The sequence below is a fragment of the Pseudoxanthomonas mexicana genome (assembly GCF_010093385.1).
GTDB classification, from domain to species: Bacteria; Pseudomonadota; Gammaproteobacteria; order Xanthomonadales; family Xanthomonadaceae; genus Pseudoxanthomonas_A; species Pseudoxanthomonas_A mexicana.
Genome location: NZ_PDWV01000004.1, coordinates 1 through 112,274, shown reverse-complemented (window position 1 = coordinate 112,274; position 112,274 = coordinate 1). Strand labels below are relative to the sequence as shown.

108 protein-coding genes, 3 tRNA genes and 2 pseudogenes (1 of these 113 running past the window's edge) are annotated in these 112,274 nt (G+C 67.4%); 68 read left to right on the top strand and 45 right to left on the bottom strand.

The genetic code is table 11. From position 1 onward, the window contains the following. The 4 genes from CSC76_RS02940 to CSC76_RS02925 form a co-directional block, all read right to left on the bottom strand. Positions 1 to 174, bottom strand: partial view of a DUF2147 domain-containing protein gene (locus tag CSC76_RS02940; protein WP_162108567.1) — the start only. The gene continues 267 nt to the left of window position 1, outside the view; 174 of the gene's 441 nt are visible here — the first part of the coding sequence; its start codon is at positions 172 to 174; its stop codon lies off the left edge, out of view. A gap of 93 nt (positions 175 to 267) precedes the next feature. Continuing rightward, on the bottom strand, positions 268 to 1,008 hold the full coding sequence (locus CSC76_RS02935; RefSeq protein ID WP_162108566.1) for a tetratricopeptide repeat protein: 741 nt from the start codon (positions 1,006 to 1,008) through the stop codon (positions 268 to 270). A 184-nt stretch (positions 1,009 to 1,192) separates the two neighbouring features. Further along, positions 1,193 to 3,187, bottom strand: coding sequence for an alpha/beta hydrolase family protein (locus tag CSC76_RS02930; protein ID WP_238394852.1), 1,995 nt, complete (start codon positions 3,185 to 3,187; stop codon positions 1,193 to 1,195). A 130-nt stretch (positions 3,188 to 3,317) separates the two neighbouring features. Next, positions 3,318 to 6,197 (bottom strand): TonB-dependent receptor plug domain-containing protein, encoded by a 2,880-nt coding sequence (locus CSC76_RS02925; protein WP_162108565.1) that lies wholly within the window; start codon positions 6,195 to 6,197, stop codon positions 3,318 to 3,320. A gap of 243 nt (positions 6,198 to 6,440) precedes the next feature. Between CSC76_RS02925 and apbC the strand changes: the two genes are divergently transcribed. Continuing rightward, positions 6,441 to 7,304, top strand: coding sequence for an iron-sulfur cluster carrier protein ApbC (apbC, locus tag CSC76_RS02920; RefSeq protein WP_162108564.1), 864 nt, complete (start codon positions 6,441 to 6,443; stop codon positions 7,302 to 7,304). Between the two features lie 97 nt (positions 7,305 to 7,401). Next, a complete protein-coding gene (gene dcd / locus CSC76_RS02915; RefSeq protein WP_162108563.1) occupies positions 7,402 to 7,974 on the top strand; it encodes a dCTP deaminase in 573 nt (190 codons plus the stop codon). Between the two features lie 12 nt (positions 7,975 to 7,986). On the opposite strand, the gene CSC76_RS02910 is transcribed toward dcd, so the two are convergent. Then, positions 7,987 to 8,394 carry an HIT family protein gene (locus CSC76_RS02910; protein ID WP_162108562.1) on the bottom strand — a complete coding sequence of 136 codons (408 nt, stop codon included), beginning with the start codon at positions 8,392 to 8,394 and terminating at the stop codon, positions 7,987 to 7,989. After that, a complete protein-coding gene (locus CSC76_RS02905) occupies positions 8,391 to 9,050 on the bottom strand; it encodes a dienelactone hydrolase family protein (protein ID WP_162108561.1) in 660 nt (219 codons plus the stop codon). The genes CSC76_RS02910 and CSC76_RS02905 overlap by 4 nt, the downstream gene beginning before the upstream one ends. Positions 9,051 to 9,198: 148 nt before the next feature. On the opposite strand from CSC76_RS02905, the gene rimO reads away from it, so the two are divergent. Beyond that, on the top strand, positions 9,199 to 10,560 hold the full coding sequence (gene rimO / locus CSC76_RS02900; RefSeq protein WP_162108560.1) for a 30S ribosomal protein S12 methylthiotransferase RimO: 1,362 nt from the start codon (positions 9,199 to 9,201) through the stop codon (positions 10,558 to 10,560). Next, the gene (locus CSC76_RS02895) at positions 10,557 to 11,384 is read left to right on the top strand and encodes a DUF3025 domain-containing protein (protein WP_162108559.1); all 828 of its coding nucleotides are present in this window, start codon (positions 10,557 to 10,559) and stop codon (positions 11,382 to 11,384) included. Before rimO ends, CSC76_RS02895 begins: the two co-directional genes overlap by 4 nt. A 3-nt stretch (positions 11,385 to 11,387) precedes the next feature. Here the strand turns inward: CSC76_RS02895 and greB are convergent, their stop codons facing one another. From greB to CSC76_RS02880, 3 genes are read right to left on the bottom strand one after another with little or no spacing between them, the layout of a single operon-like run. Then, the gene (greB, locus tag CSC76_RS02890) at positions 11,388 to 11,891 is read right to left on the bottom strand and encodes a transcription elongation factor GreB (protein WP_162108558.1); all 504 of its coding nucleotides are present in this window, start codon (positions 11,889 to 11,891) and stop codon (positions 11,388 to 11,390) included. A 1-nt stretch (position 11,892) separates the two neighbouring features. After that, positions 11,893 to 12,291, bottom strand: coding sequence for a copper resistance protein NlpE N-terminal domain-containing protein (locus CSC76_RS02885; protein ID WP_162108557.1), 399 nt, complete (start codon positions 12,289 to 12,291; stop codon positions 11,893 to 11,895). A gap of 6 nt (positions 12,292 to 12,297) precedes the next feature. Beyond that, positions 12,298 to 13,800 (bottom strand): helicase HerA-like domain-containing protein, encoded by a 1,503-nt coding sequence (locus tag CSC76_RS02880; RefSeq protein WP_162108556.1) that lies wholly within the window; start codon positions 13,798 to 13,800, stop codon positions 12,298 to 12,300. A gap of 136 nt (positions 13,801 to 13,936) precedes the next feature. On the opposite strand from CSC76_RS02880, the gene CSC76_RS02875 reads away from it, so the two are divergent. Next, positions 13,937 to 15,517 (top strand): transglycosylase SLT domain-containing protein, encoded by a 1,581-nt coding sequence (locus CSC76_RS02875; RefSeq protein WP_162108555.1) that lies wholly within the window; start codon positions 13,937 to 13,939, stop codon positions 15,515 to 15,517. A 550-nt stretch (positions 15,518 to 16,067) separates the two neighbouring features. Further along, positions 16,068 to 16,475 (top strand): glutaredoxin family protein, encoded by a 408-nt coding sequence (locus CSC76_RS02870; protein WP_162108554.1) that lies wholly within the window; start codon positions 16,068 to 16,070, stop codon positions 16,473 to 16,475. A gap of 32 nt (positions 16,476 to 16,507) precedes the next feature. Here the strand turns inward: CSC76_RS02870 and asd are convergent, their stop codons facing one another. Together asd and CSC76_RS02860 are read right to left on the bottom strand one after the other, a co-directional pair. Beyond that, positions 16,508 to 17,353 carry an archaetidylserine decarboxylase gene (asd, locus tag CSC76_RS02865; RefSeq protein ID WP_162108553.1) on the bottom strand — a complete coding sequence of 282 codons (846 nt, stop codon included), beginning with the start codon at positions 17,351 to 17,353 and terminating at the stop codon, positions 16,508 to 16,510. Beyond that, entirely contained in the window at positions 17,350 to 18,003 is a 654-nt protein-coding gene (locus CSC76_RS02860) for an SCO family protein (protein WP_162108552.1), read from the bottom strand. The genes asd and CSC76_RS02860 overlap by 4 nt, the downstream gene beginning before the upstream one ends. 136 nt (positions 18,004 to 18,139) lie before the next feature. Here CSC76_RS02860 and prmB point away from each other — a divergent pair, with 136 nt between their 5' ends. From prmB to CSC76_RS02825, 7 genes are all read left to right on the top strand, one after another. Beyond that, positions 18,140 to 19,069: a 50S ribosomal protein L3 N(5)-glutamine methyltransferase gene (gene prmB / locus CSC76_RS02855; protein WP_162108551.1), complete on the top strand. Its 930-nt coding sequence runs from the start codon at positions 18,140 to 18,142 to the stop codon at positions 19,067 to 19,069. 140 nt (positions 19,070 to 19,209) lie between these two features. After that, positions 19,210 to 20,313, top strand: a complete 1,104-nt coding sequence (gene aroC / locus CSC76_RS02850) for a chorismate synthase (protein WP_162108550.1) — start codon at positions 19,210 to 19,212, stop codon at positions 20,311 to 20,313. Beyond that, complete coding sequence (locus CSC76_RS02845) at positions 20,306 to 21,346, top strand: 2-hydroxyacid dehydrogenase (protein WP_162108549.1); 1,041 nt, start codon at positions 20,306 to 20,308, stop codon at positions 21,344 to 21,346. The genes aroC and CSC76_RS02845 overlap by 8 nt, the downstream gene beginning before the upstream one ends. Before the next feature lie 75 nt (positions 21,347 to 21,421). Beyond that, positions 21,422 to 22,447 carry an aspartate-semialdehyde dehydrogenase gene (locus tag CSC76_RS02840; RefSeq protein WP_162108548.1) on the top strand — a complete coding sequence of 342 codons (1,026 nt, stop codon included), beginning with the start codon at positions 21,422 to 21,424 and terminating at the stop codon, positions 22,445 to 22,447. 86 nt (positions 22,448 to 22,533) lie between these two features. Further along, on the top strand, positions 22,534 to 24,228 hold the full coding sequence (locus CSC76_RS02835; RefSeq protein WP_162108587.1) for a type IV pilus assembly protein FimV: 1,695 nt from the start codon (positions 22,534 to 22,536) through the stop codon (positions 24,226 to 24,228). An 18-nt stretch (positions 24,229 to 24,246) separates the two neighbouring features. Beyond that, positions 24,247 to 25,050 carry a tRNA pseudouridine(38-40) synthase TruA gene (gene truA, locus CSC76_RS02830; RefSeq protein WP_162108547.1) on the top strand — a complete coding sequence of 268 codons (804 nt, stop codon included), beginning with the start codon at positions 24,247 to 24,249 and terminating at the stop codon, positions 25,048 to 25,050. 22 nt (positions 25,051 to 25,072) lie between these two features. Continuing rightward, a complete protein-coding gene (locus tag CSC76_RS02825; protein WP_162108546.1) occupies positions 25,073 to 25,705 on the top strand; it encodes a phosphoribosylanthranilate isomerase in 633 nt (210 codons plus the stop codon). Here CSC76_RS02825 and CSC76_RS02820 read toward each other — a convergent pair. Continuing rightward, on the bottom strand, positions 25,702 to 26,592 hold the full coding sequence (locus CSC76_RS02820; RefSeq protein WP_162108545.1) for a LysR family transcriptional regulator: 891 nt from the start codon (positions 26,590 to 26,592) through the stop codon (positions 25,702 to 25,704). The two genes, CSC76_RS02825 and CSC76_RS02820, sit on opposite strands and share 4 nt — an antisense overlap. Positions 26,593 to 26,687: 95 nt before the next feature. Here CSC76_RS02820 and trpB point away from each other — a divergent pair, with 95 nt between their 5' ends. The 5 genes from trpB to CSC76_RS02795 all read left to right on the top strand — a co-directional run bounded on the left by trpB (position 26,688) and on the right by CSC76_RS02795 (position 32,097). Beyond that, complete coding sequence (gene trpB / locus CSC76_RS02815; RefSeq protein ID WP_162108544.1) at positions 26,688 to 27,899, top strand: tryptophan synthase subunit beta; 1,212 nt, start codon at positions 26,688 to 26,690, stop codon at positions 27,897 to 27,899. A gap of 60 nt (positions 27,900 to 27,959) precedes the next feature. Beyond that, a complete protein-coding gene (gene trpA, locus CSC76_RS02810; RefSeq protein ID WP_162108543.1) occupies positions 27,960 to 28,757 on the top strand; it encodes a tryptophan synthase subunit alpha in 798 nt (265 codons plus the stop codon). Between the two features lie 87 nt (positions 28,758 to 28,844). Further along, entirely contained in the window at positions 28,845 to 29,738 is an 894-nt protein-coding gene (gene accD, locus CSC76_RS02805; protein WP_162108542.1) for an acetyl-CoA carboxylase, carboxyltransferase subunit beta, read from the top strand. Continuing rightward, positions 29,735 to 31,084: a phosphoglucosamine mutase gene (gene glmM / locus CSC76_RS02800; protein ID WP_162108541.1), complete on the top strand. Its 1,350-nt coding sequence runs from the start codon at positions 29,735 to 29,737 to the stop codon at positions 31,082 to 31,084. The genes accD and glmM overlap by 4 nt, the downstream gene beginning before the upstream one ends. A gap of 74 nt (positions 31,085 to 31,158) precedes the next feature. After that, the gene (locus CSC76_RS02795; protein ID WP_162108540.1) at positions 31,159 to 32,097 is read left to right on the top strand and encodes an isopenicillin N synthase family dioxygenase; all 939 of its coding nucleotides are present in this window, start codon (positions 31,159 to 31,161) and stop codon (positions 32,095 to 32,097) included. Between the two features lie 68 nt (positions 32,098 to 32,165). On the opposite strand, the gene CSC76_RS02790 is transcribed toward CSC76_RS02795, so the two are convergent. Beyond that, complete coding sequence (locus CSC76_RS02790; protein WP_162108539.1) at positions 32,166 to 32,978, bottom strand: SDR family NAD(P)-dependent oxidoreductase; 813 nt, start codon at positions 32,976 to 32,978, stop codon at positions 32,166 to 32,168. A 107-nt stretch (positions 32,979 to 33,085) separates the two neighbouring features. Here CSC76_RS02790 and tpiA point away from each other — a divergent pair, with 107 nt between their 5' ends. The 27 genes and pseudogenes from tpiA (at position 33,086) to CSC76_RS02655 (ending at position 62,227) form a co-directional block, all read left to right on the top strand. Next, positions 33,086 to 33,844 (top strand): triose-phosphate isomerase, encoded by a 759-nt coding sequence (tpiA, locus tag CSC76_RS02785; RefSeq protein WP_162108538.1) that lies wholly within the window; start codon positions 33,086 to 33,088, stop codon positions 33,842 to 33,844. Positions 33,845 to 33,902: 58 nt separating this feature from the next. After that, positions 33,903 to 34,349, top strand: coding sequence for a preprotein translocase subunit SecG (gene secG, locus CSC76_RS02780; protein ID WP_162108537.1), 447 nt, complete (start codon positions 33,903 to 33,905; stop codon positions 34,347 to 34,349). A gap of 47 nt (positions 34,350 to 34,396) precedes the next feature. Further along, positions 34,397 to 34,481, top strand: a tRNA-Leu gene (locus tag CSC76_RS02775). Positions 34,482 to 34,790: 309 nt separating this feature from the next. Then, positions 34,791 to 35,147 (top strand): NADH-quinone oxidoreductase subunit A, encoded by a 357-nt coding sequence (locus CSC76_RS02770; protein ID WP_162108536.1) that lies wholly within the window; start codon positions 34,791 to 34,793, stop codon positions 35,145 to 35,147. Further along, complete coding sequence (locus tag CSC76_RS02765; RefSeq protein WP_162108535.1) at positions 35,138 to 35,692, top strand: NuoB/complex I 20 kDa subunit family protein; 555 nt, start codon at positions 35,138 to 35,140, stop codon at positions 35,690 to 35,692. Before CSC76_RS02770 ends, CSC76_RS02765 begins: the two co-directional genes overlap by 10 nt. Before the next feature lie 44 nt (positions 35,693 to 35,736). Beyond that, positions 35,737 to 36,462: an NADH-quinone oxidoreductase subunit C gene (locus CSC76_RS02760; protein WP_162108534.1), complete on the top strand. Its 726-nt coding sequence runs from the start codon at positions 35,737 to 35,739 to the stop codon at positions 36,460 to 36,462. Then, on the top strand, positions 36,459 to 37,763 hold the full coding sequence (locus tag CSC76_RS02755) for an NADH-quinone oxidoreductase subunit D (protein WP_162108533.1): 1,305 nt from the start codon (positions 36,459 to 36,461) through the stop codon (positions 37,761 to 37,763). The genes CSC76_RS02760 and CSC76_RS02755 overlap by 4 nt, the downstream gene beginning before the upstream one ends. Continuing rightward, a complete protein-coding gene (nuoE, locus tag CSC76_RS02750) occupies positions 37,760 to 38,287 on the top strand; it encodes an NADH-quinone oxidoreductase subunit NuoE (protein WP_162108532.1) in 528 nt (175 codons plus the stop codon). Before CSC76_RS02755 ends, nuoE begins: the two co-directional genes overlap by 4 nt. 4 nt (positions 38,288 to 38,291) lie before the next feature. Beyond that, the gene (gene nuoF / locus CSC76_RS02745; RefSeq protein ID WP_162108531.1) at positions 38,292 to 39,671 is read left to right on the top strand and encodes an NADH-quinone oxidoreductase subunit NuoF; all 1,380 of its coding nucleotides are present in this window, start codon (positions 38,292 to 38,294) and stop codon (positions 39,669 to 39,671) included. Further along, positions 39,668 to 41,902 carry an NADH-quinone oxidoreductase subunit NuoG gene (gene nuoG / locus CSC76_RS02740; RefSeq protein WP_162108530.1) on the top strand — a complete coding sequence of 745 codons (2,235 nt, stop codon included), beginning with the start codon at positions 39,668 to 39,670 and terminating at the stop codon, positions 41,900 to 41,902. The genes nuoF and nuoG overlap by 4 nt, the downstream gene beginning before the upstream one ends. Then, on the top strand, positions 41,899 to 42,990 hold the full coding sequence (gene nuoH / locus CSC76_RS02735) for an NADH-quinone oxidoreductase subunit NuoH (RefSeq protein WP_162108529.1): 1,092 nt from the start codon (positions 41,899 to 41,901) through the stop codon (positions 42,988 to 42,990). Before nuoG ends, nuoH begins: the two co-directional genes overlap by 4 nt. Positions 42,991 to 42,993: 3 nt before the next feature. Next, a complete protein-coding gene (gene nuoI, locus CSC76_RS02730; protein ID WP_162108528.1) occupies positions 42,994 to 43,482 on the top strand; it encodes an NADH-quinone oxidoreductase subunit NuoI in 489 nt (162 codons plus the stop codon). Positions 43,483 to 43,492: 10 nt separating this feature from the next. Further along, positions 43,493 to 44,146 carry an NADH-quinone oxidoreductase subunit J gene (locus CSC76_RS02725; RefSeq protein ID WP_162108527.1) on the top strand — a complete coding sequence of 218 codons (654 nt, stop codon included), beginning with the start codon at positions 43,493 to 43,495 and terminating at the stop codon, positions 44,144 to 44,146. Further along, positions 44,143 to 44,448 carry an NADH-quinone oxidoreductase subunit NuoK gene (nuoK, locus tag CSC76_RS02720; protein ID WP_056881218.1) on the top strand — a complete coding sequence of 102 codons (306 nt, stop codon included), beginning with the start codon at positions 44,143 to 44,145 and terminating at the stop codon, positions 44,446 to 44,448. Before CSC76_RS02725 ends, nuoK begins: the two co-directional genes overlap by 4 nt. A gap of 16 nt (positions 44,449 to 44,464) precedes the next feature. After that, the gene (gene nuoL, locus CSC76_RS02715; RefSeq protein WP_162108526.1) at positions 44,465 to 46,690 is read left to right on the top strand and encodes an NADH-quinone oxidoreductase subunit L; all 2,226 of its coding nucleotides are present in this window, start codon (positions 44,465 to 44,467) and stop codon (positions 46,688 to 46,690) included. Between the two features lie 61 nt (positions 46,691 to 46,751). Beyond that, positions 46,752 to 48,262: pseudogene (locus tag CSC76_RS02710) on the top strand (NADH-quinone oxidoreductase subunit M). 9 nt (positions 48,263 to 48,271) lie between these two features. Beyond that, a complete protein-coding gene (gene nuoN, locus CSC76_RS02705) occupies positions 48,272 to 49,735 on the top strand; it encodes an NADH-quinone oxidoreductase subunit NuoN (protein WP_162108525.1) in 1,464 nt (487 codons plus the stop codon). A gap of 124 nt (positions 49,736 to 49,859) precedes the next feature. After that, a tRNA-Met gene (locus CSC76_RS02700) sits at positions 49,860 to 49,936 on the top strand. A gap of 170 nt (positions 49,937 to 50,106) precedes the next feature. Then, a complete protein-coding gene (gene rimP / locus CSC76_RS02695) occupies positions 50,107 to 50,724 on the top strand; it encodes a ribosome maturation factor RimP (RefSeq protein WP_162108524.1) in 618 nt (205 codons plus the stop codon). A gap of 3 nt (positions 50,725 to 50,727) precedes the next feature. Further along, positions 50,728 to 52,239, top strand: a complete 1,512-nt coding sequence (nusA, locus tag CSC76_RS02690) for a transcription termination factor NusA (RefSeq protein ID WP_162108523.1) — start codon at positions 50,728 to 50,730, stop codon at positions 52,237 to 52,239. 142 nt (positions 52,240 to 52,381) lie between these two features. Next, entirely contained in the window at positions 52,382 to 55,027 is a 2,646-nt protein-coding gene (gene infB / locus CSC76_RS02685; RefSeq protein ID WP_162108522.1) for a translation initiation factor IF-2, read from the top strand. A 2-nt stretch (positions 55,028 to 55,029) separates the two neighbouring features. Continuing rightward, positions 55,030 to 55,398: a 30S ribosome-binding factor RbfA gene (gene rbfA / locus CSC76_RS02680; RefSeq protein ID WP_162108521.1), complete on the top strand. Its 369-nt coding sequence runs from the start codon at positions 55,030 to 55,032 to the stop codon at positions 55,396 to 55,398. A gap of 134 nt (positions 55,399 to 55,532) precedes the next feature. Then, positions 55,533 to 56,480 (top strand): tRNA pseudouridine(55) synthase TruB, encoded by a 948-nt coding sequence (gene truB / locus CSC76_RS02675; RefSeq protein ID WP_162108520.1) that lies wholly within the window; start codon positions 55,533 to 55,535, stop codon positions 56,478 to 56,480. Between the two features lie 153 nt (positions 56,481 to 56,633). Further along, positions 56,634 to 56,894 (top strand): 30S ribosomal protein S15, encoded by a 261-nt coding sequence (rpsO, locus tag CSC76_RS02670; RefSeq protein ID WP_162108519.1) that lies wholly within the window; start codon positions 56,634 to 56,636, stop codon positions 56,892 to 56,894. A 183-nt stretch (positions 56,895 to 57,077) separates the two neighbouring features. Next, positions 57,078 to 59,186, top strand: coding sequence for a polyribonucleotide nucleotidyltransferase (gene pnp / locus CSC76_RS02665; RefSeq protein ID WP_162108518.1), 2,109 nt, complete (start codon positions 57,078 to 57,080; stop codon positions 59,184 to 59,186). A gap of 402 nt (positions 59,187 to 59,588) precedes the next feature. Further along, a complete protein-coding gene (locus CSC76_RS02660; RefSeq protein ID WP_162108586.1) occupies positions 59,589 to 60,854 on the top strand; it encodes a CynX/NimT family MFS transporter in 1,266 nt (421 codons plus the stop codon). A gap of 230 nt (positions 60,855 to 61,084) precedes the next feature. Next, entirely contained in the window at positions 61,085 to 62,227 is a 1,143-nt protein-coding gene (locus CSC76_RS02655) for an NAD-dependent epimerase/dehydratase family protein (RefSeq protein ID WP_162108517.1), read from the top strand. Positions 62,228 to 62,376: 149 nt separating this feature from the next. Here CSC76_RS02655 and CSC76_RS02650 read toward each other — a convergent pair whose 3' ends face one another. From CSC76_RS02650 to CSC76_RS02640, 3 genes are all read right to left on the bottom strand, one after another. Beyond that, complete coding sequence (locus tag CSC76_RS02650) at positions 62,377 to 63,858, bottom strand: DUF1501 domain-containing protein (protein ID WP_162108516.1); 1,482 nt, start codon at positions 63,856 to 63,858, stop codon at positions 62,377 to 62,379. 9 nt (positions 63,859 to 63,867) lie between these two features. Next, entirely contained in the window at positions 63,868 to 65,739 is a 1,872-nt protein-coding gene (locus CSC76_RS02645) for a DUF1800 domain-containing protein (protein ID WP_162108515.1), read from the bottom strand. A 99-nt stretch (positions 65,740 to 65,838) separates the two neighbouring features. Next, on the bottom strand, positions 65,839 to 67,242 hold the full coding sequence (locus CSC76_RS02640) for a GntP family permease (protein ID WP_162108514.1): 1,404 nt from the start codon (positions 67,240 to 67,242) through the stop codon (positions 65,839 to 65,841). Positions 67,243 to 67,415: 173 nt separating this feature from the next. Between CSC76_RS02640 and CSC76_RS02635 the strand changes: the two genes are divergently transcribed. Beyond that, entirely contained in the window at positions 67,416 to 69,641 is a 2,226-nt protein-coding gene (locus tag CSC76_RS02635; protein ID WP_162108513.1) for a TonB-dependent receptor, read from the top strand. Between the two features lie 82 nt (positions 69,642 to 69,723). Here the strand turns inward: CSC76_RS02635 and CSC76_RS02630 are convergent, their stop codons facing one another. After that, entirely contained in the window at positions 69,724 to 70,068 is a 345-nt protein-coding gene (locus tag CSC76_RS02630; protein WP_162108512.1) for a hypothetical protein, read from the bottom strand. 217 nt (positions 70,069 to 70,285) lie between these two features. On the opposite strand from CSC76_RS02630, the gene CSC76_RS02625 reads away from it, so the two are divergent. Further along, positions 70,286 to 73,612: a hybrid sensor histidine kinase/response regulator gene (locus CSC76_RS02625; protein ID WP_162108511.1), complete on the top strand. Its 3,327-nt coding sequence runs from the start codon at positions 70,286 to 70,288 to the stop codon at positions 73,610 to 73,612. A gap of 168 nt (positions 73,613 to 73,780) precedes the next feature. After that, positions 73,781 to 74,269, top strand: a complete 489-nt coding sequence (locus tag CSC76_RS02620) for an NUDIX hydrolase (RefSeq protein WP_162108510.1) — start codon at positions 73,781 to 73,783, stop codon at positions 74,267 to 74,269. Positions 74,270 to 74,992: 723 nt separating this feature from the next. On the opposite strand, the gene CSC76_RS02615 is transcribed toward CSC76_RS02620, so the two are convergent. After that, complete coding sequence (locus CSC76_RS02615; RefSeq protein WP_162108509.1) at positions 74,993 to 75,658, bottom strand: response regulator; 666 nt, start codon at positions 75,656 to 75,658, stop codon at positions 74,993 to 74,995. 81 nt (positions 75,659 to 75,739) lie between these two features. After that, positions 75,740 to 76,507 (bottom strand): 3-hydroxybutyrate dehydrogenase, encoded by a 768-nt coding sequence (locus CSC76_RS02610; protein WP_162108508.1) that lies wholly within the window; start codon positions 76,505 to 76,507, stop codon positions 75,740 to 75,742. A gap of 143 nt (positions 76,508 to 76,650) precedes the next feature. On the opposite strand from CSC76_RS02610, the gene CSC76_RS02605 reads away from it, so the two are divergent. The 7 genes from CSC76_RS02605 to CSC76_RS02575 all read left to right on the top strand — a co-directional run bounded on the left by CSC76_RS02605 (position 76,651) and on the right by CSC76_RS02575 (position 83,089). Continuing rightward, positions 76,651 to 78,474 (top strand): 3-hydroxybutyrate oligomer hydrolase family protein, encoded by a 1,824-nt coding sequence (locus CSC76_RS02605; protein WP_238394851.1) that lies wholly within the window; start codon positions 76,651 to 76,653, stop codon positions 78,472 to 78,474. 195 nt (positions 78,475 to 78,669) lie between these two features. Then, positions 78,670 to 79,284, top strand: a complete 615-nt coding sequence (locus CSC76_RS02600) for a CDP-alcohol phosphatidyltransferase family protein (protein ID WP_162108507.1) — start codon at positions 78,670 to 78,672, stop codon at positions 79,282 to 79,284. 70 nt (positions 79,285 to 79,354) lie between these two features. Continuing rightward, positions 79,355 to 80,749 carry a class III poly(R)-hydroxyalkanoic acid synthase subunit PhaE gene (gene phaE, locus CSC76_RS02595; protein ID WP_162108506.1) on the top strand — a complete coding sequence of 465 codons (1,395 nt, stop codon included), beginning with the start codon at positions 79,355 to 79,357 and terminating at the stop codon, positions 80,747 to 80,749. Further along, positions 80,746 to 81,816, top strand: coding sequence for a class III poly(R)-hydroxyalkanoic acid synthase subunit PhaC (locus tag CSC76_RS02590; RefSeq protein ID WP_162108505.1), 1,071 nt, complete (start codon positions 80,746 to 80,748; stop codon positions 81,814 to 81,816). The genes phaE and CSC76_RS02590 overlap by 4 nt, the downstream gene beginning before the upstream one ends. Before the next feature lie 190 nt (positions 81,817 to 82,006). Then, on the top strand, positions 82,007 to 82,384 hold the full coding sequence (locus CSC76_RS02585) for a YfeK family protein (RefSeq protein ID WP_162108504.1): 378 nt from the start codon (positions 82,007 to 82,009) through the stop codon (positions 82,382 to 82,384). 42 nt (positions 82,385 to 82,426) lie between these two features. Further along, complete coding sequence (locus CSC76_RS02580) at positions 82,427 to 82,630, top strand: PspC domain-containing protein (RefSeq protein ID WP_162108503.1); 204 nt, start codon at positions 82,427 to 82,429, stop codon at positions 82,628 to 82,630. Positions 82,631 to 82,633: 3 nt separating this feature from the next. Then, positions 82,634 to 83,089, top strand: coding sequence for a hypothetical protein (locus CSC76_RS02575; RefSeq protein ID WP_162108502.1), 456 nt, complete (start codon positions 82,634 to 82,636; stop codon positions 83,087 to 83,089). Between the two features lie 8 nt (positions 83,090 to 83,097). On the opposite strand, the pseudogene CSC76_RS02570 reads toward CSC76_RS02575, so the two are convergent. From CSC76_RS02570 to CSC76_RS02560, 3 genes and pseudogenes are all read right to left on the bottom strand, one after another. Continuing rightward, positions 83,098 to 83,265: pseudogene (locus tag CSC76_RS02570) on the bottom strand (HupB); the annotation flags it as partial. Between the two features lie 91 nt (positions 83,266 to 83,356). Next, the gene (locus CSC76_RS02565; RefSeq protein WP_162108500.1) at positions 83,357 to 84,571 is read right to left on the bottom strand and encodes an NAD(P)/FAD-dependent oxidoreductase; all 1,215 of its coding nucleotides are present in this window, start codon (positions 84,569 to 84,571) and stop codon (positions 83,357 to 83,359) included. A gap of 75 nt (positions 84,572 to 84,646) precedes the next feature. Beyond that, entirely contained in the window at positions 84,647 to 85,333 is a 687-nt protein-coding gene (locus tag CSC76_RS02560) for a TetR/AcrR family transcriptional regulator (protein WP_162108499.1), read from the bottom strand. A gap of 171 nt (positions 85,334 to 85,504) precedes the next feature. Here CSC76_RS02560 and CSC76_RS02555 point away from each other — a divergent pair, with 171 nt between their 5' ends. Continuing rightward, positions 85,505 to 86,782: an amidohydrolase family protein gene (locus CSC76_RS02555; protein WP_162108498.1), complete on the top strand. Its 1,278-nt coding sequence runs from the start codon at positions 85,505 to 85,507 to the stop codon at positions 86,780 to 86,782. On the opposite strand, the gene CSC76_RS02550 is transcribed toward CSC76_RS02555, so the two are convergent. Continuing rightward, a complete protein-coding gene (locus CSC76_RS02550) occupies positions 86,773 to 87,045 on the bottom strand; it encodes a GFA family protein (RefSeq protein ID WP_238394850.1) in 273 nt (90 codons plus the stop codon). The genes CSC76_RS02555 and CSC76_RS02550 overlap by 10 nt on opposite strands. A 223-nt stretch (positions 87,046 to 87,268) precedes the next feature. Here CSC76_RS02550 and CSC76_RS02545 point away from each other — a divergent pair, with 223 nt between their 5' ends. From CSC76_RS02545 to CSC76_RS02530, 4 genes are all read left to right on the top strand, one after another. Further along, on the top strand, positions 87,269 to 88,495 hold the full coding sequence (locus CSC76_RS02545; protein ID WP_162108497.1) for a cyclic di-GMP phosphodiesterase: 1,227 nt from the start codon (positions 87,269 to 87,271) through the stop codon (positions 88,493 to 88,495). 70 nt (positions 88,496 to 88,565) lie between these two features. After that, complete coding sequence (locus CSC76_RS02540) at positions 88,566 to 88,937, top strand: YciI family protein (protein ID WP_162108496.1); 372 nt, start codon at positions 88,566 to 88,568, stop codon at positions 88,935 to 88,937. Between the two features lie 14 nt (positions 88,938 to 88,951). Further along, the gene (locus tag CSC76_RS02535) at positions 88,952 to 89,383 is read left to right on the top strand and encodes a GFA family protein (RefSeq protein WP_162108495.1); all 432 of its coding nucleotides are present in this window, start codon (positions 88,952 to 88,954) and stop codon (positions 89,381 to 89,383) included. Between the two features lie 76 nt (positions 89,384 to 89,459). Next, positions 89,460 to 89,891, top strand: a complete 432-nt coding sequence (locus tag CSC76_RS02530; RefSeq protein WP_162108494.1) for a nuclear transport factor 2 family protein — start codon at positions 89,460 to 89,462, stop codon at positions 89,889 to 89,891. On the opposite strand, the gene CSC76_RS02525 is transcribed toward CSC76_RS02530, so the two are convergent. The 4 genes from CSC76_RS02525 to CSC76_RS02510 all read right to left on the bottom strand — a co-directional run bounded on the left by CSC76_RS02525 (position 89,892) and on the right by CSC76_RS02510 (position 92,473). Further along, a complete protein-coding gene (locus CSC76_RS02525; protein ID WP_162108493.1) occupies positions 89,892 to 90,458 on the bottom strand; it encodes a hypothetical protein in 567 nt (188 codons plus the stop codon). A 2-nt stretch (positions 90,459 to 90,460) separates the two neighbouring features. After that, the gene (locus tag CSC76_RS02520; RefSeq protein WP_238394849.1) at positions 90,461 to 91,069 is read right to left on the bottom strand and encodes a nuclear transport factor 2 family protein; all 609 of its coding nucleotides are present in this window, start codon (positions 91,067 to 91,069) and stop codon (positions 90,461 to 90,463) included. Next, positions 91,066 to 91,290: a hypothetical protein gene (locus CSC76_RS02515; protein WP_162108492.1), complete on the bottom strand. Its 225-nt coding sequence runs from the start codon at positions 91,288 to 91,290 to the stop codon at positions 91,066 to 91,068. The genes CSC76_RS02520 and CSC76_RS02515 overlap by 4 nt, the downstream gene beginning before the upstream one ends. 148 nt (positions 91,291 to 91,438) lie before the next feature. Then, positions 91,439 to 92,473, bottom strand: coding sequence for an NAD(P)H-dependent flavin oxidoreductase (locus CSC76_RS02510; protein WP_162108491.1), 1,035 nt, complete (start codon positions 92,471 to 92,473; stop codon positions 91,439 to 91,441). A gap of 200 nt (positions 92,474 to 92,673) precedes the next feature. On the opposite strand from CSC76_RS02510, the gene CSC76_RS02505 reads away from it, so the two are divergent. Both CSC76_RS02505 and CSC76_RS02500 read left to right on the top strand, forming a co-directional pair. Then, positions 92,674 to 94,152 carry a SulP family inorganic anion transporter gene (locus CSC76_RS02505; protein ID WP_162108490.1) on the top strand — a complete coding sequence of 493 codons (1,479 nt, stop codon included), beginning with the start codon at positions 92,674 to 92,676 and terminating at the stop codon, positions 94,150 to 94,152. Positions 94,153 to 94,333: 181 nt separating this feature from the next. Continuing rightward, the gene (locus tag CSC76_RS02500) at positions 94,334 to 94,804 is read left to right on the top strand and encodes a hypothetical protein (RefSeq protein ID WP_202923470.1); all 471 of its coding nucleotides are present in this window, start codon (positions 94,334 to 94,336) and stop codon (positions 94,802 to 94,804) included. A gap of 99 nt (positions 94,805 to 94,903) precedes the next feature. Here CSC76_RS02500 and CSC76_RS02495 read toward each other — a convergent pair whose 3' ends face one another. Beyond that, positions 94,904 to 95,827, bottom strand: a complete 924-nt coding sequence (locus tag CSC76_RS02495) for a LysR family transcriptional regulator (protein WP_162108488.1) — start codon at positions 95,825 to 95,827, stop codon at positions 94,904 to 94,906. A gap of 135 nt (positions 95,828 to 95,962) precedes the next feature. Here CSC76_RS02495 and CSC76_RS02490 point away from each other — a divergent pair, with 135 nt between their 5' ends. Further along, positions 95,963 to 96,361: a RidA family protein gene (locus CSC76_RS02490; RefSeq protein WP_162108487.1), complete on the top strand. Its 399-nt coding sequence runs from the start codon at positions 95,963 to 95,965 to the stop codon at positions 96,359 to 96,361. Between the two features lie 4 nt (positions 96,362 to 96,365). Here the strand turns inward: CSC76_RS02490 and CSC76_RS02485 are convergent, their stop codons facing one another. Continuing rightward, entirely contained in the window at positions 96,366 to 97,061 is a 696-nt protein-coding gene (locus tag CSC76_RS02485; protein ID WP_162108486.1) for an aspartate/glutamate racemase family protein, read from the bottom strand. 162 nt (positions 97,062 to 97,223) lie between these two features. Between CSC76_RS02485 and CSC76_RS02480 the strand changes: the two genes are divergently transcribed. Continuing rightward, entirely contained in the window at positions 97,224 to 97,562 is a 339-nt protein-coding gene (locus CSC76_RS02480; RefSeq protein WP_162108485.1) for a YciI family protein, read from the top strand. A gap of 128 nt (positions 97,563 to 97,690) precedes the next feature. Here the strand turns inward: CSC76_RS02480 and arr are convergent, their stop codons facing one another. Together arr and CSC76_RS02470 are read right to left on the bottom strand one after the other, a co-directional pair. Further along, positions 97,691 to 98,092, bottom strand: coding sequence for an NAD(+)--rifampin ADP-ribosyltransferase (arr, locus tag CSC76_RS02475; protein WP_162108484.1), 402 nt, complete (start codon positions 98,090 to 98,092; stop codon positions 97,691 to 97,693). A 25-nt stretch (positions 98,093 to 98,117) separates the two neighbouring features. Then, complete coding sequence (locus tag CSC76_RS02470; RefSeq protein ID WP_238394848.1) at positions 98,118 to 98,837, bottom strand: fasciclin domain-containing protein; 720 nt, start codon at positions 98,835 to 98,837, stop codon at positions 98,118 to 98,120. Between the two features lie 308 nt (positions 98,838 to 99,145). Between CSC76_RS02470 and CSC76_RS02465 the strand changes: the two genes are divergently transcribed. The 4 genes from CSC76_RS02465 (at position 99,146) to CSC76_RS02450 (ending at position 100,792) form a co-directional block, all read left to right on the top strand. Continuing rightward, entirely contained in the window at positions 99,146 to 99,457 is a 312-nt protein-coding gene (locus CSC76_RS02465; RefSeq protein WP_162108483.1) for a hypothetical protein, read from the top strand. Further along, positions 99,454 to 99,699, top strand: coding sequence for a hypothetical protein (locus CSC76_RS02460; protein ID WP_162108482.1), 246 nt, complete (start codon positions 99,454 to 99,456; stop codon positions 99,697 to 99,699). The genes CSC76_RS02465 and CSC76_RS02460 overlap by 4 nt, the downstream gene beginning before the upstream one ends. A gap of 262 nt (positions 99,700 to 99,961) precedes the next feature. Continuing rightward, the gene (locus CSC76_RS02455; protein WP_162108481.1) at positions 99,962 to 100,345 is read left to right on the top strand and encodes a hypothetical protein; all 384 of its coding nucleotides are present in this window, start codon (positions 99,962 to 99,964) and stop codon (positions 100,343 to 100,345) included. Positions 100,346 to 100,549: 204 nt separating this feature from the next. Then, positions 100,550 to 100,792 carry a hypothetical protein gene (locus CSC76_RS02450; RefSeq protein ID WP_162108480.1) on the top strand — a complete coding sequence of 81 codons (243 nt, stop codon included), beginning with the start codon at positions 100,550 to 100,552 and terminating at the stop codon, positions 100,790 to 100,792. A gap of 4 nt (positions 100,793 to 100,796) precedes the next feature. Here CSC76_RS02450 and CSC76_RS02445 read toward each other — a convergent pair whose 3' ends face one another. The 14 genes from CSC76_RS02445 to ccmA all read right to left on the bottom strand — a co-directional run bounded on the left by CSC76_RS02445 (position 100,797) and on the right by ccmA (position 112,261). After that, positions 100,797 to 101,495 (bottom strand): DUF4145 domain-containing protein, encoded by a 699-nt coding sequence (locus tag CSC76_RS02445; protein ID WP_162108479.1) that lies wholly within the window; start codon positions 101,493 to 101,495, stop codon positions 100,797 to 100,799. Positions 101,496 to 101,505: 10 nt separating this feature from the next. Next, positions 101,506 to 103,029 (bottom strand): TIR domain-containing protein, encoded by a 1,524-nt coding sequence (locus CSC76_RS02440; protein WP_162108478.1) that lies wholly within the window; start codon positions 103,027 to 103,029, stop codon positions 101,506 to 101,508. Positions 103,030 to 103,183: 154 nt separating this feature from the next. Continuing rightward, a tRNA-Leu gene (locus tag CSC76_RS02435) sits at positions 103,184 to 103,269 on the bottom strand. A gap of 60 nt (positions 103,270 to 103,329) precedes the next feature. Continuing rightward, positions 103,330 to 103,917 carry a cysteine dioxygenase family protein gene (locus tag CSC76_RS02430; protein WP_162108477.1) on the bottom strand — a complete coding sequence of 196 codons (588 nt, stop codon included), beginning with the start codon at positions 103,915 to 103,917 and terminating at the stop codon, positions 103,330 to 103,332. Positions 103,918 to 104,195: 278 nt separating this feature from the next. Then, positions 104,196 to 105,308, bottom strand: coding sequence for a homoserine O-acetyltransferase MetX (gene metX / locus CSC76_RS02425; protein WP_162108476.1), 1,113 nt, complete (start codon positions 105,306 to 105,308; stop codon positions 104,196 to 104,198). A gap of 121 nt (positions 105,309 to 105,429) precedes the next feature. Beyond that, entirely contained in the window at positions 105,430 to 106,440 is a 1,011-nt protein-coding gene (locus CSC76_RS02420; RefSeq protein WP_162108475.1) for a tetratricopeptide repeat protein, read from the bottom strand. Continuing rightward, on the bottom strand, positions 106,440 to 106,898 hold the full coding sequence (locus CSC76_RS02415; protein ID WP_162108474.1) for a cytochrome c-type biogenesis protein: 459 nt from the start codon (positions 106,896 to 106,898) through the stop codon (positions 106,440 to 106,442). The genes CSC76_RS02420 and CSC76_RS02415 overlap by 1 nt, the downstream gene beginning before the upstream one ends. Then, positions 106,895 to 107,491: a DsbE family thiol:disulfide interchange protein gene (locus tag CSC76_RS02410; RefSeq protein WP_162108473.1), complete on the bottom strand. Its 597-nt coding sequence runs from the start codon at positions 107,489 to 107,491 to the stop codon at positions 106,895 to 106,897. The genes CSC76_RS02415 and CSC76_RS02410 overlap by 4 nt, the downstream gene beginning before the upstream one ends. Continuing rightward, positions 107,488 to 109,428, bottom strand: a complete 1,941-nt coding sequence (locus CSC76_RS02405; RefSeq protein WP_162108472.1) for a heme lyase CcmF/NrfE family subunit — start codon at positions 109,426 to 109,428, stop codon at positions 107,488 to 107,490. The genes CSC76_RS02410 and CSC76_RS02405 overlap by 4 nt, the downstream gene beginning before the upstream one ends. A gap of 111 nt (positions 109,429 to 109,539) precedes the next feature. Next, positions 109,540 to 110,004 (bottom strand): cytochrome c maturation protein CcmE, encoded by a 465-nt coding sequence (ccmE, locus tag CSC76_RS02400; RefSeq protein ID WP_162108471.1) that lies wholly within the window; start codon positions 110,002 to 110,004, stop codon positions 109,540 to 109,542. 4 nt (positions 110,005 to 110,008) lie between these two features. Further along, positions 110,009 to 110,176 carry a heme exporter protein CcmD gene (gene ccmD / locus CSC76_RS02395; RefSeq protein WP_162108470.1) on the bottom strand — a complete coding sequence of 56 codons (168 nt, stop codon included), beginning with the start codon at positions 110,174 to 110,176 and terminating at the stop codon, positions 110,009 to 110,011. Then, positions 110,173 to 110,931, bottom strand: coding sequence for a heme ABC transporter permease CcmC (ccmC, locus tag CSC76_RS02390; protein WP_162108469.1), 759 nt, complete (start codon positions 110,929 to 110,931; stop codon positions 110,173 to 110,175). Before ccmC ends, ccmD begins: the two co-directional genes overlap by 4 nt. A 32-nt stretch (positions 110,932 to 110,963) precedes the next feature. After that, a complete protein-coding gene (gene ccmB / locus CSC76_RS02385; RefSeq protein WP_162108468.1) occupies positions 110,964 to 111,650 on the bottom strand; it encodes a heme exporter protein CcmB in 687 nt (228 codons plus the stop codon). After that, entirely contained in the window at positions 111,647 to 112,261 is a 615-nt protein-coding gene (gene ccmA / locus CSC76_RS02380; RefSeq protein ID WP_162108582.1) for a heme ABC exporter ATP-binding protein CcmA, read from the bottom strand. The genes ccmB and ccmA overlap by 4 nt, the downstream gene beginning before the upstream one ends. Between the last annotated feature and the right edge of the window lie 13 nt (positions 112,262 to 112,274).

Below are 112,274 nucleotides of genomic sequence, written 5' to 3'. Positions count from 1 at the left end.
GCGGCCGCTGATCGTGCCGTTGGCGGCCTGGGTGATCTCGACGAAGGACTTGGGCTTGCCGGTCTCGCTGTCGATGGTCTTCCAGCGGCCGACCACCGGGTCGGCGGCGGAGGCCACCAGCGACAGGGCCATCAACGGAGCGGCCAGGCAGGCGGCCATCAGGGTCTTGCGCATATTCCCCTCCCAGGGATTCAGGTCAGGCCCGACGGCGACGCCGCCGGGATGCGGCAGTTATACCGCATCCGGTGGGGTATGGAAGAAGTCTGTTCAGCCGTCCTTTCGAGTGCCGAGATCGGTATCGTCGGCTTCGGGCGTTTCGGGCTCCTGGGCGTCCTGCTGCGGCACCGTGGCCGGGATACGCGACGCGGGCGGCGGCGTGCCGGAGACCTGTTCCACGCTGCCTACGGAGACCCGGCCGATGCGCGGCTTCATCCAGATCTCGTCATGCCACGCCTGGTACTGCTTGGGGTCCCAGTAACGGTCGTCGTAAAACTTGCTGCCATCGATGGGGATGAACCCGCCCGGGCCCGGTATATGGATCTGCAGGTTGCCGGTGAAGCCGGTCCGGCTTCCGGTTGACCTGCGCTTCTCGCGCCTGAGCACCGTGGCCAACCGCGGCTGCGCGGCTTCGTCACCGAACCGTGCGTAGACCGCCTGGCCTTCCTCAACGGCACGTGCGCGCTCGTCCTCGGTGAGTTGTTCCCAGTAACGTTCCCGCAGGCCCATGAAACCGGCGTAACCGCGCTCGGATGCCAGATCCATCCACGCGTACGCGAGCGCCCGGTCCTGCGTCGTGCCCTGACCGTTCCAGAGCATCTCGCCCACCATGCCCTGGGACGGCTTGTCTCCGTAGTAGGCCGCGCGCTGATAGAAGCGGAACGCCTCCTCGAATTCACCCGCCTTGAAGCGCTTCAATCCAAGCAGGCGGTAGCGCAGGTCGGGATGCCCCGTCAGGAAGCCGGCGCTGAGCATCATCGCGTCGCGCGTCGGGTCCGGCGGTGGCTTCACCGCATGTGAGGCAGGCGCGCAGGCAAGGGCTGCCAATAGCAAGAACAAGAGAGTAGTCGTCCTGAGGCTGCCCATGTGTACTCCAACACGTGTCTTGGTCGCTGGACCTAGAGTGTGACCGGCGGCTCCACGCCGGTCACGTCTCGGAAGTCATGGCGCCGAAACACGAAGACCGCGCTTGCGCTCATTTAGTTCCGGTGGACGTCTTTGCGCCAGATGGATTACCGATGTGGCGCTCGAAGAACGACAGCATCTCCGTATAGAGTTTCACGCGGTTTTCTACATCATAGAACCCGTGCATTTCGCCAGACTGGATGATCATGCCCTCCGGTGCGTTGCCAGCGGCGATCAGCGCCCTGTTCATCAGCTCCGTTTGCTCGGGCGGCGTGCGTACATCGCGAGCACCTGCGGCCAGGTAGACCGGGATCTTCACCTCTGCTGCGCGCCTAGCGGGGGAGTTCTCCGCCCACAATTTCTTGTCGGAGCCGTGCGTACGGCGCAAATAGCGCTGGCCGGACTCGGTGCTGGGGATGTCACCCTTCTCGAACATCATCTCGACGTCGTACACGCCGACGTAGCCGAACGTGCACTTGAACAGGCCCGGTGCACGAATAGGCGCCATCAGCGACGAGTAACCGCCGAAACTCCCACCGTAGATGCAGATGCGGTCCTTGTCGGCATGTCCTTTTTGGATTGCCCATTGGGTGGCGTCGATGATGTCGTTCTGGATGCCTTGGCCCCATTGCTGATGCCCCGCATTCTGGAAGCCGCGGCCGTAGCCGCCCGAGCCGCGGTAGTTTACCTGCAGCACGGCATATCCCCGGCTCGCGAACAGCTGCGTTTCACCGCTGAACGCCCAATTGTCGCGGGGACCGATGGGGCCACCATGCGGGTTGACGATGAGCGGAAGATTCTTGCCGTTCGAACCATTGGGAATCGTCAGGTAGCCGTGGATGTGCTTGCCGTCACGCGCAATGAAATTGAAGGGCACGACCGACGCCATATTCAACGGATCGAGCTGCGGGAGTCGCTTCATCAGGAAGCGTGCTTTGCCAGTTTCGCGGTCGTAGAGGTAAAGCTCGCCCGGATTACGATCGCTGTAGACGCTGACGATGATCTTCCTTCCGTCCATGGTATAGCTGGAGAAATCGACCAACTGTCCTTCGAACGCAGCGGCGAGAGAGGCGTATAGTTCGGCATCGGGGTGCGCTTCGTCGATCAGCTTCACGGCAGGCGCCCCGGCCTCGGTGACGACGCCGATGAGCGTGGTGTCGTCGGTCGACCAGATGATGTTGCTGATCTGGGCCGCCGGGTCCTGGAACAAAGGCTTGAACTCTCCGGAGGCGGTGTCCAGTGTGCCCAGAGCGGCGGGCGCTATGCCGTCGTCCTGGCTGACATAGACCGTGCCGTTGCGGGTCGTATGTATCACTCCGAGGTGCTTGCCTGCGGACTTCGAGGCGTTTACGAGAGTCCAGACACGGCCGTCGCGGCGGTAGAGCTCGGTGCGCTCGTCGAACTCGCCTTCTTCGTTGCGGCTGGAGGAACACACCGCAAAGCGCGCTTGCTTGTTCTCGTCCAGGGTGATGCTGCAGTTTTCCTTGGGCGCACGGCCCAGCGAGGTCCGGCGGCCGTTGAATACGTCGAGCTTTACGAGCTCGGTGCCCGCGCCTTCGCTGGAGCGCGGCGAACGCACGTCCATGATGACGAACTGGTCGTCGTCCCGGAGCGTGTCGATGAGGCTGAAGCGTTCCGACGTTACCGTCTTCGCGCGCTGGGTGGTGTCCTGGGTGCCGTAGAAAATCAAGGGGCGGGGTTGCGAGCCGTCAACGTTGACGGCGAACCATTCGCCCGTATTGAAAGGCTGTGCGTAACCGCCCATCTTGCGTACCGCGTTAAACATCAGTCGGTTTGGGCTGACCCATTCGAATGAGCCCACGCTCTTCTTGTCTGGCAGCTGGCTGACGTTGAGAATCTTCAGGTCGCTGGTCCGCATCGTGGTAAGAACGTCCTGATCTCCTCGATCCACCGTGATGGCGAGATATTCGCCCGTGGGTGAAATCTTCGCCGTACTGAAAGTAGCATGGCTGACGAAGTCGCGGACTGGCTGGGGCGTCGCGCTGAGCGCGTTGCCCCCCAACAGAAGGCTGCCCAGAACGAGAAGTGCTCCCTTGTGCATCATCTTGAGGTTCCTGGAAAAGGCGGAGGTCGAGCCGCCGCTGTGAAGTGAAGGCCGCCGCGCATCGCGGTCGCATGAAGAAAAAGACCCGGCGTTGCCGCCGGGTCCAGATGTCGCAACGCCGCTCAACACATCAGTTGAACTTGTAAGTCGCTTCCAGGCCCACCTGACGACCAATGGCGTCGAAACCGCGCCAGTAATAGGGGTAGGTGTAGTTGGTCTTGTCAACCGGATGATGGTTGTCGAACAGGTTGACCACCGACAGGCGCAGGTTCAGCTTTTCGGTGACGTCCTTTGCCACACTCGCGTTCCAGGTGATGAACGGCCCGATCCGTGTATCGAATTCCGGATAGGCCTCCGGCACGGCCGGGTCCCAGATCGGCGTGCTGCCCAGACGATTCATGAACACTGTCGCCATCCAATCGTCCTTCGACCAGTTCATGGTCAGACGCACGCGACTGCGGTTATCCAGATTGCTGTTCCAATCTCGGTAGCTTTGCAGGGGTTGGTCCACCGATAGCTTCTGGGTCTGCTCCAGGACATGCGTCCACTGTAGCGTGGCACTGAAATCGCCGAAGCGGTCCGTATCGAAACGGTAACGCACAGTGGCGTCCACTCCCTTTGTGCCCAGGAAGGACTGGTTGATGGGCCCGCTACGGATCTCGGTCAGTGCGTTGGTTTCAGGGTTGCGGCTGACGCGTCCTTGAATGATCTGGCAGTAGCCGCTGCCCGAAGCGTGCGGATAAGCGGTGCCATTGGGATACAGGCCGGTGTTGCAGCCCAGTTCCGCCGCCAGGATATCGGTGCCGCTCTGCACGGCCACGACGTCGTTGAGCTCGATTTCGTAATAGTCGGCCGCCAGCGACAGTTGGTCGGTGACATCCCATACGAAGCCAGCGGTCCAGGAGTTGCCCGTTTCTTCCTTGAGTTCAGGCGCGCCTTGGGATGTGGTGAACACCGAATAACGATAGTTGCCGCCGGAGTTGCCGCAGACGTTATCACTGGTGCCCAGCCCATCGAGATAGCACCGATAGTAGTCGGTAACCGTGCCGAACGAGCCGCTGGGCTCGGAGAACACATAGTGCATGTCCGGCGCCTTGAAGCTGGTGGCGTAGTTGGCACGGATCAGCAGGCTGTCGAGCGGACGGAACTCCAGGCCGGCGCCCCAGGTGCGTGCGTCATCGACGTCCGTAATGTCATCGTACTTGTCGTACCGGCCCTGCAGGCTGGCTGTCAACATGCTGAAGATCGGTACCTTGAACTCGACGCCGGCCGCATAGCGATTGCGATCGCCTCCGCCGCCAGTACCGGTCAAGTTGTAGATTTCGCGGACGGTCGGCAGGATGCGCGCGTCGCTGTCCAGGTCGTAGCTCTGGCGCGAGGCCTCGACCACGCCAGCGAACGAAAGCGGCCCGGCAGGCAGTTCGAACAGGTCACCCGACAGAACGAAGCTGGTGGCTACGTTGCGCGACACTGCCTCATAGTGCACCAGCGTCGACATCGAACGATAGTCCTCTGCCGAGATCGGGCCGTAGAAGCGATCCAGGTTCAGGCGGTAAACCGGCAAGCCATTCGGAATGCCCGATAGCCCGGTGTAAGCGCCCTGGCCGGTGGTCCCCAGGCGCGAGCCCAGGAAGTAGTTGGTGGCGCCAGCGACGGTCATGCGCGGACGGTCGCGCACGATTTCATACTGGGCACCACCCAAAGTGAACTCCCAGTCAAAGCGATCGGCGAACGTGCCGCGCAAGCCGAAGGCGAGGTCGAGCGAATCTTCCTCGAACTTCTGGAAAGTACCTTCGGAGCCGCCGTACGATTCCGGTGTGATTGCACGGATTGGATAGGCACGGATGCCCAGGCCGGGATCGTAGAAGTTGCCTTGCGGCTGCGGGCCGCCGAACCACTGCTCTACACCGCCACCCAGCTTGCTGCGCGAATGGAATGCCATCGCGCTGGCCCAGCCTTCGAGATTGTCGGTGAAGTTGAAGGTGCCGTAGACGTAGCCCGAAAGATCATTGCTGCCGTTTGCGACGGTCTGCTCGGCGGGATAGCGGTCATAACCGCACCCAGGCCCCAGGTTGTTGCCAGTGGAGGAGCTGGTATAGAAGTGGTAGCTGTACAGCGGGCTTGCTGAGCAGTCGCGGCCAGCCGGCAGCACGTAGCCCTGGGTGGCGCCGGTGCTGCTCAGGCGACGGATCTGGATGCCGATCGGCGGCTGGTAGCCGCCGCGGCCATTGCCTGCGGCCAACGGATAAGTGCCGGGAGGCGCCGGGTTGTCGGCTGCCGAGTCCATGAAGTCACGCTGGTAGCCGAACAGTGCTTCGGCATTGTAGGACTCGAACGCGTACGTCACGCTCCAGTTGTCGCCAGCCTTGCCGCCCACCCACTGGATGTCAGCGATGTCGCGGCCACCATCGGTCGAGGTCTGGCCCTTGACCTTCAGGATGTTGCCTTCGTAGTTGGTCTTCAACACGATGTTGACGACACCGGCAACGGCGTCGGAACCGTAGACGGCCGATGCGCCTCCCGAAAGGATCTCGATGCGCTCCACCGCGGCGGCGGGGATGTTGTTGAGATTCTGGAAGTTGCTGCGGCCGTTGTACGGGAACGGATAGTCGTTTGCGCGGCGACCGTTGATCAGCAGCAGGGTGCGGCCAGGGCCTAGGCCACGCAGGTTCACCGGGCTCGCATTCGGCGTGAAGCCGCCGGCAGCGTTGAAGTCGTTTTGCACGGTGCCGGTGTTCTGACTCAACGTGTCGATTGCCTCGGCGACCGTGTTGAAGCCTTCCTGTTTGATCTGCTCGGCCGTGATGACCGTGACTGGCGATGGGCCCTCGATTTCCGAGCGCTTGATGCGCGAGCCGATAACCTGGACCTTGCCCAGGTTGGTCGTTTCGCCCTCTTGGCTGCCGCTGGCAGCATCTTGGGCAAATGCGGCCCCTGGGATCAGCAGGGCGGCAATCAGTGCCGCGCCAAGCGGATGGCGCCGGAGCACCTTCGCGTTTCCGTAGTTCATTGGTGAATCCCCTAGAAATCCGTACGTGTATGCGGCTCGCAAGAGGACCGTTCCCATCGGCCCAGGCCGCGCAAAAGCGTCCGTGCGGGCTGACATTAACACGGAATTAATGTGCTGCGCATATCACAGAATCATTTCTGACGTGTGATGCTGCCGTCACGGTCATGAGCGAACCGTTCAGGTTTCGGGACGGGTGGCGCAGTGCGACAATAGCGCCTTGACTGTGGCGCGAAATTCATTCAAGTGCATGAATTAAAAGAAAACTTTAACCGTCCGCGATCCCACGCCGTCCAAGCCAACCTCACCCCCCACCCCCGGGTCCGCAACGTCATCGCGGTCGGTTCCGGCAAGGGCGGGGTAGGGAAGTCGACCACGGCGGACAACCTGGCCCTGGCCCTGGGTGCCGAGGGCGCCCGGGTGGGGCTGCTGGATGCCGATGTCTACGGCCCCAGCATTCCGGCCATGCTGGGCCTGTCGGGGCGACCGGACAGCCCGGACAACAAGTCGATCGAGCCGATGCGGGCGTTCGGGGTGGAGGCCATGTCCATCGGCCTGCTGGTCGACCAGGACACGCCGATGATCTGGCGCGGGCCGATGGCCACCTCGGCGCTGATGCAGCTGTTCAACGACACGTTGTGGGGCGACCTGGACTACCTGCTGATCGACCTGCCGCCGGGTACGGGCGACATCCAGCTGACCCTGGCGCAGAAGATCCCGGTGGCGGGCGCCGTCATCGTCACCACGCCCCAGGACATCGCCACACTGGATGCGAAGAAGGCGCTGAAGATGTTCGAGAAGGTCGAGGTGCCGGTGCTGGGCATCGTCGAGAACATGGCCGTTCATACCTGTTCGAACTGCGGCCACGTGGAGCACCTGTTCGGCCAGGGCGGCGGGGAGCGGATGGCGGCGCAGTACGGCGTGCCGCTGCTGGGCTCGCTGCCGCTGGACATCGCCATCCGCGAGCAGGGCGACGCCGGCCTGCCGGTCGTGGTTGCGGCGCCCAACTCGGCGGTGGCGCAGGCCTACCGGCAGACGGCACGGGTCATGGCGGCCACGCTGGCACAGCGGCCGCGGGCGTCGGTGCCCATCGCCTCGTCGCTGGTCTGACCGGCCGGCCGAAGACGGCGGGCCGGGGCCCGCCCTACAATTCCCCGTCCGCCGCGCGCCGACCGCGCGGCCTTCGCCCCACCAGACCAGGATTTGCATGAGCATCAAGAGCGATCGTTGGATCCGCCGCATGGCCGAACAGCAGGGCATGATCGAGCCGTTCGAGCCCGGCCAGGTGAAGCAGGTCAATGGCCAGCGCATCGTCAGCTACGGTACGTCCAGCTACGGTTACGACGTGCGCTGCTCGCGCGAGTTCAAGGTCTTCACCAACATCAATTCCACTATCGTGGACCCGAAGCACTTCGACCCGAAGAGTTTCGTGGACATCGAGGCGGACGAATGCATCATCCCGCCCAACAGCTTCGCCTTGGCGCGCACGGTGGAGTTCTTCCGCATCCCGCGCGATACGCTGGTGGTGTGCCTGGGCAAGAGCACCTATGCGCGGTGCGGCATCATCGTCAACGTTACCCCGCTGGAGCCGGAGTGGGAAGGCCACGTGACGCTGGAGTTCAGCAACACCACGCCGCTGCCGGCGCGCATCTACGCCAATGAAGGCGTGGCTCAGATGCTGTGCTTCCAGTCCGATGCCGACGACGTGTGCGAAACCAGCTACAAGGACCGCGGCGGCAAGTACCAAGGCCAGACGGGCGTCACCCTGCCCCGCACCTGACCCGGCGCAGGCTCAGCGCAAGCGCCTGCGCCAGGCGTCGATCTGTGTGGCCAGCGCGGCCGGCGCATGTCTCACGGCGGCCCCCTGGCCCCACACGGGGCCCGGCCATGCCAGGTCGCCCTCATGCCGACCGATAAGGTGGACATGCAACTGGCGCACGATGTTGCCCAGGGCGCCGATGTTGAGCTTCTCCACACCCGGTTGCGCACGGATCAGCTGACCGGCCTGGTTGATCTCAGCCAGCAGCAGGCGCTGCTGGCCACCGTCCAGGTCCAGCCATTCGCTGACGCCGTTCACGCGGGGCACCAGCACCAGCCAGGGAAAGCGCGTGTCGTCCATCAGGCGCACCTGCGACAGCGGGCCGTCGGCGATGAAGGCGGTGTCGGCGGCCAGGCGCGGGTCAAGGACGAAGTCGGTCATGCGAGGTTCCGTGCGAAGAAGTCCAGCGTGCGTTCGCGGGCAAGGCGTGCGCTGGCCGGATCGTAGTCGGCCCGCAGGTCGCAGTTGAAGCCATGGCCTGCCGGGTAGGTGAAGATCTCCATCTGCGGCAGCGCATCCCGGTGGGCCTGCACCATCGCCGGCGGGATGGAGGCATCGCGATCGCCGAAATGGAACATCACCGGTGCCCGCGGCGTTTCATCGAGGAAAGGCAGGTTGCGCGCGCCGTAGTAGCTCACCGAAGGCAGGCCCAGCCGCAGCGCGGCCAGCAGGGCGACCGTGCCGCCCCAGCAATAGCCCCCGGTGCCGATCTTGCCGTGGCCCGCCAGCGCGTCGGCCGCGGCGCGGGTGATGTCCACGGCGCGCTCCAGGCCCAGGGCGGTGATCAGCGCCTTCCCGCGTGCGATGCCGTCGGCGTCGTAGTCCAGTTCCACGCCGGTTTCCACCGGGTCGAAGTAGGCCGGCGCCAGCACCACGTAGCCCTCGCGCGCGAAGCCTTCCGCCACCGTGCGGATGTGCGGATTGACACCGAAGATCTCCTGCACCACGACCAGCGCGCCACATGGCGTTCCGGCGGGATCGGCCCGCCAGGCATGGATGCGGCCGTGAGGGGACTCGAAAGGCAGCCAGTGGCCCATGGAGGCGCTCCTGTCGTGGGGGATGGCTAGTGTAGGCGGGCCGGCAGCCGCGCGGCGTACGGACCGCTCCGCCTGAACGAGCTGGCGGAGGCCACCGATGCACGGGGCTATAATCCGCGGCCCCGTACACGCCGCCGCCGTACTTCCCATGTCCCTGCAGAACCCCAAGGTGGGCTTCGTCAGCCTCGGCTGCCCGAAGGCCCTGGTTGATTCCGAACGCATCCTCACCCAGCTCCGCGTGGAGGGATACGACATCGTGCCGACCTACGACGCGGCGGACGTGGTGGTGGTGAACACCTGCGGCTTCATCGACTCCGCGGTGGCCGAGTCGCTGGACGCCATCGGCGAGGCGATGAACCAGAACGGCAAGGTCATCGTCACCGGCTGCCTGGGCAAGCGCCCGGAACAGATCCGCGAGCAGCACCCCGACGTGCTGGCGATCAGCGGTCCGCAGGACTATCAGAGCGTGATGGAGGCCCTGCACGAAGCGCTGCCGCCGAAGCACGACCCCTTCGTCGACCTGGTCCCGGACTACGGCGTCAAGCTCACGCCGCGCCATTACGCGTACCTGAAGATCTCCGAAGGCTGCAATCATCGCTGCAGCTTCTGCATCATTCCGTCGATGCGTGGCGACCTGGTGTCGCGGCCGGTCGACGACGTGCTGCGCGAGGCCGAGCGGCTGGTGCGCGGTGGCGTGAAGGAACTGCTGGTGGTCTCGCAGGACACCTCCGCCTACGGCGTGGACCTGAAGTACGCCGAACGCGAATGGCGCGGCAAGGCGTACCAGACGCGCATGAAAGCCTTGTGCGAAGGCCTGGGCGAACTCGATGCCTGGGTGCGCATGCACTACGTCTATCCTTATCCGCACGTCGACGACGTGGTCCCGCTGATGGCCGAAGGCAAGGTGCTGCCTTACCTGGATATTCCTTTCCAGCACGCCAGTCCGCGCATTCTCAAGTTGATGAAGCGCCCCGGCGCCGTCGACAAGACGCTGGAGCGGGTGAAGCGCTGGCGCTCGATCTGCCCGGACATCACCCTGCGTTCTACCTTCATCGTCGGCTTCCCCGGCGAGACGGACCAGGAGTTCGAGGAACTGCTGCAGTTCCTCGACGAAGCGCAGCTGGACCGCGTGGGCGCGTTCGCCTATTCGCCGGTGGAAGGCGCGGCCGCGAACCTGCTGCCGCACCCGGTGCCGGAAGAGGTCAAGCAGGAGCGCCTGGCGCGCTTCATGGAGAGGCAGGCGGAAATCTCCGCCGCACGCCTCGAAGCCAAGATCGGCACCGTGCAGCAGTGCCTCGTGGATCTGATCGAAGACGACATCGCCGTGGCGCGTTCCAAGGCGGATGCGCCGGAGATCGACGGCCTGGTGCACATCCAGAACGGCGGCGAAGCCGGCCTTCGCGTCGGCCAGTTCGTCGACGTGGAGATCACCGAGAGCGACGAGCACGACCTATTCGGTGACGCCATCGTCGCCGCGACAGGCAGGCCGCTCGACGTCAAGGTGCTGTGACCGCACCGGCGACGGACGCCCACGCCGGCGGTGGCCGGCGTCGCTTTGTCGCCCCCCTGCGTGAGGATGTGGATGCCGCGTCTTTCCGGCATCCCTTGTTCGGGGAGTACGGCGACCTCCTCGATCTGGCGGCAGCCGCGCGGTGGCCGGAGATCGAAGCCCTCAATGCGCGCATGCCGGCATCCGGGCCTCGCTTCGCAAGGCAGGATGCGGCCCTGCTCACCGACGGACTGCATTACGAAGAGCGTATCGCACGCGGGCGCATCGCCACGCGGCCGGAAAACTGGCACGACCTGTTCAACGCGATGGTCTGGATGCGTCATCCGGCCCTCAAGCACGCCCTCAACCAGCAGCAATGCCGACATATCGCACGGATGGGAACGAGCGAGCGCAGTCCGGCCCAGCAGGCCCTGACCCAGTTCGATGAATCCGGCGTCATCGTGCAGGTATCCGACCCGTCGCTGCTGGATCTCTGGGACCGGCACGACTGGACGGCGCTGTTCCATGCGAGCGCAGAACGCTGGCACGATGGCGGCGTCGCCGTCGTGGCGGTCGTCGGGCATGCACTGATGGAACAGTCGCTGGTGCCGGGGCGCCTGCTGGTCGGCAAGTGTCTGGTGGTGCCGGGCGATCCGGCCGGTGCTGTCGCGCGCGTGGCCGCATCGATTGCGGCCGGTGGGATCCTTGCCGCGCCGTCGGAACTGCGCCCGCTGCCGTTGGCTGGCATTCCCGGCTGGCACGCGGGGCAGGGCGAGGCGTTCTATGCGCAGGAGGGCTACTTCCGGCCGCTGCGGGAAGGGCGCGTTTACCCGCCGCCCCTGTAGCGGTCAGCTGGCGTAGCTGACGTCCACCAGGACGAAACGGGTGACACCGCCAGGCAGCGCCACGGAAAACTCGTCGTCGATGCGTTTCTTGAGCAGCGCGCGCGCCATCGGCGAGTCGATGCTGATCCAGCCGCGGGCCGCGTCGGTCTCGTCGGGGCCCACGATCCGGTAGCGCGACGCCTCGCCGCTGGTGAGGTTCTCCAGCTCGACGGTGGCGCCGAAGAACACGGCCTCCGGATCGCTGGGCGCGGTGTCGACCACGCGCAGCACTTCCAGGCGCCTGCTCAGATAGCGCACGCGGCGGTCGATCTCGCCCAGTTGTTTCTTGCGATAGGTGTATTCCGCGTTCTCGGAGCGGTCTCCCTCCGCGGCGGCGGCGGCCAGCGCTTTCACCACCTCCGGGCGCCTGACGCGCCACAGATCATCCAGTTCCGCCTTGAGGCGGTCGTGGCCCTCGCGGGTGATCAGGGCGGTGCTTTTCTCGCCCGGCGGTCGCCAGCGCGACACCTCAGCGCTCCCCGGCGCTTTCCGCGCGTCGGAGCGTGCGTCCGCGCGGATCCTCGACCGGCTCGATGCAGCTGCCTGAGGTCAGCACCAGCAGATCGTCGTCGTGGATGGCGAACGCCTGCGGAAGCCTGTCGTTGTCCGGCGTGAGCTGCACGCAGGTGCCGTTCCACGTCACCGACCAGTGGCCGGCGCGCTTGGGTAACGCCTGCAGGTCGTCCTGGCAGTGCGCTTCCAGCACGTAGCGGCCGTCGGCACCCAGGTCGAGCAGCACGTCCTGCGATGTGCAGGACGCCGCCGGCAGGCTGCCGAAAAAGGTGCCTGCGAAGGTCGAGGGCGTCGGATTGGCGGCGGATACCGCCAGCGGCAACAGGCAAGCCAGGGGTGCGGAGCGCCACGTCATGCGCGATCAGCGGCGCCCGCCGAAAATGCTGCCGAGGATGCCGCGCACGATCTGGTTGCCCAGCTTGGTGCCGATCGTGCGCGTGGTCTGCTTGGCCATCGTCTCGATCATGCCCTGGCGGCGCTTGGTGCCGAACACCGCGTCCTTGACCGTCTGGCCGAAGCCGCCGGCGTCGGGATCGTCCTTCTCCGCCTTGGCTGCGGGTGCGTTGGCAGCCTGGGCCGCGGTTTCGGCACGCCTGGCGAGCATCTCCGAGGCGGATTCCCGGTCCACGCGGGTGTCGTACTTGCCGCCGACGGGGCTGCCGTTGCGCACCTGTTGGCGTTCGCCTTCGCTGATCGCGCCCATGCGGCAGCGCGGCGGCGACACCAGCGTCTGCTGCACGGGTGAGGGAATGCCCTTTTCCTGCAGCGTGGAGACCAGCGCCTCGCCGGTGCCGAGCTTGGAGATGGTCTGGGCTACGTCGAGCTTAGGGTTCGGCACGAAGGTTTCCGCCGCGGTCTTGACCGCCTTCTGGTCGCGCGGGGTAAAGGCGCGCAGGGCGTGCTGCACGCGGTTGCCCAACTGGCCGAGGATGTTGTCCGGCACGTCGTCGGGGAACTGCGAGCAGAAGTACACGCCCACGCCCTTGGAGCGGATCAGGCGCACGACCTGTTCGATGCGCTGCTGCAGCGCTGGCGGTGCGTCGTCGAACAGCAGGTGTGCTTCGTCGAAGACGAAGACGAGCTTGGGCTTGTCCAGGTCGCCGACTTCCGGCAGCGTCTCGAACAGCTCGGACAGCAGCCACAACAGGAAGCTGGAGTACAGGCGCGGCTTCAGGATCAGCTGGTCCGCCGCGAGGATGCCGATCACGCCGCGGCCGTCGGTGTTCGTGCGCATCAGGTCGGCCAGTTCCAGCGCCGGCTCGCCGAAGAACATCTCACCGCCTTCCTGTTCCAACCGCAGCAGCGCGCGCTGGATGGCGCCCACCGACTGCGTGCTGACCAGGCCGTAGCTGGTGGAGATGTCCTTGCGCTCGGCGGCGACCAGGCCCAGCAGGGCGCGCAGGTCTTCCAGGTCGAGCAGCAGCAGGCCGCGGTCGTCGGCGAGCTTGAACACGATGTCGAGCACGCCGCTCTGGGTGTCGTTGAGTTCGAGGATGCGCGAGAGCAGGGTGGGGCCCATCTCGCTGACGGTCGTGCGGACCGGATGGCCCAGCTTGCCGTAGAGATCCCAGAAGATCACCGGATTCGCCCCCGGCGCGTAGTCGGCGATGCCGATGTCCTTCGCGCGTTGCATGACCCGTTCGCCGCCATCGCCGGCCGCCGCCAGGCCGGCCACGTCGCCCTTCACGTCGGCCATGAACACGGGCACGCCCATGCGCGAGAAGCCCTCGGCCAGCGTCATCAGCGTCACCGTCTTGCCGGTGCCGGTGGCGCCAGCCACCAGGCCGTGGCGGTTGCCGAACTTCGGCTGCAGCGTGACCGGAATGTCATCCGTGATGCCCTTGCCCAGCAGGATCGGATCCATGTGCAACCTCGCGTGGTGATGGCGGGAATTCTAGCCGCTGGCAACCGCCTGGGGGATAAAGGAATGCGACGTCCTGCCTTGCCCACGGTATGCGGCGGGGGCTACCCTCCCGACTCACACTCTGGATGCATGCCTGATGTCGTTTGCGGTTCCTGCCTGTCTGCGTCACTGGCCCGTCGCGGCCGTCCTCTCCCTGCTGTTGGTGTCGCCCGTTTCGCTGGCACAGCGCGTCTCGGCGCGCGATCGCGCCGCTGCGGAGGCGCTGGAACAGCGCATGGCCGCCGCGGAGAAACGCTATCGCGATGGCCTGGTGCTGGTGGCCAACAGCGATCCACGCGGGGCCACGGAGAGCGATGCCGCGCTGGAGGACATGGAAGACGTGCTGGCGGCGTGCGTACAGCAGCGCGGATGCCAGGTGCCGACGCTGCTGGCCACCTACAAGCGCCTGCTGAAGGGCAACGCCGATGCGCAGGGCGCGGAGGGCGAAGGCGAGGGCGATGCCATCGATGCACTGGATGACGGTACCGACCATGCGGTGGCGGCGGGCACGGGGGTGCCGGAGACCGCGCGCACCGCGGCGCTGCTCAACGACCAGCGGCACGCATTCGATCGCATGGTCGAGTACAACCCGGCCGTGCAGGCCGGCATCCGTCGCTGGCTGACCGACATGCGGCCGGCGTTGATCGACAGCTACGAGAACTACCAGAACATGCGCGCCGAACTGTACCCGGCGTGGGAGCGCAGCGGGCTGCCGGAGGCGCTGCTGTTCGGCATCATGGCCAAGGAGTCCAACGGCCGCGTGCATTCCACCTCGCGCGCCGGCGCGGCGGGGCCCATGCAGTTCATGTTCCATACCGGCGCACGCTTCGGGCTGGGGCGCGACGCCAGCGGCTTCGACACCCGGTACGACCCGTACGCATCGGGCCAGGCCAGCGCCGCCTACATGAACGAACGCATGCGCAGCCTCAACAACAACATCGAACTGGCGCTGGCCGCCTACAACGGTGGCGAGGGCCGCGCCGCGCGCGTGTATCGCGAGAACAGCGGCCTGGGCTTCTGGGACGACGTGGTCTACAGCCAGTTCCCCGGCGAAACGCGCGACTACGTACCGATGGTGATCGCGGCCGCGTGGCTGTTCCTGCACCCGCGCCAGTACGGGCTGGAGTTCCCGAAGGTCACTGCGCAGCCGGCACCGCTGAAACTGGCGCGCGATGCATCCATCTACGAACTGACCATCTGCCTGGGCAACGGCGGCACGCGCGAGGGCCACATGCGCACGCTGCGCAACCTCAATCCGCGTTACCAGCCGGAAGCGTGGATCCCGGCCGGCACCACGCTGAAGGCCAATGCCCGCATCGTCGGCCTCTACAGCCGGCATTGCGTGAACGGACCGCGCGCGGAGCTCGCCCGGACGCTGGTGAGCGCCGATCCGGCCGCCGCGATCCGGAGGGGCGCGCGGGCCGGCAACGTGGCCGTCGGCGACGTCACGCCGGTGGCCGGCGTTCCCACCACGGTGGCGACCGGCGAGCCGAAGCCGGCCGAGCCGAAGGCGAAGCAGGTGCGCGAGTACCGCGTGGCCAAGGGCGACACGCTGGGGCGCATCTCACAACGGTTCCAGTGCGAACTGAAGAAGCTGGCGCGCGCGAACAACCTGAGGGCGCCGGCGTACGCGGTGCGGCCGGGGCAGGAACTGAAGCTGGAAAGCTGCAAGAAGTAAGGGTGACTTCCAGACAATGTGGTGGCAGTGGTAATGCCTAGGTGTCGGCGATGCATCATGTCCCATGACCGCGCATGCTCCGCTTTCGGACATCTTCTATCATCTCGGTGTCCGCTCACCGTACGTAAACGCTTGTACATAAACGAATGAACTGATCGCGATGAAGGGCCCGCGTGACGTGGCGCCCAGGAAATGTGCGGCCCGGCGCATTCGTGGGCGCGCGATGGGAGTACACAGGCACTGCTGATTCGTCAGCGCTTCCATCACAAGGAGATAGTCATGTCTATCAAGACGTTCGTGCTCTCGTCTGCGTGTGCGGCTGCTTTGGTGCTTGGATTCTCATTCACTTCGAAGGCCGACGATCCGTGTACCGAATGCTGGCTGGCATGTGATCAGTCCTACAGGATCTGCATGCAGGGTGGGCAATACACGCCCGCGCAGTGCCGAACCAGCCTGAATACATGCCGCTTCATCACCTGCGGCAACTGCGAAGTCCCCTGATCCGGAGCGACACGCCGCGGGGCCGTCCCCGCGGCTTCGGGAGGTGCCTGTGAAACTGAAAGGAATGACTCCCGTCATCGTGGTGGTGGCGGCGCTTCTCGCAGGGTTGGGGGCCGGGCGCGTCTACAGCGCACACAAACTCGCAAAATCGAGCGATCTCGTCGTCACCCATGGCGACTATGCGCTCTACCTCCCGCATGCAGGACAGATTGCGTTCTATTCGCTCGAGGCGTGCGGCGGCTGCGAGAAGACGCGGAAGTTACTTCGCGAGCTGGGCCTGAATTACGTGGAGCGGCCGGCGGATACGTCGACGGCGCATCGCCAGGAGTTGCATCGGCTCGGCGCGAAGCGGGTTCCCGTCATCGTGACGGCCAACGCCAAGCTGGAAGGGTACGACCGGGACCAGATGGTCGGGTTGCTGGAAGAGCAGGGGTACCTCAGTCCTGCTGACCATTAACGCGCGCGCGCACTCCGGCGGCGATGAAGTGCTCACTCGATGCGCATCGCGAGTCGCTGACCCAGCCTCACCGGCGATTCCGCCTTCAACTCGGGCGACAGCATCGCCACGCCCGGCGGCAGCAGCACGATCACCGTCGAGCCGTAGTTGAAGCGCGCCATCTCCGCGAACCGCTCCAGCGTGATGCCCTTGCCACGGTAATCCTTGCGCGTGATCGCGGTGCCGTAGGCGGGGATTTCCTCGCCGCTCCACACGGTTTCCACGCCGGAGACCAGCAGTGCGCCGACCATCACCGACACCATCGGGCCGAAGTCGGTGTCGAAGTGGCAGACCAGCCGCTCGTTGCGGGCGAACAGGCGCGGCACGTTCGCCACCGCATCGGTGCCCACGCTGAACAGGCGGCCGGGCACATGCACGGTTTCGCGCAACGTGCCGGTCCACGGCATGTGCACGCGGTGGTAGTCGCGCGGCGACAGGTAGACGGTAGCGAACAGGCCGTTGCGGAACGGCTCCGCGGCTGTGGCGTCGCCCAGCAGTTCGGCGGCCGTGAACGATTGTCCCTTGGCCTGGAAGATGCGGCCGTCCTCGATGGCGCCGCACTGGCTGACGTGCCCGTCGGCGGGCATCAGCAGAGCGCGTGGATCGGGATCGGCCACGCGGGCCCCGGGCTTCAGTGCGCGGGTGAAGAAGGCATTGAAGCTGGGATAGGCGCGCGGATCGGGCTCGGCGGCCTCGGACAGGTCGACGTCGAACTTCCGTGTCACCGTGTCGATCAGCCATTGCTTGGTGCCCGGCGACGTGGAATACGCCAGCCGGCGCGCCAGCGAGGACAGGAAGCGGTGGGGCAGGACATACGTCAGCGACGTGAGCAGGCTCATTTGGACGAGGCCCCGGTCAGCGCGCGCATGTCGGCGGCGATCGCCTTGGGCTGGAAGGGCGGCCGGATCAGGCCGGCGAGCTGGCCTTGGGGGTCCAGAACGGCGATCGCCGAGGAGTGGTCCATGCTGTAGTCGTTCGGATTCTGGTCGTAGCCCTGGCCGGGCACCTTCATGAACACGAAGCCCAGCGACTTGGCGAAGTTCTCCAGCGTCGGGACGTCGGCTGTGGCCGCCAGCGTGTCGGGATGGAAGGCGTGGGCGTACTCGCCGATGCGGGTGGGCGTGTCGCGCTCCGGGTCCACCGACACGAACAGCACGCGCGGGCGCGTGGAATCGGGCAGGTCCTTCCACTGGGCCTGCGCCTGGGCCAGTTCGGCCAGGGTGGTGGGACAGATGTCCGGGCAGAAGGTGAAGCCGATGAACACCAGCGTCCAGTGGCCTTTCAGTTCGCCATCGGCCAGTTGGGTTCCGTCGGACTGGCGCAGCGAGAACGGCGGCAGCGGGCGCGCCTGCGGGAACAGGGTGACCGTCTGGGTGGCGGGCCACCGGGTCGCGGGCGTGACCGGGCCGAAGAATTTCTGTGCGGCCAGCAGGCCCAGGCCGGCGGCCAGCGCCAGGACGAGGATGAGGCCGATCTTCTTGTTGAACATGTGCGTGGAAGTCCCGCGATGAAGGGGCGTGGCCGTTGGACCGTGGCCGGCATGGACGGCAGGAGGAGGCCATGATACCGGGGCAGCCTCTATAATCGGCGGCCCTCGCCGTTCCGGCGTCTTCCCCAGCCTTGCCATGACCGCCGACGTCGCCGCCGAACTCCACACCATCATCGACCTGATCCGCTACGGCGCCAGCCGCTTCAATGCGGCCGGGCTGACCTTCGGCCACAGCTACGACAACGCCCTGGACGAGGCCTCGCACCTGGTGCTGCACACGCTGCACCTGCCGCCGGACCTGGGCCCCGCCTACGGCCAGGCGCGCGTCACCGCACCGGAAAAGGCGCAGGTGCTGGCGCTGTTCGAGCGTCGGGTGAACGAGCGCATTCCGGTGGCCTATCTGACCGGAGAGGCCTGGTTCGCCGGCCTGAGCTTCAAGAGCGACGCACGTGCGCTGGTGCCGCGCTCGCCGATCGCAGAGCTGATCGAAGCGGGCTTCGAGCCCTGGCTGGGCGGCCGCGAGGTGAACCGTGCGCTCGACCTGTGCACCGGCTCGGGTTGCATCGCCATCGCCATGGGCCATTACCACCCGGACTGGCAGGTCGACGGCGTCGACATCAGCGACGATGCACTGGCGCTGGCGGCCGAGAAAAAGACCCGCCTGCATGCGGACAACGTGCAACTGGTCAAATCCGACCTGTTCGCCGGCCTGACCGGGCGCCACTACGACCTGATCGTCACCAATCCGCCCTACGTCACCAACGACGAGACCGACGCACTGCCGAAGGAATACTCCTTCGAGCCGGAGCTGGGCCTGCGCGCCGGCGACGATGGCCTGGACCTGGTGCTGAAGATCCTGCGCGATGCGCCGCTGCACCTCAGCCAGGACGGCCTGCTGATCTGCGAAGTGGGCGAGTCCGAGCATGCGCTGGTGAAACTGCTGCCCGACGTCGACTTCGCCTGGATCGAGTTCAAGGTCGGCCAGATGGGCATCTTCGCCGTCGAATGCGCCGAGCTGATCCGCCACAACGCACGCATCGCCGCGTTGGCCGCCGCTCGCAAATAGAGCGCCGGAACCGCCCTGCCGCGCCCGCAGCAGTTGCGCCTGCAACCGTCGCGGCTTGCGTTGGCGCACTGCACAATAGGGTGGCCGGTATGCGATGCTTGATGGCCCGGCACCGGTAGTTCCCATCCGCGGAGCGGCGCTTGAGCAGCAACAGTTTCGGAAAACTCCTCACGGTCACCACGTTCGGCGAATCGCACGGGCCGGCGATCGGCTGCGTGGTCGACGGCTGCCCGCCCGGGCTGGAGATCGCGCCTGAGGAGTTCCGCCACGACCTGGAGCGCCGGGCCACCGGCAAGTCGCGGCACACGTCTGCGCGGCGCGAGGCCGACGAGGTGGAGATCCTGAGCGGCGTGTACGAGGGTCGCACCACCGGCACGCCGATCGCGCTGCTGATCCGCAATACCGACCAGCGCAGCAAGGACTACGCCGACATCGCGCGGCAGTTCCGCCCCGGCCACGCCGATTACACCTACTGGCAGAAGTACGGCATCCGCGACCCGCGCGGCGGCGGCCGCTCGTCCGCGCGCGAGACCACGATGCGCGTCGCGGCGGGCGTGATCGCTAAGAAGTGGCTGCGGCAGCGGTTCGGCGTGACGGTTCGCGGTTACCTGTCGCAGCTCGGGCCGATAACGCCCGACGGCTTCGACTGGAACGCGGTGGAGGACAACCCGTTCTTCTGGCCGCATGCGGCGCAGGTGCCGGCACTGGAAACCTACATGGATGCGCTGCGCAAGTCGGGCGATTCCATCGGCGCGCGCGTCAATGTCGTCGCCGACGGCGTGCCGGCGGGCTGGGGCGAGCCGATCTACGGCAAGCTGGACGGCGACCTCGCCGCCGCGCTGATGAGCATCAACGCGGTGAAGGGGGTGGAGATCGGCGACGGTTTCGCCGCGGTCACGCAGAAGGGCACCGAGCATCGGGACCTGATGACGCCGGCCGGGTTCCTGTCCAATCATGCCGGCGGCATCCTCGGCGGCATTTCCACCGGCCAGCAGGTCACCGCCTCCATCGTCCTTAAGCCGACCTCCAGCCGGCGCCTGCCGGGCGCGACGGTGGACGTGGACGGCCATACCGTGGACGTCGTCACCACCGGCCGGCACGACCCCTGCGTGGGTATCCGCGCCACGCCCATCGCCGAGGCGATGATGGCGCTGGTGCTGATGGACCAGGCGTTGCGCCATCGCGCGCAGTGCGGCGATGTCGGCGACGTGCCGCCCTACGTTCCCGGCAGCGTCGATGGCTGAGCTGCGGCCGCGCGTCTGGGTGTCGCAGCCGCTGGTCGACGACATCGTCGGACGGCTGGCGGCACATTTCGACGTGCAGGCGACGGCCGACGTTACCGAACACAGTCCCGAGGCCATCGCCGAAGCATTGCGCGACAGCGTCGGCGCGCTGGTGACCTTGAACGAACGCGTCGGCCCCCGGGAAATCGCCGGTGCGGAGCGGCTGCGCGCCATCGCCAACGTGGGCGTGGGCTACAACAACCTGGATATCGCGGCACTGACGCAGGCCGGTATCGTCGCGACCAACACGCCGGACGTGCTGACCGAGACCACCGCCGACTTCGGTTTCGCATTGCTGATGGCGACCGCGCGCCGCATCACCGAGGCCGAACGCTGGCTGCGCGAAGGCCAGTGGCAGCAGTGGTCGTTCGGTACGCTGCTGGGCGCGGACCTGCACGGCAGCACGCTGGGCATCGTCGGCATGGGCCGGATCGGGCAGGGGATCGCCCGTCGTGCACGCGGCTTTGGTATGCGCGTGCTGTACCACAACCGTAGCCGCCTGCCGGAGCTCGTCGAGCGTGAGTGCGGCGCGACCTATGCCGGCTTCGACGATCTGCTGGTCCAGGCCGACCACGTGATCCTGGTGCTGCCTTACTCGGCACAGGTCCACCACCTGGTCGATGCCGCGGCGCTGGCGAAGATGAAGCCCACTGCGACGCTGGTGAACATCGCGCGGGGCGGCATCGTCGATGAAGTCGCGCTCGCCGATGCACTGTCGAACGGCCGCCTGGCTGCCGCCGGCCTGGACGTGTACGAAGGCGAGCCCGCTGTGAGTCCCGAACTGCTGGCCCTGCGCAACGTGGTGCTGACCCCGCACATCGCCAGTGCCAGCCTGGCCACGCGTCGCGCCATGGTCTCGCTGGCGGTGGACAACCTGATCGCCGCGCTGGGCGAAGGGCCGGACGCGGGCCATCCGCCGTCGCCGGTCAATCCGGATGCGCTGGCTACGACCTCGACCAACAACACCATCATCGCCAAACGACAGGGAGCCTGAGGCACGCCCGCAGGTTCCCCGAACACAGCCTTCCTGTCCGCTGTCTTCACTCCCTTTTCGCGAAAACCATCTTCCATGAGCAACCAGAACCGTAGCTTCACCGTCGCCATCGTGGGCGCCACCGGCGCCGTCGGCGAAACCATGCTGTCCATCCTGGCCGAACGCGACTTTCCGGTCGGCAAGCTCGTCCTGCTGGCCTCGGCGCGTTCCGCCGGCACCCAGGTCGATTTCAAGGGTCAGAAGGTCGACGTGCTCGACCTGGAAACCTTCGACCCCACCGGCGTGGACATCGCCCTGTTCTCGGCCGGCGGCAGCGTATCGAAGGAATACGCACCGAAGTTCGCCGCCGCCGGTGCGGTGGTAATCGACAACTCCTCGACCTTCCGCTACGACGCCGACGTGCCGCTGGTGGTGTCGGAGGTCAACCCGCATGCGGCCAAGAACCGTCCGCGCGGCATCATCGCCAACCCCAACTGCTCGACCATGCAGCTGATGCCGGTGCTGGCGCCGATCCATCGCGAATACGGCATCGAACGCATCAACGTGGCCACCTACCAGTCGGTGTCCGGCGCCGGTCGCTCCGGCCTGGAGGAACTCGGCCGCCAGACCGCGCAGCTGCTGGCCTTCCAGGACATCGAGCCGAAGAAGTTCCAGGCGCAGATCGCCTTCAACCTCATCCCGCACATCGACGAGTTCCTAGCCAACGGCTATACCAAGGAAGAGATGAAGCTGGTCTGGGAGACGCGCAAGATCCTCGAGGACGACAGCATCCAGGTGAATCCCACCGCCGTGCGCGTGCCGGTGTTCTATGGCCACTCCGAAGCGGTCAACATCGAGACGAAGAAGAAGATTTCACCGGAACAGGCCCGCGAGCTGTTGCGCGCCGCCCCCGGCGTGGAAGTGGTGGACGAGCACAAGGCAGGTGGCTATCCGACACCGGTCACCCACGCGTCCGGCCGCGACCCGGTATTCGTCGGCCGCATCCGCGAGGACTTCTCGCATCCGCGTGGGCTGAACCTATGGGTGGTGGCCGACAACATCCGCAAGGGCGCGGCCCTGAACGCCGTGCAATTGGCCGAACTGGTGGCGAACGGCGGCTGAGCGGCTATAGTCGTGCCCGGGAAACATGGGGAAGGGCCGTGAAACCGAAGCACAGACCTCGGACGGCAAGACTCCGCCTGGCCGGCATGATCGGGCTGGGGCTGGCATTGCTGAGCAATGCCGCCCTCGCGCTCGGCCTGGGGGAGATCAAGGTCAAATCGCAACCCGGCCAGCCGCTGCTGGCCGAGATTCCGATCATTTCCAGCGAGCCGGGCGAGCTGGAGCAGCTGCGTGCGCGTCTGGCGTCGCCGACGACGTTCGAGCGCGTAGGTCTGCCGCGCCCGCAGGGGCTGGTCAACGAACTGGACTTCAGCGTCGCGCTGGATGAAGCCGGCCGTCCGGTCGTGCGCGTCACCAGCCGCACGCCGGTGGATGTGCCGGCGGTCAATTTCCTGATTGAAGTCGACTGGGGTCAGGGCCGTCTGGTACGCGAGTACTCCGCGCTGGTCAGCGCGCCGGGCACGCTGGCGGCGACCGGTCAGCCGGTAATCGATGCGCCGGTCGCCGCGCCCACGGATACCATTGCCCGGCCTGCCCAGCCTGTCGTGGCCACCCCGCCGGAATCCGTCCCGGCCGAACGGGCACCGCTGCCCGCGCCACCTCGCGCGCCCGCGCCCGCACCTGTTGCCGCTGCGCCGGCCCCGCAGGTCGCGCCGGGCGATGCGCTGGCGCCCGTGCGCCGTGGACAATCGCTGTCGCAGGTGGCCGCGCCGCTGGCGCGCGCGCAGGGCTACACCCTGGACCAGGCCATGGTCGCGCTGCTGCGCGCCAACCCCGAGGCCTTCATCAACGGCAACATCAACCTGCTCAAGCAGGGCGCGGTGCTGCGTGTGCCGGAGTCGGCCGAGGCGCAGACCATCCTCGAGGACGAGGCCGCCGCTCTGGTCCGCAGCCAGATCGCCGAGTGGCGACGCGCGCGCGCGCCGATCCCGCAGCCGGCCGCGGTGGTCGAGCCCGCGCCTGCGGCGACGACCGCGCCGCCGGCACCGCGCACCGCGCCTGTGGCCGACGCGCGCCTTGAAATCGCTCCCGCGGCCGCTGGCACGTCGGGTTCTGGAACGCAGTCCGGCGTGAGTGCCGGCGGTGAGGGCGAGATGTTGGCGAACGAACAGCTGCAGCAATCGAAGGAAGACCTGGCCGCGCGGGAAGCCGAGGTGCAGGAACTGCGCTCGCAGGTGGCGGAACTGGAAAAGCTCAAGGCCCAGCAGGAGAAGCTGCTGGCCATGAAGGACAGCGACCTCGCCGCGGCGCAGCAGCGCCTGGCGCAGGGCAATGGCAGCGAGGGCGGCGTCCCGGTCTGGGCGTGGGCGGGCTTCGGCCTGCTGTTCGTCGGGGCGCTGGCGTGGGGTTTCGCGCAGCGCCGCCAGCGCATTGCGCCAGCACCGGTGCCCCGCAACCCCGTGTTCGGCCATGCGCCGGCGGACAGCCGTGCCGCGGAACTGGCCGCCGCGATACCGCAGGCGGCCACGCCGGAAGCGGAGCCCGCGCCCAGTCCGGTGCTCGAGCCGGCGGTCAGCGTGCCGGTCGCCGCAGCGCCCACATCATCGCCGAAGCCTGCACCTGCGACGGGCCCCACCTGGCATGCCGGCGGCGGCACGGCGCCTGCTGCTCCGGTGACCTCGCCGCAGGCGCCTGCCGGTCGTGATCGACTGGAACTGGCGGTGGCCTATCTGGACCTGGGCGATGTGGCGACCGCGCGCGATCTGTTGAACGAGGTCGCCGCCCGCCACGACGCGGCGGCGCGCGACGAGGCGCTGCAGCTGCTGCGCGAGATCGGATGACGGGCGCGGAGTGATGTCGTGACGCGCTACGCGCTGGGCGTCGAGTACGACGGCGGCGGTTTTCTGGGATGGCAACGGCTGAGCAAGTCCGGCACGCCCGACGACACCAGCACGGTGCAGGCGGCGCTGGAAGGCGCACTGTCGTCGGTAGCCGACGCCCAGGTGGACACCATCTGCGCCGGCCGTACCGATGCCGGGGTGCATGCGCAGTGCCAGGTCGTCCACTTCGACAGCGATGCCGCGCGCACGCCGCGCGGCTGGTTGCTGGGCGCCACGGCGCGCCTGCCGCCGGCGGTCTGCGTACGCTGGTGCCAACCCGTGGCCGATGATTTCCATGCGCGGTTCTCCGCGCGCGCGCGGCGCTATCGCTACACGCTGGTGAACCGGCTGGCGCGCCCGGCGCTGGAGCGCCAATACCTGAGCTGGGAAAGGATGCCGCTGGACGCCGACGCCATGCACCGTGCCGCCCAGGTGCTGGTCGGCGAGAACGATTTCAGCGCCTTCCGCACCGTGCACTGCCAGTCGCCGCACGCGATGCGCAACCTGCACGCGATCTCCGTTGTGCGCCAGGGCGAGCGCGTGGTCGTCGAGGTGCAGGCCAATGCGTTCCTGCATCACATGGTGCGCAACATCGTCGGTTCGCTGCTGGTGGTGGGGCGCGGCGAACGGCCGGAGGGCTGGATCGGTGAACTGCTGACCGGTCGCGACCGCACCGTCGCCGGGCCGACCGCGCCGCCGGACGGCCTGGTGTTCGTCAGTCCGCTGTATCCGGCCGAATGGGGCCTGCCGTCGGAAGTGACCCTGCCTGCCGCCATCGGCTGAGCCGCCGGGTTACCCTTCCGCCATGCATACGCGCATCAAGTTCTGCGGGCTGACCCGCGCCGAGGATGTCCGCCTGGCGGTGGAGCTGGGTGCGGACTACATCGGCCTGGTGTTCGCGCCGCGCAGCCCGCGCCGGCTGCTGCTGGGCCAGGCGCGCATGCTGCGCGACCTGGTCCCGGAGGAAATCGGCGTGGTGGCGCTGGTGATGGACAATCCGCGGACCGAGATTGAGCAGATCGTCGAATCCCTGCAGCCGGACGTGCTGCAGTTCCACGGCGGCGAGGACGACGCGTTCGCCGGTTCGTTCCATCGGCCGTTCTGGAAGGCGATCGCGATGGGCGGGCAGGAAGGGGGCGCCTTCGCCAGCCTGGCGGCCTACCCGAACGCGAGCGGTTTCCTGTTCGACGGTCACGCGGCCGGCGAGCAGGGAGGCAGCGGACAGCGGTTCGACTGGCGGCAGATGCCGGAGGTCACCGACCGGCCGTGCCTGCTGGCCGGAGGCCTGTCGCCCGACAACGTCGGGCTTGCGCTGCGCACCGCACATCCGTGGGGAGTGGACGTGTCCAGCGGGATCGAGACCGCGCCCGGCGAGAAGGATCCGGAGAAGATGCGGCGCTTCGTCGACGCGGTCCGCATCGCCGACACCCGCGGCTAATCTGCGGACAGCAGATCGCGGCGCAGCCAGTCGGCCAGCAGGGGAATGCGCGCATCGGGATTGCCGCGCGCCGCGCACAGCGCCCAGGTTCCGCCGGTGTCGGCGAACCCCCACGGTGCGACGAGTCGGCCGCTGTCGAGGTCGACCTGCACCAGTTCGCGCGGCGCGATGGCGACGCCCAGCCCCGCGACCGCCGCTTCCAGCAGATACGTCAGGTGATCGAAACCGGTGCCGAGGCGTGGCGCGTCCGTCAGCTGGTGCGACGCCAGCCAGCGCGGCCACGCCTGCGGCCGCGAGGCGGTGTGCAGCAGCGGTTCGTCCAGCAGCGTGCGCGGTGGCCCATCGCGCAGGACGTCGAACCGTGCGTGGCGCGGACTGAGCACCGGGCCGATCCGCTCGGGCGCCAGCGGCCAGACCTGCCAACCCGCGGGCCACGGCGCTTCGCCCAGCAGCAGGGCGGCATCCAGCCCCGCGGCCGCGAGGTCGATGCCGCCTTCCTGCGCGGACAGATGGAGGGTCAGGTCGGGCAGGTCCGCCGCCAGGCGCTCCAGGCGGGGGATCACCCAGCGCGCCAGCAGGCTGCCCGGGCAGCCCAGCTCCAGCGCCGCCGCGCGCGGACCGCGCTGCAACGCGGTCCAGCCTGCCTGCAGTACACCGAACGCTTCGCCCGCGCTGTCGCGCAGGCGCTGGCCGTCGCTGGTCAGGGCCAGGCCCCGCCCATCACGGACGAACAGCGGACGGCCCAGTGCATCTTCGAGCGCACGGATATGGCGGCTGACCGCGCCGTGGGTGACGTGCAGTTCCCCGGCCGCCTGGCTGACGCTGCCCAGGCGGGCGGCGGCTTCGAAGGCACGGAGGGCATTCAGTGACGGCAGCGGTCGGGCCATCGCGTGAGTTTAACTCACGAATCAAGCCCGAATAGTCGATGTTCCCGAAGGTCGCTGTGCGATAACGTGAAGCATCGATTTCCCCGGACCCGATCATGCCGTCTGCCACCGACTTCCACGCCTATCCGGATGCCCATGGCCACTTCGGCCGCCATGGCGGACGTTTCGTCGCCGAAACGCTGATCGGGCCGCTGCCGGAGCTGGCCTCGGCGTATGACGCCGCCCGCGGCGATCCGGCCTTCATCGCCGCCTTCGAAAAGGATCTCAAGCATTACGTCGGCCGGCCCAGCCCGATCTACCACGCCGAGCGCCTGAGCCGCGAAGTCGGCGGCGCGCAGATCCTGTTGAAGCGGGAGGACCTGAACCACACCGGCGCGCACAAGATCAACAACACCATCGGGCAGGCGCTGCTGGCCAGCCGGATGGGCAAGAAGCGGATCATCGCCGAGACCGGTGCGGGCCAGCACGGGGTGGCCAGCGCCACCGTCGCCACCCGGCTGGGGCTGGAATGCGTGGTCTACATGGGCGCCACCGACATCGAGCGCCAGAAGATCAATGTCTACCGGATGAAGCTGCTCGGCGCGACCGTGGTGCCGGTGACCAGCGGCTCGGCGACGCTGAAGGACGCGCTGAACGAAGCCATGCGCGACTGGGTGACGAACGTGCACGACACGTTCTACATCATCGGCACCGTCGCCGGTCCGGACCCGTATCCGCGCATGGTCCGCGACTTCAACGCCGTGGTCGGCCGCGAGGCGAGGGCGCAGATGCTGTCCGACTACGGCCGCCTGCCCGATGCCATCACCGCCTGCGTCGGCGGCGGCAGCAACGCGATCGGCCTGTTCCACGCCTTCCTCAATGATCCGGGCGTGCGCATCGTCGGCGCCGAGGCAGCCGGCGACGGCATCGAGACCGGCCGCCATGCGTCCTCGCTGTCAGCGGGACGCATCGGCGTGCTGCACGGAAACCGCACCTACGTGATCTGCGACGACGATGGGCAGATCATCGAAACCCATTCCATCTCTGCCGGCCTGGACTACCCGGGCGTCGGGCCGGAGCACGCCTTCCTGAAGGACAGTGGACGCGCGGAGTATGTCGGCGTCACCGACGAGGAAGCGCTGGCCGCGTTCCACCGCCTGACCCGCACCGAGGGCATCCTGCCGGCGCTGGAATCCAGCCACGCCGTCGCCCAGGCAATCAAACTGGCGCGCGAGCTGCCCAAGGACCAGTTGGTGCTGTGCAACCTGTCCGGCCGTGGCGACAAGGACGTGCACACCATCGCCGCGCGTGAAGGCATCTCGCTCTGACGCTTTGCTCCCTCCCCTTGAAGGGGAGGGCTTACAAGCCCGACCTGCAGGATATTTCCGATGACCCGTTTCGAACAGAAATTCGCCACCCTCAAGGCCGCCGGCCGCAAGGCGCTGGTGCCGTTCATCACCGCCGGCGATCCCTCGCTGGAATCCACGGTCCCGGTGATGCATGCGCTGGTCGATGCCGGTGCGGATGTGATCGAACTGGGCGTGCCGTTCTCCGATCCGATGGCCGACGGACCCGTCATCCAGCGCAGCTCCGAGCGTGCGCTGGCCCGCGGCGCGGGACTGCGCTACGTACTGGAGGCGGTGGAGGTGTTCCGCCAGCAGGACGACACCACGCCCATCGTGCTGATGGGTTACCTGAACCCGGTGGAGATCCATGGGGCCGAGCGTTTCGCCCGTGAAGCGGTCGCGGCCGGCGTCGACGGCGTGCTGCTGGTCGACTTGCCGCCGGAAGAGGCCGAAGAGACGCGCGCGGTGTTCAACCGTGAAGGGCTGGTCCTGATCGCGCTGGCGTCGCCGACCACCTCGCCGGAACGCCTGCGGATGCTGTGCGACACCGCGCAGGGGTATCTGTACTACGTCAGTTTCGCGGGCGTGACGGGCGCGTCCGATCGCCTGGACACGGCCGCGGCGGGCGAACGGCTGAAGCAGCTGCAGGCGGGCTCCCGCGTCCCCGTGGTGGCGGGCTTCGGCATCCGGGATGCCGACAGCGCCTGCGCGATGGCGACCGATGCCGATGGCGTGGTGGTCGGCAGCGCGCTGGTGGCGGCCTTGGCCGAGGCCGGTACCGACGCCCCCTCGCGCGCCTCGGCCTTCCTGGCGCCGCTGCGCGCGGCGCTGGACGCCTGACCCACCGTACGGCTGTGCATGGACGACTGAGCTAAACTGCCGCGCTCATCCATTGGGCCCCTCCCGGGGCAGGCAGCAAGACCACGCATGAGCTGGCTCAGCAAACTGATGCCGTCGGGCATCCGCACCGAAGGCAACGCAGGCAAGAGCAAACGCAGCGTCCCCGAGGGGCTGTGGGAAAAATGCGACCGCTGCGGCGCGGTGCTGTACCGGCCGGAGCTGGAGGAAAACCTGGAGGTCTGCCCGAAGTGCAGCTTCCACATGCCGATCCGTGCCCGTGCGCGCATGGCGGCGCTGTTCGATCCTGGCAGCACCCGCGAGATCGGCGCCGCGCTGGGCCCGACCGACGTGCTGAAGTTCAAGGACCAGAAGAAGTACGCCGACCGCATCAAGGCCGCGCAGAAGAGCACCGGCGAGCGCGATGCGCTGATCACCCTGCAGGGCACGCTGAAGGGCCGCGACCTGGTCGCCAGCGCCTTCGACTTCGCCTACATGGGCGGTTCGATGGGGTCGGTGGTGGGCGAGCGCTTCTCGCTGGGCGCGGAGCGCGCGCTGGAGATCGGTTCGCCGTTCGTGTGCTTCTCCGCCAGCGGCGGTGCGCGCATGCAGGAAAGCCTGTTTTCGCTGATGCAGATGGCCAAGACCTCGGCCGCGCTGGGCAGGCTGCGCGAAGCCGGCCTGCCGTACATCTCGGTGATGACGCACCCCACCACCGGCGGCGTGTCGGCCAGCTTCGCGATGCTGGGCGACATCAACCTGGCCGAACCGGAGGCGCTGATCGGCTTCGCCGGCCCGCGCGTGATCGAGCAGACCGTCCGCGAGACCCTGCCGGAAGGCTTCCAGCGTTCCGAGTTCCTGCTGTCGCACGGCGCGATCGACCAGATCTGCGACCGCCGCGAGATGCGTGACCGCCTGGCCGACCTGCTGGCGTTGCTGATGAGACAGCCCAAGCCGCAGGACAGCGAACTGGTGACCGCATGAGCCGCAAATACTTCGGAACCGACGGCATCCGTGGCCGCGTCGGCACCAGCCCCATTTCCGCCGATTTCGTGCTGCGCCTGGGCAATGCCCTGGGCCGCGTGCTGTGCGAGAAGGCGGGCGGTGCGCGTCCGGTCGTGGTGATCGGCAAGGACACCCGCATCTCCGGCTACATGTTCGAAGCCGCGCTCGAGGCCGGCCTGGTGGCCGCAGGCGCCGACGTACAGCTGATGGGACCGATGCCCACGCCGGCGGTCGCGTTCCTGACACGCACGCTGGGCGCCGATGCCGGCATCGTCATCAGTGCCTCGCATAACCCGCACTACGACAACGGCATCAAGTTCTTCTCCGCCGAGGGCGAGAAGCTGGATGAGGCGACGGAGCTGGCCATCGAGGCCGCGATCGATGCGCCGTTCTTCACCGCCGAGTCCGAGAAGCTGGGCAAGGCGATCCGCACGCGCGACGCGGTCGGTCGCTACATGGAATTCTGCAAGGCCAGCGTGCCGCGCCGCTTCGACCTGAAGGGGCTGAAGGTGGTGCTGGACTGCGCGCACGGCGCCACGTACCACATCGCGCCGCTGCTGTTCCGCGAGCTGGGCGCCGACGTGATCACCATCGGTGCCGAGCCCAACGGCGTCAACATCAACGACGGCGTGGGTTCGATGCATGTGGAGAGTCTCGCCGCCAAGGTACGCGAGACCGGTGCCCACCTCGGCGTCGCTTTCGACGGTGACGGCGACCGCGTGCTGATGGCCGACGCCGATGGCGTACCGGTGGATGGCGACCAGCTGATCTACCTGCTGGCGCGCGACTGGCAGGCCAGCGGCCGCCTGCGTGGGCCCGTGGTCGGCACGCTGATGACCAACTACGGCCTGGAGCGCGCACTCGCCAAGCTGGAAATCCCGTTCGTCCGCACCAAGGTGGGCGACCGCTACGTGCATCAGGCGTTGGTCGAAGGGAATGCGGTGCTGGGCGGCGAAGCCTCCGGACACCTGCTGTGCCTGGACCGCACCACCACGGGCGATGCCATCATCGCCGCGCTGCAGGTGCTGGAAGCCCTGCGCCGCCGCCGGCAGACGCTGCGCGACGCCCTGGACGGGCTGACCATGCTGCCGCAGAAGACCATCAACGTGAAGCTGGCCAACGGCGCCAAGCCCACCGAAGCCCCCAGCGTGCAGGCCGCGCTGATGCAGGCGCAGGCGGCGGTGTCCGGGCGCGGTCGCGCGTTCCTGCGTCCCTCCGGCACCGAGCCGGTCGTGCGTGTCACGGTCGAAGCCGATGACGACGCGCTGGTGAAGAGCACGCTGGAAACGCTCGCCGACGCCGTGCGCGCCGCCGCCGCGGCTTGAGCCGGATCAATGAACTTTCGGCGCGGCGATGGTCCCATGGCCTCCCGCGCCTTTTCCCTGCTGGAGCAGATTGCATGAGCGCCCGAATCCCTACGCTGGACATCACCCGTTTCGATACCGACCGCGATGCGTTCGTCGCAGAACTCGGTGCGGCCTATCGCGAATGGGGCTTCGCCGGCATTCGCAACCACGGCATCCCGCAGGCGCAGATCGATGCCGCGTACGACGTGTTCAAGCGTTTCTTCGCGCTGCCGGATGAGGTGAAGAAGAAGTACCACGTGCCCGGCGGCGGCGGCGCGCGCGGCTACACGCCGTTCGGCGTGGAGACTGCGAAGGACTCCAAGCACTTCGACCTGAAGGAGTTCTGGCATATCGGCCGCGAGATTCCCGGGGATTCCGAATACCGCGACGTGATGCCGCCGAACCTGTGGCCGGCCGAAGTGCCCGGCTTCCGCGAGCACGGCTACGGCCTGTACCAGGCGCTGGACCAGCTGGGTTCGCGCGTGCTGTCGGCCCTGGCCCTGCACATCGGCCTGCCGGAAGATTATTTCGCCGACAAGACCGATTCCGGCAACTCGATCCTGCGCCCGATCCACTACCCGCCGATCACCGCCGACGACATCCCCAACGTGCGCGCCGGCGCGCACGAGGACATCAACCTCATCACGCTGCTGGTGGGCGCCAGCGCCGCGGGCCTGGAAGTGCTCTCAAAGAAGGGCGAGTGGGTGCCGTTCACGTCCGATGCCGACACCATCGTGGTCAACATCGGCGACATGCTGCAGCGCCTGACCAACCACGTGTACCCGTCCACCACCCACCGCGTGACCAATCCCCCGGGCGAACAGGCACGCCAGCCGCGTTACTCGGTGCCGTTCTTCCTGCACCCGAATCCGGATTTCCTGATCGACGTACTGCCGTCCACGATCACGCCCGACAACCCGAAGCGCTACCCCGAGCCGATCACCGCGCAGGGCTATCTGGAAGAGCGCCTGCGCGAGATCAAGCTGAAGTAAGCGCGCCACTTCCCGCGATACTTGCATCCCATGACGCCGGCTTGCCGGCGTCGTGCGTTTCCGGCCATTCAGTCGAGCGGGCGAACCTTGCGCGAGTTGCGCGCCATCATCCCCATCGCCACGCGGTGCGGCAGCATTTTCACGATGGCGTGCAGCACCCGGTAGCGCCATCCGGGCACCACCAGCACCTGGCCGCGCTCGTTGCCGTCGATGCCGGCGCACGCCACGTCCTCGGCCTGCAGCCACATCCCCGGCGACACCCGCATGCGGGCGCGCGTGCCGGTGACATCGTGGAATTCGGAATAGGTGAAACCCGGGCAGAGCGCGGTGACGTGGACGCCGCGGTCGGCGTTCTCCAGTGCCAGTGCTTCGCTGAACTTCAGCAGGAAACTTTTGGCCGGTGCGTACAGGGTCTGCCCGTCGGCGGCCGGCATCAGGGCGGCGAATGATGCGACGTTGAGGATCCGTCCCCGTCCGTCGGCGCGGATCGCGGGCAGCAGCCGCCAGGTGAGCTCGCATACGGCGGTGGTCATCACCTGCATGAACGCGGCGTGGTCGGCCCAGTCGCTGCTGCGGTAGCGTCCCGGCATGCCGTAGCCGGCGTTGTTGACCAGGATGCGGATCCGCACCCCGCGCCGATCCAGTTCCTCCACCAGGCCGGCCGGCGCGGCGGGTTCGGCCAGGTCGGCGGCCACCACTTCCACCGCCACCTGTGCCCGCAGCTCCTCCGCCCGGGCATGCAGCCGATCCGCGCGCCGGGCGGTGAGCACCAGTGGCACGCCCCGGCGCGCATACTCGCGTGCGATCCGTTCGCCGATGCCGCTGGAAGCGCCGGTCACCAGCGCATAGCCCGGAGGCGGGGCAGGGGAGGCAGAGGGCATGGACGACGCCTGTGCGGACATAGGACGGGAAAGATAGCGCGGCCGGTAGGTGCGTTGCCCAACATCGGCTAGACTGCGCGGCCCCGAACTGGACAGGAATTGGTCTTATGCGTCGCAAGCTCGTGGCCGGCAACTGGAAGCTCCATGGCACCCGTCAATTCGCCACGGCGCTGATGGACGAACTGGTCGCGGGCCTGCCGCTGGAGGGGGTGGACGTGCTGGTCCTGCCGCCGCTGCCCTATCTGGGCGAACTGATCGAGGATTACGGCGACCGTGGCGTGGCCTTCGGCGCGCAGGACGTCAGCAGCAACGAGAAGGGCGCCTATACCGGCGAAGTCTCGGCGTCGATGCTGGTCGACGTGGGTGCACGCTATGGCCTGGTGGGCCATTCCGAGCGCCGGCAATACCACAACGAGAGCAGCGAATTCGTGGCCCGCAAGTTCGTCGCGGCCAAGCACGCAGGCCTGATCCCGGTGCTCTGCGTGGGTGAGACCGAGCAGCAGCGCAGGGACGGGCAGACCGAGTTCCGCATCCTCAAGCAGCTGGAAGCCGTATTCGACCTGGCGGGCCCGCAGGCCTTCGAACGTGCCGTCATCGCTTACGAGCCGGTCTGGGCCATCGGCACCGGGCTGACCGCCACCCCGGCCCAGGCGCAGGCCGTGCATGCCTTCATCCGTGGCGAAGTGGCCGCGCGCGATGCTAGAATCGCCGATTCGTTGCCCCTCCTGTACGGGGGCAGCGTCAAGCCCGACAACGCCGCGGAACTGTTCTCGCAGCCTGATGTCGATGGAGGGCTGGTGGGCGGTGCTTCGCTGGTCGCCCGGGATTTCCTGGCCATCGCGCGAGCGGCGGCCGGCCGGGGCTGACCCGGCAAGACCGGCCCCGCAGGGGGCCGACGACTCAACCGGTTGAGACTGATTCCAAATGTGGATGTTGATCCTGAATGTGGTGTACGTGCTGGTGGCCATCGCCATCATCGCGCTGGTGCTGATGCAGCGTGGTTCCGGCGCACAGGCCGGCTCCGGCTTCGGTGCGGGTGCCTCCGGTACGGTGTTCGGTGCGCGCGGCGCGTCCAACTTCCTCTCCAAGAGCACCAAATGGCTGGCCATCGCGTTCTTCGGTATCAGCCTGTTCATGGCCTGGTATGCCACGCACAGCGCACGTCCGGCCGCGCAGCAGAACCTCGGCGTGATGTCGCAGCTGCCTGCAGCGGCCGAAGCGCCGGTGGGTGACCTGCCCAAGCCGTCGACCGTGCCGAGCACGCCGATCCAGCAGGCGCCTGCCGCGCCGGCCGGCAATGCGCCCGCTGCGCCGCAGCAGGCCGCGCCTGCGTCCGAGCAGCCTCCGGTAACCCCGTCGCAAGGCGGCTGAGCCCGGATACAATGGCGGGACGCGACAGGCGTCGCGCAGGTTTCAATGCCCAGGTGGCGGAATTGGTAGACGCACTACCTTGAGGTGGTAGCGACGAAAGTCGTAGGGGTTCGAGTCCCCTCTTGGGCACCAACACCGGCGGGTCGGCGGCAGCGTCGTTCCCGACACAAAAAACCCGCCTTACGGCGGGTTTTTTCTTTTGCCGGCAAGCTTAAAAAGCGCGGGTAATCGTTTACTAGCTAGTTCACAAACCGTTACAATCCCGCCGATTCATCGGATGCCCGGTACGTGCTGCGGAAGGGCGCCCGCGGAAGGTGGGTCCGGGCGGTTTCGCTGCGGGCCGGTCGCCACAAGCGACGCGGCCAGGCCTGCGATGCGAGCCCGATGCATGCCGGACCGCGCCCCCGCGCGTCGGCGGATAGGACAAGAAGAGACAAGCGAGTGCTGGCCAATTACCTGCCCACCCTGTTGTTCCTGATCGTCGCCACCGGCATCGGCATCGCGCTGATGGTGGCCGGACGCTTCCTCGGTCCGCGTCGTCCCGACGCGCAGAAGCTGTCCCCGTACGAATGCGGCTTCGAGGCCTTCGAGGACGCGCGCATGAAGTTCGACGTGCGCTACTACCTGATCGCCATCCAGTTCATCGTGTTCGATCTGGAAATCATCTTCATTGTTCCGTGGACGCTGGTGTTCCAGGAGCTGGGTCCGCGTGCGCTGGTCACGATGGGCCTGTTCGTGGGCATGCTGTTCCTCGGCTTCGTTTACGTTTGGAAGAAGGGAGCGCTCGAATGGGAGTGATCCAGACCGTCGACCGTCTGATGAACAACCCGATCCCGGAAGGGCGGGTGGACGACATCCTGCGCCCCGAAGGCGACAACCCGCTGCTGGAAAAGGGCTACGTGACCACCAGCGTCGACGCGCTGATGAACTGGGCGCGCACCGGTTCGATGTGGCCGATGACGTTCGGCCTGGCCTGCTGTGCGGTGGAGATGATGCACGCCGGCACCTCGCGCCTGGACCTGGACCGTTACGGCGTGGTGTTCCGCCCGTCGCCGCGCCAGTCCGACGTGATGATCGTGGCCGGCACGCTGGTCAACAAGATGGCCCCGGCGCTGCGCAAGGTCTACGACCAGATGCCCGACCCCAAATGGGTCATCTCGATGGGCAGCTGCGCCAACGGCGGTGGCTACTACCACTACTCGTACTCGGTGGTGCGCGGCTGCGACCGCGTGGTGCCGGTGGACGTGTACGTGCCCGGTTGCCCGCCCACGGCCGAAGCGCTGGTGTACGGCATCCTGCAGTTGCAGAAGAAGATCTGGCGCACGCAGACCATCGCACGCTGATCCGTCTCTCCCCCGATCCCTTTCTCTAGAGCACGCCACGCCCCATGGCTGAGCAAGCTGCAAACTTCACCGACCGGTTGCGCGCGCGTTTCAGCGACGCGACGGTCAGCGTCGCCGAGCCGCGCGGCGAAATCACCCTGGAAGTGCCGTCCGCGTCCTGGCACGCCGTGGCGCTGGCCCTGCGCGACGAATTCGGCTTCGAGCAGGCCGTCGACATCAGCGGCGTGGACTACCTGGGCTACGGCAGCGCCGAGTGGGATACCGCCGACGTGTCGTCCGAGGGCTTCAGTCGTGGCGTCGAGGGCTTCGGTCCGGGCCGCTTCAACTGGGAACAGCGTCCGCGCGACGCCGCCCGCCCCAATCGCTTCGCCGTGGTGCTGCACCTGCTGTCCTACCAGCACAACCGCCGCGTGCGCGTGCGCTGCTTCGCGCCGGACGACGGCCTGCCGGTCGTCGCCTCGCTCTGCGACGTGTGGCCGGGCCTGAACTGGTTCGAACGCGAGGCCTTCGACCTGTACGGCATCATCTTCGAGGGTCACCCGGACCTGCGCCGCATCCTGACCGACTACGGTTTCGTCGGCCATCCGTTCCGCAAGGACTTCCCGCTGATCGGCAACGTTGAAGTCCGCTACGACGAAGAGAAGAAGCGCGTGGTGTACGAGCCGGTCACCTCGGTCGAGCCGCGCGTCGGCGTGCCGCGCGTGATCCGCGACGACGCGCGCTACCAGACCGCCGCTGGCGAAGCCGCCGCGCGTGAGGGCAAGGCATGAGCAATCCGCAATCCGGCACTGCGTTCGCCAGCAACCCTGCCGAAGCCAAGCAGGAGATCCGCAACTACACGCTGAATTTCGGCCCGCAGCATCCGGCCGCGCATGGCGTGCTGCGCCTGATCCTGGAAATGGACGGTGAAACCATCGTCCGTGCCGACCCGCACGTGGGCCTGCTGCACCGGGGCACCGAGAAGCTGGCCGAGTCCAAGCCGTTCAACCAGTCGATCGGCTACATGGATCGCCTGGACTACGTGTCCATGATGTGCAACGAGCACGCCTACGTGCGTGCCATCGAGACCCTGCTGGGCATCGAGGCGCCGGAGCGGGCGCAGTACATCCGCACGATGTTCGACGAGATCACCCGCATCCTGAACCACCTGATGTGGGTCGGCTCCAACGCACTCGACCTGGGTGCGATGGCGGTCATGCTGTACGCCTTTCGCGAGCGCGAAGAACTGATGGACTGCTACGAAGCGGTCAGCGGCGCGCGCATGCATGCGGCGTATTACCGGCCGGGCGGCGTCTACCGCGATCTGCCGGACCGGATGCCGAAGTACAAGGAATCGCCCTGGCGCAAGGGCAAGGCGCTCAAGCAGTTCAATCAGGCGCGTGAAGGCTCGCTGCTGGACTTCCTGGAAGACTTCACCAACGAGTTCCCCAAGCGCGTCGACGAGTACGAGACGCTGCTCACCGACAACCGCATCTGGAAGCAGCGTACCGTCGGCATCGGCGTGGTCGCGCCGGAGCAGGCGCGCGCCTGGGGCATGACCGGCGCGATGCTGCGTGGTTCCGGCGTCGCCTGGGACCTGCGCAAGAAGCAGCCCTACGCGAAGTACGATGCGGTCGATTTCGACATCCCCGTGGGAGTGAACGGCGACTGCTACGACCGTTATCTGGTGCGCGTGGCCGAGATGCGCCAGTCCAACCGCATCATCAAGCAGTGCGTGCAGTGGCTGAAGGCCAATCCGGGCCCGGTCATGGTGCAGAACTTCAAGGTCGCCCCTCCCAAGCGCGAGGAGATGAAGGACGACATGGAAGCGCTGATCCATCACTTCAAGCTCTTCAGCGAAGGCTACTGCGTGCCGGCCGGCGAGACTTATGCCGCGGTCGAGGCGCCGAAGGGCGAGTTCGGCTGCTATCTGGTGTCCGACGGCGCCAACAAGCCGTTCCGCGTGAAGCTGCGCGCGCCGGGCTTCGCGCACCTGTCCTCGATGGACGAGATCGTGCGCGGCCACATGCTCCCCGACGTCGTCGCGATGATCGGTACCTATGATCTTGTCTTTGGTGAGGTGGACCGATGAGGGCCACGGGTAATTTCGAAGCGGCGCAGAACGTCGATCCGCTGGTGGCGTTGAGCGATAAGACGCGCGCGCACATCGACCATTGGCTGACCAAGTTTCCGCCGGACCGCAAGCGCTCTGCGGTGCTGCAGGGCCTGCATGCCGCGCAGGAGCAGAACAACGGCTGGCTGACCGACGAACTGATCGCCGCCGTCGCCAAGTACCTGGACCTGCCGCCGGTGTGGGCCTACGAGGTCGCCAGTTTCTACTCGATGTTCGAGACCGAGAAGGTCGGCCGCAACAACGTCGCCTTCTGCACCAACATCAGCTGCTGGCTCAACGGCGCCCAGGACCTGGTCGCGCACGCCGAGAAGAAGCTGGGCTGCAAGCTGGGCGAATCCACGGCCGACGGCCGCGTGTACCTGAAGCGCGAAGAAGAGTGCGTGGCCGCGTGCTGCGGCGCGCCGGTCGTGGTCATCAACGGCCATTACCACGAGAAGCTGACGCCGGCGAAGGTCGACGAGCTGCTGGACGGGCTGGAGTAAGCACATGGCAGGCCATTCCCCAGATTCAAACAAGCATGGTTCAGAAGGCTACGGCCCGGTCGGCCCGGCTCCCAAGGAGCACCAGGCCGTCTACACCACGCTGCATTTCGACAAGCCGTGGTCGTACGAGAACTACCTGAAGACCGGCGGTTACGCCGCGCTGCGCAAGATCATCGAAGAGAAGATCCCGCCGGCCGACGTCGTCGAGATGGTCAAACAGTCCGGCCTGCGCGGCCGCGGCGGCGCGGGTTTCCCGACCGGCCTGAAGTGGAGCTTCATGCCCAAGGGCGACATGCAGAAGTACATCCTCTGCAACTCGGATGAATCCGAGCCCGGCACCGCCAAGGACCGCGACATCCTGCGCTACAACCCGCATGCGGTGATCGAGGGCATGGCGATCGCCTGCTACGCCACCGGTTCGACCGTGGGCTACAACTACCTGCGCGGCGAGTTCCACCACGAGCCGTTCGAGCACCTGGAAGAAGCCACCGCCGAGGCCTACAAGCACGGCTGGCTGGGCAAGAACATCCTCGGTTCGGGCGTGGACATCGACCTGTACAACGCACTGGGCGCGGGTGCCTACATCTGCGGCGAAGAGACCGCGCTGATGGAGTCGCTGGAAGGAAAGAAGGGCCAGCCGCGCTTCAAGCCGCCGTTCCCGGCCAATTTCGGCCTGTACGGCAAGCCGACCACGATCAACAACACCGAGACCTACGCCTCGGTGCCCGCCATCGTGCGCAATGGCGCCGAGTGGTTCATGAACCTGGGCAAGCCGAACAACGGCGGCTGCAAGATCTTCTCGGTGTCCGGCCACGTCGCGCGTCCGGGCAACCATGATATCCGGCTGGGCACGCCGTTCGCCGACCTGCTGGAGCTGTGCGGCGGCATGCGCGAAGGCCGCAAGCTGAAGGCCGTCATTCCGGGCGGTTCCTCGATGCCGGTGCTGCCGGGCGAGGTGATGATGGGCCTGACGATGGACTACGACGCCATCCAGAAGGCCGGTTCCGGCCTGGGGTCGGGTGCCGTCATCGTGATGGACGACACCACCTGCATGGTGCGTGCGTGCCAGCGCATCGCGCGCTTCTACTACAAGGAAAGCTGCGGTCAGTGCACGCCGTGCCGCGAAGGCACCGGCTGGATGTACCGCATGCTGACCCGCATCGCCGAACAGAAGGCGACGCTGGACGACCTGCACATGCTGAAGGCGGCCGCCGGCCAGATCGAAGGCCACACCATCTGCGCCTTCGGCGAGGCCGCCGCATGGCCGGTGCAGGGCTTCCTGCGCCACTTCTGGAACGAATTCGAATACGCGATCGTCAACAAGCGCTTCCTGGTCGACGACCAGCGCGCCGGTACGGTCATTGAGAGCAAGGTGGCCGCATGAGTGCGCAGCCCGTCAACCCGAACCTGCCGCCGGACCACGTCACCGTCTTCATCGACGGCGTGGAGCTGGCCGCACCGAAGGGTTCGATGATCATCCAGGCGGCCGACAAGGCCGGCATCCCGATCCCGCGCTTCTGCTACCACGAGAAGCTGCCGATCGCAGCGAACTGCCGCATGTGCCTGGTGGAAGTGGAGAAGATGCCGAAGCCGGCACCGGCCTGCGCCACGCCGGTGATGGATGGCATGAAGATCGCCACGCGCAGCGACAAGGCGCTGAAGTCGCAGCGCAACGTGATGGAATTCCTGCTGATCAACCATCCGCTGGACTGCCCGATCTGCGACCAGGGCGGCGAGTGCGAACTGCAGGACCTGTCGCTGGGCTATGGCCGTTCGGTCAGCCGCTTCCAGGACCGCAAGCGCGTGGTGCCGGACGAGGACATCGGTCCGCTGGTCGCCACCGAGATGACCCGCTGCATCCAGTGCACGCGGTGCGTGCGCTTCACCGCGGACGTGGCCGGCACGTACGAGCTGGGCGGCATGTACCGCGGCGAGAACCTGCAGATCGGCACCTACGACGGCAAGCCGCTGACCACCGAACTTTCCGGCAACGTCATCGACGTCTGCCCGGTGGGTGCGCTGACCAACAAGGTGTTCCAGTTCCGCGCCCGTCCGTGGGAACTGATCGCGCGCGAATCCGTCGGCTTCCACGATGCGATGGGCTCCAACCTGTTCCATCACGCGCGCCGCGGCCAGGTGCTGCGTACCGTCCCGCGCGAGAACGAGGCGGTCAACGAGTGCTGGCTGTCCGACCGCGACCGCTACTCGCACCAGGGCCTGTATGCCGAGGACCGCGCAGTGAAGCCGCTGCAGAAGGTCAATGGCGAGTGGCGCGAAGTGTCGTGGGCGGAAGGCCTGTCCGCCGCGGCCGAGATCCTGCGCGCGAATCGTGGCGACAGCCTCGGCGTGCTGGTGCATCCGGCCGTGTCGAACGAGGAGGGCGGCCTGCTGGCCAGGCTGGCCGAAGGCCTGGGCACCGGCAACCTGGACCACCGCATCAACAACCGCGACTTCTCCGACGGTGCCGTCGCTGAGCCGTTCGCGCTGCCGCTGGCGGAGATCGAGCAGGCCGATGTCATCGTGCTGTTCGGCACCCACATCCGCCATGAGTTGCCGCTGCTGCACCAGCGCATCCGCAAGGCCGTCCGCAAGGGCGCCAAGGTGCACGTGGTCAATCCGGTCGATTTCGACTTCGCCTTCAGCATCGCCGGCAAGCGCATCGTCGCGCCATCGCAGCTGGCCGGCGCCCTCAATGACGCCGCGTTGCGCGATGTCGCCAAGGCCGCCAATCGTGCCGTGGTGATCGTCGGCGGCATTGCCGAGAACCATCCGCAGGCCGCCGCCATGCGTTCCGCCGCAGACGACTTCGCCGCCGCGACGGGCGCCTCGCTGTGCCGCATTCCGCAGGGTGCCAATGCCGTCGGCCTGGCGCGCCATGGCGTGCTGCCGAGCGGTCGCGATGTGGCCGGCATGTTCGCCGAGCCGCGCAGCGCCTACGTCATCTACGGCATCGAGCCGGGCCTGGATTTCGCCGACACGCCGGCCGCCACCAAGGCGTTGGCATCAGCGAAGGTCGTGGCCTTCAGCCATTTCGCCTGCACGTCCACGCGCGACGTCGCGGACGTGATCCTGCCGATCGGCGCGCTGCCCGAGGTCGAGGCTACGCTGACCAATCTCGATGGCAAGAACCAGCACACCCAGGCCTCCGGCAAGCTGCCGGGTGAGGCCCGCGAGGGCTGGAAGGTGTTGCGCGCCCTGGGGGGCGAACTGCAGCTGGCCGGTTTCGAGTTCACCGATGCGGCCGGGATGCGCGACGCAATCAGCAACACCAAGCCCGTCGCCATCGCGAAATCCGCAGCACCTGCGGCCAGTGCCCAAGGCTTGGAACTGGCCGTCAGCGCGGCGATCTACCGGACCGACGGTACGGTCCGCCGGGCGGAAGCGCTGCAGGCGCATCCGCTGAATGTCGGCGCCCGCATCGTGTTGAACCCGGCCGACGCGCAGGCCGCCGGCGTGGCCGATGGGCAGGTCGCCAAGGTCGGCAACGGCATCGGCACCGCTGCGTTGGCGGTGGTGGTGGACGCCCGCGTCGCCGCGGGTGCCGCCTGGATCGAAAGCGGCTACGGCGCCACGGCGCCGCTGGGTGCCGGACGCGTGACGGTGGTGAGCGCATGAACGAACTCCTGATCAACGCTGTCGGTCCCTTGCGCGAGTGGTTCTTCGGGCTGGGCGACATCGGCATGGTGCTGTGGATCGTGCTGAAGATCCTGGCGATCGCCATGCCGGTGATCATCTCGGTCGCGTTCTACGTGGTCTGGGAACGTAAGCTGATCGGCTGGATGCACGTGCGCCACGGTCCGATGTACGTGGGCATGGGCATCTTCCAGGCCTTCGCCGACGTCTTCAAACTGCTGTTCAAGGAAATCATCCAGCCCAGCAGTGCGCAGAAGGCGATGTACGTGATCGCGCCGCTGATCGTGCTGGCCCCGGCGTTCGCCGCGTGGGCGGTGGTGCCGTTCGACTACCAGCTGGTGCTGTCCAACGCCAACGCCGGCCTGTTGTACCTGCTGGCGATGACCTCGCTGGGCGTGTACGGCATCATCATCGCGGGCTGGGCGTCGAACTCGAAGTACGCCTTCCTCGGCGCCATGCGCTCGGCCGCGCAGGTCGTCAGCTACGAGATCGCGATGGGCTTCGCGCTGGTGGGCGTGCTGATCGCCGCCGGCAGCCTGAACCTGACCGACATCGTCATGGCGCAGTCCGGCAACGCCGGCTTCTTCGAGTGGTTCTGGCTGCCGCTGTTCCCGCTGTTCATCGTGTACTGGGTGTCCGGCGTCGCCGAGACCAACCGCTCGCCGTTCGACGTGGTGGAAGGCGAGTCTGAGATCGTCGCCGGCCACATGGTCGAGTATTCGGGTGCGGCGTTCGCGCTGTTCTTCCTGGCCGAATACGCCAACATGATCCTGGTCAGCTTCCTGGTGTCGCTGTTCTTCCTGGGTGGCTGGCTCAGCCCGCTGCAGGGCTGGATCACCGCCGACGTGTCGCCGTGGATCGACTGGATCTGGACCGGCGGCTGGCCGTGGCTGCTGCTGAAGGTGCTGTTCTTCGCCAGTGCGTACATCTGGTTCCGCGCCAGCTTCCCGCGTTACCGCTACGACCAGATCATGCGCCTGGGCTGGAAGGTGTTCATCCCGCTCACGATCTTCTGGATCGCGGTGACGGCGTTGCTGGTGTTCTTCGGCGTGTTCGAGAAGGGTGTGTAAGACATGAGCAAGGTTGTGCACTACTTCAAGAGCCTGATGCTGCTGGAGCTGCTCCAGGGCCTGTGGCTGACGCTGAAGTACACCTTCAAGCCGAAGTACACGCTGATGTACCCGATGGAGAAGTTCCCGCAGTCGCCTCGCTTCCGCGGCCTGCACGCGCTGCGCCGGTATCCGAACGGCGAGGAGCGCTGCATCGCGTGCAAGCTGTGTGAGGCCGTGTGCCCCGCGCTGGCGATCACCATCGACTCGGCTCCGCGCGAGGACGGCACCCGCCGTACCACGCGCTACGACATCGACCTGTTCAAGTGCATCTACTGCGGCTTCTGCGAGGAAAGCTGCCCGGTGGACTCGATCGTGGAAACGCACGTGCTGGAGTACCACTTCGACAAGCGCGGGCAGAACATCGTCACCAAGCCGCAGCTGCTGGCGATCGGCGACCGGCTGGAAGCCGAGATCGCCGAGCGCCGCGCCGCCGACGCCGCCTTCCGTTGAGGTCCGAAGCATGGATTGGGTCCTGATCAGTTTCTACGCCTTCGCCACCGTCGCGGTCGTCGCCGCCGGCGCGGTGATCAGCGTGCGCAACCCGGTGCATGCCGTGCTGTGCCTCATCCTGACGTTCTTCTCGGTGGCCTGCACCTGGCTGCTGGTGGGCGCGGAGTTCCTGGGCGTGGCCCTGATCCTCGTCTATGTGGGCGCGGTGATGGTGCTGTTCCTGTTCGTGGTGATGATGCTGGACATCGACATCGTGAAGATCCGCGAGGGCTGGGTGAAGTTCCTCCCGATCGGCCTGCTGGTCGCCGTGGTGATGCTGGGCCAGATGCTGGTGCTGATCGGCATCAAGGCGCGCACGGCCACGCCGTTCCCGGACAATGCCGCATCGGCCGCCGCGGAGGTATCCAATACCGCCTGGCTGGCGCGCACGCTGTTCACCGAGTTCCTGCTGCCGTTCGAGTTCGCCGCCGTCATCCTGACCGTGGCCGTCGTGGCCGCGGTGATGCTGACGCTGCGCAAGCGCACCGGCACCAAGGCGCAGGACCCGGCCGAGCAGTCGCGCGTGAAGGCGAGCGACCGCATCCGCATGGTGTCCATGCCGGCCGAGAAGCCGGTGCGTGACGTGCCGGCCAGTGCGCCGGCGGAAGGGGAGGGCAAGGCATGATTTCCGTAGGCCATCTGCTGGCGCTCGGCGCGGTGCTGTTCTGCATCAGCCTGGCCGGCATCTTCCTGAACCGGAAGAACGTCATCGTCCTGCTGATGTCGATCGAGCTGATGCTGCTGTCGGTCAACATCAACTTCGTCGCCTTCTCGCGCGAACTGGGCGACGCCGCCGGTCAGATCTTCGTGTTCTTCATCCTCACCGTGGCCGCGGCCGAGGCCGCCATCGGCCTGGCGATCCTGGTCACCCTGTTCCGCACGCGGCGCACGATCAACGTGGCCGAAGTCGATACGCTCAAAGGCTGATGCACCGATGACCGGTATGGAAGTCCCCCTCTCCAAGAACGTGCTGCTGGCCATCGTGCTGGCGCCGCTGCTGGGCTCGATCATCGCCGGCCTGTTCGGCCGCCTGGTCGGCCGTGCGGGCGCACACACGGCCACCATCCTGGGCGTGGCGGTCAGCTGCGCGCTGTCCTGCTGGGTGCTGTACCAGCTGGTGGTGCAGGGCGCGTCGCCGTTCAACGAGAACCTGTACACGTTCTTCGAGGTCGGCAACTACACCGGCCACGTCGGCTTCATGATCGACAAGCTGACGGCGATGATGATGGTCGTGGTGACCTTCGTGTCGATGCTCGTCCACCTGTACACGATCGGCTACATGGCGGAAGACCCGGGCTACCAGCGCTTCTTCAGCTACATCTCGCTGTTCACCTTCAGCATGCTGATGCTGGTGATGAGCAACAACTTCCTGCAGCTGTTCTTCGGCTGGGAAGCGGTCGGCCTGGTGTCGTACCTGCTGATCGGCTTCTGGTTCAAGCGGCCCACGGCGATCTTCGCCAACATGAAGGCCTTCCTGGTCAATCGCGTGGGCGACTTCGGCTTCCTGCTGGGCATCGGCTGCGTGCTGCTGATGTTCGGCACCCTGGACTACGCCACCGTGTTCGCCAATGCCACGCTGCTGGCGGGCAAGGCCGTGCCGGTGTGGAGCGGGGCCGTGACGATGTTCGGCCAGACCTGGCAGGTGCTGGACCAGCCGGTGATCTGGTCGATGGCCACGCTGACCTGCATCTGCCTTTTCATCGGCGCGATGGGCAAGTCGGCCCAGGTGCCGTTGCACGTGTGGCTGCCGGATTCGATGGAAGGCCCCACCCCGATCTCCGCGCTGATCCACGCCGCGACGATGGTGACGGCCGGCATCTTCATGGTGGCGCGCATGTCGCCGTTGTTCGAGCTGTCGCAGACGGCCCTGGACTTCGTGCTGTTCATCGGCGCCACCACCGCGCTGTTCACTGGCCTGATCGGCATCGTGCAGAACGACATCAAGCGCGTGGTGGCGTACTCCACGCTGTCGCAGCTGGGCTACATGACGGTGGCGCTGGGCGTGTCGGCCTACTCGGCGGCCGTGTTCCACCTGATGACGCACGCCTTCTTTAAGGCGCTGCTGTTCCTCGCAGCCGGCTCGGTCATCATCGGCATGCACCACGAGCAGGACATGCGGAAGATGGGTGGCCTGCGCAAGTACATGCCCATCACCTGGATCACCAGCCTGATCGGCACGCTGGCCTTGGTCGGCACGCCGTTCTTCTCCGGCTTCTACTCGAAGGACACCATCATCGAGGCGGCCAAGCATCACCAGCACGTGGCGCACGAGGTGGGCGAGAAGGTGGCCGAGATGGGCGTGATGGCCGCGCAGGGTTACCAGGGCCCGAGCGAATGGATCGCCAGTTACGGTTACTGGGCGGTGCTGCTGGGCGTGTTCGTCACCAGCTTCTACAGCTTCCGCCTTCTGTACCTGACGTTCCATGGCAAGGAGCGCTTCCGCGATGCGCATGACGACCATACCCACGGGCACGACGCGCACGACGACCATGCGCACGATGACCACGGTCATGGGCACCACGGTGCGCACGAGCCGCACGAGTCCCCGTGGGTGGTGACGGTGCCGCTGGTGCTGCTGGCGATTCCCTCCATCTTCATCGGCTTCTTCACCATCGGCCCGATGCTGTTCGGCACGGACTGGACCGGGCACCACGAGGCCACGCCATTCTTCCTCGGCGCGATCGACTTCCTGCGCCTGGATCCGACCACGGCCATCTCGGCGCGCGACACCGTGATGTCGTTGAAGGAAGAGTTCTGGCACGGTCCCGTCGGCTACGCGATCCACGGCATGCAGATGCCGCCGTTCTGGCTGGCGCTGGGCGGCTTCTTGTTGGCCACCTTCCTGTACCTGTTCAAGCCCGAACTGCCGGGCAAGATCCGCAACAGCTCGGTGGGCGCTTTCCTGACCAATATCCTGGACAAGAAGTACTGGGCTGACCACCTGTGGATCAACGGCTTCGCGGGCGGCGGCGTCAAGCTGGGCAAGGTGTCGCGCGCGATCGACAGCCACGTGATCGACGGCGCCGCGGTCAACGGCACGGCGAAGCTGGTCGACCTGGGCGCGCAGCTGCTGCGCAAGACCCAGTCCGGCTACCTGTACCACTACGCGTTCGCGATGATCGTCGGCCTGATCCTGCTGCTGGGCGCGGTCATCACGTTTTGGCAGTAACGACCTGACGTGACCGCACCCCGCGGGACGTCCTGGCGAAGAACTCAACGGATACCACAACGTGTCGAACTGGCCCCTGCTTAGTGTTCTGATCTGGCTGCCCATCCTGGGTGGCGCGCTGGTGCTCGCGCTGGGCAATGCCCGCGCCGGCGCGGCCCGCTGGCTGGGCTTCGCCGTGGCGGTGCTGACCTTCGTCTTCAGCCTGGGGCTGCTGAGCGGTTTCGACTATGCGAATCCGGGCCTGCAGTTCATCGAGAGCCACGCCTGGATCCCGAGCTTCGACATCCACTACAACCTGGGGGCCGACGGTATCGCCGTCGCCCTGCTGCTGCTCAACACGCTGATCACGGTGCTGACGCTGGCTGGCGCGTGGGGGTCGGTGAACAAGCGCGTGGCCCAGTACGTGGCCGCGTTCCTGATCCTGGAAGGCCTGACCAACGGCATCTTCGCGGCCAGCGACGCGGTGCTGTTCTACGTGTTCTTCGAGGCGATGCTGATCCCGATGTTCCTGATCATCGGCGTCTGGGGCGGTCCACGCCGCATCTATGCGTCGCTGAAGTTCTTCCTGTACACGTTCCTGGGCTCGTGCTGATGCTGGTCGGCCTGGTGTACCTGTACATCAAGGGCGGCAGCTTCCAGCTGGCCGACCTGTACGCGATGCCGCTGACCGCGAAGGAACAGACGTGGCTGTTCTTCGCCTTCCTGATCGCGTTCGCGGTGAAGATCCCGATGTTCCCGGTGCACACCTGGCTGCCGGATGCGCACGTGGAGGCCCCGACCGCGGGGTCGGGGATCCTGGCGGCGATCGCCCTGAAGATCGGCGGCTACGGCCTGCTGCGCTTCAGCCTGCCGATCGTGCCGGATGCCGGCCATGAGTGGGCCATGTTCGTCATCGTGCTGTCGCTGATCGCGGTGGAGTACGTGGGCCTGGTGGCGCTGGTGCAGGACGACATGAAGAAGCTGATCGCCTATTCGTCGGTCTCGCATATGGGCTTCGTGACGCTGGGCATCTTCATCGCTTTCAGCCTGGTGCGCGACTACGGCAACCTGGACGGCGCGCGTCTGGGCCTGCAGGGCGCGATGGTGCAGATGATCAGCCACGGTTTCATCTCCGGCGCCATGTTCACCTGCGTCGGCGTGCTCTACGACCGCATGCACACCCGCATGATCAAGGACTACGGTGGCGTCATCAACACGATGCCCTGGTTCGGCGCGTTCTTCATCCTGTTCGGCATGGCCAATTCCGGCCTGCCGGGCACCAGCGGGTTCGTCGGCGAGTTCATGGTGATCCTGGCCAGCTTCCAGCAGCATCCGCTGATCGCCTTCTTCGCCGCCACCACGCTGGTGATCGGTGCGGCCTACACGCTGTGGCTGGTGAAGCGGGTCATCCTGGGCGACGTCGCCAACGCGCACGTGGCCGAACTGAAGGACGTGTCCCTGCGCGAGGCGCTGGTGCTGGGCGGTTTCGCCGCCTGCGTGCTGGCGCTGGGCGTGTATCCCAAGCCGCTGACGGACCTGATGGAGCCGTCGATCGCGCAACTGGCGATGCAGCTCGCCAACAGCAAGCTGTAAGGAAGAACCATGACGACGCCGATGCCCATCTCCGCCGCCGACCTGCAGCCGCTGCTGCCCGAGCTGACCCTGATCGCGGGGGCGTTCGCCCTGCTGATGCTCGACCTGTTCCTGGACAACGCCCGCCGCTTCATCACCCATGCTCTGGCGCTGGTCGTCATGGTCGTCGTGGTCTGGATGCTGGCCACGGGCGTGGGCGGGCAGGGCAGCGTGTTCAGCGGCATGTTCGTGCGCGACACGCTGGCCGATGTCAGCAAGGTGGTGATCGTCGCGGTCAGTGCGCTGTCGCTGGTGTATGGCTGGCCGTACCTGCGCGAGCGCAACCTGTATCCGGGCGAGGCGCCGGTGCTGGTGATGTTCGCCACCGCCGGCATGATGATGATGGTGTCCGCCGGCAGCCTGGTCATGGTCTACCTGGGCCTTGAACTGTTGGCGCTGTGCTCGTATGCCCTGGTCGCGCTGAACCGCGACGACGGGCTGGCCACCGAGGCGGCGATGAAGTACATCGTGCTGGGCTCGCTGGCTTCGGGTCTGCTGCTGTATGGCATGTCGCTGGTGTACGGCGCAACCGGTTCGCTGCATCTGCCGGCGATCTTCGACGCCACGGGCACCGCGCTCGGCGGTGGCGGCGACCAGCGCCTGCTGCTGCTCACCGGCGTGGTGTTCATGGTGGCGGGCGTGGCGTTCAAGCTGGGCGCGGCGCCGTTCCACATGTGGCTGCCGGACGTCTACCAGGGCGCACCGACACCGGTGACGCTGTTCATCAGCGCGGCGCCGAAGCTGGCCGCCTTCGGCATGGCGTTCCGCCTGCTGCAGGACGGCGTGGGCCCGGCCGCGGCGCAGTGGCAGTGGCTGCTGGCCGGCCTGGCCGCCGCATCGCTGGTGATCGGCAACGTCATCGCGATCGCGCAGACCAACCTCAAGCGCATGCTGGCGTATGCCACGGTGTCGCATGTCGGCTTCCTGCTGGTCGGCTTCGCCGGCGGCGGCGAAGTCGGCTACTCCGCCGCGCTGTTCTACGCGATCAGCTACGCCATCCTGTCGGCGGCGGCGTTCGGCGCGATCATCGTGCTGTCGCGCCAGGGTTTCGAAGCCGACCGGATCGACGACTTCAAGGGCCTGAACGCGCGCAACCCGTGGCAGGCCGGTCTGGTACTGTGCGTGATGGCCTCGCTGGCCGGCGTGCCGCCGTTCCTCGGCTTCTGGGCCAAGCTGGTGGTGCTGGGCGCGGCCGTCAACGGCGGTTTCCTGTGGCTGGCCATCGTCGGCGTGCTGGGCGCGGTGATCGGTGCGTTCTACTACCTGCGCGTGATCAAGGTGATGTACTTCGACGAACCCGTGGGCGAAATACCGCCCGCGCGCAAGGATCGCGTGGTGCCGCTGGTGTTCGGCGTCAACGCACTGGCGCTGCTGGCGCTGGGCATCGCCTGGAACCCGATCATGGCGTGGTGCAAGCTGGCGTTCGCAGGCTGATCACGTTACCCGGGGAGCCGCCGGTCCACCCAGGGCCGGCAACGCGCGATGAATGCGATGCCCCACGCCGATAGTCCGCAAGGCTTGCAATAAATCGGCGCATTCATCATAATCTCGCCTCTGCTGCGGGGTGGAGCAGTCTGGCAGCTCGTCGGGCTCATAACCCGAAGGTCGCAGGTTCAAATCCTGCCCCCGCTACCATGTTTATCCGAGGCCGCCTTCACCAGGCGGCCGACGAAGAACCTGGGCACGCAACGACGCATGTTCCCGTCGTTGCACCGACATCCAGCGTATCGGACAAGGGGCCCATCGGGCCCCTTGTCTGTTTTCGCGACCCGTACCGCACCATCCCCGACAACGGCATCGAATCCGTGAGCGAGAAGGCCAACGACATCGCCAACCTGCTGGCACCGACCGTCCAGTCCCTGGGCGTGGAGCTGCTCGGCATCGAGTACCTGCCGGCACCCGGTGGCGCCACGCTGCGCCTGTACATCGATGTGCAGGAAGCCGAACGCGATACCCGCCACGTCAACATCGAGGACTGCGAGGCGGTGAGCCGCGAAGTGTCCGCGCAGCTCGACGTGGAAGATCCGATTTCCGGCAACTACACGCTGGAAGTCTCTTCGCCCGGCGTGGACAGGCCGCTGTTCCGGCTGGAGCATTACGCCCGCTTCGCAGGCGAGTCGGCGAAGGTGGTGATGAAGCTGCCCCAGGACGGCCGTCGCCGCCTGCAGGGCACCATCGCCCGCATCGAAGGCGACCGCATCGTGTTCGTCGTGGACGGCGCCGAAATGCCGGTGGCGTTCGATAATATCGACAAGGCGCGCCTGGTTCCCGACTGGGCGGCGCTGGGCCTGGCGCCCGAAAACCCCGGATCCGGTGCCGGCCGCAAGGCCGGTGCCAAGGCTGGCGGCGCCAAGCGGGCCCCGGCCGGCAAAGCCAAGAAGAAACCCAACCAACCGGCGGCCCGCAAGCCGCGCGCGGAGTGATCAATGAGTAAGGAACTGTTGCTGGTCGTGGATGCGGTGGCCAACGAGAAGGGCGTGCCGCGCGAAGTCATCTTCGAGGCCATTGAGGCCGCGTTGGCTTCCGCCGCCAAGAAGCGCTATCTGGACCAGGACGTGCAGGTGCGCGTCGCCATCGATCCCAAGGATGGCAGTTACGAGACCTTCCGCCGCTGGGAAGTGGTGGCCGACGACGTGGTGATGGAATCGCCGGATCGCCAGATCCGCCTGATGGACGCCGAGGACGAGGCCGAAGGCGCGGAAGTGGGCGACTGGATCGAAGAGAAGATCGAGAACCCCGATTTCGGCCGCATTGCCGCCCAGGCCGCCAAGCAGGTCATCGTGCAGCGCGTCCGCGAAGCAGAACGCGCGCAGGTGGTCGATGCCTGGAAGGATCGTGTGGGCGAGCTGGTCACCGGCGTGGTCAAGCGCGCCGAGCGCGGCAACATCTACGTGGACCTGGGCGGCAACGCCGAGGCCTTCATCCCGAAGGACAAGGGCATCCCGCGCGACGTGCTGCGCGCCGGCGACCGCGTGCGCGGTTACCTGTACGACGTGCGCTACGAGCCGCGCGGCCCGCAGCTGTTCATCAGCCGCGCCGCCCCGGAGTTCATGATCGAGCTGTTCAAGCTGGAAGTGCCGGAAGTGGGTCAGGGCCTGGTCGAGATCAAGGCCTGCGCGCGCGATCCGGGCGACCGCGCCAAGATCGCCGTGCTGGCCCACGACACCCGCCCCGATCCCATCGGCGCCTGCATCGGCATGCGCGGCTCGCGCGTGCAGGCCGTGAGCAACGAGCTCAACGGCGAGCGCGTGGACATCGTGCTGTGGAACGACAACCCGGCCACCTTCGTCATCAACGCGATGGCCCCTGCCGAAGTGCAGTCGATCATCGTCGATGAAGAGAAGCATTCGATGGACCTGGCCGTGGCGGAGGACCGCCTGGCGCAGGCCATCGGCAAGGGCGGCCAGAACGTGCGCCTGGCCAGCCGCCTGACCGGCTGGCAGCTCAACGTCATGACCGCCGACCAGGTGCAGGCCAAGAGCGAGGCCGAACAGGCCGTCGCCCGCCAGCTGTTCATGGACAAGCTGGAAGTGGATGAGGAAATCGCCGCCATCCTGGTCGCCGAGGGCTTCAGCACGGTCGAGGAAATCGCCTACGTCCCGGTCGGCGAACTGCTGGCCGTGGAAGGCTTCGACGAGGACATCGTCGAGGAGCTCCGCTCGCGCGCCCGCGACGCCCTGCTGAACGAGGCGCTGGCCGAGGAAGAAGGCCTGGAGGACGACCATCCGGCCGAGGACCTGCTGGCGCTGGAAGGCATGGACGAGGAGACCGCATTCGCGCTGGCCTCGCACGGCGTCCGCACCAGCGAGGACCTGTCCGACCTGGCCGCCGACGAAGTGGTCGAGTTTGGTATCGAGGGCCTGGACGAGGCGCGCGCCGCCGCGCTGATCCTGGCCGCCCGCGCCGAGGAAATCGCCCGTTTGGAGCGTGGCGCATGAGCGCCGCCCGGGCCCGCCCGGGACGCGGCGCATGAGCCACCCATGAACACCGCCCTGGCACCCGCAGGGCTTAGAATCCCCCCTCTCGAAAAGGGTTGCCCCTCCACCGCCAGGGGGGCGCAACAAGAAACCTAGGATCCGAATGTCGCAGCAAACCACCATCCGCAAGCTCGCTGAACTGGTCAACACGCCGGTCGAGAAACTCCTGGAGCAGCTGGCCGAGGCCGGCATGAGCTTCAGCGGTCCCGACCAGGTCGTGACCAGCATGGAAAAAGTGAAGCTGCTCGGCTTCCTCAAGCGCTCGCACGGCAAGAGCGATGCCGCGACGGATGAGGCTGCGCCCAAGAAGATCACACTGAACCGCCGCAAGGTGCAGGAAGTGACGGTCGCCGCCGGCCGCACCAAGACCACGGTGGCCGTGGAGGTGCGCCAGAAGCGCACCTACGTGAAGCCGACCGACGCCGAGTCCGTTGCTACGAACTGGCAGAGCGAAGCCGATCCGGAGCGCGCCGAGATCCTGCGCAAGCTAGAGGAATCCCGCCAGCGCAATCTCGACGAACAGCGGCGCCTCGCCCAGGAAGACGCCAAGCGCGCCGAAGAACTCGAGCGCCGTCGGCAGGAGGAAGCCGAGGCCCGGGCCGCAGCCGAAGCGGCGCGCGCGCAGGCCGAAGCGGAGGCTGCCGCGCTGGCCGCCGGCGCCACCGCCGTGGATGGGGACGAGTCGCCCCGACCGGCCCGTGCCGCCACGCCGGGCCACCACGTGCCCAAGCAGGTGGTGCGCAAGGATCCGCCGCGTGCCGACGACCGCAACGCGGCTGCCGCCAAGCACAAGACCCGCGGTTCGCACGTGATGGTGGCCGGCGTCGAGGACGACGACAGCACCAGCCGTTTCGCCGGCCAGCTGCACCTGTCGGCCGCCGATCGCGCGCGCCGTGGTGCGTCGCGCGGCAAGTCCAAGCCCCCCCGTCGCCATGAACAGAGCCGTGGCGGTGGCGGTGCGCACGGCTTCGAACGCCCGACCGCGCCGGTCGTGCGCGAAGTGTCCATCGGCGACACCATCACCGTGGCCGACCTGGCGCAGAAGCTGGCGCTGAAGGGCGGCGACGTGGTGAAGGCGCTGTTCAAGATGGGCGTGATGGCCACCATCACCCAGACCATCGACCACGACACCGCTGTGCTGGTGACCGAGGAACTGGGCCACAAGGCGATCCGCGCCGACGCCAACGACGTGGAAAGCGAACTGCTGGCGCACGCCGAGGAACAGCAGGGCGAGAAGGTCGCGCGTCCGCCGGTGGTCACCATCATGGGCCATGTCGACCACGGCAAGACCTCGCTGCTGGACTACATCCGCCGCACCAAGATCGCCAGCGGCGAAGCCGGCGGCATCACCCAGCACATCGGCGCCTACCACGTAGAAACCCCGAAGGGCGTCATCAGCTTCCTGGATACCCCGGGCCACGCCGCGTTCACCGCGATGCGTGCCCGTGGCGCCAAGCTGACCGACATCGTGGTGCTGGTGGTGGCTGCGGACGACGGTGTCATGCCGCAGACGCGCGAAGCCATCCAGCACGCCAAGGCGGCCAAGGTGCCGCTGATCGTGGCGGTCAACAAGATCGACAAGTCCGATGCCGACCCGCTGCGCGTGAAGAACGAGCTGCTGGCCGAGGAAGTGGTCGCCGAAGACTTCGGCGGCGACACCCAGATGGTCGAGATCTCCGCCAAGACCGGTCAGGGCGTGGACAACCTGCTGGATGCCATCTCCATCCAGGCCGAACTGCTGGAGCTGAGGGCCGTGGAAGAAGGCCGCGCCAGCGGCGTGGTCATCGAGTCCTCGCTGGACAAGGGCCGCGGCCCGGTCGCCACGGTGCTGGTGCAGCAGGGCACCCTGAAGAAGGGCGATTACCTGGTGTGCGGCATCCAGTACGGCCGCGTGCGCGCGCTGTTCGACGAGACCGGCGGCCAGCCGCCTTCGGCCGGCCCGTCCATCCCCGTGCAGGTGCTCGGCCTGTCGGGCGTGCCCGAAGCCGGCGACGACTTCGTGGTGGTCGAGGACGAGCGCCTGGCCAAGGACGTGGCGCAGCAGCGCGACGCCAAGCGCCGCGAGTCGCGCCTGGTCCAGTCCGCCGGCAGCCGCATGGAAGACATCATGGCGCAGCTGGGCAAGGGCGAAGGCCAGCTCAGCCTCAACCTGATCATCAAGGCCGACGTGCAGGGCTCGGTGGAGGCGCTGCGCCATTCGCTGACCGCGCTGTCCAACGAATCGATCCGCATCAACATCATCAGCTCCGGCGTGGGCGGCATCACCGAGTCCGACGCCAACTCGGCGGTCACCTCCAAGGCCACGGTCATCGGCTTCAACGTGCGTGCCGACGCCTCCGCGCGTCGCATCATCGAAGCCAACGGCGTGGACCTGCGCTACTTCTCGATCATCTATGACGTGATCGACCAGGTGAAGCAGGTGGCATCGGGTCTGCTGGGCGTGGAGATCCGCGAAGAGATCATCGGCATCGCCGAAGGGCGCGACGTGTTCCGCAGCTCCAAGTTCGGCGCGGTCGCGGGCTGCATGGTGGTCGAGGGCACGGTCAAGCGGAACAAGCCGATCCGCGTGCTGCGCGCCAGCACGGTGGTGTTCGAGGGCGAACTGGAATCGCTGCGCCGCTTCAAGGAGAACGTCGACGAAGTGCGCAATGGCACCGAGTGCGGCATCGGCGTGAAGGCCTACAACGACGTCCAGCCGGGCGACCAGATCGAGTGCTTCGAGCGCATCGAAGTGCAGCGCACGCTCTGATCATGCCGACCAAGTCGTTCCATCGCACCGACCGCGTCTCCGCCCAGCTCCGCCGCGAGCTGGGCACGCTGGTGCACGAGGCCGTACGCGAGCACGGCCTGCCGTCGGTCAGCGTGTCCGACGTGGAAGTCACCCGCGACATGGCGCATGCCAAGGTGTTCGTCACCGCGCTCATGCCCGAACGTTCGGTGGAAGCGGTCAAGGGCCTGAAGGAGCTGGCCTGGGGCCTGCGCATGGAGCTGGCGCGCCGCGTGAAGATGCGGCACGTGCCGGAGCTGCACTTCCACTACGACGACTCCGTCGATCGCGGCGAACGCATCGAGAACCTGCTGCGCGACCTGCCGCCGCCTCCGGCCGACGGCGAAGCCTGACAGGTCGGGCGGTAGGGCGGAGCTCGCTCCGCTGCCCTTCGGGCCGGTTTCCGGGCGTCGGCGATACCAGGGAGTCGGGCAGGCTCGGCCCTACGATTTCGCCCTCACGCCCACCGACGTACCCTAGAGACCGCATGGCAGGACGCATCCACTTCCGTCGCCTCGATGGCCTGCTGCTGCTGGACAAGCCGCAGGGCATGAGCTCGAACGCCGCCCTGCAGGCGGCCCGGCGGCTGTTCCGTGCGGAGAAGGGTGGCCATACCGGCAGCCTCGATCCGCTGGCCACCGGCCTGCTGCCCCTGTGCTTCGGTGAAGCGACCAAGATCGCCGGCCTGTTGCTGGGTTCGCGCAAGGCCTACGACACCGTCGCCGTGCTCGGGACCACCACCGATACGGACGATGCCGACGGCATGCCGCTGCGCGAGCGTCCCGTGCCGCCGCTGGACAGGGCGACCGTGCAGGCGGCGCTGGCGCCGCTGCTGGGCCGCATCCGCCAGCGTGCGCCCATCTATTCGGCCCTCAAGCAGGGGGGAGAGCCGCTGTACGTCAAGGCGCGCCGGGGCGAAGCCATCGAAGCGCCCGAGCGCGAGGTAGAGGTCCACGCGATCGACCTCCTCGACATCGCGCCCGGGCGCATCGCCCTGCGGGTGGAGTGCGGCTCCGGCACGTACGTGCGCAGCCTGGTCCGTGACCTGGGCGAGACGCTGGGCTGCGGTGCCCATGTCGGGGTGCTGCGCCGGCTCTGGGTGGAGCCGTTCAGGGAACCGCGCATGTTCACCCTGGAAGCTCTGCAGACTCTGGCTCGGGAAAGGGGCGAGGCGGCCCTGGACGCCTGCCTGCTGCCCATCGAGGCCGGCCTGGTGGGGTTCCCCCGGGTCGACGTGGATGCCGAAGCCGCCCGCCGGCTCGGGCAGGGCCAGCGCCTGCGCGGGCAGCCGCCCAGCGACGGACCCGTGGCCGTGCATGGCCCGGATGGACGCGTGCTGGGGCTGGCGACGGTCGATCCGGCCGGCGTGCTGGCGCCGCAGCGTCTGTTCACCTGGATCGCGCAGGCGGCCATCCCGGCGGCCGACAGCCAATAAAACCTTGTTTCAAAAGGGCCTGGCGGCTACACTACGCCGCCGGTTTCATACCGGCCTCTGCACCATTCCCCAGCTTCATCAACGGCGAACCAGGCGGTGCGCGCGGAGGACAGCCCGCGTTCCTGCAGGTCACGCATCCAACGAGAGAACACCATGTCCGTCGATACCCAGAAAGTGATTGCCGACAACGCCCGCGGCGCCAACGACACCGGCTCCCCGGAAGTCCAGGTCGCTCTGCTGACCGCCCGCATCGAGCACCTCAGCGGCCACTTCAAGACCCACAAGAAGGACCACCACAGTCGTCGTGGCCTGCTGCAGCTGGTCAACCGCCGCCGCAGCCTGCTGGACTACCTGAAGCGCAAAGACAACGAGCGCTACAAGGCCCTGATCGAAAAGCTCGGTCTGCGCCGCTGATGCAAGACCCCGCCGCGGCGCAGAGATGCGCCGCGGTTTGCATTTCAGGGAACGGAATGCGCTGTACCCGCGGGCCGCACCGGGCCCGCACACGCTGAAGCACCGGCCGGCACCCCCGGCCACCCGCGCGCGGCAAGGGTCGCGCCCGGTCCAACCCGAACAAGGCATCCCCAAGGAAACCACGTGGCAAAGATCACCAAAACCTTCCAGTACGGCAAGCACACCGTCACCCTGGAGACCGGCGAAATCGCACGCCAGGCCAGCGGCGCCGTCATCGTCAACGTCGACGACACCGTACTGCTGGTCACCGCCGTCGCCGCCAAGAGCGCGCGCGAAGGGCAGGACTTCTTCCCGCTGACCGTCGATTACGTCGAGAAGTTCTATGCCGGCGGCCGCATCCCCGGCGGCTTCTTCAAGCGCGAAGGCCGTCCGACCGAGAAGGAAACGCTGATCTCGCGCCTGATCGACCGTCCGATCCGCCCGCTGTTCCCCGAGGACTACAAGAACGAGGTGCAGATCATCGCCCAGGTGATCTCGCTCAACCCGGAAGTGGACGGCGACATCCCGGCCCTGATCGGCGCGTCGGCCGCGCTGTCGCTGGCCGGCACCCCGTTCCAGGGTCCGATCGGCGCCGCCAAGGTCGGTTACAAGGACGGCCAGTACATCCTCAACCCGACCGCCACCGAGCTGAAGGAATCGCAGCTTGAGCTCGTGGTCGCCGGCACCAGCGGCGCCGTGCTGATGGTCGAATCCGAAGCCGCGCTGCTGTCGGAAGACGTGATGCTGGGCGCCGTGACCTTCGGTCACCGCGAGATGCAGAAGGTCATCAACGCCATCAACGAGCTGACCGTCGAAGCCGGCACCAAGCCGTCCGACTGGGTCGCCCCGGCCAAGAACACCGCCCTGATCGCCGCGCTGAAGGAAGCCGTCGGTGGCCAGCTGGTGGAAGCCTTCAAGATCCACGACAAGCTGCAGCGCCGCGACGCCATCGCCGCCATCAAGAAGGACGTGACCGAGCAGCTGGCCGGCCGCATGGAATCCGAAGGCTGGGACAAGGCCGAACTGTCGAAGGAGTTCGGTGAACTGGAATACCGCACGATGCGCGATTCCGTGCTGGACACCAAGGTCCGCATCGACGGTCGCGCGCTGGACACCGTGCGCCCGATCGCCGTGAAGGCCGGCGTGCTGCCGCGTACCCACGGCTCGGCGCTGTTCACCCGTGGCGAGACGCAGGCCATCGTGGTCACCACGCTGGGCACCGCGCGCGACGGCCAGATCATCGACGCCGTCAGCGGCGAGTACAAGGAACACTTCCTGTTCCATTACAACTTCCCTCCGTTCTCGGTGGGCGAGTGCGGCCGTTTCGGCGCGCCCAAGCGCCGCGAGATCGGCCACGGCCGCCTGGCCAAGCGCGGCGTGCTGGCGGTGATGCCGACAATGGAAGAGTTCCCGTACACCATCCGCGTGGTCTCGGAAATCACCGAGTCCAACGGTTCCTCCTCGATGGCTTCGGTCTGCGGCAGCTCGCTGGCGCTGATGGATGCCGGCGTGCCGGTCAAGGCGCCGGTCGCGGGCATCGCGATGGGCCTGGTGAAGGAAGGCGACCGTTACGTCGTGCTGAGCGACATCCTGGGTGACGAAGACCACCTGGGCGACATGGACTTCAAGGTGGCCGGTTCCGCCGAGGGCATCTCCGCCCTGCAGATGGACATCAAGATCGACGGCATCACCGAGGAGATCATGCGGGCCGCGCTGGCGCAGGCCAAGCAGGGCCGCCTGCATATCCTGGGCGAGATGTCGAAGGCGCTCACCACGCCGCGCGCCGAGCTGTCCGAGTTCGCGCCGCGCCTGATCACCATGAAGATCCACCCCGACAAGATCCGCGAAGTGATCGGCAAGGGCGGTTCGGTGATCCAGGCCATCACCAAGGAAACCGGCACGCAGATCGACATCCAGGACGACGGCACCATCACCATCGCCTCGGTCAACGGCGCCGCCGGCCAGGCCGCCAAGGCCCGCATCGAGCAGATCACGTCCGACGTGGAGCCGGGCCGCATCTACGAAGGCAAGGTCGCCAAGATCATGGACTTCGGTGCGTTCGTCACCATCCTGCCGGGCAAGGACGGCCTGGTGCACGTGTCGCAGATCTCCAACGACCGCGTCGAGAAGGTCAGCGACGCGCTGAAGGAAGGCGACGTGGTCAAGGTCAAGGTGCTGGAAGTCGACAAGCAGGGCCGCATCCGCCTGTCGATCAAGGCCGTGGAAGAAGGCGAGGGCGTGTCGGCCGAGTAAGCCGCACGACATCGCAAGGCGTGACGGAAAAGCGGGCTTCGGCCCGCTTTTTCTTTGGATGGTGCCGAACACCTCCATTGAGCGATGTTGCGGACTCTTTTCCCTCTCCCCGCGCGCGGGGAGAGGGAAAAGAGCTTGCCCCGTACCTGATACGGGGGCGGCTGAGGGGCGATGCCGGAGCCGCGATGTTTCATCGTGCGTGATGCATCGCGTGCTGCTCTCCCTTCGGTCGGTCCGGCTGGCGTCCCGTTGAGTGCCTTGGCTTCGTTGCCCCTCATCCGGCCTTCGGCCACCTTCTCCCCGCAGGCGGGCAGAAGGATTCACGCCATGCATGATCGCGCAGGACACAGCGTCTTCGTGCATGCGAAGAATGCCGACGTGCCGTCGCCGATAATGGCGTCCATGAATTCGTCGAATACACACGCGGCCGCGCCAGCAGCTCTCTGGTCCGGCCGCGGGCTGGTGCTGCTCGGCATCGTGCTGTCCGCCTTCAACCTGCGCACCGCGGTGACCTCGCTCACGCCGCTGCTCGATACGCTGGGCGATACATTCGGTTTCGGCGCGACCATGACGGGCGTGTTCGGCATGCTGCCGACGGCGGCGTTCGCGCTGTTCGGTGTCACTACGCCGGCGTTGGCGCACCGCATGGGCCTGGAGCGGACCGCGCTGCTGGCGATGTTGCTGGCCATGCTGGGCCTGCTGCTGCGCAGTGCTGCAGGCGACACGACGGCGCTGGTGGCGGCCTCGCTCACCGCGCTGGCGGGCATGGGCATCGGCAACATCGTGCTGCCGCCGCTGGTGAAGCGCTACTTCGCCGACCGCGTGGGCACGGTCAGTACGCTGTACATCACCGTGCTGCAGGCGGGCACCATCCTGCCGGCGCTGGTCGCGGTGCCGGTGATGGAAGCCGCAGGCTGGCGCATCTCGCTGGGACTGTGGGCGGTGTTCGCCGCAGCGTCGGCAGTGCCGTGGTGCCTGGTGCTGTGGCAGGAGCGCAGCACGGCCTCGCCCCTGGCGCGCGTGCACGATGCCGCCGTCACCGTCGACGACGAAGCGCCCGAACTGACTGCGCCTCGTCCTGCCGGCCGCGCGTGGCGCTCGCCGGTGGCCTGGGGCATGGCGCTGATGTTCGGCATGACCTCGCTGGTGACGTACTCGATGTTCACCTGGTTGCCGAAGTTGCTGGTCGAAGCCGGCGGTACCCCCGCTCTGGGCGGCACGATGGTGGCGCTGTTCTCCGCGCTGGGTCTGGTGGCCTCGCTCACGATGCCGCTGATCGCGGTGCGCATGCGCAACCCCTTCATCGTGGTGGTGGTCTGCGCCGGCTTCTATGCCACCGCGTTCGCGGGCCTGCTGCTCGCGCCGATGGCGGCGCCCGCGCTGTGGGTGGCCTTGCTGGGCATGGGACCCAGCACGTTCCCCTTGGCGCTGACCCTGATCAACCTGCGCACGCGCACGCCGGAAGGTTCCGCCGCGCTGTCCGGCTTCATGCAGGGCGTGGGCTACACGCTGTCCTGCGCGGGACCGCTGGCGTTCGGCCTGCTGCACGAACGCACGCACGGTTGGACCCTGCCGATGGCATTTCTTGCGGCCTGCGTCGGTGTGCTGCTGGTCGGCGGTTACCTGGCCTGCCGCCCGCGGTATCTGGAAGACACTTGGTACGCGTGAGTAGGATGGGTTGAGCCGCAGGCGATACCCATCATCGTGGCCTCAAAGTGCTCCTTGATGGGTATCGCTGCGCTCCACCCATCCTACGCGCTGCGGTATGCGGAGCTGGCTCGGCCCCCGCGGCCCCCCCCATCGCTGGTTCACAGGAAGTCATAACGACTTCCGGCAGGGGCTTGCCGGTCGGGGCGGTGCTATCTAGTCGGTTTCCTGACACCGCTGGGGAGCACCGCATGACCACCCGTCGTGACCTGTTCAAGCTGGGCGCGATGGCCGCCGCCGCGGCCGCGCTGCCGTCGTTCGCCACCGCTGCTGGCGCAGCCAAGCCCGTGGGCAAGGCGGCCAAGCCGCTGAATATCCTGATCCTCGGCGGCACCGGCTTCACCGGCCCGTTCCAGGTCGAGTACGCGCTCAAGCGCGGACACAAGGTCACCCTGTTCAACCGCGGCAAGCGCCCGTCGCCGGAGTGGCCGGCCGCGGTCGAGCAACTGCACGGCGACCGCAATACCGGCGATCTCGCCGCGCTGAAAGGCCGCACGTGGGACGTCTGCATCGACAACCCCACCAGCCTGCCGTTCTGGGTGCGCGATGCCGGCCAGGTGCTGAAGGGCAACGTGGGCCACTACCTCTTCATCTCCACCATTTCGGTGTATGCCGACGGCAGCAAGCCGGGCATCAACGAGAACTCGCCGCTGGCGCAGTACAAGGGCAAGGATGCTATGGCCGAAACGCAGCAGACCCTGCGTGCCGACATCGAGAACCTCTACGGTCCGCTGAAGGCGCTGAGCGAAGCCGAAGCGCACAAGCAGTTCGGCAAGAACGTCACCATCGTGCGCCCGGGCTACATCGTCGGCCCGCGCGACGAGACCGACCGCTTCACCTACTGGCCGCACCGCGTGGCGCAGGGCGGCGAGATCCTGGTGCCGGGCGATGGCAACGATCCCATCCAGATCATCGATGGCCGCGACCTGGGCGAATGGATGATCCGCCTGGCCGAGGCCGGCACCACCGGCACCTTCAATGCCTGTGGTCCGGATTACCCGCTGTCGATGGACGCCATGCTGTACGGCTGCCAGGCGGTCACCGGCGGCGGCATGACGCTGACCCACGTGTCGCCGGCGTTCCTGGACGAGCAGCAGGTCGGCCTGCCGATCTGGGTGCCGTCCAAGGACAATCCGTATGCCGGCTACGGCGCAGTCAGCAACGAACGCGCGATCGCGGCCGGACTGACCTTCCGCCCGCTGGCCACCACCGTGCAGGACCTGCTCGCCTGGTTCCACAGCCTGCCCGCCGAACGCCAGGCCAAACTGGGCGCCGGCATCACCCGCGAGAAGGAAGCCGAACTGCTGAAGGCGTGGCACGCGCGGAAGGGGTGATGACATCGCTGCCGTGCGGGAGGGGCTTCAGCCCGATGCCTGCCGGTCGCATTGCAGACGCCCGCGCAGCGCGCAGGCGTCCCGATCCGTGGACGACATCGCGCCTGCAGTGACGGCTCGGAACTGAAGCCCGTCCTGCAGGCGGTGATTCAACGCTCCCGTCGCACCAGCATGCGGTCCACCGGGCCACGACGCTGCCAGTCGGGCACGACACGTTCGGTGGCGGCGTTATCGGTCGCGGTCGGGGTGCCTGTACCGGGCGCCAACAGCGATGGGATCGACGCCGCGATGGCGGCCCCCTCCAGCTTCGGCGCCAGGTCGGTGCCCTGCACGATGCCCAGCGGCGCGTAGCCGGTGTAGCCGGGGAAGACCTGGCTTAAGTTGGCGTTGCCCATGCGGCGGATGAGGATTTCCGACATCACGCGGCGGTAGTCGGTGGTCACCGGCACGTCGCCGAAGGTGGGCGAGAGCGTTTCCGGATTCAGCCCCGGCCAGCTGCCGTAGAAGCGGCGGCCGTTGACCGCGCCGCCGAGCACGAGCAGCGGGTTGCCGTAGCCGTGGTCGGTGCCGCCATTGGCGTTGGCGCGGACGCGGCGGCCGAATTCGGACTGCACCACCACCGTCACCCGCGCCATCTCGCCGCTGGCGTTGAGTTCGGCGTAGAACGCGGCGAGCGCGGCAGAAAGCTCGTTGATCTTGTTCTGGTAGTAGTGGTAACCGCTGCCTGCCGTGCCCTGGCCTTCATGCGTATCCCAGCCGCCCAGGTCGAGCGTGGCGTAGCGCAGGCCCAGGTCGAAGCGGATGGACTGCGCGATGGTCCACAGCTGCTGGGCGAAGGTGCCGGTCGGCCAGCTCGCCGGCAGGCTGGCGTAGCCCTGCTGGCCGATCAGCCGCAGTGCGCCATGGGCCCGGCGGCCCGTGATCTCCATGCCGGTCTGGCCATTCCACAGCGATGCTACCGTCTCGGCCACGCCGCGCAGCCCGGCGGGCGAATCCGACCGCGTTCGCTGCCAGCTCCATGCGGTGGTGTTGAGCGAGAAGTCGGAGGGACTGCTCATCGTCAGCGCGTCCACGGCGCCCATCAGGCCCGCCGGTTGCGTGCCGCTGACGCCCAAGGCGGGCAGGGTGCCGGTGCCGCCCGGACGCGTTTCCCACGCGCGCGTCATCCAACCCGTGGGCGAGCCATACTTCCCTGGCGTGCCCAGATCGATGTACAGCTGCGCGTCGAAGTGGCTGCGCGTCACCGTGGTGGCCATGCCGCAGGCATGCACGATGGCCAGCTTGCCGTCGTTCCACAGGTCGCGCAGGCCGGTCGCGGAGGGATGCAGTCCGAAGCCCGTGTCCGCACCGTTCGCCAACAACAGCGGCAGCGCCCCGTAGGCACCGCTGGTGGCGATCTGCAGGCTGGGGCGCGCCTCTTCGTAGAAGCCACGGTCCGCGCCGCCGGTGGGTACCACCAGGTTCAGGCCATCCAGGCCACCGCGCAGGAACAGGTGCACGACGGTGTCGTAGCTGTTCACTGCCGCGTCGACGGGATCGGCGAACATCAGCGTGCCGCCGGTGGCGCCGACAATGGCGGCGCTGCCGCAGCCTTTGACGAATTCGCGTCGGGTCAGTTTGAAATCGCGCATGGCGGGCCCTCAGCGGCTCATGAATTCGGGAGTCATCAGGATCAGCGCCACCAGCCCGCGCAGGCGCTCGTGGTTGTAGTGCCGCTTCAGGTCGCTGCCCTGCCACGTATTGGTGTCGGTGATGACGTAGGTGTTGGGGTCGCCGTTCTGGGCCATGAATGCCACCAGCGCCTGCTTGCGCGCGGCCTCCGGCTGGTAGCCCAACAGGCGCGTGCACCCCCAGGTGACCAGGTTGTTCGCGGTCCAGTTGGCGACCGGCACGTGGGCGCGCGTGGTGTCGACGATCGGATGCAGCGGTACCTCACCGTCCTTGGTCTCGGTCAGCCAGCCCAGCACGCGCCAGGTCATCGCGAACGAGTTGGAGCCCGACCACGCCAGGCCCGTGTCCGGATATCCGTTCGGGGCGGGCCAGTTGTACGGCGCATGGCCGGTGAAGCCGTACAGCCACATGAAGTCGTTGCTCCGGCCGTGGTCCAGCCGGATCGTCCAGTCGCCGCCCAGCGTGCGCATCGCGGCCACCGCGGCATCGAAGGGGCGCCGGTTCTTCTGGCCGAAGCTGTTGATGAAGTCGTCGGAATTCAGGATGTGCCGCAGCACGAGTTCGATCTGGTTCGGGGCGCGCCAGTTCGCGCGGAAGATCGCCGCTGCGCTGTCGATCAGCGCCTGCTTCGGCGTATCGCTGATGAAGCGGCGGATCAGCTTCTTGCAGATGAACTTGGCCACGCGCGGGTGGCTTGCCAGCCGGTCCAGCACGTCGCGGCCGTCTTTCAGCGCGGGCTGCTCGGGATAGATCAGCATGCCGAGCAGGAACTTCGGGCCGGCGTCATGCCATGACTGCCGGTAGACGAAGGTGCCGTCGTTCTCGGTGGGGAACTGCCAGTGCCCGTTCTTCGCCGACCAGCCGGTGAAGGCGGCCGAGGTCTCGTACACGTCGATGTCGGTATAGCCGATCGGGTAGGCCGGATCCTCGGGGCAGGGCGGCACCTGGAACGGGTCCATGAAGCCCAGGTAGTTCTCCGCACCCAGGGTGTGCAGCTCGAGCAGTTCGCGGGCGAAGTTCTCGTTCGGGCCTGAGCGCGAATTGTTGATGTTGTCCAGGTAGTACAGCATCGCCGTGCTCTGGGCCACGCCTTCCAGCATCGTGCGGAAGTTGCCCTTGGCGTTGGCGCGGATCACGTCGCGGTCGTAGTGCACGAACACCGGGCCGACGCTGAAGTCGGTGCCCAGCACGTTGAAGTGGTCGTGCCAGAAGTTCACCAGCACTTCGCGCAGCTGCCGCCGCGAGTACACCGCGCGCACGAAGGCAGCGCGCTGCACCTCGTTGGCGGGGCGCATGCGTACGCTGTACTCCGGGTCCGGCACCACATGGTCGGCCCACAGCTGGGTCAGCGACTTGTTGAGCGTGGTGTAGCCGGCAGCGCTGAGGCGGTTGGTGACCGCGCTGTCGTCGATGGCGTCCCAGTCGAGCTGCCAGTCCACCCAGTTGGCCAGGCGCTGGCGGGCGGGACTGCCCAGCGCCTTGAATTCGGCAACGGGCGCCGCGGTGGCGCCGTAGCTGAGGTTGTTCAGGGCCTGCACCGCGAAAGGAGGTCGCGCCATCGTCAGCAGGCGCGGATTGGACTGGCCCATCATCACGCGCCCACCGCCGGCGGCGGCGGCGGTTTCAGGTGCGGGGGTCGTGTCCTTGGGGCTGGCCCGTTCGCCACCTTTCCAGCCGTACAGCCGGTTCAGTCGCTGGCGGACCTGGGCGGTGAGGTCGGCCTTGCGCCGCAGCACCGGTGCGTCGGTCTCCGCGCGGGTGCGGAGGGCCGGGCCGGCCGCGGTGCGGCGGACGGGCCCGCGCGCAGCGAACCGGCGCCACGGAAGGGTATAGCGCGCCATGCGGTGTTTCCCACGTTCCCCAGGATGGCGGAAGTATTGGCCAGGACCCTGCGCGGCGTTTGCGACCGCGCGCACAGCCCGGCCATGCCGGGCACCGCGTCAGACCAGGCCGGTGGCGTAGAACACGCCGATCACCACGAAGACGGCGCTGGTCTTGATCAGCGTGATGGCGAAGATGTCCTTGTAGGATTGCCGGTGGCTCAGGCCGGTGACGGCCAGCAGGGTGATCACCGCACCATTGTGGGGCAGCGTGTCCATGCCGCCGGAGGCCATCGAGGCCACGCGGTGCAGCACCTCCATCGGGATGCCCGCCGCGTTCGCGTTGGCGATGAAGCTGTCGGCCATCGCCGCCAGCGCGATGCTCATGCCGCCCGAGGCGGAACCGGTGATGCCCGCCAGCGCGGTGACCGAGATCGCTTCGTTGACCAGCGGGTTCGGAATGGCCTGCAGCGCATTGGCCACCACCAGGAAGCCGGGCAGGGCGGCGATGACGGCGCCGAATCCGTATTCCGACGCCGTGTTCATCGAGGCCAGCAGCGCACCGCCGATGGCGCTCTTGGTGCCCTCGGCGAAGCTGGCGAACACCGGCTTCCATGCGAACGCGATCACCGACACGATGCCGACCAGCAGTGCGCCCTGCACGGCCCAGATCGCGGCGACCTTCGAGACCTCCTGCACGACCGGCGCGGGATTGCCGATCACGGCCGGCACGAAGGACTGACTTTCGCCGTAGAAGCCGGGAATCCAGCGGGTGAACAGGAAGTTGGCCACGCCCACCAGCAGCAGCGGCAGGATCGCGATCAGCGGATGCGCCAGGCGGTCGCCCTTGAAGGGTTCGGGTTCGTTGCGCAGTTCCTCGCTGCCGGCATAGCCCTCGCCGTTGCGCGCGGCCACCCGGCGGCGCCATTCCAGGTAGCTCATGCCGACGATCAGGATGAACACGCCGCCGATCGTGCCCAGCACCGGCGCGGCCCAGCCGGTGGTACCGAAGAACGAGGTGGGGATGATGTTCTGGATCTGCGGCGTGCCCGGCAGCGCATCCATCGTGAAGGTGAAGGCACCCAGCGCGATGGTGCCCGGCACCAGCCGCTTGGGGATGTCGCTCTGGCGGAACAGTTCCGCCGCGAACGGATACACCGCGAACACCACCACGAACAGCGACACGCCGCCGTAGGTCAGCAGCGCGCACACCAGCACGATGGACAGCATCGCGCGCTGCGCGCCGACCACCTTGATGGTGGCCGCGACAATGGCCTTGGAGAAGCCCGAGATCTCGATCAGCTTGCCGAACACCGCGCCCAGCAGGAAGACCGGGAAATACAGCTTCAGGAAGCCGACCATCTTGTCCATGAACAGGCCGGTGAACATGGGTGCCACCAGCGAGGGATCGGTCAGCAGCACCGCGCCCAGCGCCGCGATGGGCGCGAACAGGATGACGCTGTAGCCGCGATAGGCCACGAACATCAGGAAGCACAGCGCGGCCAGCACGATCAGGAACGACATCCACGACTCCTCGGTCAGCGCCGGTTGCAGGTGCGGCGAGTATCCGCAGGGCCGTGGCGGCCGTCCCACTGTACGAAGGTACGATGCCCTCCGCGCGGGCCACCCCCTAGTGTTCGCTTCAATCGGCGGCATCCGTCCGCCGCCAACGTCATACCCGGGAGGAGGGGAGACCCATGAAGCGCAAGCATCTGAGCCTGGCCATCGGCTGCGTCCTGTTGTCGTCCGTGCCGGTGGCATGGGCGCAGGACGCCGCGCCGGCCGGCGACACGCCAGCCACCAACGCCACCACGCTGGATTCGGTCAAGGTCACCGCGCGCAAGCGTGAAGAACCCCTGCAGGACGTGCCGGTGGCCGTCACCGCGTTCACGCCGGAAACGCTGGACAAGCTGAACATCAAGGACCTAGGCGATCTGGACGCGCAGGTGCCTAACCTGACCGTGTACGCGGCGCGCGGCTCCACCAGCCCCGTCACCGCCTACATCCGCGGCGTGGGCCAGGCCGATCCGCTGTGGGGCGTGGATCCGGGCGTGGGCATCTATCTGGACGACGTCTACATCGCCCGTCCGCAGGGCGCGCTGCTGGACGTGTTCGACGTGGAGCGCATCGAGGTGCTGCGCGGCCCGCAGGGCACGCTGTACGGCAAGAACACCATCGGCGGCGCCATCAAGTACATCTCGCGCGGCCTGCCGCAGGAGACCACGGGCTTCGCCTCGGTCACGGTGGGCAACTACAACCAGCTGGACGTGAAGGCGGCGCTGGGCGGCGAGATCGGCGGCAAGGACAGCGGCCTGCGCGGCCGCGTGTCCGTGGCCAGCATGAACCGCGACGGCTTCGGCGAGAACAAGTTCAACGGCCAGGAGGTCAGCGACAAGGAGATCAACGCGGTCCGCCTGCAGCTGGGTGCCTACTCGCAGGACGATTTCGACGTGCAGTTCGCTTTCGATTACCTGGACGACCAGTCCGGCGTGCGCGGCGGCAAGCTGTTGTCCGCCAACACCAGTGCGACGGCGAACTTCCTGTTCCCGGGACTGTCGGCCTATACCCCGATGGGTAGCCGCTACGACATCTATAGTGCGATGCCCAACGTCAACGACACCGAGATGAAGGGGCTGTCGGCGACGGTGAACTGGCGTCCCAACGACGACTGGGCGTTCAAGTACATCGTCGCCAAGCGGGAGTCGGATACCGAGACCAATATCGACTTCGACATGACGCCGTTCCCGGTCGCGGACGTGAAGGCGTTCTACAGCGACAGCCAGGTGACCAACGAAGTGCAGGCCAACTACGATGGCGGGGGTCGTGCGCGCGGCGTGGTCGGGATCTACCACTTCGATGGTGATGCCGGCGGCCAGGTGCTGAACAACTTCTTCGGCCTGAGCTTCGGCGACACCCAGGGCGTGGTGAACACCAGCAGTCTGTCCATTTATACCGACTGGACGTTCGACCTGACCGATCGCCTAAAGCTGGACGTCGGCGCCCGCTACACCGACGAGGACAAGCATGCGGTGGCCTACAACATCGGCTACACCGACGCCACGTTCTCGGTCCCGAACGGCGTGGTCGCTGCGAACTTCGACAAGACCATCAATTTCAAGAACGTCTCGCCGAAGGTCTCGCTGGACTATCAGATCACGCCCGACATCATGATCTACGGCTTGGCCTCCCGTGGCTTCAAGTCCGGTGGCTACAACATCCGCGCCAACACCACGGCGGTGCCGCGTTCGGGCGAACCGTTCGACGACGAGTCGGTCGACAGCTTCGAGATCGGCAGCAAGATGTCGTTCCTCGACCAGCGCATGTTCCTGAACCTGTCGGCGTTCCACAACAAGTACGAGGACATCCAGCTGTCGGTGTTCACGCAGTACATCGACGGCAACGGAAATCCGCAGTTCTTCGGCGACTTCACCAACGCCGGCAAGGGCACGGTGAACGGCGTGGAGGTGGAGTACCAGTTCCTGCCCAGCCAGAACTGGCTCATCAGCGGCAACCTGGCATGGCTGGATGCCAAGTACGACGAGTTCATCACCGGCGGCGTCAATGTCGCCGACAGCCAGTACTTCACCAACGCGCCCGAATTCTCCGGTGCGCTCAACGTGGAATACCGCACCGATCTCGCGAACGGGGGCAACCTGTCCGCGCGGGTGACCTACTCCTATCAGTCCGAGGTCTATCCCACCACCGACCTCAGCGAGGCGATCAAGCAGCCCGGCTACGGCCTGCTCGGTGCCGGCGTGGTCTGGCGCGCGAACGATGCATGGTCGTTCTCGCTGCAGGGGACCAACCTGACCGACGAGGAGTACCGCACCACCGGCTACAACCTCCAGGCGGCGCTGGGCGTCCTGTCGGGCTTCTACGGTCCGCCGCGCCAGTACAGCCTGACCGCGCGCTACGACTTCTGACGCATGGCCCCGGGCGACGCGGCGCTGTGCATGCAGCGCCGCGTCGTCGTTCGTCCGCGGGTGCCTGGAAGACCCGCGCGCCTCAGGGTTTGCGGACGGGACGTTCGGGCTTGCGCGGCGAAGCCGGGTACTCTTCCGCCAGCAGGCCGGCCACGCCGGTGGCCGGGGCGGGGGTGCCCTTGTCGGTCCTGGCGACCGAGCACTCCTGCTTGTCCTGGGCCAGGTTGGGACAGCTGACGCACTGCTTGCCGTCGGTGTTGTTGACGCAGATCTCGTAGTTGTCGCCCTTGTTGGCGATGCTGCAGTCCGGGCCACGCGATATGCAGATGCCGAGCGCGGTACTGGTGCGCGTTGCCCAGGCGGGCGCGGATGCGGCAAGCAGCACGAGGGACAGCGCGGCGGCGCGCAGGAATATGGGGTTGTGCATGACGATCTCCTTGTTCGACTCCGTGTGGGCACCCCCTTGGGCCCGGCGATGACGGAACCGCGTGGCGGCAATCCCCTCGTCAGGAGCGTTCCGACCGGCTTCGTCATGAGGAAGAACGAGGCCCTGCGGAGGCGTCGGCCACGGAAATGCACAGGGAACAGTGCCGATCGTCGGCACGGTAAGATCGTGGCTGGGCGTACAGGACCATCGAGGAAGCATGCTGAGCATCGGCATCGTGGTGCTGGCGGGGCTGCTCTGGCTGGGCGGGCTGTTCGGCCCGGGGCTCTACGCCGAGCGCCATCCGCGCGTGCTCGCGGTGCAGTGGCCGTACATCTACGCACTGTCGCTGGCGGTGTACTGCACGTCGTGGACCTTCTTCGGCACGGTGACCCAGGCCGCGCGCTACGGGTGGCCGCTGCCGCCCACCTTCGTCGGCACCATCCTGCTGTATGTGTTCGGCGCGTTCCTGCTGGTACGGCTGGTGCGGATGGCGCGCGAGTCGAATGCCACCTCGCTGGCCGACCTGATCGCCACGCGGCTGGGCAAGGACGGATGGCTGGCGGCCACCGTCACCCTGGTCGCCGCCCTGGGCCTGATCCCCTACATCGCGCTGCAGTTGAAGGCGGTGGCGATGAGCTTCGCCCTGCTAACGCGGTCGCCGGGCAACGATGCGCTGCCGGCCTGGCAGGACAGCGCGCTGTACGTGGCGCTGGCGATGGCGGTGTTCGCGATGCTGTTCGGTACGCGCCGCGCGAGCGCGGCCGAGCACAACCGCGGCCTGATCCTGGCGATGGCGTTCGAGTCGCTGTTCAAGCTGGCGGCGATGCTGGCGCTGGGCGTGTTCGTCTGGTGGGGCCTGCCTGAACTTCCCGAAGTTCCGCCCGTGCAGGCGCCGCCGTCCACCACCTACGGCTTCCTGCCGCTGGTGGCGCTGGGCGTGCTGGCGATGTTCACCCTGCCGCACCAAGTGCACGTGGGCGTGGTGGAATGCCGCGACGAGCGCCATGTGCGCACGGCGCGCTGGCTGTTCCCGCTGTACATGGTGCTGATGGCCGCGCCGCTGCTGCCGCTGGCACGTGCAGGCGGCGCGATGTTCGGCGATGCAGGGCCTTCCGACCTCTACGTGCTGGCACTGCCGTTGTCGCAGGGGCAGCAGGGCCTGGCGCTGCTGGCCTTCCTGGGCGGACTGAGCGCGGCCACCGGCATTGTGGTGGTCAGTACGCTGACGCTCAGCCTGATGATCGGCAACCACTGGCTGGCACCGGGCCTGTTGCGGGGCGGCTGGCTCCGCGGCACGGGCGGCGACCTGCGCGGCGCGGTGCTGGCGCAGCGGCGCATCGGCATCGTCGCGGTGATGCTGCTCGCGTGGGCCTACAGCCGCCTGATCGCGGGCAACGATGCGCTGGCCGACGTGGGCGCGGTGTCGTTCTCGGCGCTGGCCACCCTGGCGCCTGCGCTGGGTTTCGCCATCTGGCGTCCGCAGACGCCGCCGCGCGCGGTGATCGCCGGCATCGTGGCCGGTTTCGCGGTCTGGGTATGGCTGTTGCTGTTGCCGGTGACGATGGACGCGCGCGGCGTGGCGCCGGCCTGGCTGCCGGCCGGCCCGTTCGGCATCGCCGGTCTCTCGCCTGATGGTTTCTTCGGCTTGACCGGATGGAGCCGGTTGGGCCGCGCGGTCGGCGTGAGCCTGTTCCTGGGCACGGCGGGGACGCTGCTGGTGATGGGCTGGCGCGGCGCCACGCCGCGACGGCTCGACAGCCGGGGTTTCGATGCCAAGACCCTGCGCGACGCCGGCCGCCGCTTCCTGCCGCGCGAGCGCGTGGAGGAACTGTTGGCCGAGGCGCCGCGCAGCGGCCCGGTGCCCGGCGTGATCGAGGCGCGTCTGGAGCGCGAACTGTCGGCCGTGCTGGGTTCGGCCTCGGCACGCCTGCTGCTGGATGCGGCGCGACGCGAGAGCGGGGACCTGGACACGGTGGCGGCCATCGTCGGCGAAGTCTCGCAGGACCTGCGCTTCAACCAGCAGGTACTGGAAGCCGCGCTGCAGAACATGAGCCAGGGCATCAGCGTGATCGACCGCGAGCAGCGGCTGGTGGCATGGAACCGCCGCTATGCGCAGATGTTCGGTTTCCCGTCCGATCTGCTGCAGGTCGGGCGCCCGATCGCCGACCTCACGCGCTGGGCACTGCAGCGCATGCCGCAGCGCGGGCAGGACGAACGGGCGCTGGACCGGCGGCTGGCCTTCATGCGCGCGGGTACGCCGCACCTGACCGAACGCGTGTTCCCGGACGGCAGCATCGTGGAGATCCGCGGCAATCCCATGCCGGGCGGCGGTTTCGTGGCTACGTATACCGACGTGACCGCCTCGCGCCAGGCCGAGCGCGAACTGAAGCAGGCCAACGAGACGCTGGAGCAGCGCGTCGCCGAGCGCACCGCGCTGCTGGAAACGGCCAAGCGCGAGGCCGAGCATGCGAACGATGCCAAGAGCCGCTTCCTCACCGCGATCGGCCACGACCTGCTGCAGCCCTTGCACGCCGCGCAGCTGTTCACCGACGCGCTGTCGCAGCAGCTGCCGGAACAGCGCCAGCGCGACACCGCCCTGCAGGTGCGCGGCGCGCTGGATTCCACCACCGACCTGCTGACCGGCCTGTTGGACATGTCGCGGCTGGAGGCCGGGGGACTGGTCCCCGAGCCGCGCGACCTGCCATTGACGGAAGTGCTGGAGCCGCTGGCGTCGGAATTCCGCGTACTGGCACGCGAGCGCGGCCTGTCGTTCGCGATGGTGCCCACGCGTGCCTGGGTGCATACCGATCCGCAACTGCTGCGCCGCATCCTGCAGAACTTCCTGGCCAATGCCGTGCGCTATACCGCACGGGGTGGCGTACTGCTGGGCGTGCGTCGCCGCGGCGATCGTGTGCGCGTGGAGGTGTGGGATACCGGGCCGGGCATCGTCGAGGCCGAACAGCAGCGGATCTTCGAGGAATTCCGGCGCGGCGACGATGTGCCGGGGCAGGGCCTGGGACTGGGCCTGTCGATCGCCGACCGCATCGCCGCGCTGCTGGACGCGCCCCTGTCGCTGCGCAGCCGGGTGGGGCACGGCGCGGTCTTCGCCGTCGACCTGGTGCGGGTGACGCCACCGGCAGCGATGCCTGCATTGGCCGGCAAGCCTGGCCTGGCCGGCCGCCACGTGCTGGCGGTGGACAACGATCCCGATGCGCTCGAGGCACTGCGCCAGGTACTCGTGGGATGGGGATGCAGCGTGGCGATCGCCGCCGATGGCGCATCGGCCGACGCCGCATTGCGCGAGCGCGATGCGGACCTGTGGCTGTTCGACTATCACCTGGATGCCGGCGACACGGGCGTTGCGCTGGCCGGACGCCTGCGTACCACGCATGGGCAACGGCCGTGCCTGATCCTGAGCGCCGACCAGACCGACGCGGTACGCCGCGCAGTGCGCGACGCCGACCTGCCGTTGCTGGCCAAGCCGGTGCGGCCGCTGGCGCTGAAGTCGGTGCTGGACCGTTTGCTGGCGGCGCGGGCGATGTGATGGCGCATCGTCGTCCCAGCGAACGCTGGGACCCATCTTGCTCTTGCGGTTCCGAGCGCAGGACGGGCAATCCGCGGAGATCGACATCAAAATGGGTCCCAGCGTTCGCTGGGACGACGGTCGATGGTTCAAAGGTAGAATCACCACTCCGCTGCTCACCGATCTCCCATGCCCTACACCCCCATCGTCGCCACCCTCGGCTACGTGCTTTCGCCCGACCGCTCGCAGGTGCTGCTGATCCACCGCAACGCGCGCCCGGACGACCAGCACCTGGGCAAGTACAACGGCCTGGGCGGCAAGATCGAGCGCGACGAGGACGTGGTGGCCGGCATGCGTCGCGAGATCCATGAGGAAGCCGGGATCGACTGCGACGCGATGACGCTGCGCGGCACCATCAGCTGGCCCGGCTTCGGCAAGCACGGCGAGGATTGGCTGGGCTTCGTCTTCGTCATCACGGCGTACAGCGGCACACCGTTCGAGCGCAATCCGGAAGGCACGCTGGAATGGGTGCCGGTGGAGAAGATCATGACGTTGCCGCTTTGGGACGGCGACCGCCACTTCCTGCCGCTGGTGTTCGACAACGACCCGCGCGGCTTCCACGGCGTCATGCCGTACCGCGATGGCCGCATGGTGTCGTGGGACTACTCGCGGATCTGAGGCCGCACTGCTCGGCCCTGTAGGAGCGACGTCAGTCGCGACCGGAATGCAGCGGGGTCATTGCACTTTGGATGAGCGCTGATTCCCGCGGCGCATGCTTCTCCTGGTCCGTGTCATCCATGGAACAAAGGAGGCCAAGGCCCACGGTCGCGACTCACGTCGCTCCTACAGGGAGCGGCCGCATGTTCCACGATCCCGCTTGTCCACACCAGCTGTGGAATGACATTGGGGAAACCGTGTGGATAACCGCGTCGGCGCCTTGTGCCGCAGGGCTGTCAAGATGTGTGGCGAAATTTTGACCAGTGCATGACGGGTCGTTGTCCGGGTTGTCCACACCGGGTGTGGATGGTCTGTCGACCAACATGTGGATAAGCGCCGGCACGCGTTGCGGCACAACGCTGTCAAGGTGTGTGGCGAAATTATGATCAGCGTCTGCAGCGGCCGTGCTGGCGGATTGTTTCACGCCATGAACCGTCATCCCGGCGAAAGCCGGGGGCCAGTGCCTTTCGCTTGCTACGCATGTTAGTCGCGAAAGTCGCTCGGTCCCGGCCTGCGCCGGGATGACGGTTCCGACGCCGTCGTCCCAGCGAACGCGAGGACCCAGCTTGCTCCTCTCCACGGCACGCCAGAGCAGTCAACGGCAGGAGCCAGGTGGATCCCGGCTTTCGCCGGGATGACGGTCCGCTGCAATGGCAGGGCGGAGAGGGAGGCGCGGTCCCGCGCTCAGCCCTCGATCTGCCGCGCCGGATCCGCCAGCTCCAGTTCCCGCAGCACCACCCCGGCCTGCGTGCGATTGCGTACCCCCCGGCGGTCGAAGATGGCGGACAGGTGCGCCTTGACGGTGCGCTCCTGCACGTCCAGGCGGTCCGCGATCTGCTTGTTCAACAGGCCCTGCGCCACCAGCGTCAGTACGCGGAACTGCTGCGGTGACAGGCTGGCGAGCCGCCCGGCCAGTTCGGTGTCGTGTTCGGAAGACTGGGCGCGCGCCACCGCGCCACGCAGCGACGCCGGCAGCCACTGCTCGCAGGCCAGCACGCTGCGGATGGCGTCGCGCAGTTCGTCCAGGCCGGAGCTCTTCGGCAGGTAGCCGGCCGCCCCGTGGTCCAACGCACGACGTACCACGCGCGGATCGTCGTTGGCCGACACCACCACTACCGCGACCGCGGGAAACTGCGCGCGGATCGCTGCAAGACCCGCCAAGCCATGGTTGCCGGGCATGTGCAGGTCCAGCAGCACCAGGTCGATGTCGTCGTGCGCTTCCAGCGTGGCGATCACGCCATCCAATGATTCCGCCTCGCGCACCGTCAGCTGGGCCACGGCATCGGCTGCCGCGCCGCGCAGGGCGGCCCGGAACAGCGGGTGGTCGTCGGCGATCAGGAGGTTGGGCATGGGAGGGCAGGAGTGAGGGGAGAGGAGTGAGTGGAGGCGAGCTTTGGCTCACTCCTCACTCCTCCCGGCTATCCACTCGCTTCATTGCACCGTCCAGCCGCCGTCCACCACGATCGTCTGGCCGGTGATGTTGCGGGCGGCCGGCGAGGTGAGGAAGGCGGTGATGCCGGCCAGTTCGTCCAGGCCGATGAACACGCCCTTCGGCATCGGCTTCAGCATCACCTGGCTGACCACGTCGGCCTCGGAAATGCCGCGTGTGCGTGCCTGGTCGGCGATCTGCTTGTCCACCAGCGGCGTCTTCACGTAGCTGGGGCAGACGGTGTTGATGGTGATGTCGGTGTCGGCGGTTTCCAGCGCCAGCACCTTGGAAAAGCCGACCAGCCCGTGCTTGGCTGCCACGTAGGCGCTCTTGTACGGGCTGGCCACCAGCGCATGGATGCTGCCGATGTTGACGATGCGGCCGAAGCCGCGTTCGCGCATGCCCGGCAGCACGGCGCGGGTCAGCCGGGCCACGCCGACCAGCATCACCTGCACGAGGAAGTCCCACTTCTCGATCGGGAATTCCTCCAGCGGCGACACATGCTGCAGGCCGGCATTGTTGACCAGCACATCGATGGGGCGCGAGATCGCCGCGAGTGCGGCATCGATGCTGTCCTGCGAGGTGACATCCAGCGCGACCGCTTCGGCCGAACCGCCCTCTGCGCGGATCTGCGCCGCGACCGCCTCGGCTGCCTCGAGGTTGAGATCGCTGACGATGACGTGGCGGCCGGCTTCGGCCAGCTGCGCGGCGATGCCGGCACCGATGCCGCTGGCCGCGCCGGTGATGAGGAGGGTGTGGGTCTTCTGCATGGGGGCTCCTGCGTGCTGAGGCTAGGGTAGCAGGCAGGCGTCCGCCGTTCGTGGTACCAAAGTACGATGACGGGACTTCCGCGGCGCGGTAGTTTCGTGGCATTGATCGGAACCATGGATGCAATCCAGGCATGAACGCGACGATGCGACTTTCCTGTGGCGTATGGCTGGCGGCGATGCTCGCCGGCTGCACCAGCGCCCCCTCCAAGCCCGAGGCCGTGGCCCACATGATCCAGCCCCAGCGCGTCACCGAGCATCGCGGCCACGACGACCTGCTGACCGCGGGCCTGGGCCTGGACGGCCTGCGCGCGATGGCGGCGCCCGCGTTCGTCGATCCGGCCCAGCCCACGGCCGCCGAACTGCGCCGCCGGGCGATCTGGGGGAACTGGCGCGGGATCGCCGACCTGTCGCCGACCGGCGGCTACGGCCAGGCCTACGGCAGCGTGGCCAGCGTGCCGGGACGCGAGTACTCGGCGCTGGCGAAAGTACCGGGAACGGCACAGCCGCACCGCGTGCTGGTGCAGGTGCCCGACCACTTCGATACGGGCAAGCGCTGCATCGTGGTCACCGCGTCGTCGGGTTCGCGCGGCATCTATGGCGCCATCGCGGTCGCCGCACCGTGGGGCCTGCCGAAGGGCTGCGCCGTCGCCTACACCGACAAGGGCGCGGGCACGGACTACTTCGACCTGGACGAGCAGCAGGGCGCGCGCGAGGACGGCACGGTGGGCGCGTTGGGCACCGATGCGCTGGCCTTCGCACCCGACGCGCCGGTCGGTGCCAGCGGGGTGGCGGTGAAGCACGCACATTCCAAGGACAATCCGGAAGCGGACTGGGGCCGGCACGTGAAGCAGGCCGCCGAGTTCGCGCTGGCCGCGCTGGACCAGGCGTTCCCGCAGGCGGCGCCGTTCCGCTTCGACAATACGCGCGTCATCGCGGTCGGCATTTCCAATGGCGGGGGCGCGGTCCTGCGTGCCAGCGAAGAGGAGGGCGGCTGGCTGGATGCCGTCGTCGCCGGTGAGCCCAACATCTACGCCGCCGATGCGCCGGGCGCGCGTTCGCTGTACGACTACACGACCGAAGCCGCACTGCTGATGCCGTGCGCGCTGCTGGACCTGCCGGCGGAGACGTTGCCGCAGCCGCCGCTGCGTGCACAGGTCGAGCCGCTGTGGACCGCGCGCTGCGCCACGCTCAAGGCGGCGGGCCTGGTCACCGGTGGCGATGCCAAGGCGCAGGCCGCTTCGGCCCGGGCGCAGCTGAAGGCGAACGGCTGGACAGACGACGCGCTGGTGGCCGGCGCCTTGAGCGTGGGCTTCGACCTGTGGCGCGCGGTGGCCGTCACCTACGCCTCGGCCTATGGCCGCTACGGCGTGGGCGAGCATCCGTGCGGATTCGCGTTCTCCGCGCAGAATCCGGACTTCAGTGCACGTGCGGCGAGCGCCGCAGAACGTGCTGCATGGTGGTCGGACGGCAGCGGCATTCCGCCGGGTGCGGGCGTGGGCATCGTGGACACGAAGCTGGCACCGCCGGACTTCACCCTGCCGGGACTGCAGTGCCTGCGTGCGTTGCAGACGGGCGACGGCGACGACGCGCGCCGCGTGCAGGCCGGCATCGCACAGACCGCGGCACGCTTTCCGCGCACGCGCCGCCCCGTGGTGGTGATCCACGGCCTGGATGACGGGCTGGTGCCGCCGGCGTTCTCCAGTGCGCCGTACGTGGAGGCCGCGCGCGCCGCCAATCCGGACGTGCGCTACTGGCAGGTGCGGCATGCGCAGCACTTCGACGGCTTCCTGGCGCTGCCGGCCTACGGGGCGCGCTATGTGCCCCTGCTGCCCTACGTCTACGCTGCCCTGGACCAGGTCGACGCCACGCTGGATGGCAGCAGGGAACTGCCGGCCAATGCGCTGATCAATGCCAATCCGCGCGGCGCGGGGAGCGTGGAAGCCAGCCAGTTCGCGATTCCGCGCTGAGCCTGCTGTTGTAGGAGCGACGTGAGTCGCGACCGCGGCAACAGAGCAGCCAGGATCCGTTGCGTGGCCCTTCTGGCCGGACCGCTCAGGTCTGCGGTCGCGACTTACGTCGCTCCTACAGGAGCCGCACGCCCCCACGACGGATTCACCCGGTTCGGCTTACCCTGTAGGCCGTTTCCGGCCACCGACGCCCCCATGTCCCGACACTTCTCCATGATCCGCGACTTCCAGCTGGCCGACTGGTTCACGCTGGGCAACGCCTTCTGCGGCACCGGGGCCATCTTCGCGTCGATGCGCTTCCTGCAGGAAGGCATCCTGCGCGACCTGATGATCGGCATGGCGCTGATCCCGCTGGCCTTCATCTTCGATGCCCTGGACGGCCGCGTGGCGCGGTGGCGCAAGCAGGCCTCGGTGCTGGGGCGCGAACTGGATTCCCTGGCCGACGTGATCTCCTTCGGCGTCGCTCCGGCCGCGCTGGCCTATGCCTGCGGCATGCAGGGCGGCTGGGACTGGCTGGTGCTGTCGTACTTCGTCGCCTGCGGCGTGAGCCGGCTGGCGCGCTACAACGTCACCGCCGAGACGCTGGCCGAGGGCGGCGACAAGGTGAAGTTCTTCGAGGGTACGCCCATTCCCACCAGCCTGGTGGTGGTCATCGTGCTGGCCGTGGCGGCCTATCTGGGCCATGTGGGTCCCCAACTGTGGCTGGGATCATTGAAGCTGGGCCCGTGGCTGCTGCACCCGCTGGTGCTGCTGTACGCCATATCCGGCACGCTGATGATCAGCAAGACGCTGCGCATTCCCAAGCCCTGAGCCGTGAGGTGAAGGCGCGTCATGCACGCGCCGCCGGCCGCGGCTAGAATCGGTCGGGAAGGGAGGGCACATGGCAAATTCCGTTCCACCGTGGCCGGGCGATTTCGAATCGGTGGCCCAGCAGTACTGGAGCCTGTGGGGCGACGCCCTGCGACAGGTTGGCGCAGGGCCGGCGATGCCGATGCCGGGCGCAGCCCCGGGCTGGCAACAGACGGTCGACTGGTGGACGAAGCTGGTGCCCGGTGGGCAGGCGCAGGTGGACGAGGCCGTCGGCCGCTTCCAGCGGCAGGCCAGCCAGTGGTTCGGCCAGATGCAGCAGGTCGCCGCCCAGTTCACCGGCCGCGATCACGACGCCACCGACATCGGCCGCGCCTGGCGCTCCGCGCTGGGCATGGCCGACCCCACGCCCGCGCACAATCCCTTCGCCGACATCTTCCGCAGCATGCAGGGGGGCGCACACGGACTGGACGACTGGATGCAGCAGCTGCGTCCATGGCTGGAGAACCTGCAGCGTGATGGCGACCGCTGGCTGCACGTGCCGACCTTCGGCCTGACGCGCGAGCACCAGGAACGCTGGCAGCATCTGGCCCAGGCCTACCAGGACTACCAGCAGCGCGTCGCCGAATACGACCAGCTGATGCTGCAGGTGGCGCAGGACGCATTCGCGCGCTTCGAGCGCAAGCTGGAGGAGCACGCCGAACCGGGCCGCCAGCTGCAGAACGCGCGCGCGCTGTTCGACCTGTGGATCGACGCAGCCGAAGAGGCCTACGCCCAGGTCGCCCTGTCCGAGGATTTCCGCCATGCCTTTGCCGGCCTCGCCAATGCGCAGGCGCGCCTGCGGCTGGGCGTGCAGCGTGAGGTGGAGCAGGTCTGCTCCCTGTTCGGCATGCCGACGCGCACCGAGGTGGATTCCGCGCATCGCAAGATCGTCGAGTTGGAGCGCGCCGTGCGAAAGCTGACGCGTGTGCAGGCCGCACCCGCTCGTCGCGCCCCGGCGCCACGCACCGCGGCGTCCACGGAAGCACCGGTCAGCGTGCAGGCACCGCCTCCGTCCGCGCCTGCCGCAGCGAAACCGACAGCGGCGAAAAAGCGTTCGCCTGTCCGCCGCAAGGCAGCAGCCTCCAAGGCGGCGCCCAAGCCGCGTCCGGCGGCCAAGAAGAAGGCAGCGAAGAAGCCTGCACGGCGGACCATCGCCGCCGCTGCGCCGGTGGCAAGCAAGCGGGAACCCGTCGTCGCGGCGCCCCGGGTCGTCGCGAAAAAGCCTGCCAAGGTGAAGAAGTCCGTCGCCCAGGCGGTGCCGAAGACGTCGTCCTCGCGGAAAACGCCGAAAAAGACAGCGGCGCCTGCCGCGAAGCCGGCGTCGGTCGTGTCGATGAAGGATTGGGTGGCGCGCAATGCCGCGCGCGCCGCGACCACCGAGGCGCCGAAGGCCGCCGGGAAGACGAAGCGGGGTAAAGGCAAGTGAACGGACCGCTCAACTTCACCGCCGAGGCGCTGGCCCAGGAAGCCACCACGCTGGTGCAGAAACTCTCCGCCGGCCTGCATACGCTGCCGGAGGTGGACGATGTCCACTACGGCGCCACCCAGAAGCAGGAAGTCTGGCGCGACGGCAAGGTGGTGCTGTACCGCTTCGTCGGCGAGAAGGCGCCGACGGCGAAGGTGCCGCTGCTGATCGTCTACGCGCTGGTCAACCGTCCCTACATGGTGGACCTGCAGCACGACCGCTCCCTGGTAAAGGGGCTGCTGGCACAGGGCGAAGACGTGTACGTCATCGACTGGGGCTATCCGGACCGCTCGGACCGCTTCCTGGAACTGGGCGACTACATCAACCGTTTCATCGATGGTGCGGTGGACCACCTGCGCGACAGCAGCGGGCGCGGGGCGGTCAACGTGCTGGGCATCTGCCAGGGCGGTGCGTTCTCCCTTTGCTATGCCTCGCTGCACCCGGAGAAGGTCAAGAACCTCATCACCATGGTCACGCCGGTGGATTTCCACACGCCGGACAACATGCTGTCGCACTGGACGCGCGAACTGGACGTGGACCTGTTCGTCGACGCGCTGGGCAACGTGCCCGCCGACATGATGAACGCCTGCTACCTGATGCTGAAGCCGTTCCGGCTGAACCTGCAGAAGTACGTGGGCCTGATGGACATCCTGGACGACAAACGCGCCATCGAGGATTTCCTGCGCATGGAGAAGTGGATCTTCGACTCGCCCGACCTGGCGGGTGAAGCCTTCCGGCAGTTCATCAAGCAGTTCTACCAGCGCAACGGCTTCATCAAGGGCGGTATCGAGATCGGCGGCGAGACGGTGGATCTGGGTTTCGTCGACATGCCGGTACTGAACATCTACGCCGAGCAGGACCACCTGGTGCCGCCGGATGCGTCACGGGCGTTGAAGGACGTGGTGGGTACGGCGGACTACACCGAGCTGAGTTTCAAGGGCGGCCACATCGGCATCTACGTCTCCAGCCGCGCCCAGCGCGAAGTGCCCACCGCGATCCACCACTGGCTGGGGCAGCGCGCTCGGTAAGCGTACGCAGTGCCTTCTGTAGGAGCGACGTAAGTCGCGACCGCGATCCGACAGGGAATGAAGGTCGATGGAGCCAGATCTCTCTGTTCGACCGGCCTGCTGGTGTCGGCGCATCGGGGGGTGCGATCGCGACTTACGTCGCTCCTACAGACGTTCGCTTCCTTCACCTCTGTTGCGATAGGGTAATCCCATGCTGTCACGCCTCGCGCTCGTCACCTGTCTGATCGCCTTTTCCGGGCTCGTGTCCGCCGCACCGTCGCCGACCGCCAAGCGCGAAATCCAGGGCCTGATGGACGCGCTGTCCGCCTCGTCGTGTGAGTTCCAGCGCAACGGCACGTGGCATGGTCGCGATGAGGCACGCAGGCACCTGCAACGCAAGTACGACTATCTGCTGAAGCGCGACCTGGTCGACACCGCCGAGCAGTTCATCGAGCGCGCCGCGTCCAAGAGCAGCATGAGCGGACGGGCTTACCAGGTGCGGTGCCCGGGCCAGCCCGCGCAGCCGGCTGCCGCTTGGTTCAAGGCCCGGCTGGATGCGCTGCGCGGTTCAGGCGCGCCCGGTCGCTGACGCGCTAGACTGGCTGCGGACCACCGTGGGGAGTTGCTGGCGATGAGTACCGCATCCAAGCCGTTTGCCAGGTCGCTGAACGACCGCATGATCGCGGGCGTGATGGGCGGCATCGCGCATCGCTACGGCTGGAGTTCCACGTTGCTGCGCGTGATCTTCGTGATCGTTTCCATCGCCTCGGCGGCGTTCCCCGGCATCCTGGTCTACCTGATCCTCTGGCTGCTGATGCCGAACGAACAGGACTGATCCATGTCGGTCACCGGGCTGTGGGTGGCGCGAGCCTTCGGCATCGTGTGGGCCGTGCCCAATACCGCGGTCGGCGTCCTGGCCGGGGTGGTCGGCATGGCGTTCGGTGCGCGCGCGGAATGGAGTCGCCGCGATTTCGCGCTCGTGTTCCATCGCTGGCCCTGGGGTCCGGGGGGCGCCATCACCTTCGGCAACAGCATCCTGCATACCGGCGAGACGCTGGAGGCCGAGTGCGTCACCTACGAGCATCGTGCCGGGCATACGCGGCATCCGCGCATCCGCCTGGGCGACCACGAGCGTGCGCACGTCTACCAGTACATGGTGCTGGGCCCGCTGTTCCTGCCGCTCTACCTGCTGTGCGGGGGCGTCAGCGTGCGCAATCCCTTCGAGCGCGCGGCGGATCGCTACGCGCTGACGGGCGAGGGCTGGTGGCCCTGGGACGGTCGCGCCGGTCAGTGAGGCTTCGCGCGGCCCGAGCCGGACTTCTTGCCGCCGCCATCCTGCTTGTTGACGGTGGCCCAGGCGATGCGTTCGGCATCCTCCTTCGATCGTCCTTGCTCGCGCTCGGATTCCTCGATGTGTTCGGCCTGACGCTTCTGCTTGTCGGTATAGGCGGACTTTTCGCCACGGGGCATGAGGGGTGCTCCAGTCGGGAGGTGCAGCCAGCCTGCGCCGTTGCACGTGATGCGGACATGACGTCGGCGTCAAGGAAATGTGGCGCGAAGTTCAGCGTTCCAGGCGCTCGAACGAGAACAGTGGCCACAACGGGTGCGGGCGCCGTTCGATCAGGGCGCGCAGCAATCCGGCGCCCAGCATGCTGTAGGTGATGCCATTGCCGCCGTACGCCATCGCGAAATGCACCCGCGGTCCCCACTGCGCATGCGGACCGAAGAAGGGCAGCCCGTCTTCGGTTTCGGCGAAGGTGCCCGCCCAGGAGAACGCCGGCGTGATCTCCAGCGCAGGGAACAGGTCGTGCAGCCGTTTCAGCAGGGTCCGCGCCTTCTTTTCGACCCGCGCGTCGCGCTTGGCGGGAATGTCGACAGCGTCGTCTTCGCCACCCATCAACAGCCGGCGGTCGGACGTGCTGCGCGCATAGAGATACGGGCGCGCGGTTTCCCACAACAGCGTATCGGACAGGAACCCGAGCGCTTCCTCGGACAGCGGGTCGCTGATGACGGCATAGCTGCTGCGGTTGCGCGCCACCGACTTCTTGAGCCAGTGCTGGCTGGCGTATCCCGCCGCGATGACGAGATGCGCGGCGCGCACGGTGAACCCGGTGTCCGTGCGCAACGCGACGCCACGAGACGTCGTCTCGATCTCGACGACACGTGTCCGGTCGAACACCGAAGCCCCCTGCTTCTGCAGGCGCTGGAGCAGGCGATGGGTCAGGCGGTACGGATCCACGCGCGCGCCTTGCCGGCTGAGCAGGGCCGCAGGCGCGTCGAAGCCATAGTCGTCTTGCACGCGTCCGGCATCAAGCAGCTCGACCTCCAGCCCATGTCGCCGCCGAGCGGCGTGTTCTTCCTCCAGCGCGCGCACGTCGCGGCGGCGGCTGGCGTAGTACAGGCTGGCGTTGCGCGCGAAGCCCACATCGCGCCACGCCGAGGCGACCGCATGCAGCTGGTCGATGGCGTCGGCGCAGGCGCAGTAGGCGAGGGCGGCATCGGCTTCGCCGTGTCGCTTGGCCAAGTCGACCAGATGGGTGTCGATCTCGTACTGCAGCAGCGCCGTGCTGGCGGCCGTGCTGCCCCAGCCGATATCGCGCTGTTCGAGGATCGCCACGTCGAAGCCGTGGCCGGCCAGTTCATCCGCGATCAGTGCGCCGGTGATGCCGCCGCCGAGCACGGCCACGTCGCATCGATGGTCGGATGCCAGGCGCGGGAAGGCCTGCATCAGGCCGTTGCTGACCGCCCAGAAGGGATATCCGCTCTTCAGATCCATGCATGCCTCGCGTTCCGATGACGCGGAGATGCTGGCAGGTGCCGGTGCAGGGCCGGGTGAAGGCCCCCTCGGTGGTCAGCGGGGAAGGGCGCCCTGCAGGAACAGTTCCACCGACGCCAGCGCCTGCGCTTCCAGCGTGTCCACGTCGGGCAGGTGATGGCTGCCCGCGGCCAGGCGGAAGATCTGGTCGCCGAACAGGCTCATGTAGAACTGCGCGGCGGCGGCCTGAGGCGAGGCCAGGCGCATGCGGCCCGCGGCCACCTGCTGTTCGAAATAGTCGGCCAGCGTCGCGCGGATCGACGCCACCGCATGGTCCAGGAACCAGTCGCGCAGCGCGGGGAACGATTGCCCCTCACCGATCACGATGCGGTACACCACCTGCGAATCGGTGCGCGCCATGACCTGCGCCATGCGGATCGCCACCCGGCGCAGCGCCTGCTCGGGCGGCAGTTCGGTCAGGTTGAGGTCGCTGAGCAAGTGGATGTGCATGTCCAGCCTGCGCTCGAGGATGGCGCTGGCCAGGCCTTCCTTGTCGCCGAAGATGCGGTACAGCGTGGCCAGCGATCCGCCGGCGCGCGCGACGATCTCGCTGAGCCGCGCGTGCTGGTAGCCCTTCTCGGCGAACACTTCGGTGGCCGCGTCGAGGAACTTCTCCGCGCGGATCTCGCCGCGCCTGCACAGATCCACCTGTGGTCGCGGTCGCAGCGGCGAGCGTGACGTGTCGCTGAAAACGTTTTCCAGATGATCGGTCGTAGTGCTCACGGGAGTTCCTGCGCGCGGCCGTTGGGCGACGATTCCCGCAGCCTAGCAAAAGCTCGACGCACTGTGGCAAATGCATGACAGGGCGCGCGTTTTCTCACAGTCCGGGCGTAGCCGCGCCACGGTGCCCTAGACTGCCCCTCCCGGCCGTCAGGCCGCAGGCGGAGACTGGTGATGCGACACGGATGGACGTGGTGGCTGGGGTGCCTGGTGGCCGCGTGCACGATGGCCGGCGCCGTGCGCGCGCAGACCTGGGCCATCGAGCGGGCGACCGTCGTGGCCTCGCCCGAGGCCGCACCGCTGGCCGATGCCGTCGTGGTGGTGCGCGATGGGCGCATCGTGTCGGTCGGTCGCGCAGGCGAGGTGCGGGTGCCGGCCGATGCGCGCCGGATCGATGCGGACGGCCGCGTGCTGGTGGCCGGCTTTTGGAACAGCCATGTGCACTTCCTGCTGCCCGGCCTGACGGAAGTGGCCGACGCACCGGCCGCCGCGCTGGAACTCGAAGTCCGTTCGCTGCTGACGCGCTGGGGGTTCACCAGCGTGTTCGACCTGGGCGGACTGCCGGGCAATGCGCGTCGCCTGCGCGCCCGTATCGAGGCCGGCGACGTGCGTGGCCCGCGCATCCTCACCGTGGATGCGCCGTTCTATCCCGCCGACGGCACGCCGCACTACGTCCGCGATGTGATGAAGCAGCACGGCGCTCCCTCGGCCGAGGTCGCCACACCGGACGCCGCGCGTGCCCGTGCACGCACGCAACTGGAGGAGGGTGCCGACGGCGCCAAACTGTTCATCGGCGCGCTGGTCGGCGGCCCGCGGGGCGTGGTGCACATGGCGCCTGACGTGGCGCTTGCCGTGGTGGAAACGGCGCATGCCGCGCACCGCCCGGTGTTCGCGCATCCCAGCACCACCCAGGGCATCGAGATCGCGCTGCAGGCGGGCGTGGACGTGCTGGCGCACAGCACGCCCATCGATGGCCCGTGGCCGGACGGCATGGCGCAGCGGCTGGTGGCCGCCGACATGGCGCTGGTGCCGTCGCTGAAACTGTTCGAGGTGGAACTGCGCAAGGAAGGCGTGCCACCTGCCGTCATCGAACGCTTTCTGGCCGTCGGGCAGGCGCAGCTGCGCGCGTTCCGCGAGGCGGGCGGGCCGGTGCTGTTCGGCACGGACGTGGGCTACATCCACGACAGCGACCCGCATCGCGAGTACGCCCTGATGGCCGGCGCCGGCATGGACTGGCGCGCCATCCTGGCCAGCCTGACCACCGAGCCGGCGCGCCGCTTCGGCCATGGCGCGCGCAGCGGGCGCATCGCGCCCGGCATGGACGCGGACCTGGTGCTGCTGGGTCGCGATCCGGCCGACGACGTGCTGGCGCTGTCCGACGTGGTGTGGGTGATGCGCGGCGGCCAGGTGCAATACGAGGCCCCCGAACCCGGCGCGTCCGCTCAGAGGTAGCGGGTGATCGCCGGTGCGTGGTCCCAGCGGTCGTGCGCGCCATCCACGTACGTGATCGGCGCGGCATCCAGTTCCTCGGGCGTCACGTCCTCCAGGTAGCCCAGGCTCATCCCGTAAATGCGCTGCCCGTCGGGCACGTCGTTGCCCACGCCGAACGGGCGCACGACGCAGGTCCGGCAGAAGTAGTGCGCGTTGCGCCGCGTGCTGAAGCGGTACTCGGTCGGTGCGTCGTCGGCCAGCAGGCGGAAGCGCTCCGGGGGCACATGGCCGGCCAGAACCGGTTGCGCCGGCAGACCGAGCAGTTGCAGCGGTGGGTGGGCTGGGCCAGGTCGATGTCCGCCTGGAATCGCACGGCACCGCAATGGCAGCTGCCGGAACAGGTCTTCAGCATGTGGCCTCCCGTGCCGATATCGTCCCTGGGGCGGCCGGGCCTGTCCCGCCGGCGTCGCCGGAGCCCGGAGGATAGCCCCGTCCGCGGAGTCGTGCATGTTGAAAACTTTCGATGTTGCGGAGCTCCGGCCCGGCATGCACGTGCAGCGGCTGCTGGGGCCCTGGATGCAGCATCCGTTCTGGCGCACCTCGTTCGTCCTGGACGAGGTCCGTCTGGCGCAGCTGCAGGACAGCGGCGTGCAGCAGGTCGTGGTGGACCTGGCGCGCAGCCAACTGGATGGCGGATCCGATGCCGAACCCGCGTCGCAAGAGGCAACGGCATGGCCGCAGGAAGCCGCCGCTGCCGAGGAGGGCGAGCGGCGCCGCGTCCTGGTCCCCGACGGTCGGCCCGACTTCGCCGCCGAACTGGCCCGTGCCCGCCGCATCTGCGGCGACGCCCGCGATGCCGTGGAGGCCATGTTCCGCGAGGCGAGGCTGGGGCGCGGCATCGATGCCGGCCAGGCGATGCCCCTGATAGACGAGATCACCGGTTCGGTCGACCGCCATCCCACCGCGCTGGTCAGCGTGGCGCGCCTGAAGGACGCCGACAGCTACACCTACCTGCACTCGGTGGCGGTGAGCGCCCTGATGGTGATGCTGGGCCGCGAGATCGGCCTGACCGACGCGCAGCTGCGCGAGGCCGCACTGGGCGGCCTGCTGCACGACATGGGCAAGGCCGCCATGCCGCTGGACGTGCTGAACAAGCCCGGCAGGCTGACCGACGAGGAATTCGACGTCATCCGCCAGCACCCGGTGCACGGCGAGCGCCTGCTGCGCGAGGGCGGCATCACCCATGAGGGCGTGCTGCACATCACCCGCCACCACCACGAGCGCGTGGACGGCACCGGCTATCCCGACCGTCTGCCGGGCAGCGCCCTGCCGGTGCTCACCCGCATGGGCGCGATCTGCGATGTCTACGACGCCATCACCTCCAACCGTCCGTACAAGGCCGGCTGGGACCCCGGCGAATCGCTCCGTCGCATGGCCGGCTGGCAGGGTCATTTCGATGCCGATCTGCTGAAGGCCTTCGTGCGCAGCCTCGGCATCTATCCGGTGGGCACCCTGGTCCGCCTGTCCAGCGACCGCCTGGCGGTGGTGGTGGAGCAGAATCCGGCCACCCTGCTGGCCCCGCGCGTGCGCGTGTTCTATTCGGCCAAGTCGCGCACCCAGCTGCTGCAGGTCGACATCGACCTGGCCGCCAGCGATGGCAGGGAGCGCATCCTCGGCATCGAGTCGCCGGAGAAGTGGGGCTTTCGCGAGCTGGAAAAACTCTGGCTGCCCTGAGCCGCCGGTCTGTCGAATCCGCGCATCCCCGTTCGTCGTCCTGACACATTCCGTGCCCAGGAGGCCATGCATGCGATTCCTTTCGATGATCCGGGTTGACGAAACCACCGACCAACAGCCGAGCCAGCGGCTGATGGACGAGATGATGGCGCTGATCGGCGAGCTGTCCGCCGCGGGCGTACTGTTGGATACCGCCGGCCTGCTGCCTTCGTCGCACGGTGCGCGCGTGCGCTCCCAACACGGCCGCATCACCGTGACCGACGGACCGTTCGCCGAGGCCCGGGAGGTGATCGGCGGCTACGCCATCCTCAAGGCGGACTCGCTGGACGAGGCCCTCGCCGTAACCCGCCGCTTCCTGCAGGTGCATGGCGACGAGTGGGACATCGAATGCGAAGTGCGGCCGATCGAAGAGTCGCCGTCCGGCGGCTGCGGTCGCGCCTGATCCGGGCCGCGATCATGGCCACGCACACCTACACCGGCAGCTGCCACTGCGGCGCCGTCCGCTATGAATGCGAGCTGGACCTTGCCGCGGGCACGCGCCGCTGCAACTGCCGCTTCTGCCTGAAGACCCGCATGTGGAAGGCGTTCGCACTGGGGGAGGGCAGCTTCCGACTGCTGCAGGGCGCCGACGTCCTGTCGGACTACCGGGCACGCGACTCGTCCTGGCCCGACGGCCACGTGCACCATTACTTCTGCGGCCATTGCGGGGTGCGTGGCTTCAGCAAGGGCTACCTGGACATGGCGCCGTTCGATGGATGGTTCCATGCCGTCAACGTGGCCACGCTGGACGGCATGGACGATGCGCAGCTGGCCGCCATTCCCGTTCAATACGAAAACGGCCGCCACGACGACTGGGACCATTCGCCGGTGAACCCCGGCTACCTGTAGCCCGGCAGACTTCCGGCACGTGTGGGCGCGGGGCGGGCCGGCGAGCATGGCCCGCCCCGCACCGAGAGGAATTCCCATGTCCCTGCTGTCCCTGGTCATGGCGGCCACCGCTGCCTCCACCCCCGCCCCTGCGGCCGATGCCGCCACCCTGGCCGCCATCGAGGCGACCTGCCTGGACTACATCGACGGCCTGCTGGAAGCCGACCCGGCGCGCGTGGCACGCGCGCTGCACCCGGACCTGGCCAAGCGCGCCGTCATCGGCGACACGCCCGACGAGCGCCTCGGCCTGCGCCGTATGTCGAAGGACGAACTGGTCTCGCTGACCCGGCAGGGCGTACTGAAGACACCGAAGGACCAGTGGAACCGCAGCTGCCGCATCCTCGACGTTACCGCCGAGACGGCGGCCGTCCGCCTGGAGACGCCGTGGTTCGTCGATCACTTCCACATGGGCCGCTTCGGCGACCGCTGGATCATCGTCAACGCGCTCTGGCACCCGAAGCCGCGTTGATCAGCCGGCAGCAAGTGCTCTGGCCGCTTTGTGGAACAGCAGTGCGGACAACAGCCAGGCGACGACATACAGGCCGGTGAAGGCCAGCACGAACGTCGGTGATTCCTGCGTGTCCATGCCCATCGCGATGCCGCCCGCCGCCATCTGTGCCAGCGCCATCGCGACGAGCACACGGGACATTCCACGCGCCTGCAACCTGGCAACGCCGGCGCCGAGCGCGCCGACCACCAGCACGCCAAGGAAGAGCAGGTTGGCACGATGGCCCGGTTCATCGACGATGCCCACGGCCAGGTTCGCCCACAGCAGCAGGAAGCCGGCGCCGATGGAGATGGCGCCGGCCAGCAGGTAGCTGGGCACGCGCGCGGCACGCGCCGTCGTCTCGAAGGCGACACAGCCGGCCAGCAGCATCGCGCCGAACACCACGAAGTCGCCTCCCGTCCATGCCACCTCGTCCGTGAAACGCATCGCGACCCACGGCGTCAGCAGCAACAGGGCCGCGCCAGCCCACACGAGCGGGCGCAATACCCGTATCCAGGCGATCGCGTTGCGATAGGTGTCGTGCGTCATGATCAGTCTCCGTGTCGGCGGCGGGCATGCCGGACGCAGGATCCACGGCTGGCGTGCGCCGGTGACGGAGGCTGTGTGAAGCGGGGGCGAAGTCGCGCGCCCTCAGTGCGTGGCCTGCCGATGCGCATAGCTAGCACGCGCGTGACCTGCCACTGGCCGTCGCGCTCGCGCCACACCATCACGAAGTCCGCTTCGCCCGCACAGGCGGTCGACCCCATCGGGCAGAAACGGTGCGTGCCCTGCGCGATGGCGCCGAAATCCTTGATCGGGAAGACCTTCAGCGTGCCCGGCACGCGCCCGCGCCGGTAGTTCCCGCACCCGTGGGCGCGCGTGCGCTCGATCATCTCGTCGCGGCTCCAGGTGACGCCGCCGTTGTCGTGGTAGAACTCCACCGCCGCGTCGAAGTAGGCCGCGTGTTCCGCCAGTCGGGCAGGATCGGCGCAGCGGTTGAACGCATCGAAGACCGCGGTGTCCAGCCCGTCGATCACCTGCGTGAGCTGCTCGGGCGAACGCTCGGCCGCGGCGGCGGATTCCACCGCGCCGAACAGCAGCATGCTGCCCATCAGGCCGGTCAGCGCGGCCTTCGCCAGGCGCGAACGTGCCCGGGTCATGCCGACACCAGCGGTGCCTGCGGACGCCCGCCCAGCAGGCGCGCCGGCAGCATCAGCAGTGCACGCAGGAACGCGAACAGCGCCGAGCAGGTGATGCCGACCAGCCGGAACGGCAGCGACAGCAGCCAGACCAGCGGCCAGGCCACCAGCGCCAGCAGGGCGAGCGGCCAGCACAGGACGAACAGCAGGCACCAGGCCAGCAGCGCGATCAGGGTCTTCATGTTCCGGGTCCTCGGGCACGAGAGATCGAATGGCGACAGCGTTGATCCTGTGCGCCTCCTCCGCAACGGACTTGCGACGAAACCCCGCTGGCGCGGATCGAACCCGCTGCAGCCCGCGCGAATCCCGCCGCCTGTGCGCGCCGTGCGCTCAGTCCACGCCCAGCAGGCGGCGTGTCACCTGTGCGGCATCCAGGCCGGCCAGCGTGCCGGGCCGGGCGCCGGACCAAAGCGGTGAAAAGTCGTCGCGGCCGCTCGCCTCGGCGGCGGCACGCAGCGGCGCGAGCGCCTGCGAAGCCCAGGGGAAGGCGGGCGCCCGGTCCGACAGCGGACCCAGCTCGCGCATCAATCGGTTGACCAGACCGCGTGCGGGCCGGCCGCTGAACAGGTTGGTCAGCGCGGCCTCGCGCGCCGGCTGCACCAGGGCGGCGCGATGGACCGGCGAGGGAGTGGCCTCCGGGCACAGCAGATAGGCCGTGCCGGCCTGCACCGCGCTGGCGCCTGCGTCCAGCAGCCTGCGCACGTCGGCGCGGTCGCCCACGCCGCCCGCGGCGATCACCGGCACCGTCAACGTCCGTGCCAGCGCCGTCACCAGCGCGTGTGTGGTCGGCTGCCGCGACAGGTCGTCGGACAGGAAATGGCCGCGGTGGCCGCCGGCCTCGATGCCCTGCGCGATCACCGCATCCGCACCATGGCGTTGCAGCCACACGCCTTCCTCCACCGTCGTCGCCGAGGACAGCACCACCGCGCCCCAGGCCTTGATGCGCGCCAGCAGCGCGGCATCGGGCAGGCCGAAGTGGAAGCTGACGATGCGGGGACGGAACGCTGCCAGCAGATCCACCGTCGCCGCATCCAGCGGCCGGCGTGCGCCTTCGGTGGACGGCGTGGGCGGGACGATGCCGTATTCGTCGTAGTACGGGGCCAGGGCCTGCCGCCAGCGCTGCTCCGCGTCGGGATCGGGTTCGGCCATGGTGTGGCAGAAGAAGTTGAGGTTGATCGGTTGCGGCAGCGCGGCGAAGGCCTGCAGCGCGGCTTCCAGCCGAGCGGGCTCCAGCAGCGCGCAGGGCAGCGATCCCAGGCCGCCGGCGCGGGCAACCGCGAGGGCCAGCACTTTATCCTGCGCGCCGGCCATGGGGGCCTGGATCAGTGGAAGCGCGGTGCCCAGCAGCGATGCGAACGTCGTCATGGCGACAGCTTACGCGCGCGATGCCCGCCTTGAGGCACCTGTTGCGTTGCCATACACTGCCGGCCACCCGATTTTCCGCGCCGGTCCGATGACGCCGCCCTGACCCTTCGACGCTGGCGTCATGCCGCCGCGCTTCCCGCGGCCCAAGGGTCCTTTCCTTTCGTTCGTTGTGCGCGCCCTTCTGGCGCCGGAGTCATCCCATGTCCGTCAATTACCCGCTGCGTGAGCAGTGGTTCGGCAATGTCCGTGCCGACATCCTGTCCGGCATCCTCGTTGCGCTGGCCCTCATCCCAGAGGCCATCGCGTTCTCCCTGATCGCCGGCGTCGATCCCAAGGTCGGCCTGTACGCGTCGTTCTGCATCGCCGTGGTCACGGCCATCGCCGGTGGCCGCCCCGGCATGATTTCCGCCGCCACCGGTGCCATGGCGCTGGTGATGGTGGACCTGGTGAAGGACCACGGCCTGCAGTACCTGTTCGCCGCCACCATCCTGGCCGGCCTGCTGCAGTTGCTGGCCGCCGCGCTGCGCCTGAACACGCTGATGCGCTTCGTGTCGCGCTCGGTGGTGGTGGGCTTCGTCAACGCGCTCGCCATCCTGATCTTTATGGCGCAGCTGCCGGAACTGATCGGCATGCCATGGACCGTCTACGCGGTGTGCGCAGCGGGCCTGGCGATCATCTACCTGCTGCCGCGGGTGACGAACGTCGTGCCGTCGCCGCTGGTGGCCATCGTGGTGCTGACCATCGCCTGCCTCTGGCTGGGCCTGGACATCCGCACGGTCGGCGACATGGGCGCGTTGCCCGACAGCCTGCCGGCGTTCCTGTTCCCGGATATCCCGTGGACGCTGGACACGCTGAAGATCCTGCTGCCGGTCTCGGCCACGCTGGCCGTGGTGGGCCTGCTGGAGTCGCTGATGACGGCCCAGATCGTCGAGGACATGACCGACACGCCCACGAACCGTCGCCGCGAATGCGCCGGCCAAGGCGCGGCCAATATCGTCACCGGCTTCTTCGGCGGCATGGCGGGGTGCGCCATGATCGGGCAGTCGGTCATCAACGTCTCTTCCGGTGGCCGCGGTCGCCTGTCGTGCCTGGTGGCGGGCGTGCTGCTGCTGTTGCTGGTGGTCTACGCGTCCGGCTGGGTCTCGCAGATCCCGATGGCCGCGCTGGTGGCGGTGATGATCATGGTCAGCATCGGCACCTTCCACTGGAAGAGCTTCGCCGAGCTGAAGACCCATCCTCGCACCGCCAACCTGATCATGATCGGCACGGTCGTCGTGACCGTGGCCACGCATGATCTGGCCAAGGGCGTGCTGACCGGCGTGCTGCTGACGGCGCTGTCGTTCACGCGGCGGGTCAGCGCCATGCTGCAGGTGGAAGACCAGGACCACCCCGACGGCACGCGCGTGTACACGGTGCGCGGGCAGGTGTTCTTCGCCTCTGCGGTGCAGTTCGCCAACAGCTTCGACTACCTGCATGCGGCGCGGAAGGTGGTGATCGACCTGGACCAGGCGCATTTCTGGGATACCAGCGCCGTGGCCGCACTGGACCGGGTGGTGCTGAAGCTGCGTCGCCACGGCGCGGAGGTGGAGGTGAAAGGCCTGAACCACGCCAGCGAGTCGCTGGTGGACCGGCTGGGTACGCATCGCGACGAGGCAGCGGGCTTCAATGCAGGGCATTGAGCCGGCCGGCCGCCCCCGGCATCAGGGCGGTCTGGCGTAGCGCAACAGGGTTGGCCGAGCCGGCGAAGCCCGGCAGGGATACGAGGCGAGGGCGGCTGCCTGCCCCTATCATCGTGCGACGGCGTCGTCGGGGAGCAACATCGTGCAGGGGGAAGACCAGGCAGGAGCGACGGACAGGATCGTGGCCTTTCTGCGCGGGATCGGCCTTCCGGTGACGGAAGGCAGCCTGCCGGACGATTGTTTCCTGCCGGGCGTCCGCATCCACCACGGCACGCTGGTGTTCGACCGCCAGCGTCTGCAATGGCCGGGCGACCTGCTGCACGAGGCGGGCCACATCGCGGTGACGCCCGCCGCCTCGCGTGCCGCGCTGTCCGACGCGCTGGCCACGCAGGACGAGCCCGCCCACGGTGGCGAAGCCGAAGCGACCGCCTGGGCGTACGCCGCCTGCGTGAAGATCGGCCTGGATGCGGCGGTGCTGTTCCACCCGGGCGGGTACCACGGCCATGCGGAGGCGCTGATCGCCACGTTCTCGATGGGCGTGTATCCGGGCAGCGCGGGACTGGCGCGCTGTGGCATGACGGTGGTCGGGCCGCTGTCCGACGGAGATACCGGCGGCCGCTATCCGGACATGCTGCACTGGCTCAGGCCCTAGCGTCGGCTGCGCAACGGCGGGGCTGGTTGCACGGCGGCCCTGCGCCATGGGCCGTCTGCGCGGCGTTGCATGGCGATCAGGTGACGTGCCGCGCCTGCATCATCCCGGCGGCGTGATGGCCGGTGCGTGCCCGGCCAGCAGTTCCACGATCCAGTCGATGAACACCCGCAGCTTGCGGCTGACATGCCGGCTGGGCGGGAAGGCCACGTACAGCGGCATCGGCGCGAGCTGCCAGTCCTCGAACAGCGGCACCAGCTCGCCACGCGCGACCGGCGTGCGCGCCATGTATTGCGGCAGCCACAGCACGCCCAGGCCGGCGAGGCCGGCGGCGAGATAGGCGTTGCCGTCGTCCACCGACAGCACATGCCGGCCGTGGACACGCACCTGCTCGCTGCCGCGCTGCATCGCGTACGCCGGCGGCGCGCCCGTGCGCGCGCCGCGATAGCCGACGATGCGATGGGGGTCGCTTTCCAGCGCCTGCGGATGCGCGGGCGTCCCCACGCGCGCCAGATAGGCGGGTGCGGCATACACCCCCAGCGCCAGGTCGGCCACGTGGCGCGCGCGCAGCGACGGTTCGGTCAGCTCGCCGCCGCGCACCACGCAGTCCACGTTCTCGTCGATCAGGTCCACCTTGCGGTCGCTGGCGCCCAGGTCCAGCTGGATGTCCGGATAGCGCGCGTGGAAGGCGGGCAGGGCCGGCACCACGATCAGGCTGGCCAGTGGCGCCGGTACGTCCACGCGCAGGCGTCCGCGCGGTGCGTCCGAGGCGGCCGACAGGCTGGTCTCGGCGTCGTCCAGGTCGGCCAGCAGGCGCACGACCCGTTCGTAGTACGCCGCGCCATCGGCCGTCGCACTGACCCGGCGCGTGGGGCGGTGGAGCAGCTTCACGCGCAGGTGCGTCTCCAGCTGCTGCACCAGCTGGGTCACCCGCGTGCGGCTGGTCTGCAGCGTGTCGGCGGCCCGGGTGAAGCTGCCGGTTTCCACCACGCGGACGAAGGCCTGCATCGCATCGATGCGGTCCATGCGGGCTCCTGGAAGCGGGAATTGTTTGGATTCTACAAACGGTGATCCCCGGATCGCGCCGTATATCCCGGTCGCCGTCCTGCCGAGAGTGGTCCGCATAGATCGGGGCCGCCGGCCCCGCCCAGGAGATTCCCCATGCCTCCCCGTGACGTCGTGTTTCCCGCCGGCCGCCAGGCCCTATACGAACATCACCGCTATTCGCCCGCGGTGCGCGCCGATGGCTTCCTGTTCGTGTCGGGGCAGGTGGGCAGCCTCGCGGACGGCTCGCCCGAGCCGGATTTCGAAGCGCAGGTGCGCCTGGCGTTCGCCAACCTGCAGGCGACCCTGCGTGCCGCGGGCTGCAGCCCGGACGACATCGTGGACGTGACCACCTTCCACACCGATCCCGAGCGCCAGTTCGACACCGTGCTGGCGGTCAAGAACGACATGTTCCCTCAGCCGCCGTACCCGAGCTGGACCGCGCTCGGCGTGACCTGGCTGGCCGGCTTCGATTTCGAGATCAAGGTCGTCGCCCGGCTCCCGCGCGCCGGCTGAGGGCTCAGTCCGCCAGCGCGGCCTCGACCGCGGCGCTGGCATGCAGGGCCGTGGTGTCGAACAGCGGCACGCGTGCGTCCTGCGGCCCCACCAGCAGGCCTATCTCGGTGCAGCCCAGGATGATGGCCTCGGCGCCGCGGGCGACCAGTGCGTCCATGACGTGGCGATAGGCCTCGCGCGAGGCGTCGCGGACCACGCCACGGCACAGTTCGTCGTAGATCACGTCGTGCACGCGGGTGCGGTCGTCGGCGTCCGGCACGAGGACCTGCAGGCCGTGCCGGTCCTGCAGGCGCTGGCGGTAGAAGTCCTGTTCCATCGTGAAGCGCGTGCCCAGCAGGCCGACGGTGCGATGGCCGGCCGCCGTGATGGCCGCGGCGGTGGCGTCGGCGATGTGCAGCAGCGGGATGGACACCGCCGCCTCCATCTGCGGCGCCACCTTGTGCATGGTGTTGGTGCACAGCACCAGCAGGTCGGCCCCGGCCGCCTGCACGCGCCGCGCCGCATCGGCCAGCAGCGCGCCCGCGGTGTTCCAGTCGCCCGCGCGCTGCAGCTGTTCGATTGTGTGGAAGTCCACGCTGTACAGCGCGATCCGCGCCGAGTGCAGACCGCCCAGCCGCGCCTGGATGCCTTCGTTGACTAGGCGGTAATAGGGCAGCGTCGATTCCCAGCTCATCCCGCCGATCAGTCCGATCGTCTTCATGCGTGTTCCGCCACGTGTGTGCATCAGGTGGAGGGATTATGCGGGGCAGCGCGATGCGTAGGGTTGAGCGGTTTGAAGGGTGAGGGGAGGTTGCATTGCACGCGCGTGGGGCGGCACCACCGTCCCGCGTGATTCCGTTGCCCCGCCAGCAGAGGACGCCGAATGAAATACCTGATCTCCTTCCCCAGCGCCGCGATGGTCGCCACCGGGGATGAACTGGACGCGGCGGGCCGCGATTCGCATGCGGTGATCGAGCAGGCGAAGGCTGCGGGCGTGTACGTCTTCGGTGGCGGCATCGACGAACGCGAACCGCCGGGGCGCGGGTCGGCGGACGGTGCGGTGGCGGGAGGCGGCTATCCGTGGGCGCCGCCGCTTACCGGCGGCTTCACCGTGCTGGAACTGCCCTCGCGCGAGGAGGCGATCGCCTGGGCGGCACGGCTTGCCAAGGCCTGCCGCTGCGATCAGGAACTGCGCGTGTTCGGATTCGATCCGGCCTCGTAGGCTGGCGAACACGAGACGGATCACGCACGAAGCCGGGGCCGGTGAAGCCCGACATCGGATGCCGGTGTCGGCGCCGATGTCGGGCTTCATTCCGTTCGGCAGAGGCGATGTACGCAGGCGGCCGCACCTCAGTCTTCGATGGCTTCCACGCCCTGCCGGTACAGTTCCGCCAGGCGCTCGCGCATGGTGCTGAGCTGTTCGGGTGTGTGGCCTATCCAGCCCTTCACTTCGGCGACCACGCGCAGGGGGTCGCGCGTGCGGTACGAGCGGGTGGGATTGCCGGGGAAGCGCTGGTTGGTGAGGTTGGGGTCGTCCTCGAATGGGCCGGTCGGTTCGACGATGTAGATGTGTCCACGGCCTTCGCCGACGGCCAGTTCCGCGCCCCAGGCGGCGGCTTCCAGCATGGCGGTGAGGTAGACGTATCGGGCGGTGCGGCGCTTGCCGAAGTTGGAGGTGTAGCCCGCGGCGATCAGGTCGCCGGGCGCCAGCGTGGCCTTGGTGCCGTGGTAGTAGATCTCGGTATCGCGCATGGGGGTGGTGTTCCGGTGGCCTGCCTTATCGACAGGCCGGCGATACTGCAGCCCGCAACGGGCCTTGCCGCAAGCCCCGGGGCGTTATATAAATTTGTGGTGGGAGGCGCGGCGCGCCTCCCTTTTTTGTGCGCGGATTGCGATCTTGCGTGCGAGGTCCGGCCTGCGGCTCACCCCATCCTGCGGCACGGCCCGGCGATGCGTGAGCCGTGTGCGCCTTCCTCGGAAGCGTTGATGCAAAAAAAACGGCGGGGATTTTTCCCCGCCGCCGGCCTTCCGTTGCAACCACCCCTCCGTGAGGGTTTGCTTCCGGGATGTTCACCTTGTCGATGCCGTGGATCACGCCATTGCGGGCCATGATGTCCGGGCGGGTGACGTGGGCGCCGTCTACGCTCAGTGTTCCTTCGGCGACCTTGATGGGTGCGGCCTGTCCCTGCACCGTGCGCGCCGACTGCCATTTGCCGACATCGGCCGTCGTCTTGCGACCGCTGACCAGGTGGTAGTTGACCAGTGACGCCAGCTCGTCCTTGTTGGCGGGTTGCAGCAGGCGATCCAGCGTGCCGGCAGGCAGCGCGGAGAACGCTTCATCGGTGGGCGCGAACAGGGTGTACTGCTCGGTGCCGTCCAGTGACGCGGTCAGTCCCGCCTTGTCGATGGCGTTGATGAAGGTGGAAAACGAGGTGTTGCTCTTCAGCGTGCCCACCAGATTCTGTTGGGCGAGGCCTTCTTTCTGTTGCATTTGCATGGGAATTCCTGCGGAGTGGACCCATTGCGGGTCGAGCGGACGGCCAAGGCCGTGGCCTGGCGAGATGCCAGGCGCAAGCTCAATGCGGAGAGTAGGAGGAGGTGTTGCGCGGCTGAGCAGCCGATACGGTATTGCACCGTAACGCCGCTACCGTGCGCTTTCCGTTGTTACTGCCGTGTGAGCTCCGTTCGTCCGAATGTCTCCGGGGCTGCCAGCGCACGTGCTAGCGTGCGGTAACGCGGAACTCCGATGCCGGTTACCTGCCGCGCCCGCAATGTGCCGGGTCGCACAAGGGTTGGAGCCGTCTCATGAACATCAAGCGACATCGCGTCGTCTCGAGCCAGTCCCCGTTTCCGGGAATCACCCAGGACCTTCAGAACCAGGCGGTGCAATGCGCCGAGAACGAGGGTTGGCCCATTCCTGCCGATCTGCCTGAGCCGCTGCGGACGGTCGCGCAGGCCTCCTTTGCGCATCGCATGGTCACGCACGTGAACGAGCACGTCAGGGATGAGTATCACTTCTGGTCCGGGCGCCCGGGATCACGCAGGCAGTTGGCACCGTCGCCGCGGTGTGTCGTGGCCCTGCAGTGGAAGGAGGGACTGCAGGCTGTGCGGCTATGAGCAGCATTTCGCTGGTGATCTCGCCGCAGAGCGTGGAGTACGTCGGCGGCCGGCTGGACCCCGACACGGATTCGCGCCTCAATGCCTATCGTCTTGTGCACGAGCAGCAGGGCCGCGCCGGGGATGTGCGCTGGTTCTTCTTCGCCAAGGCCGATCTGAGCAAGCCCGAGGCACTATCCAGAGCGCAGCAGTGGTATGCCTCCACCCATCATCCGGATTGGCCGGACATGTCGCGCGTATGAAGCCTCCAGGCCGGTAGCACTTGGGATGGGTGGAGCGAAGCGGTTGTCAAAGGCGGAGCCGGTCTACCCTTCGTCGAGATTTCGGTGCGCCGCGATGTCAAAGCGGGCATCTTAGGCAACCGTGGCCCAGACGAAATCACAACGATGTTTCTAGGATGGCGCAGCCGGCCTCGTCACGAATTCGGTAAGAATGTCACTTCTGAGTTGTTGAGGTCAGATGATTACCAGGACTGCAAGCGTATATTTTTCAGGTGGACGATACGTGTTCGCCGCTTCGACCAAGATGCCGGAGGGATTCTGGCAGGTCTGCCATGTTTCCGACGCCATCGAAACGGTGGAGACCAGAGAGATTGGGAAACTGACGCTGGACGCTCTATCGCGTTCGGGAGGAGCAGTGAAAGGGGTTTTCGCAAACTCCAGGGCGAGTGTCGCGGGGAAGATGCTTGGCTTCAAGAGCGAGAAGAGTTTCGTTGGTGCAACGCGGTCCGTCATGGTCGAGCTTGATGATGGCCGCGTCCGCGTCACCCGAATGGATTCGGACCTGAAGTACAAAGCGTTCATGTACACCGAGGATGTCGTCGTTGTTGATCCGGATCCCGACGCGATCGGCGGCGCAGTCGAATCCTTCACTCGTGGTGCTGGATGAAGTAGACGACTAAGGCGTCGAAGCGCGCGATGTCGGGGCTTCACTTCGTTCAGCCCTGCCTATGGAACTGCAGGCTGTGCGGATATGAGCAGCATTTCGCTGGTGATCTCGCCGAAGAGCGTGGAGTAAGTCGCCGGCCGGCTTACCGGCGGGCGCGAGGTATCGGGCAACCGGGCAGCGTGGTCGGTGCCGAAAGGCGCGCTGGTGTCGAAACTGCAAGCCCTGCTGCACTCAGGCGACCTCCGCATTGCCGCGAGCCTGCCCGATGCGGCCTTGCTGGCCCGGGAGCTGCAGGACTTTCGAGTCCGCTTTCCCGACGCCGGGAACGCCACGTTCAACGCCCGCGAAGGGGCGCACGACGACCTTGTTCTGGCCTTGGCGCTCGCCGTATTCGGCCTGTCACGGCCCGACCCCGTGGACGCCGTGCGGGTGGAGTGGGCGCGTTAATTCGTCAGGGATTGTGTCGATTATTCCGACGCTCTCTCGCAATCTCAATTTTTCGTGGGTCAGTGAATAGCCGCTCGAGAAGAGCAAAGGTGAAGTCTGAAAGATCCTCTGCATCTTCCTTCGTTACGGTGCCCTCATGTGCGCCGTCATTCCCATTGTCTTTAATGATATTGGAGAGGTCTTGAAGAGCCAAAGGCAATATTCCGGCACTGAATAACCACTCAATACGCAAGCCTAGCGACCGCCTGACTTTCGCATTTAGGCCTGCAACCTCTCCTTCGGGCAGAAGGTTCTCCGTAGCCATGTCCAAGCAGAGTCGGAACATTGCGGCCGCTGCGTTGTAGCATTTCACGCTTAGGCACGTCGCTCCTTCGCGAAAAGCTATGTCAATGCGCGGGGGCAAGTGCTCCGGAGGTTCGATGCTCGATTCATCTTTGGCGCTAATGTGCCCGGCAACTTCCAAAAATCCGTTTACATTTCCTTTCTGGCTATGCAAGCCAGCCTTCCATGCGGCTTCAATATAGTCCTCCAATTCCCGCTGCGAAACCACCAGAATTGAGCCCTTCCGGCAGGCACGACACACGACGTGCATTTCCCCGCTTCGTTTCCAGCCGTATTCGATATAAAGCGTGTGGTGGTTAAATACGTCTAGAGTAGTTTTAATGGACTTGCAGCGAGGGCAGTTGTATACGATCTCAGCCATCGTTCTTTCCTTAGTGTTGAGAGACTTTCTCAGCGAGGATATCCGCGGCTTGATCTATTCCGATGTCGTTTAAGTCGAGATGCCCGATGGTTGATTTAATGCCAACAACGTTAACGTCATCCAGTCGAAGTGGTAGCAGGTACTCGTCAGTACGCTTCGCCGCCGCTGCTTTGCCTACCTGTAGTTCTAGGTCTGTCCAGTCACGCGTTGGGTAACTATCGGACAAGAATACGACCATGTAGAGAGCTTCTTCGGCGTAGACTTCAGATAGCTTTACTCGTAGATCTGTTCCCCATAGTTGGGCCTGCTGATCGAAATCGTAAAAAACGTTGAGCCCTCTTGCTTTTAGAGCTGAGACAAATTGCTCGACGGTAGCTCGAACGTCGCCGGCAAATGAAACTGCAACGTCATAAGGGTACTCACTATTTCGAACGTGGATACGTGCTTTTATTTCGTCCGTGTCAAGCAGGGATAAATAGAATCTGAAGGATGGATCTTCGATGGAGACTGATTTGCTGCCCTTGTTGTAGAGCATTGTGTCTGACAGTCCCTGCTGTTCGATGACCTCGCTGAGGTTGTTCATGCAGTTATAGAAAGAAGTAGCCTTTCGCGCTCTTTCTTTGGCGTCACCGATGTTTCCGACAATCGCGTGATAGAGATTTTCTTGAGGGATTTCCGAAAGTTCAGACTTAATTATGTAATAGACGATATCGAAGTAGGTGTTATGGACTGCGCGAGCTTGCCTTTTACCCTTCGCAAGGGCAACGACCTTGTCACGATACTTGCCATGGAAAATGCGAAGCACCTCAGTTCGAAGGTCGCGAAGGTTTAGCTCTAAAACAGTGAGGTCGTCTTGCGTCTCTTCGATATCCGTGCTTACGCAGCATATGCGTGCAATGACGTGCGCGATGGAAGGTACCCCATTGCAAGCCTGTACAATCTCAGCAGTTAACGCGCCAGAGAAGCTTATGTTCAGCGCGTTGGCGCCCAAGGTTAGAAGTTCTTCAATGAACTTTGGTGATTGCTGTTTGAAGCTATAGGGGTCGTTTCGAATCCCCAACTCTGGGTCCACCTGTAGAAGCTCATCGGCTGACGAAGCAATTCCAACTATGACGAAGCGAACATTCTTCTCGTGCCACAACTTCAGATTAGCCGCAATTTCTTTCCTGGCGGCCGAATGCAGAAAGTGGAAATCGTCGATGATCACGTGCTTCACGGTATTAAGCAGCTCCGTGATCTCTTCGAAATCTACAGCGCACCCCAGCGATTGAGCCAATACGGCTAAGCCGGATTCAATTCCCGCGTATTGCCTGCCATTCATCCAGTGGAAATCTGTCTCCCCAATGTCGAGGTCTCGCAAGAGGCGACGAATAAGGGTGGTCTTTCCTGTGCCCGATGGCCCGGCAATTGTTACGTGCTTGCCGGGCGTCTTCAGGGAAGCGCGAACGAACTTGAATTCGGCGGGAGGCACGAAGACGACTTCCGGGAACGCGGCCTCATTGAATACCTGTGGGAGCGTGTACTTTTGCGTCATGCCGTTCCTCCGTGAATGGGGAACTTAGAATAGTCGACGCGCTGGGTCGATCGTCGTATTTGTCGTGCTACACCCTGTAGGGCTACCCAGGGGCTACAGGTAGCGCAGCCAAAACAAAGGGGCTAGGCCGCGAAGCCTAACCCTTTGTTTTATCTGGTGCCGGAGGTGGGACTCGAACCCACACGCTTTTAAGGGCGGCGGATTTTGAGTCCGCTGCGTCTACCATTCCGCCACTCCGGCGCGGAGGCGAAGTATAGCCGAGCCGGCACCCCCGCCGACAGGCCGGGCCCCCACAGCCCCTCAGTTGACCTGATCGGTGCCCAACAGCCGCTCGCCGCGCCGCTGCCAGCCCCCGCCACCGGCCTCGTCCTCCGGCGTGAAGATCCCGCAGCGGACCATCGTGCGCTGGTACACGTGCAGGCTCACCGCGATGGCCTTGTCGCTGGGATTGCGGATGGTGTGGTACTCGTGCGGCGGGATCAGACTGCCCGCCGACCCCGTGCCCGCCTCGATGGTGCCGGCCGGCACGAACCGATACCGCACGTCATCCCGCTCGGCCAGCTCGTACTGCGTGATCTCCAGCCGCCCCCGCCACACCCCCTCCACGCACCACATGCCCGAATGATCGTGGATCTTGGTGCCCTGGCCCGGCCCCCACGTCATCGCGATCACGCTGTAGCCATGCTCCGGACTGGTGTACAGCTCACGGCGCGCGTAATGGTCCGAGATCGGCTCCAGCACACACGCCGGCAGGCTGACCTCCTCATCGCAGATCAGTTCGCACAGCGACTTGCGCAGCGCATCGGTGACGGCACGGTCGTCGCCCAGGGCGACGGCGGCATCCAGCGAGGCGACCAGCTTGTCGGCGCCCGGAAAATCGAGGGTCATGGGACGGCCCCGGTAAGAATGTGTCCCCAGTTTAGCCGGGTGGGCGCGAACGGGGTTTTGCGGTGCGGGAGGGTTGGCCGTTCCTTCTCCCCGCCTCGCGGGGAGAAGGGAACAGCTTCGAGGTTCCCCCAGTCTCATCTGCCTTCGGCGCCTTCTCTCCGCAGCGGGGAGAAGCGAACAGCCTTATGGCTCGCACACCCTCATCCGGCGCTGCGCGCCACCCCGTGTCGAGTACGGAGCAGGCGCTTCTCCCGGAGGGAGAAGGGAACCGCGAGGGCTCAGATCCCCGCCAGGAACCCCGCCACCGCCGGGCCGAAGCGGTCGTAGTCCACCAGGAACGCATCGTGGCCCTGCGGCGATTCCAGCGGCAGGAACTCCGCCTGCGCACCGCCCGCGGCCAGGCCCTCGGCGATCTGCTGCTGCTGCTGCAGCGGGAACAGGATGTCGGTGGCCGCCCCGATGGCCAGCGCCCGCTGCACGCGGATCTTCGCCAGCCCCTGCATGACATCCCCGTCCGCGTACTCGGCCAGGTCGAACCAGTCCATCGACCGGCTGAGATAGAGATAGCAGTTGGGGTCGAAGCGGCGCACGAAGCGGCGCGCATGGCCTTCCAGATAACTCTCCACCTGGAACTCCAGGCCGAACGGATCCTCGTCCGGGCGGTCGGATTCCAGCCGCACCCGGCCGAAGCGGCCATCCCATTCCAGCGCCGAGCGGTAGGTGATCACGCCCAGCTTGCGCGCCATGCGCATGCCCGATTCCGGATACGTCTCGTCGTCGTACTGGCCCCCGTTCCATTGGGGGTCCAGCCGGATCGCTTCGCGTTGCAGCGAACGGATGGCGATGGAGAACGGCAGCGCCTGCGCACTGCCGGAGATGTTGATGTGCGTGCGCGCCGCGCCCGGATGCAGCAGCAGGTAAGCCAGCGCGGTCATCCCGCCCATCGAATTGCCGATGATGCAGGCCAGCTGTTCGATGCCAAGCCCGCGCACCACGTCGAAGGCCGCGTTGGCGCCGTCTTCCACCGACAACTCGGGGAAGTCCAGGCGATACAGCGCGCCGGTATCGGGATTCACCGAGGCCGGGCCGGTGGAACCCTTGCAGCTGCCCAGCGAGTTCACGCACACCACGAACCAGCGGTCGGTGTCGATCGGCTTGCCCGGGCCCAGCATCGGCTCCCACCAGCCATCGGCCGGATTGCCGGGCGTGCGCGCGGCATGCGCATCCGGCGACAGCCCGGTGACGATCAGCACCGCATTGTCGCGGCGTTCGTTCAACGTGCCCCAGGTTTCGTACGCCACCCGCGCCCCATGCAGCGCGCCACCGCGCTTCATGCGGAACGGCGAGGGCAGGGGATGGAAGCGGGTGCCGGGGGGAATGAATTCGGTCATCGCGGCAGTGTAGGCAATGCGGCGGGGCGATGCCATTTCAGCAACGCCCGCGTACAAGAATGCCCAACGGATGCGGAGGCGTACGACAGATGCGGATGCGTAACGTCCGCCGCGTCCGGCCCTACGGCACCACGCGATCGATCGTCAGCGTGTAGGTGTTGCCTGCCTTCACGTCGGCGGTGACCGCGGCGGCTTCCAGATCGCCGGACTGCGCGGCGGGTCCGTTGCCCTTGGCGATGCGCGCGACCAGTTGCACCTGTGGCAGCTGCGAGAGCTTCAGCGTGGGCATGGGGCTGTCGCCGTCGCCGAGCGGCACGGTGACGGGGAACGCTGACACCGGCAGGCGCTTGGCGGCGACCGGCATCGGCGGACCCCCCACCTGGCGGGCGAACACGAACAGCGTGTCATCCGGCGTCAGCTTGTCCTTCAGCGCGGGAGCGAGGTCGACGGTGACCGTCAGCAGCGCGGGCGATGCGTCCGCGACGGGCGCGGCATCGGCCAGCGGCGGCAGGCCGGCTTCGGCGCGGGCTTCGTTGATCTGCGTGCGCAGGGTGGCGGCGGTGTTGGGATCGACCTTGGCCAGCAGGGGCTCCCAGGTCTTCGCGGCCTCGGCGTGCCTGCCTTCCTGACGTTGCGCCAGGCCCACGAACCAGCGCGCGCGCTGGTGGTCGGGGTTGATCGCGATGGCCTTGTCCAGCATCTCCCGGGCCCGCGCATCGAGCTTGCGCTCGGCGTTGTTGAACAGGCGCGCCTGCGCGGCTTCCACCAGCAGGTCGGCGTCGTCGGGCATCAGCTGCACGGCGCGCTCGAAGGCCTTCTGCGCGTCGGCGTAGCGCTGCAGCGCGGCGTAGGACTTGCCCAGCAGGCGCCAGCCTTCGGGTTCGTTAGGCTTCTTCTTCAGCTCGGCTTCGAGCTGGCCGATGGCCTCTTCCAGCGTGGTCGGCATGGCGGCGGCGGCCTGCGGTTCCAGCGCGGCGGGCGTGCCCACCACGCGGTACAGCGCGAAGGTGGCCACGCCCAGCGTCGCCACGCCGGCCAGCACCAGTCCGCGCGCATCGCGCCACAGCGGCCACAGCACCGCCAGCAGCACGGCCACGGACAGCACGATGGCGAGGATCACGAAGGGGGTCATCACCACTCCTGGTCGTTGTCGTCGGTGGCGGGGCCCGGCTGTTTCGCGCGGCGCGCCACGATGCGCCCGACCCACACGCCGCCGGCCAGCCGCAGCAACAGCGGGCCGAACCAGAGGATGTAGGTCCCGGGCGCCACGTCGGGCTTGTACAGCACGAACTCGCCGTAACGGTCCACCAGGAACTGCTTCACCTGCGCGTCGTCCTTGCCCTGGCGCATCAGGTCCAGCACTTCGCGGCGCAGGTCGTTGGCGATCTGCGCGTTGGAATCGGCCAGCGACTGGTTCTGGCACATCACGCAGCGCAGTTCGGCGGTGAGCTTGTGGAAGCGCGCCTCTTCGGCCGCGTCGTTGAACTGCAGCGGGGGGGGGTCGCTGGCCTGGGCGAAGACGGGCGCGGCGACGGCAACCAGCAGGGCCAGCAGCAAGGCGCGCAGCAGTAGGACGGGAGAAGTACTCATCGGCCGGCTTCGATCTTCTCGAGCGCGGGAATCAACTGGTGGTCGATTATGGCCTGGTCGATGGCGCCGACGTGCTTCCAGCGGATCACGCCGTTGCCGTCCACCAGGAAGGTTTCCGGCGCGCCGTAGATGCCCCAGTCGATGGCGGTGCGGCCTTCCACGTCGGCGAGCACCATCATGTACGGGTTGCCGAACTGCTCCAGCCAGCGCAGGGCGTCCGGGCGTTCGTCCTTCAGGTTGTAGCCGATGAAGCGCACGCGCTTGGTCAGCGCGAACTGGGTGAGGACCGGATGTTCGACCCGGCATTCCGGGCACCAGCTGCCCCAGACGTTCATCACGTAGGGCTGGCCGGCCAGGTCGGTGTTGGTCACGCGTTTGTTCGGCTCGTGCAGCAGCGGCAGGTCGAAGGCCGGTGCCGGCTTGCCGATTAGCGGCGAGGGCAGCGCGTCGCGGCCGGCGCGGTCGGACTGCTTCACGCCGTAGTACAGCAGGCCCATCAGGCCGACGAAGAACAGCCCGATGATGATCAGCGCGAAGGTCAGCGCGCCACGCGAACGCGGGGGCGACGGCGGGAGTTCGGACGCGTTGTTCATGCGGGGGTCGCCTCGGACTTGCGGTGATTGCGGAACCGGCGATCGGCGGCGGTGACGAAGCCGCCCAGCGCCATCAGCGCGGCGCCCAGCCAGATCCAGCGGACGAAGGGTTTGATGTGCACGCGCAGCGCCCAGGCGCCATCGCCCAGGGGTTCGCCGATGGCGACATAGACATCGCCGAGCACGCCGGGCCGGATGCCGGCTTCGGTCATCACCTGGCCGCCGCTGGCGTAGGCGCGCTTCTCCGGATGCAGCAGCGTCACCGGCCGGCCGTCGCGCAGCACCTGCACGTGGCCGCGGTCGGACAGGTAGTTCGGGCCCTGCGTTTCATCCACGCCCTGGAAGTGGAAGCCCCAGCGGCCGACCTCGACGGTCTGGCCCGGTTTCACTGCCAGTTCGCGCTGCACGTTCAGCGCTTCCACCAGCAGCGCGCCGACCAGGAACACCGCGATGCCGGTATGCGCCAGCGTCATGCCCAGCATCTCGGGGGTGAAACGCCCATTGGCGCGCAGGCGCGACCAGACAAAGCGCACGGTGCCCAGGCCGACCCACGCCGCGCCGAGGATGCCGGCGGCGGCCTTCAGCTTGCCCTGCGGCGCCAGGAAGTAGGCGACGACGGCCAGTACGATCGACAGCAGCAGCCAGGGCAGCAGCATCGCGCCCAGCCGCGACGCATTGTCGCGCTGCCACCTGGTGAGCGGGCCGAACGGCACCAGCGCCACCAGCGGCGCCATCAGCACGATGAACAGCAGGCTGAAGTAGGGCGGGCCGACCGAGATCTTGCCCAGGTCCAGCGCATCCGCGATCAACGGATACAGCGTGCCCAGCAGCACCATCGCGCAGGCCGCGGCCAGCAGCAGGTTGTTGGCCAGCAGCAGGGTCTCGCGCGAACTGGCGGCGAAGTACGACTTCTCCGAGGCGTCGTCCGCCAGCTGCGGCGCGCGCCAGGCATAAAGCAGCAGCGAGCTGCCGATCACGATGCCCAGGAAGACCAGGATGAAGACGCCGCGGCTGGGGTCGGCGGCGAAGGCGTGCACGCTGGTGATCACCCCCGAGCGCACCAGGAACGTGCCCAGCAGCGACAGCGAGAACGCGGCGATGGCGAGCAGCAGCGTCCAGCCGCGGAACGCGCCGCGCTTCTCGGTGACGGCCTGCGAGTGGATCAGCGCCGCGCCCACCAGCCAGGGCATGAAGCTGGCGTTCTCCACCGGGTCCCAGAACCACCAGCCGCCCCAGCCCAGTTCGTAGTAGGCCCACCAGCTGCCCAGCGCAATGCCCAGGGTCAGGAAGCCCCAGGCGATGTTGGTCCACGGCCGCGTCCAGCGCAGCCAGCGCGCGTCCACGCGGCCGTCGAGCAGGGCGGCGATGGCGAACGCGAACGGCACCACGAAGCCCACGTAGCCCACGTACAGCAGCGGCGGATGGATGATCATCCCCGGGTCCTGCAGCAGCGGGTTGAGATCGCGGCCTTCGCCCGGCGAGGGCAGCAGGCGGATGAAGGGATTGGAGGTGAAGATCAGGAAGGCGAGGAAGCCCACCGCCACCACGCCCATCACGCCCAGTACGCGCGCCATCACCACGTCCGGCAGCCCGCGCGAGAACAGCGCCACCGCCCCGGTCCAGATCGCCAGCACCAGCGCCCACAGCAGCAGCGAGCCCTCGTGCGAACCCCACACCGCGGTGTAGCGGTAGACCATCGGCAGCAGCGAGTTGGAGTTGTCGGCGACGTACTTCACCGAGAAGTCCTGCTGCACGAACGCGACCGTCAGGGCGATGAAGGCCAGCATCACCAGCCACAGCTGCGCGTAGGCGGCCGGACGCGCGACCTCCATCCACGCGGCCTTGTTGCGATGCGCCCCGGCCAGCGGCAGCAGCGCCTGCAGGGCGGCGACGAGCAGCGCGAGGATCAGCGCGATTTGTCCGAGTTCAGGGAGCATAGGGCCGATTGCCGTGTGTGAGAGAGGCCGTCATCCCGGCGAAAGCCGGGACCCAGCGACTTTGCGCGCAGAAGCATGCACGCCCATGGCGGGCCGCAGGCATCTCCCCGCTCAATTCGCCGTCCCCGTCGGCGCGGCCTGCACGTCGTGCTTCTGGTGCGCCTTGCCCATCTTGTCGGCGACTTCCTTGGGCATGTAAGTCTCGTCGTGCTTGGCCAGCACGTCTTCGGCCACGAACACGCCGTCCTGCATGGCGCCGGTGGCGACCACGGCCTGGCCCTCGCGGAACAGGTCCGGCAGGATCTTGTCGTAGCGCACGGTCAGCTGCGCATCGCCATCGGTGACGCGGAAGTGCGAGACCAGCGAGCCGTTCTCGCGCTTGAACGATCCTTTTTCGACCATGCCGCCCAGGCGGAAGCGGGCACGCTCGCTGGCATCGCCGCGCAGCACTTCGGCCGGGGTGTACAGATAGGCCACGTTGCGCTGCAGGGCCATCGCGATCAGCGCGGTGGCGGCACCGGCGACCAGCAGGGCCAGCAGCACGAACAGCAGGCGGCGGCGGCGGACGGGATTCATGCGGTCAGCGTTCCAGGTCGGCGGGGGCGGCGTGGCGGCGGGTCTCGCGCGCGGCGCGCAGGCGGGCGGCGCGCAGTTCGCGCCGCACCTGCAGGCGCGGCGCGAGGAAATCCCATGCCAGCACCAGGGCGAACACGGCGTAGGCGCCGATGACGTATTCCAGGTAGGTCACGGCGCAGCTCCCTTGGTGGCGGCGAGCTTCGCCACCCAGTCCTTGCCGGCCTCGCGGCGCAGGTTGTCGGCGCGTGCGCGCGCCAGCAGCGAGCCGGCGAACCAGAACTTCGTCGCGATCACCATCAGGACCAGCGGAAGCGTCATGCTGCTGTCCATGCTGGACTCGCCGAACACGCGGATGGTCTGGCCCTGGTGCAGCGAGTTCCACCACACCACCGAGTAACGGATCACCGGCAGCAGCGCCACGCCGACGATGGCCAGCAGGCCGGCCGCGCGCGCGGCGTTGCGGCGGTCGTCGATGGCGCCGTACAGGCCCATCACGCCCAGGTACAGGAACAGCAGGAGCAGCTCGGTGGTCAGGCGCGGGTCCCAGTCCCACCACGTGCCCCACATGGGTTTGCCCCAGATGCTGCCGGTGGCCAGGGTGATGACGGTGAACGCCGCGCCGGTCGGCGCGCAGGCCATCGCCAGGATCTCGCACAGCTTGATCCGCCAGACCAGCGCGATGGCCGCGTAGAACGCCATCAGGCCGAACACGAACATGCTCATCCACGCGCTGGGCACGTGGATGTAGAGGATGCGGAAGCTGTCGCCCTGCTGGTAGTCGGCCGGGGCCACGAACAGCGCCTGCCACAGGCCCACGCCCAGCAGCACGATCGCGGCCAGATAGCACCACGGCGTCCAGCGCGCCGCGAAGCGGTCGAAGTAGGGGGGCGAACCGAGTTGGTGGAACCAGCGGAGCAGTGGGTTCATACGGCCTGGGGATTCATGCGCAGCGTCGGTCTTCAGGTCAGGGCGATGCGGATCGCCGCGGCGGCGGCCAGCGGGGCGAGCAGCAGCGACAGCAGCAGGCCGGCGGCCAGCCAGAGGAGGGCGCCGGAGGCATCCAGCCCTTGCGCGCTGGCGGCCACGGCGCCGGCGCCGAACACCAGCACGGGCACGTAAAGCGGCAGCGCCAGCAGGGCCACAAGGATACCAGAGCGCCTCATGCCGACCGTCAGGGCCGCGACCACCGCGCCCAGCAGGCTCAGCAGCGGCGTGCCCAGCGCCAGCGTGGCCAGCAGCATCGGCAGTTCGCTGCGCGGCAGGTGCAGCATCTCGCCCAGCAGCGGCGCCGCCAGCACCAGCGGCAGGGCGGTGGTGGCCCAGTGGATCAGCACGCGCACCAGCACCAGCCAGGCCAGCGGCACCGGGGCCAGGATCCACTGCTCCAGCGAGCCGTCCTCGGCATCGCCGCGGAACAGCGTGTCCAGCGACAGCAGGCCGGCCAGCAGCACGGCGACCCACAGCACGGCGGGCGCGACCTTCGACAAGGCCTGCGGCGAGGTGCCGAGGCCGAGGGCGAACAGCACGACGACCAGCAGCGCGAACAGCGCCGGTTGCAGCGCATCGCCACGGCGGCGCCACAGCAACTGCACGTCGCGCACGATCAGCGCACGGGCGGTCTGGAAGAGCGAAGGCGCTGGGTTCATGCGGGGCGCTCCAGCAGCAGCATGCGGGTCTGCACCGGCGGGGCGGCATACGCGCCATGGGTGGTGACCAGCGCGGCACCGCCCTCGCGCAGATGCGCGGAAATCATCCGGTTCACCAGGGTGATGCCGTCCAGGTCCAGGTTGGCGTAGGGCTCGTCCAGCAGCCACAGCGGCGAAGGCGACAGCCACAGGCGGGCCAGCGAGAGGCGCTTCTTCTGCCCGGCGGAGAGCTGCCGTGCCAGGGCGTCCTCGTAGCCGGCCAGGCCGACCATGGCCAGCGCGTGGCCGGGCATCTGGCGGGCGCGGCGGCCATGCAGGCCGCACAGGAAATGGAGGTTCTCCAGCGCGCTCAGGTCGGCCTTCAGCGCGGGCAGGTGGCCCAGATAGGCCATCGCATGCGCCCGCCGGGACGGGCCGGCGGGTTGTCCGTCGATATCGATCTGGCCGGCATCGGCGCGCAGCAGCCCGGCCAGCACCCGCAGCAGCGTGGTCTTGCCCACGCCGTTGCCGCCCTGCACCAGCAGCGCCTCGCCCGCGTCCACGGCGAAATCCAGCGGCCCGAACACCGGCTCGTCGTTGCGCGAGAACGTCAGTCCACGGGCGGCCAGCAACGGCGGGTGGGGG

Coding starts and splice junctions, on each gene's coding strand:
- CSC76_RS02930 (WP_238394852.1), bottom strand. CDS start 3,187: ATGATGCACAAGGGAGCACTTCTCGTTCTGGGCAGCCTTCTGTTGGGG.
- CSC76_RS02925 (WP_162108565.1), bottom strand. CDS start 6,197: ATGAACTACGGAAACGCGAAGGTGCTCCGGCGCCATCCGCTTGGCGCG.
- dcd (WP_162108563.1), top strand. CDS start 7,402: ATGAGCATCAAGAGCGATCGTTGGATCCGCCGCATGGCCGAACAGCAG.
- CSC76_RS02910 (WP_162108562.1), bottom strand. CDS start 8,394: ATGACCGACTTCGTCCTTGACCCGCGCCTGGCCGCCGACACCGCCTTC.
- CSC76_RS02905 (WP_162108561.1), bottom strand. CDS start 9,050: ATGGGCCACTGGCTGCCTTTCGAGTCCCCTCACGGCCGCATCCATGCC.
- rimO (WP_162108560.1), top strand. CDS start 9,199: ATGTCCCTGCAGAACCCCAAGGTGGGCTTCGTCAGCCTCGGCTGCCCG.
- CSC76_RS02885 (WP_162108557.1), bottom strand. CDS start 12,291: ATGACGTGGCGCTCCGCACCCCTGGCTTGCCTGTTGCCGCTGGCGGTA.
- CSC76_RS02880 (WP_162108556.1), bottom strand. CDS start 13,800: ATGGATCCGATCCTGCTGGGCAAGGGCATCACGGATGACATTCCGGTC.
- CSC76_RS02875 (WP_162108555.1), top strand. CDS start 13,937: ATGTCGTTTGCGGTTCCTGCCTGTCTGCGTCACTGGCCCGTCGCGGCC.
- asd (WP_162108553.1), bottom strand. CDS start 17,353: ATGAGCCTGCTCACGTCGCTGACGTATGTCCTGCCCCACCGCTTCCTG.
- CSC76_RS02860 (WP_162108552.1), bottom strand. CDS start 18,003: ATGTTCAACAAGAAGATCGGCCTCATCCTCGTCCTGGCGCTGGCCGCC.
- prmB (WP_162108551.1), top strand. CDS start 18,140: ATGACCGCCGACGTCGCCGCCGAACTCCACACCATCATCGACCTGATC.
- CSC76_RS02845 (WP_162108549.1), top strand. CDS start 20,306: ATGGCTGAGCTGCGGCCGCGCGTCTGGGTGTCGCAGCCGCTGGTCGAC.
- CSC76_RS02840 (WP_162108548.1), top strand. CDS start 21,422: ATGAGCAACCAGAACCGTAGCTTCACCGTCGCCATCGTGGGCGCCACC.
- CSC76_RS02835 (WP_162108587.1), top strand. CDS start 22,534: ATGATCGGGCTGGGGCTGGCATTGCTGAGCAATGCCGCCCTCGCGCTC.
- CSC76_RS02825 (WP_162108546.1), top strand. CDS start 25,073: ATGCATACGCGCATCAAGTTCTGCGGGCTGACCCGCGCCGAGGATGTC.
- CSC76_RS02820 (WP_162108545.1), bottom strand. CDS start 26,592: ATGGCCCGACCGCTGCCGTCACTGAATGCCCTCCGTGCCTTCGAAGCC.
- trpB (WP_162108544.1), top strand. CDS start 26,688: ATGCCGTCTGCCACCGACTTCCACGCCTATCCGGATGCCCATGGCCAC.
- trpA (WP_162108543.1), top strand. CDS start 27,960: ATGACCCGTTTCGAACAGAAATTCGCCACCCTCAAGGCCGCCGGCCGC.
- accD (WP_162108542.1), top strand. CDS start 28,845: ATGAGCTGGCTCAGCAAACTGATGCCGTCGGGCATCCGCACCGAAGGC.
- glmM (WP_162108541.1), top strand. CDS start 29,735: ATGAGCCGCAAATACTTCGGAACCGACGGCATCCGTGGCCGCGTCGGC.
- CSC76_RS02795 (WP_162108540.1), top strand. CDS start 31,159: ATGAGCGCCCGAATCCCTACGCTGGACATCACCCGTTTCGATACCGAC.
- CSC76_RS02790 (WP_162108539.1), bottom strand. CDS start 32,978: ATGCCCTCTGCCTCCCCTGCCCCGCCTCCGGGCTATGCGCTGGTGACC.
- tpiA (WP_162108538.1), top strand. CDS start 33,086: ATGCGTCGCAAGCTCGTGGCCGGCAACTGGAAGCTCCATGGCACCCGT.
- secG (WP_162108537.1), top strand. CDS start 33,903: ATGTGGATGTTGATCCTGAATGTGGTGTACGTGCTGGTGGCCATCGCC.
- CSC76_RS02765 (WP_162108535.1), top strand. CDS start 35,138: ATGGGAGTGATCCAGACCGTCGACCGTCTGATGAACAACCCGATCCCG.
- CSC76_RS02760 (WP_162108534.1), top strand. CDS start 35,737: ATGGCTGAGCAAGCTGCAAACTTCACCGACCGGTTGCGCGCGCGTTTC.
- CSC76_RS02755 (WP_162108533.1), top strand. CDS start 36,459: ATGAGCAATCCGCAATCCGGCACTGCGTTCGCCAGCAACCCTGCCGAA.
- nuoE (WP_162108532.1), top strand. CDS start 37,760: ATGAGGGCCACGGGTAATTTCGAAGCGGCGCAGAACGTCGATCCGCTG.
- nuoF (WP_162108531.1), top strand. CDS start 38,292: ATGGCAGGCCATTCCCCAGATTCAAACAAGCATGGTTCAGAAGGCTAC.
- nuoG (WP_162108530.1), top strand. CDS start 39,668: ATGAGTGCGCAGCCCGTCAACCCGAACCTGCCGCCGGACCACGTCACC.
- nuoH (WP_162108529.1), top strand. CDS start 41,899: ATGAACGAACTCCTGATCAACGCTGTCGGTCCCTTGCGCGAGTGGTTC.
- nuoI (WP_162108528.1), top strand. CDS start 42,994: ATGAGCAAGGTTGTGCACTACTTCAAGAGCCTGATGCTGCTGGAGCTG.
- CSC76_RS02725 (WP_162108527.1), top strand. CDS start 43,493: ATGGATTGGGTCCTGATCAGTTTCTACGCCTTCGCCACCGTCGCGGTC.
- nuoK (WP_056881218.1), top strand. CDS start 44,143: ATGATTTCCGTAGGCCATCTGCTGGCGCTCGGCGCGGTGCTGTTCTGC.
- nuoL (WP_162108526.1), top strand. CDS start 44,465: ATGGAAGTCCCCCTCTCCAAGAACGTGCTGCTGGCCATCGTGCTGGCG.
- nuoN (WP_162108525.1), top strand. CDS start 48,272: ATGACGACGCCGATGCCCATCTCCGCCGCCGACCTGCAGCCGCTGCTG.
- nusA (WP_162108523.1), top strand. CDS start 50,728: ATGAGTAAGGAACTGTTGCTGGTCGTGGATGCGGTGGCCAACGAGAAG.
- infB (WP_162108522.1), top strand. CDS start 52,382: ATGTCGCAGCAAACCACCATCCGCAAGCTCGCTGAACTGGTCAACACG.
- rbfA (WP_162108521.1), top strand. CDS start 55,030: ATGCCGACCAAGTCGTTCCATCGCACCGACCGCGTCTCCGCCCAGCTC.
- truB (WP_162108520.1), top strand. CDS start 55,533: ATGGCAGGACGCATCCACTTCCGTCGCCTCGATGGCCTGCTGCTGCTG.
- rpsO (WP_162108519.1), top strand. CDS start 56,634: ATGTCCGTCGATACCCAGAAAGTGATTGCCGACAACGCCCGCGGCGCC.
- CSC76_RS02660 (WP_162108586.1), top strand. CDS start 59,589: ATGAATTCGTCGAATACACACGCGGCCGCGCCAGCAGCTCTCTGGTCC.
- CSC76_RS02655 (WP_162108517.1), top strand. CDS start 61,085: ATGACCACCCGTCGTGACCTGTTCAAGCTGGGCGCGATGGCCGCCGCC.
- CSC76_RS02650 (WP_162108516.1), bottom strand. CDS start 63,858: ATGCGCGATTTCAAACTGACCCGACGCGAATTCGTCAAAGGCTGCGGC.
- CSC76_RS02645 (WP_162108515.1), bottom strand. CDS start 65,739: ATGGCGCGCTATACCCTTCCGTGGCGCCGGTTCGCTGCGCGCGGGCCC.
- CSC76_RS02640 (WP_162108514.1), bottom strand. CDS start 67,242: ATGTCGTTCCTGATCGTGCTGGCCGCGCTGTGCTTCCTGATGTTCGTG.
- CSC76_RS02635 (WP_162108513.1), top strand. CDS start 67,416: ATGAAGCGCAAGCATCTGAGCCTGGCCATCGGCTGCGTCCTGTTGTCG.
- CSC76_RS02630 (WP_162108512.1), bottom strand. CDS start 70,068: ATGCACAACCCCATATTCCTGCGCGCCGCCGCGCTGTCCCTCGTGCTG.
- CSC76_RS02625 (WP_162108511.1), top strand. CDS start 70,286: ATGCTGAGCATCGGCATCGTGGTGCTGGCGGGGCTGCTCTGGCTGGGC.
- CSC76_RS02620 (WP_162108510.1), top strand. CDS start 73,781: ATGCCCTACACCCCCATCGTCGCCACCCTCGGCTACGTGCTTTCGCCC.
- CSC76_RS02615 (WP_162108509.1), bottom strand. CDS start 75,658: ATGCCCAACCTCCTGATCGCCGACGACCACCCGCTGTTCCGGGCCGCC.
- CSC76_RS02610 (WP_162108508.1), bottom strand. CDS start 76,507: ATGCAGAAGACCCACACCCTCCTCATCACCGGCGCGGCCAGCGGCATC.
- CSC76_RS02605 (WP_238394851.1), top strand. CDS start 76,651: ATGCGACTTTCCTGTGGCGTATGGCTGGCGGCGATGCTCGCCGGCTGC.
- CSC76_RS02600 (WP_162108507.1), top strand. CDS start 78,670: ATGTCCCGACACTTCTCCATGATCCGCGACTTCCAGCTGGCCGACTGG.
- phaE (WP_162108506.1), top strand. CDS start 79,355: ATGGCAAATTCCGTTCCACCGTGGCCGGGCGATTTCGAATCGGTGGCC.
- CSC76_RS02585 (WP_162108504.1), top strand. CDS start 82,007: ATGCTGTCACGCCTCGCGCTCGTCACCTGTCTGATCGCCTTTTCCGGG.
- CSC76_RS02580 (WP_162108503.1), top strand. CDS start 82,427: ATGAGTACCGCATCCAAGCCGTTTGCCAGGTCGCTGAACGACCGCATG.
- CSC76_RS02575 (WP_162108502.1), top strand. CDS start 82,634: ATGTCGGTCACCGGGCTGTGGGTGGCGCGAGCCTTCGGCATCGTGTGG.
- CSC76_RS02565 (WP_162108500.1), bottom strand. CDS start 84,571: ATGGATCTGAAGAGCGGATATCCCTTCTGGGCGGTCAGCAACGGCCTG.
- CSC76_RS02555 (WP_162108498.1), top strand. CDS start 85,505: ATGCGACACGGATGGACGTGGTGGCTGGGGTGCCTGGTGGCCGCGTGC.
- CSC76_RS02545 (WP_162108497.1), top strand. CDS start 87,269: ATGTTGAAAACTTTCGATGTTGCGGAGCTCCGGCCCGGCATGCACGTG.
- CSC76_RS02540 (WP_162108496.1), top strand. CDS start 88,566: ATGCGATTCCTTTCGATGATCCGGGTTGACGAAACCACCGACCAACAG.
- CSC76_RS02535 (WP_162108495.1), top strand. CDS start 88,952: ATGGCCACGCACACCTACACCGGCAGCTGCCACTGCGGCGCCGTCCGC.
- CSC76_RS02530 (WP_162108494.1), top strand. CDS start 89,460: ATGTCCCTGCTGTCCCTGGTCATGGCGGCCACCGCTGCCTCCACCCCC.
- CSC76_RS02525 (WP_162108493.1), bottom strand. CDS start 90,458: ATGACGCACGACACCTATCGCAACGCGATCGCCTGGATACGGGTATTG.
- CSC76_RS02520 (WP_238394849.1), bottom strand. CDS start 91,069: ATGACCCGGGCACGTTCGCGCCTGGCGAAGGCCGCGCTGACCGGCCTG.
- CSC76_RS02515 (WP_162108492.1), bottom strand. CDS start 91,290: ATGAAGACCCTGATCGCGCTGCTGGCCTGGTGCCTGCTGTTCGTCCTG.
- CSC76_RS02510 (WP_162108491.1), bottom strand. CDS start 92,473: ATGACGACGTTCGCATCGCTGCTGGGCACCGCGCTTCCACTGATCCAG.
- CSC76_RS02505 (WP_162108490.1), top strand. CDS start 92,674: ATGTCCGTCAATTACCCGCTGCGTGAGCAGTGGTTCGGCAATGTCCGT.
- CSC76_RS02495 (WP_162108488.1), bottom strand. CDS start 95,827: ATGGACCGCATCGATGCGATGCAGGCCTTCGTCCGCGTGGTGGAAACC.
- CSC76_RS02490 (WP_162108487.1), top strand. CDS start 95,963: ATGCCTCCCCGTGACGTCGTGTTTCCCGCCGGCCGCCAGGCCCTATAC.
- CSC76_RS02485 (WP_162108486.1), bottom strand. CDS start 97,061: ATGAAGACGATCGGACTGATCGGCGGGATGAGCTGGGAATCGACGCTG.
- CSC76_RS02480 (WP_162108485.1), top strand. CDS start 97,224: ATGAAATACCTGATCTCCTTCCCCAGCGCCGCGATGGTCGCCACCGGG.
- arr (WP_162108484.1), bottom strand. CDS start 98,092: ATGCGCGATACCGAGATCTACTACCACGGCACCAAGGCCACGCTGGCG.
- CSC76_RS02470 (WP_238394848.1), bottom strand. CDS start 98,837: ATGCAAATGCAACAGAAAGAAGGCCTCGCCCAACAGAATCTGGTGGGC.
- CSC76_RS02465 (WP_162108483.1), top strand. CDS start 99,146: ATGAACATCAAGCGACATCGCGTCGTCTCGAGCCAGTCCCCGTTTCCG.
- CSC76_RS02460 (WP_162108482.1), top strand. CDS start 99,454: ATGAGCAGCATTTCGCTGGTGATCTCGCCGCAGAGCGTGGAGTACGTC.
- CSC76_RS02445 (WP_162108479.1), bottom strand. CDS start 101,495: ATGGCTGAGATCGTATACAACTGCCCTCGCTGCAAGTCCATTAAAACT.
- CSC76_RS02440 (WP_162108478.1), bottom strand. CDS start 103,029: ATGACGCAAAAGTACACGCTCCCACAGGTATTCAATGAGGCCGCGTTC.
- CSC76_RS02430 (WP_162108477.1), bottom strand. CDS start 103,917: ATGACCCTCGATTTTCCGGGCGCCGACAAGCTGGTCGCCTCGCTGGAT.
- metX (WP_162108476.1), bottom strand. CDS start 105,308: ATGACCGAATTCATTCCCCCCGGCACCCGCTTCCATCCCCTGCCCTCG.
- CSC76_RS02420 (WP_162108475.1), bottom strand. CDS start 106,440: ATGACCCCCTTCGTGATCCTCGCCATCGTGCTGTCCGTGGCCGTGCTG.
- CSC76_RS02415 (WP_162108474.1), bottom strand. CDS start 106,898: ATGAGTACTTCTCCCGTCCTACTGCTGCGCGCCTTGCTGCTGGCCCTG.
- CSC76_RS02410 (WP_162108473.1), bottom strand. CDS start 107,491: ATGAACAACGCGTCCGAACTCCCGCCGTCGCCCCCGCGTTCGCGTGGC.
- CSC76_RS02405 (WP_162108472.1), bottom strand. CDS start 109,428: ATGCTCCCTGAACTCGGACAAATCGCGCTGATCCTCGCGCTGCTCGTC.
- ccmE (WP_162108471.1), bottom strand. CDS start 110,004: ATGAATCCCGTCCGCCGCCGCCGCCTGCTGTTCGTGCTGCTGGCCCTG.
- ccmC (WP_162108469.1), bottom strand. CDS start 110,931: ATGAACCCACTGCTCCGCTGGTTCCACCAACTCGGTTCGCCCCCCTAC.
- ccmB (WP_162108468.1), bottom strand. CDS start 111,650: ATGAACCCAGCGCCTTCGCTCTTCCAGACCGCCCGTGCGCTGATCGTG.